Source organism: Mycobacterium sp. NGS69, assembly GCF_059812165.1.
The window spans coordinates 224494-336113 of record NZ_JCALCD010000002.1 but is presented as its reverse complement, the minus strand read 5'-3'; the positions used below and the strand labels follow the sequence as shown (position 1 = coordinate 336113).

112 protein-coding genes, 1 pseudogene and 1 riboswitch (2 of these 114 only partly in view) are annotated in these 111620 nt (G+C 70.1%); of the genes and pseudogenes, 37 read left to right on the top strand and 76 right to left on the bottom strand.

What is annotated here, in order from left to right:
• Window positions 1–696: the 3' portion of a Si-specific NAD(P)(+) transhydrogenase gene (sthA, locus tag AC5Y2S_RS06840; RefSeq protein WP_499902634.1), read on the top strand. Its footprint begins 711 nt before the window's first position; only the last 696 of its 1407 coding nucleotides appear in the window; its start codon lies beyond the left edge, outside the window; its stop codon occupies window positions 694–696.
• Window position 697: 1 nt separating this feature from the next.
• Here the strand turns inward: sthA and AC5Y2S_RS06835 are convergent, their stop codons facing one another.
• Entirely contained in the window at window positions 698–1525 is an 828-nt protein-coding gene (locus AC5Y2S_RS06835) for a trypsin-like serine peptidase (RefSeq protein ID WP_499954891.1), read from the bottom strand.
• 215 nt (window positions 1526–1740) lie between these two features.
• Between AC5Y2S_RS06835 and AC5Y2S_RS06830 the strand changes: the two genes are divergently transcribed.
• Genes AC5Y2S_RS06830 through AC5Y2S_RS06820 form a run of 3 tightly spaced genes read left to right on the top strand, consistent with a single transcriptional unit; the run spans window position 1741 to window position 4510 of the window.
• Window positions 1741–2712 carry a proteasome assembly chaperone family protein gene (locus AC5Y2S_RS06830; protein WP_499902437.1) on the top strand — a complete coding sequence of 324 codons (972 nt, stop codon included), beginning with the start codon at window positions 1741–1743 and terminating at the stop codon, window positions 2710–2712.
• A 46-nt stretch (window positions 2713–2758) separates the two neighbouring features.
• Window positions 2759–3790: an alpha/beta fold hydrolase gene (locus AC5Y2S_RS06825; RefSeq protein ID WP_499954889.1), complete on the top strand. Its 1032-nt coding sequence runs from the start codon at window positions 2759–2761 to the stop codon at window positions 3788–3790.
• Window positions 3791–3823: 33 nt separating this feature from the next.
• Window positions 3824–4510: a PhzF family phenazine biosynthesis protein gene (locus tag AC5Y2S_RS06820; RefSeq protein ID WP_499954887.1), complete on the top strand. Its 687-nt coding sequence runs from the start codon at window positions 3824–3826 to the stop codon at window positions 4508–4510.
• 2 nt (window positions 4511–4512) lie between these two features.
• On the opposite strand, the gene AC5Y2S_RS06815 is transcribed toward AC5Y2S_RS06820, so the two are convergent.
• From AC5Y2S_RS06815 to AC5Y2S_RS06805, 3 genes are all read right to left on the bottom strand, one after another.
• Window positions 4513–4998, bottom strand: a complete 486-nt coding sequence (locus AC5Y2S_RS06815; RefSeq protein ID WP_499954886.1) for a peroxynitrite isomerase — start codon at window positions 4996–4998, stop codon at window positions 4513–4515.
• Window positions 4999–5008: 10 nt separating this feature from the next.
• Entirely contained in the window at window positions 5009–5485 is a 477-nt protein-coding gene (nrdR, locus tag AC5Y2S_RS06810) for a transcriptional regulator NrdR (RefSeq protein WP_499954884.1), read from the bottom strand.
• 66 nt (window positions 5486–5551) lie between these two features.
• Window positions 5552–6046 carry a LysM peptidoglycan-binding domain-containing protein gene (locus AC5Y2S_RS06805; RefSeq protein WP_499954882.1) on the bottom strand — a complete coding sequence of 165 codons (495 nt, stop codon included), beginning with the start codon at window positions 6044–6046 and terminating at the stop codon, window positions 5552–5554.
• Between the two features lie 303 nt (window positions 6047–6349).
• On the opposite strand from AC5Y2S_RS06805, the gene lexA reads away from it, so the two are divergent.
• On the top strand, window positions 6350–7036 hold the full coding sequence (lexA, locus tag AC5Y2S_RS06800) for a transcriptional repressor LexA (protein WP_499954880.1): 687 nt from the start codon (window positions 6350–6352) through the stop codon (window positions 7034–7036).
• Window positions 7037–7044: 8 nt separating this feature from the next.
• Here lexA and AC5Y2S_RS06795 read toward each other — a convergent pair whose 3' ends face one another.
• The 7 genes from AC5Y2S_RS06795 to AC5Y2S_RS06765 all read right to left on the bottom strand — a co-directional run bounded on the left by AC5Y2S_RS06795 (window position 7045) and on the right by AC5Y2S_RS06765 (window position 15826).
• A complete protein-coding gene (locus AC5Y2S_RS06795; RefSeq protein ID WP_499954878.1) occupies window positions 7045–9258 on the bottom strand; it encodes an LGFP repeat-containing protein in 2214 nt (737 codons plus the stop codon).
• Between the two features lie 383 nt (window positions 9259–9641).
• Window positions 9642–10802 (bottom strand): acyl-CoA dehydrogenase family protein, encoded by a 1161-nt coding sequence (locus tag AC5Y2S_RS06790; protein WP_499954876.1) that lies wholly within the window; start codon window positions 10800–10802, stop codon window positions 9642–9644.
• A gap of 100 nt (window positions 10803–10902) precedes the next feature.
• Window positions 10903–12330: a GTPase HflX gene (gene hflX / locus AC5Y2S_RS06785; RefSeq protein WP_499954874.1), complete on the bottom strand. Its 1428-nt coding sequence runs from the start codon at window positions 12328–12330 to the stop codon at window positions 10903–10905.
• A gap of 46 nt (window positions 12331–12376) precedes the next feature.
• Complete coding sequence (dapF, locus tag AC5Y2S_RS06780) at window positions 12377–13249, bottom strand: diaminopimelate epimerase (RefSeq protein WP_499954872.1); 873 nt, start codon at window positions 13247–13249, stop codon at window positions 12377–12379.
• A gap of 5 nt (window positions 13250–13254) precedes the next feature.
• On the bottom strand, window positions 13255–14172 hold the full coding sequence (gene miaA, locus AC5Y2S_RS06775) for a tRNA (adenosine(37)-N6)-dimethylallyltransferase MiaA (RefSeq protein WP_499954870.1): 918 nt from the start codon (window positions 14170–14172) through the stop codon (window positions 13255–13257).
• Window positions 14169–14852: a class III extradiol ring-cleavage dioxygenase family protein gene (locus tag AC5Y2S_RS06770; protein ID WP_499954868.1), complete on the bottom strand. Its 684-nt coding sequence runs from the start codon at window positions 14850–14852 to the stop codon at window positions 14169–14171. Before AC5Y2S_RS06770 ends, miaA begins: the two co-directional genes overlap by 4 nt.
• A 20-nt stretch (window positions 14853–14872) precedes the next feature.
• Window positions 14873–15826 carry a DMT family transporter gene (locus AC5Y2S_RS06765; RefSeq protein WP_499954866.1) on the bottom strand — a complete coding sequence of 318 codons (954 nt, stop codon included), beginning with the start codon at window positions 15824–15826 and terminating at the stop codon, window positions 14873–14875.
• Between the two features lie 482 nt (window positions 15827–16308).
• Here AC5Y2S_RS06765 and AC5Y2S_RS06760 point away from each other — a divergent pair, with 482 nt between their 5' ends.
• On the top strand, window positions 16309–17640 hold the full coding sequence (locus AC5Y2S_RS06760) for a DUF349 domain-containing protein (RefSeq protein WP_499954864.1): 1332 nt from the start codon (window positions 16309–16311) through the stop codon (window positions 17638–17640).
• On the opposite strand, the gene AC5Y2S_RS06755 is transcribed toward AC5Y2S_RS06760, so the two are convergent.
• The 4 genes from AC5Y2S_RS06755 to recA are packed head-to-tail and all read right to left on the bottom strand — an operon-like array spanning window position 17637 to window position 21313.
• Entirely contained in the window at window positions 17637–18251 is a 615-nt protein-coding gene (locus AC5Y2S_RS06755) for an Rv2732c family membrane protein (RefSeq protein WP_499954862.1), read from the bottom strand. The genes AC5Y2S_RS06760 and AC5Y2S_RS06755 overlap by 4 nt on opposite strands.
• Window positions 18239–19729 carry a tRNA (N6-isopentenyl adenosine(37)-C2)-methylthiotransferase MiaB gene (gene miaB, locus AC5Y2S_RS06750; protein WP_499954860.1) on the bottom strand — a complete coding sequence of 497 codons (1491 nt, stop codon included), beginning with the start codon at window positions 19727–19729 and terminating at the stop codon, window positions 18239–18241. The genes AC5Y2S_RS06755 and miaB overlap by 13 nt, the downstream gene beginning before the upstream one ends.
• A gap of 47 nt (window positions 19730–19776) precedes the next feature.
• Complete coding sequence (recX, locus tag AC5Y2S_RS06745; protein WP_499955669.1) at window positions 19777–20292, bottom strand: recombination regulator RecX; 516 nt, start codon at window positions 20290–20292, stop codon at window positions 19777–19779.
• Window positions 20264–21313 carry a recombinase RecA gene (gene recA / locus AC5Y2S_RS06740; RefSeq protein ID WP_499954858.1) on the bottom strand — a complete coding sequence of 350 codons (1050 nt, stop codon included), beginning with the start codon at window positions 21311–21313 and terminating at the stop codon, window positions 20264–20266. The genes recX and recA overlap by 29 nt, the downstream gene beginning before the upstream one ends.
• Before the next feature lie 165 nt (window positions 21314–21478).
• Window positions 21479–21609, top strand: a riboswitch (cobalamin riboswitch).
• Between the two features lie 40 nt (window positions 21610–21649).
• Between recA and AC5Y2S_RS06735 the strand changes: the two genes are divergently transcribed.
• Window positions 21650–22327, top strand: coding sequence for a (2Fe-2S)-binding protein (locus AC5Y2S_RS06735; RefSeq protein ID WP_499954856.1), 678 nt, complete (start codon window positions 21650–21652; stop codon window positions 22325–22327).
• A gap of 99 nt (window positions 22328–22426) precedes the next feature.
• On the opposite strand, the gene AC5Y2S_RS06730 is transcribed toward AC5Y2S_RS06735, so the two are convergent.
• Both AC5Y2S_RS06730 and AC5Y2S_RS06725 read right to left on the bottom strand, forming a co-directional pair.
• Window positions 22427–22621: a DUF3046 domain-containing protein gene (locus AC5Y2S_RS06730; RefSeq protein WP_499902455.1), complete on the bottom strand. Its 195-nt coding sequence runs from the start codon at window positions 22619–22621 to the stop codon at window positions 22427–22429.
• Between the two features lie 23 nt (window positions 22622–22644).
• A complete protein-coding gene (locus tag AC5Y2S_RS06725; RefSeq protein WP_499954854.1) occupies window positions 22645–23811 on the bottom strand; it encodes a glycosyltransferase in 1167 nt (388 codons plus the stop codon).
• Window positions 23812–23874: 63 nt separating this feature from the next.
• On the opposite strand from AC5Y2S_RS06725, the gene AC5Y2S_RS06720 reads away from it, so the two are divergent.
• Together AC5Y2S_RS06720 and AC5Y2S_RS06715 are read left to right on the top strand one after the other, a co-directional pair.
• Entirely contained in the window at window positions 23875–24306 is a 432-nt protein-coding gene (locus tag AC5Y2S_RS06720) for a limonene-1,2-epoxide hydrolase (protein WP_499902457.1), read from the top strand.
• Window positions 24307–24308: 2 nt separating this feature from the next.
• On the top strand, window positions 24309–24704 hold the full coding sequence (locus tag AC5Y2S_RS06715) for a DUF5313 domain-containing protein (protein WP_499954852.1): 396 nt from the start codon (window positions 24309–24311) through the stop codon (window positions 24702–24704).
• Here the strand turns inward: AC5Y2S_RS06715 and pspM are convergent.
• The 4 genes from pspM to pgsA form a co-directional block, all read right to left on the bottom strand.
• Window positions 24701–25513, bottom strand: a complete 813-nt coding sequence (pspM, locus tag AC5Y2S_RS06710; RefSeq protein WP_499954850.1) for a phage shock envelope stress response protein PspM — start codon at window positions 25511–25513, stop codon at window positions 24701–24703. The two genes, AC5Y2S_RS06715 and pspM, sit on opposite strands and share 4 nt — an antisense overlap.
• 18 nt (window positions 25514–25531) lie before the next feature.
• Window positions 25532–26350, bottom strand: a complete 819-nt coding sequence (gene pspA, locus AC5Y2S_RS06705; protein ID WP_499954848.1) for a phage shock protein PspA — start codon at window positions 26348–26350, stop codon at window positions 25532–25534.
• Window positions 26351–26468: 118 nt separating this feature from the next.
• Complete coding sequence (gene clgR / locus AC5Y2S_RS06700; protein WP_499954846.1) at window positions 26469–26807, bottom strand: transcriptional regulator ClgR; 339 nt, start codon at window positions 26805–26807, stop codon at window positions 26469–26471.
• 101 nt (window positions 26808–26908) lie between these two features.
• On the bottom strand, window positions 26909–27481 hold the full coding sequence (gene pgsA / locus AC5Y2S_RS06695; protein ID WP_499955668.1) for a CDP-diacylglycerol--glycerol-3-phosphate 3-phosphatidyltransferase: 573 nt from the start codon (window positions 27479–27481) through the stop codon (window positions 26909–26911).
• A gap of 83 nt (window positions 27482–27564) precedes the next feature.
• Between pgsA and AC5Y2S_RS06690 the strand changes: the two genes are divergently transcribed.
• Complete coding sequence (locus AC5Y2S_RS06690; RefSeq protein ID WP_499954844.1) at window positions 27565–28083, top strand: amino-acid N-acetyltransferase; 519 nt, start codon at window positions 27565–27567, stop codon at window positions 28081–28083.
• A gap of 66 nt (window positions 28084–28149) precedes the next feature.
• Here the strand turns inward: AC5Y2S_RS06690 and AC5Y2S_RS06685 are convergent, their stop codons facing one another.
• A complete protein-coding gene (locus AC5Y2S_RS06685) occupies window positions 28150–30645 on the bottom strand; it encodes a DNA translocase FtsK (protein WP_499954842.1) in 2496 nt (831 codons plus the stop codon).
• Between the two features lie 157 nt (window positions 30646–30802).
• Between AC5Y2S_RS06685 and AC5Y2S_RS06680 the strand changes: the two genes are divergently transcribed.
• Genes AC5Y2S_RS06680 through AC5Y2S_RS06670 form a run of 3 tightly spaced genes read left to right on the top strand, consistent with a single transcriptional unit; the run spans window position 30803 to window position 32814 of the window.
• Window positions 30803–31117: a putative quinol monooxygenase gene (locus tag AC5Y2S_RS06680; RefSeq protein WP_499954840.1), complete on the top strand. Its 315-nt coding sequence runs from the start codon at window positions 30803–30805 to the stop codon at window positions 31115–31117.
• Window positions 31114–31938, top strand: a complete 825-nt coding sequence (locus tag AC5Y2S_RS06675; protein ID WP_499954838.1) for a mycofactocin-coupled SDR family oxidoreductase — start codon at window positions 31114–31116, stop codon at window positions 31936–31938. The genes AC5Y2S_RS06680 and AC5Y2S_RS06675 overlap by 4 nt, the downstream gene beginning before the upstream one ends.
• A gap of 3 nt (window positions 31939–31941) precedes the next feature.
• Window positions 31942–32814: an SAM-dependent methyltransferase gene (locus AC5Y2S_RS06670; RefSeq protein ID WP_499954836.1), complete on the top strand. Its 873-nt coding sequence runs from the start codon at window positions 31942–31944 to the stop codon at window positions 32812–32814.
• Between the two features lie 13 nt (window positions 32815–32827).
• On the opposite strand, the gene AC5Y2S_RS06665 is transcribed toward AC5Y2S_RS06670, so the two are convergent.
• The 9 genes from AC5Y2S_RS06665 to AC5Y2S_RS06625 form a co-directional block, all read right to left on the bottom strand.
• On the bottom strand, window positions 32828–34504 hold the full coding sequence (locus tag AC5Y2S_RS06665) for a ribonuclease J (protein WP_499954834.1): 1677 nt from the start codon (window positions 34502–34504) through the stop codon (window positions 32828–32830).
• A 7-nt stretch (window positions 34505–34511) separates the two neighbouring features.
• Entirely contained in the window at window positions 34512–35414 is a 903-nt protein-coding gene (gene dapA, locus AC5Y2S_RS06660; protein WP_499954833.1) for a 4-hydroxy-tetrahydrodipicolinate synthase, read from the bottom strand.
• A 48-nt stretch (window positions 35415–35462) separates the two neighbouring features.
• Window positions 35463–36215: an FAD-dependent thymidylate synthase gene (gene thyX / locus AC5Y2S_RS06655; RefSeq protein WP_499954831.1), complete on the bottom strand. Its 753-nt coding sequence runs from the start codon at window positions 36213–36215 to the stop codon at window positions 35463–35465.
• A gap of 10 nt (window positions 36216–36225) precedes the next feature.
• A complete protein-coding gene (locus AC5Y2S_RS06650; protein WP_499954829.1) occupies window positions 36226–37284 on the bottom strand; it encodes a restriction endonuclease subunit S in 1059 nt (352 codons plus the stop codon).
• Window positions 37284–38633 (bottom strand): N-6 DNA methylase family protein, encoded by a 1350-nt coding sequence (locus AC5Y2S_RS06645; RefSeq protein WP_499954827.1) that lies wholly within the window; start codon window positions 38631–38633, stop codon window positions 37284–37286. The genes AC5Y2S_RS06650 and AC5Y2S_RS06645 overlap by 1 nt, the downstream gene beginning before the upstream one ends.
• Window positions 38633–39859, bottom strand: coding sequence for a winged helix-turn-helix domain-containing protein (locus AC5Y2S_RS06640; protein WP_499955667.1), 1227 nt, complete (start codon window positions 39857–39859; stop codon window positions 38633–38635). Before AC5Y2S_RS06640 ends, AC5Y2S_RS06645 begins: the two co-directional genes overlap by 1 nt.
• 59 nt (window positions 39860–39918) lie before the next feature.
• Window positions 39919–40620, bottom strand: coding sequence for a cell division protein DivIVA (locus AC5Y2S_RS06635; RefSeq protein WP_499954825.1), 702 nt, complete (start codon window positions 40618–40620; stop codon window positions 39919–39921).
• 111 nt (window positions 40621–40731) lie between these two features.
• Window positions 40732–41217, bottom strand: a complete 486-nt coding sequence (locus AC5Y2S_RS06630) for a dihydrofolate reductase (protein ID WP_499954823.1) — start codon at window positions 41215–41217, stop codon at window positions 40732–40734.
• The gene (locus tag AC5Y2S_RS06625) at window positions 41214–42014 is read right to left on the bottom strand and encodes a thymidylate synthase (RefSeq protein WP_499954821.1); all 801 of its coding nucleotides are present in this window, start codon (window positions 42012–42014) and stop codon (window positions 41214–41216) included. The genes AC5Y2S_RS06630 and AC5Y2S_RS06625 overlap by 4 nt, the downstream gene beginning before the upstream one ends.
• A gap of 42 nt (window positions 42015–42056) precedes the next feature.
• Here AC5Y2S_RS06625 and AC5Y2S_RS06620 point away from each other — a divergent pair, with 42 nt between their 5' ends.
• Window positions 42057–42812 carry a dienelactone hydrolase family protein gene (locus tag AC5Y2S_RS06620; protein WP_499954819.1) on the top strand — a complete coding sequence of 252 codons (756 nt, stop codon included), beginning with the start codon at window positions 42057–42059 and terminating at the stop codon, window positions 42810–42812.
• On the opposite strand, the gene AC5Y2S_RS06615 is transcribed toward AC5Y2S_RS06620, so the two are convergent.
• Complete coding sequence (locus tag AC5Y2S_RS06615) at window positions 42801–44045, bottom strand: glycosyltransferase (RefSeq protein WP_499954817.1); 1245 nt, start codon at window positions 44043–44045, stop codon at window positions 42801–42803. The genes AC5Y2S_RS06620 and AC5Y2S_RS06615 overlap by 12 nt on opposite strands.
• Before the next feature lie 570 nt (window positions 44046–44615).
• Here AC5Y2S_RS06615 and AC5Y2S_RS06610 point away from each other — a divergent pair.
• Window positions 44616–45011, top strand: a complete 396-nt coding sequence (locus AC5Y2S_RS06610; protein ID WP_499954815.1) for a PAS domain S-box protein — start codon at window positions 44616–44618, stop codon at window positions 45009–45011.
• On the opposite strand, the gene AC5Y2S_RS06605 is transcribed toward AC5Y2S_RS06610, so the two are convergent.
• From AC5Y2S_RS06605 to AC5Y2S_RS06595, 3 genes are read right to left on the bottom strand one after another with little or no spacing between them, the layout of a single operon-like run.
• Complete coding sequence (locus AC5Y2S_RS06605) at window positions 44966–46075, bottom strand: acyl-CoA dehydrogenase family protein (protein ID WP_499954813.1); 1110 nt, start codon at window positions 46073–46075, stop codon at window positions 44966–44968. The two genes, AC5Y2S_RS06610 and AC5Y2S_RS06605, sit on opposite strands and share 46 nt — an antisense overlap.
• The gene (locus tag AC5Y2S_RS06600) at window positions 46054–47238 is read right to left on the bottom strand and encodes an acyl-CoA dehydrogenase family protein (RefSeq protein ID WP_499954811.1); all 1185 of its coding nucleotides are present in this window, start codon (window positions 47236–47238) and stop codon (window positions 46054–46056) included. Before AC5Y2S_RS06600 ends, AC5Y2S_RS06605 begins: the two co-directional genes overlap by 22 nt.
• Window positions 47235–48002 (bottom strand): SDR family oxidoreductase, encoded by a 768-nt coding sequence (locus tag AC5Y2S_RS06595; RefSeq protein WP_499954809.1) that lies wholly within the window; start codon window positions 48000–48002, stop codon window positions 47235–47237. The genes AC5Y2S_RS06600 and AC5Y2S_RS06595 overlap by 4 nt, the downstream gene beginning before the upstream one ends.
• Window positions 48003–48101: 99 nt before the next feature.
• Here AC5Y2S_RS06595 and AC5Y2S_RS06590 point away from each other — a divergent pair, with 99 nt between their 5' ends.
• The gene (locus AC5Y2S_RS06590; RefSeq protein ID WP_499954807.1) at window positions 48102–48428 is read left to right on the top strand and encodes a PE-PGRS family protein; all 327 of its coding nucleotides are present in this window, start codon (window positions 48102–48104) and stop codon (window positions 48426–48428) included.
• 11 nt (window positions 48429–48439) lie between these two features.
• Here AC5Y2S_RS06590 and AC5Y2S_RS06585 read toward each other — a convergent pair whose 3' ends face one another.
• Both AC5Y2S_RS06585 and AC5Y2S_RS06580 read right to left on the bottom strand, forming a co-directional pair.
• A complete protein-coding gene (locus tag AC5Y2S_RS06585) occupies window positions 48440–51646 on the bottom strand; it encodes a carboxyl transferase domain-containing protein (RefSeq protein ID WP_499954805.1) in 3207 nt (1068 codons plus the stop codon).
• Window positions 51643–53178 carry a class I adenylate-forming enzyme family protein gene (locus AC5Y2S_RS06580; RefSeq protein ID WP_499954803.1) on the bottom strand — a complete coding sequence of 512 codons (1536 nt, stop codon included), beginning with the start codon at window positions 53176–53178 and terminating at the stop codon, window positions 51643–51645. Before AC5Y2S_RS06580 ends, AC5Y2S_RS06585 begins: the two co-directional genes overlap by 4 nt.
• Window positions 53179–53216: 38 nt before the next feature.
• On the opposite strand from AC5Y2S_RS06580, the gene AC5Y2S_RS06575 reads away from it, so the two are divergent.
• Entirely contained in the window at window positions 53217–54068 is an 852-nt protein-coding gene (locus AC5Y2S_RS06575; RefSeq protein WP_499954801.1) for a thioesterase family protein, read from the top strand.
• On the opposite strand, the gene AC5Y2S_RS06570 is transcribed toward AC5Y2S_RS06575, so the two are convergent.
• From AC5Y2S_RS06570 to dapB, 3 genes are read right to left on the bottom strand one after another with little or no spacing between them, the layout of a single operon-like run.
• Complete coding sequence (locus tag AC5Y2S_RS06570) at window positions 54053–54508, bottom strand: flavodoxin family protein (RefSeq protein WP_499954799.1); 456 nt, start codon at window positions 54506–54508, stop codon at window positions 54053–54055. The two genes, AC5Y2S_RS06575 and AC5Y2S_RS06570, sit on opposite strands and share 16 nt — an antisense overlap.
• Entirely contained in the window at window positions 54505–54963 is a 459-nt protein-coding gene (locus AC5Y2S_RS06565) for a tetratricopeptide repeat protein (RefSeq protein ID WP_499954797.1), read from the bottom strand. Before AC5Y2S_RS06565 ends, AC5Y2S_RS06570 begins: the two co-directional genes overlap by 4 nt.
• Window positions 54960–55697: a 4-hydroxy-tetrahydrodipicolinate reductase gene (gene dapB, locus AC5Y2S_RS06560; protein ID WP_499954795.1), complete on the bottom strand. Its 738-nt coding sequence runs from the start codon at window positions 55695–55697 to the stop codon at window positions 54960–54962. Before dapB ends, AC5Y2S_RS06565 begins: the two co-directional genes overlap by 4 nt.
• 168 nt (window positions 55698–55865) lie before the next feature.
• Here dapB and AC5Y2S_RS06555 point away from each other — a divergent pair, with 168 nt between their 5' ends.
• From AC5Y2S_RS06555 to AC5Y2S_RS06545, 3 genes and pseudogenes are all read left to right on the top strand, one after another.
• Complete coding sequence (locus tag AC5Y2S_RS06555) at window positions 55866–56210, top strand: DUF732 domain-containing protein (RefSeq protein WP_499954793.1); 345 nt, start codon at window positions 55866–55868, stop codon at window positions 56208–56210.
• Window positions 56211–56472: 262 nt separating this feature from the next.
• A complete protein-coding gene (locus AC5Y2S_RS06550) occupies window positions 56473–56772 on the top strand; it encodes a DUF732 domain-containing protein (protein ID WP_499954792.1) in 300 nt (99 codons plus the stop codon).
• Window positions 56773–56872: 100 nt separating this feature from the next.
• Window positions 56873–58232, top strand: a pseudogene (locus AC5Y2S_RS06545) (HNH endonuclease signature motif containing protein).
• A 10-nt stretch (window positions 58233–58242) separates the two neighbouring features.
• Here AC5Y2S_RS06545 and AC5Y2S_RS06540 read toward each other — a convergent pair.
• Both AC5Y2S_RS06540 and AC5Y2S_RS06535 read right to left on the bottom strand, forming a co-directional pair.
• Window positions 58243–59322: an NAD(P)H-dependent amine dehydrogenase family protein gene (locus tag AC5Y2S_RS06540; RefSeq protein ID WP_499954790.1), complete on the bottom strand. Its 1080-nt coding sequence runs from the start codon at window positions 59320–59322 to the stop codon at window positions 58243–58245.
• Window positions 59319–60308, bottom strand: coding sequence for an aromatic ring-hydroxylating dioxygenase subunit alpha (locus AC5Y2S_RS06535; RefSeq protein WP_499954788.1), 990 nt, complete (start codon window positions 60306–60308; stop codon window positions 59319–59321). The genes AC5Y2S_RS06540 and AC5Y2S_RS06535 overlap by 4 nt, the downstream gene beginning before the upstream one ends.
• A gap of 103 nt (window positions 60309–60411) precedes the next feature.
• On the opposite strand from AC5Y2S_RS06535, the gene AC5Y2S_RS06530 reads away from it, so the two are divergent.
• Together AC5Y2S_RS06530 and AC5Y2S_RS06525 are read left to right on the top strand one after the other, a co-directional pair.
• A complete protein-coding gene (locus AC5Y2S_RS06530) occupies window positions 60412–60993 on the top strand; it encodes a TetR/AcrR family transcriptional regulator (RefSeq protein ID WP_499955666.1) in 582 nt (193 codons plus the stop codon).
• A gap of 16 nt (window positions 60994–61009) precedes the next feature.
• The gene (locus AC5Y2S_RS06525; RefSeq protein ID WP_499954786.1) at window positions 61010–61522 is read left to right on the top strand and encodes a GNAT family N-acetyltransferase; all 513 of its coding nucleotides are present in this window, start codon (window positions 61010–61012) and stop codon (window positions 61520–61522) included.
• Here AC5Y2S_RS06525 and AC5Y2S_RS06520 read toward each other — a convergent pair.
• The 6 genes from AC5Y2S_RS06520 to AC5Y2S_RS06495 are packed head-to-tail and all read right to left on the bottom strand — an operon-like array spanning window position 61509 to window position 67658.
• On the bottom strand, window positions 61509–62585 hold the full coding sequence (locus tag AC5Y2S_RS06520) for a PDR/VanB family oxidoreductase (protein WP_499954784.1): 1077 nt from the start codon (window positions 62583–62585) through the stop codon (window positions 61509–61511). The genes AC5Y2S_RS06525 and AC5Y2S_RS06520 overlap by 14 nt on opposite strands.
• A 10-nt stretch (window positions 62586–62595) precedes the next feature.
• Window positions 62596–64350 carry an SDR family oxidoreductase gene (locus tag AC5Y2S_RS06515; RefSeq protein ID WP_499954782.1) on the bottom strand — a complete coding sequence of 585 codons (1755 nt, stop codon included), beginning with the start codon at window positions 64348–64350 and terminating at the stop codon, window positions 62596–62598.
• 3 nt (window positions 64351–64353) lie between these two features.
• Window positions 64354–65274, bottom strand: coding sequence for a metal-dependent hydrolase (locus AC5Y2S_RS06510; protein ID WP_499954780.1), 921 nt, complete (start codon window positions 65272–65274; stop codon window positions 64354–64356).
• Between the two features lie 15 nt (window positions 65275–65289).
• Window positions 65290–66753: a flavin-containing monooxygenase gene (locus tag AC5Y2S_RS06505; RefSeq protein ID WP_499954778.1), complete on the bottom strand. Its 1464-nt coding sequence runs from the start codon at window positions 66751–66753 to the stop codon at window positions 65290–65292.
• A gap of 51 nt (window positions 66754–66804) precedes the next feature.
• Window positions 66805–67002: a GAP family protein gene (locus AC5Y2S_RS06500; protein ID WP_499954777.1), complete on the bottom strand. Its 198-nt coding sequence runs from the start codon at window positions 67000–67002 to the stop codon at window positions 66805–66807.
• 44 nt (window positions 67003–67046) lie between these two features.
• Window positions 67047–67658 (bottom strand): mycothiol-dependent nitroreductase Rv2466c family protein, encoded by a 612-nt coding sequence (locus AC5Y2S_RS06495; protein ID WP_499954775.1) that lies wholly within the window; start codon window positions 67656–67658, stop codon window positions 67047–67049.
• A gap of 116 nt (window positions 67659–67774) precedes the next feature.
• On the opposite strand from AC5Y2S_RS06495, the gene ald reads away from it, so the two are divergent.
• The gene (gene ald, locus AC5Y2S_RS06490; protein WP_499954773.1) at window positions 67775–68893 is read left to right on the top strand and encodes an alanine dehydrogenase; all 1119 of its coding nucleotides are present in this window, start codon (window positions 67775–67777) and stop codon (window positions 68891–68893) included.
• Here the strand turns inward: ald and AC5Y2S_RS06485 are convergent.
• The 5 genes from AC5Y2S_RS06485 to AC5Y2S_RS06465 all read right to left on the bottom strand — a co-directional run bounded on the left by AC5Y2S_RS06485 (window position 68882) and on the right by AC5Y2S_RS06465 (window position 75195).
• Entirely contained in the window at window positions 68882–69904 is a 1023-nt protein-coding gene (locus AC5Y2S_RS06485) for a nitronate monooxygenase (RefSeq protein ID WP_499954771.1), read from the bottom strand. The genes ald and AC5Y2S_RS06485 overlap by 12 nt on opposite strands.
• Window positions 69905–69908: 4 nt before the next feature.
• The gene (locus AC5Y2S_RS06480; protein WP_499954769.1) at window positions 69909–71267 is read right to left on the bottom strand and encodes a M16 family metallopeptidase; all 1359 of its coding nucleotides are present in this window, start codon (window positions 71265–71267) and stop codon (window positions 69909–69911) included.
• A complete protein-coding gene (locus AC5Y2S_RS06475; RefSeq protein ID WP_499954767.1) occupies window positions 71245–73500 on the bottom strand; it encodes a polyribonucleotide nucleotidyltransferase in 2256 nt (751 codons plus the stop codon). The genes AC5Y2S_RS06480 and AC5Y2S_RS06475 overlap by 23 nt, the downstream gene beginning before the upstream one ends.
• A gap of 322 nt (window positions 73501–73822) precedes the next feature.
• Window positions 73823–74092 carry a 30S ribosomal protein S15 gene (gene rpsO, locus AC5Y2S_RS06470; RefSeq protein WP_066909705.1) on the bottom strand — a complete coding sequence of 90 codons (270 nt, stop codon included), beginning with the start codon at window positions 74090–74092 and terminating at the stop codon, window positions 73823–73825.
• A 128-nt stretch (window positions 74093–74220) separates the two neighbouring features.
• Window positions 74221–75195 (bottom strand): bifunctional riboflavin kinase/FAD synthetase, encoded by a 975-nt coding sequence (locus AC5Y2S_RS06465; protein ID WP_499954765.1) that lies wholly within the window; start codon window positions 75193–75195, stop codon window positions 74221–74223.
• A 93-nt stretch (window positions 75196–75288) separates the two neighbouring features.
• Here AC5Y2S_RS06465 and mntR point away from each other — a divergent pair, with 93 nt between their 5' ends.
• Window positions 75289–75981 (top strand): manganese-binding transcriptional regulator MntR, encoded by a 693-nt coding sequence (mntR, locus tag AC5Y2S_RS06460; protein ID WP_499954763.1) that lies wholly within the window; start codon window positions 75289–75291, stop codon window positions 75979–75981.
• A 49-nt stretch (window positions 75982–76030) separates the two neighbouring features.
• Here the strand turns inward: mntR and AC5Y2S_RS06455 are convergent, their stop codons facing one another.
• From AC5Y2S_RS06455 to pptH, 6 genes are all read right to left on the bottom strand, one after another.
• Complete coding sequence (locus AC5Y2S_RS06455; RefSeq protein ID WP_499954761.1) at window positions 76031–77275, bottom strand: acyl-CoA dehydrogenase family protein; 1245 nt, start codon at window positions 77273–77275, stop codon at window positions 76031–76033.
• Between the two features lie 3 nt (window positions 77276–77278).
• Entirely contained in the window at window positions 77279–78469 is a 1191-nt protein-coding gene (locus AC5Y2S_RS06450; protein ID WP_499954759.1) for a lipid-transfer protein, read from the bottom strand.
• Between the two features lie 108 nt (window positions 78470–78577).
• Window positions 78578–79381 carry a crotonase/enoyl-CoA hydratase family protein gene (locus AC5Y2S_RS06445; RefSeq protein WP_499954757.1) on the bottom strand — a complete coding sequence of 268 codons (804 nt, stop codon included), beginning with the start codon at window positions 79379–79381 and terminating at the stop codon, window positions 78578–78580.
• A gap of 10 nt (window positions 79382–79391) precedes the next feature.
• A complete protein-coding gene (gene truB / locus AC5Y2S_RS06440; protein WP_499954755.1) occupies window positions 79392–80297 on the bottom strand; it encodes a tRNA pseudouridine(55) synthase TruB in 906 nt (301 codons plus the stop codon).
• Entirely contained in the window at window positions 80294–80974 is a 681-nt protein-coding gene (gene pptT / locus AC5Y2S_RS06435) for a 4'-phosphopantetheinyl transferase PptT (protein WP_499954753.1), read from the bottom strand. Before pptT ends, truB begins: the two co-directional genes overlap by 4 nt.
• On the bottom strand, window positions 80971–81936 hold the full coding sequence (gene pptH, locus AC5Y2S_RS06430) for an ACP phosphodiesterase PptH (RefSeq protein WP_499954752.1): 966 nt from the start codon (window positions 81934–81936) through the stop codon (window positions 80971–80973). Before pptH ends, pptT begins: the two co-directional genes overlap by 4 nt.
• A gap of 129 nt (window positions 81937–82065) precedes the next feature.
• Here pptH and AC5Y2S_RS06425 point away from each other — a divergent pair, with 129 nt between their 5' ends.
• Window positions 82066–82641, top strand: a complete 576-nt coding sequence (locus AC5Y2S_RS06425) for a DUF3558 domain-containing protein (RefSeq protein WP_499954751.1) — start codon at window positions 82066–82068, stop codon at window positions 82639–82641.
• 41 nt (window positions 82642–82682) lie between these two features.
• A complete protein-coding gene (locus tag AC5Y2S_RS06420; protein ID WP_499954749.1) occupies window positions 82683–84413 on the top strand; it encodes a CocE/NonD family hydrolase in 1731 nt (576 codons plus the stop codon).
• On the opposite strand, the gene AC5Y2S_RS06415 is transcribed toward AC5Y2S_RS06420, so the two are convergent.
• Window positions 84372–84920, bottom strand: a complete 549-nt coding sequence (locus AC5Y2S_RS06415) for a DUF1802 family protein (protein WP_499954747.1) — start codon at window positions 84918–84920, stop codon at window positions 84372–84374. The genes AC5Y2S_RS06420 and AC5Y2S_RS06415 overlap by 42 nt on opposite strands.
• The gene (locus AC5Y2S_RS06410) at window positions 84917–85186 is read right to left on the bottom strand and encodes a DUF2277 domain-containing protein (protein WP_499954745.1); all 270 of its coding nucleotides are present in this window, start codon (window positions 85184–85186) and stop codon (window positions 84917–84919) included. Before AC5Y2S_RS06410 ends, AC5Y2S_RS06415 begins: the two co-directional genes overlap by 4 nt.
• A 44-nt stretch (window positions 85187–85230) precedes the next feature.
• Here AC5Y2S_RS06410 and AC5Y2S_RS06405 point away from each other — a divergent pair, with 44 nt between their 5' ends.
• Entirely contained in the window at window positions 85231–85980 is a 750-nt protein-coding gene (locus AC5Y2S_RS06405) for an enoyl-CoA hydratase (RefSeq protein ID WP_499954743.1), read from the top strand.
• An 8-nt stretch (window positions 85981–85988) separates the two neighbouring features.
• A complete protein-coding gene (locus AC5Y2S_RS06400) occupies window positions 85989–86555 on the top strand; it encodes a hypothetical protein (RefSeq protein ID WP_499954741.1) in 567 nt (188 codons plus the stop codon).
• On the opposite strand, the gene AC5Y2S_RS06395 is transcribed toward AC5Y2S_RS06400, so the two are convergent.
• The 6 genes from AC5Y2S_RS06395 to rimP all read right to left on the bottom strand — a co-directional run bounded on the left by AC5Y2S_RS06395 (window position 86556) and on the right by rimP (window position 92847).
• On the bottom strand, window positions 86556–87572 hold the full coding sequence (locus AC5Y2S_RS06395) for a DHH family phosphoesterase (protein WP_499954739.1): 1017 nt from the start codon (window positions 87570–87572) through the stop codon (window positions 86556–86558). It lies immediately after the preceding gene.
• The gene (rbfA, locus tag AC5Y2S_RS06390) at window positions 87547–88029 is read right to left on the bottom strand and encodes a 30S ribosome-binding factor RbfA (protein ID WP_499954737.1); all 483 of its coding nucleotides are present in this window, start codon (window positions 88027–88029) and stop codon (window positions 87547–87549) included. Before rbfA ends, AC5Y2S_RS06395 begins: the two co-directional genes overlap by 26 nt.
• Window positions 88029–90767, bottom strand: coding sequence for a translation initiation factor IF-2 (infB, locus tag AC5Y2S_RS06385; RefSeq protein ID WP_499954735.1), 2739 nt, complete (start codon window positions 90765–90767; stop codon window positions 88029–88031). The genes rbfA and infB overlap by 1 nt, the downstream gene beginning before the upstream one ends.
• Window positions 90768–90830: 63 nt before the next feature.
• Window positions 90831–91079: a YlxR family protein gene (locus tag AC5Y2S_RS06380; protein WP_499955664.1), complete on the bottom strand. Its 249-nt coding sequence runs from the start codon at window positions 91077–91079 to the stop codon at window positions 90831–90833.
• A gap of 176 nt (window positions 91080–91255) precedes the next feature.
• On the bottom strand, window positions 91256–92299 hold the full coding sequence (gene nusA / locus AC5Y2S_RS06375; RefSeq protein WP_499954733.1) for a transcription termination factor NusA: 1044 nt from the start codon (window positions 92297–92299) through the stop codon (window positions 91256–91258).
• Window positions 92296–92847, bottom strand: coding sequence for a ribosome maturation factor RimP (gene rimP, locus AC5Y2S_RS06370; protein WP_499954731.1), 552 nt, complete (start codon window positions 92845–92847; stop codon window positions 92296–92298). The genes nusA and rimP overlap by 4 nt, the downstream gene beginning before the upstream one ends.
• Before the next feature lie 182 nt (window positions 92848–93029).
• Between rimP and AC5Y2S_RS06365 the strand changes: the two genes are divergently transcribed.
• Complete coding sequence (locus AC5Y2S_RS06365) at window positions 93030–93569, top strand: twin-arginine translocation signal domain-containing protein (RefSeq protein WP_499954729.1); 540 nt, start codon at window positions 93030–93032, stop codon at window positions 93567–93569.
• A 13-nt stretch (window positions 93570–93582) separates the two neighbouring features.
• Window positions 93583–94029: a ferritin-like domain-containing protein gene (locus AC5Y2S_RS06360; RefSeq protein WP_499954727.1), complete on the top strand. Its 447-nt coding sequence runs from the start codon at window positions 93583–93585 to the stop codon at window positions 94027–94029.
• A gap of 7 nt (window positions 94030–94036) precedes the next feature.
• Here AC5Y2S_RS06360 and AC5Y2S_RS06355 read toward each other — a convergent pair whose 3' ends face one another.
• The 8 genes from AC5Y2S_RS06355 to mqo form a co-directional block, all read right to left on the bottom strand.
• Window positions 94037–95785, bottom strand: coding sequence for a proline--tRNA ligase (locus AC5Y2S_RS06355; RefSeq protein ID WP_499954726.1), 1749 nt, complete (start codon window positions 95783–95785; stop codon window positions 94037–94039).
• Between the two features lie 118 nt (window positions 95786–95903).
• Window positions 95904–97496 (bottom strand): MFS transporter, encoded by a 1593-nt coding sequence (locus AC5Y2S_RS06350; RefSeq protein ID WP_499954724.1) that lies wholly within the window; start codon window positions 97494–97496, stop codon window positions 95904–95906.
• 33 nt (window positions 97497–97529) lie between these two features.
• Complete coding sequence (gene cobA / locus AC5Y2S_RS06345; protein ID WP_499954722.1) at window positions 97530–98735, bottom strand: uroporphyrinogen-III C-methyltransferase; 1206 nt, start codon at window positions 98733–98735, stop codon at window positions 97530–97532.
• Between the two features lie 9 nt (window positions 98736–98744).
• Window positions 98745–100112 (bottom strand): cobyrinic acid a,c-diamide synthase CobB, encoded by a 1368-nt coding sequence (locus AC5Y2S_RS06340; protein WP_499954720.1) that lies wholly within the window; start codon window positions 100110–100112, stop codon window positions 98745–98747.
• Complete coding sequence (gene cobO / locus AC5Y2S_RS06335; RefSeq protein WP_499954718.1) at window positions 100109–100723, bottom strand: cob(I)yrinic acid a,c-diamide adenosyltransferase; 615 nt, start codon at window positions 100721–100723, stop codon at window positions 100109–100111. Before cobO ends, AC5Y2S_RS06340 begins: the two co-directional genes overlap by 4 nt.
• A gap of 16 nt (window positions 100724–100739) precedes the next feature.
• Window positions 100740–102566 (bottom strand): magnesium chelatase subunit D family protein, encoded by a 1827-nt coding sequence (locus AC5Y2S_RS06330; protein ID WP_499954716.1) that lies wholly within the window; start codon window positions 102564–102566, stop codon window positions 100740–100742.
• Entirely contained in the window at window positions 102563–103036 is a 474-nt protein-coding gene (locus AC5Y2S_RS06325; protein WP_499954714.1) for a GNAT family N-acetyltransferase, read from the bottom strand. Before AC5Y2S_RS06325 ends, AC5Y2S_RS06330 begins: the two co-directional genes overlap by 4 nt.
• A complete protein-coding gene (mqo, locus tag AC5Y2S_RS06320; protein WP_499954712.1) occupies window positions 103033–104520 on the bottom strand; it encodes a malate dehydrogenase (quinone) in 1488 nt (495 codons plus the stop codon). The genes AC5Y2S_RS06325 and mqo overlap by 4 nt, the downstream gene beginning before the upstream one ends.
• Before the next feature lie 80 nt (window positions 104521–104600).
• Between mqo and AC5Y2S_RS06315 the strand changes: the two genes are divergently transcribed.
• Entirely contained in the window at window positions 104601–105623 is a 1023-nt protein-coding gene (locus AC5Y2S_RS06315; RefSeq protein WP_499954710.1) for an alpha/beta hydrolase, read from the top strand.
• Window positions 105624–105633: 10 nt separating this feature from the next.
• Window positions 105634–107013 carry a mycothione reductase gene (gene mtr / locus AC5Y2S_RS06310; RefSeq protein ID WP_499954708.1) on the top strand — a complete coding sequence of 460 codons (1380 nt, stop codon included), beginning with the start codon at window positions 105634–105636 and terminating at the stop codon, window positions 107011–107013.
• Here mtr and AC5Y2S_RS06305 read toward each other — a convergent pair.
• Entirely contained in the window at window positions 106996–107484 is a 489-nt protein-coding gene (locus AC5Y2S_RS06305; protein WP_499954706.1) for a Fur family transcriptional regulator, read from the bottom strand. The two genes, mtr and AC5Y2S_RS06305, sit on opposite strands and share 18 nt — an antisense overlap.
• 97 nt (window positions 107485–107581) lie before the next feature.
• Between AC5Y2S_RS06305 and nicT the strand changes: the two genes are divergently transcribed.
• The 5 genes from nicT to AC5Y2S_RS06280 all read left to right on the top strand — a co-directional run.
• Window positions 107582–108661, top strand: a complete 1080-nt coding sequence (gene nicT, locus AC5Y2S_RS06300; RefSeq protein ID WP_499954704.1) for a Nickel transporter NicT — start codon at window positions 107582–107584, stop codon at window positions 108659–108661.
• Between the two features lie 22 nt (window positions 108662–108683).
• Window positions 108684–109019, top strand: a complete 336-nt coding sequence (locus tag AC5Y2S_RS06295; RefSeq protein ID WP_499954702.1) for a hydrogenase maturation nickel metallochaperone HypA — start codon at window positions 108684–108686, stop codon at window positions 109017–109019.
• Between the two features lie 122 nt (window positions 109020–109141).
• On the top strand, window positions 109142–109912 hold the full coding sequence (gene hypB / locus AC5Y2S_RS06290) for a hydrogenase nickel incorporation protein HypB (RefSeq protein ID WP_499954700.1): 771 nt from the start codon (window positions 109142–109144) through the stop codon (window positions 109910–109912).
• 279 nt (window positions 109913–110191) lie between these two features.
• Window positions 110192–111247 (top strand): NADH-quinone oxidoreductase subunit B family protein, encoded by a 1056-nt coding sequence (locus AC5Y2S_RS06285; protein ID WP_499902551.1) that lies wholly within the window; start codon window positions 110192–110194, stop codon window positions 111245–111247.
• A 42-nt stretch (window positions 111248–111289) separates the two neighbouring features.
• Window positions 111290–111620: the beginning of a nickel-dependent hydrogenase large subunit gene (locus tag AC5Y2S_RS06280; protein WP_499954698.1), read on the top strand. It continues 1469 nt past the right edge of the window; the window shows 331 of its 1800 coding nt (coding positions 1–331); the start codon lies at window positions 111290–111292; its stop codon lies off the right edge, out of view.

The following is a 111620-nucleotide window of genomic DNA, read 5'->3' as shown; positions in this document are numbered from 1 at the left end:
GAAGTCACCGCCGTCGACGTCGGGGCCGCGGGCACGGTCACCACGCTGGCCAGCGGCAAGCAGATTCCCGCCGAGACCGTCATGTACTCCGCCGGGCGCCAGGGCCAGACCGATCACCTGGACCTGCAAAACGCGGGCCTCGAAGTCGAGGGGCGGGGCCGGATCTGGGTCGACGACAAGTTCCGGACCAAGGTCGAGCACATCTACGCCGTGGGCGACGTCATCGGATTCCCCGCCCTGGCCGCGACCTCGATGGAACAGGGCCGGCTGGCCGCCTACCACGCGTTCGGGGAAGCCTGCGACGGCATCACCGACCTGCAGCCCATCGGCATCTACTCGATCCCCGAGATCTCCTACGTCGGGGCCACCGAGGTGGAGCTGACCAAGAACTCGATCCCCTACGAGGTGGGGGTGGCGCGGTACAAGGAGCTGGCCCGCGGCCAGATCGCCGGCGACTCGTACGGCATGCTCAAGCTGCTGGTGTCGACCGACGACCGCAAGCTGCTCGGGGTGCACATCTTCGGGACCAGCGCCACCGAGATGGTGCACATCGGCCAGGCCGTGATGGGCTGCGGCGGAACGGTCGACTACCTGGTCGACGCGGTGTTCAACTATCCGACGTTCTCGGAGGCCTACAAGGTGGCCGCGCTGGACGTGACCAACAAGATGCGGGCGCTGTCCCAGTTCCGCCGCTGATCTAACAGCTGTCGTCGAGGTCGCCCGGCACCCGGTCGCCGGGGCCGCCGGCCTCGGCGCGGGCCAGCAATTGCGCGGTTTGGGCGTCGAACGGCGCCGAGTACGACACGTTCGCCGCGCACCCGCCGCGCTCGAAACCGCCGATCAGGCCGGTGAGCGTGGTGCCGCTCACCCACGGCGCGCCGCTGGTGCCGTCCACCAGCCCCTCGCACGCCAACGACGGAAAGCCGGTGTCGTTGACCGACGTGCTGGCCTGGCAGCCGATCGGCGAGCCGCCCACCCCGGCCGCGTACCCGAGCACGGTGACATGGCTGCCGGGAGGCGGCGCGACGCCCAGCGTCAGCGCCAGCCCGACGTACGACTCGACCGAGGCGCCGGCGTCGTTGCTGACCCGTGCGATCGCGTAGTCCGCGTGCGGATCCTTGCCGGCGATCCAGCGCGGGTCGAGGTAGACGGCGTCGGCCTTCCACACATCGGTGGGAGCGGGCGCGGCGTCACCGGCGAGGCCGGGAACGAAGGTCATCTTGGCGGCACCGGCCAGGCAGTGCGCCGCGGTGATCATCAGATTGCCGGTGGCCGAATGGATTACGGAACCCGTGCAGACGTGCAGGGGGCCGTCGTTGATGAAGATCGCGCCGACCCGCCGGTCCGGGTCCACCGGACCAGCGACCGCCTTCTGCTGGGGCTGGCTGAGCCGCTGGACGAGCGGCCCGGTGGCCACCGGAACGGACACGACCGGGCGCGCCGCAGGCTCGGCCGGCCGGGTGCACGACGTCAACAACGTCAGCAGGCCGACCCCCGAGCACAGCAACAGCGTCCGTATGCGCATTTCGTGTCCATCATGCCTGACCACGGGGTGTCGAGCAGACCACATCCCTTCCCCGCGCGCCGCCGTGTTTGCTGGCCGACATGCGGATCCGGTTCACGGGTTGGCGAGTTTCCGGGGTGAAGACTGCAGGGTGTTAGCTGTTGCATTGTTGGTGCCCGCCGATTCGGGGGACACTGGTCAGGCATGCTGGAAAAGCCCCCGAAAGGAGGAACCCGATGGCCCACGATCAAAACCACGGCGACAAGTACGACCAGCCTGGACAGTCCGGCATGTACGAGCTGGAATTCCCGGCGCCCCAGTTGTCGGCGGCCGACGGCCGTGGCCCGGTTTTGGTGCACGCCTTGGAGGGTTTCTCCGACGCCGGCCACGCGATACGGCTGGCCGCCACCCACCTGAAGGCCGCGCTGGACACCGAGCTGGTCGCGTCGTTCGCGATCGACGAATTGCTGGATTACCGCTCGCGGCGGCCGCTGATGACGTTCAAGACCGATCACTTCACCAACTACGACGACCCGGAGCTGAGCCTGTACGCCCTGCGCGACAGCGTCGGCACCCCGTTTCTGCTGCTGGCCGGCATGGAACCGGACCTGAAGTGGGAGCGTTTCATCACCGCGGTGCGCCTGCTGGCCGACCGGCTGGGCGTGCGGCGCACGATCGGCCTGGGCACCGTCCCGATGGCGGTCCCGCACACGCGGCCGATCACGATGACGGCGCATTCCAACGACAAGGAACTGATCGCCGATTTCCAGCCGTGGATCTCGGAGATCCAGGTCCCCGGCAGCGCGTCCAACCTGCTGGAATACCGGATGGCCCAACACGGGCACGAGGTCGTCGGCTTCACCGTGCACGTCCCGCACTACCTGACGCAGACCGACTATCCGGCCGCCGCGCAGGCGCTGCTCGAGCAGGTGGCCAAGAGCGGATCGCTGGAGCTTCCGCTGTCGGCGCTGACCGAGGCCGCGGCGGAGATTCGCGCCAAGATCGACGAGCAGGTGCAGGCGAGCGCGGAGGTGGCTCAAGTGGTGGCCGCGCTCGAGCGCCAGTACGATGCGTTCATCGACGCTCAGGAGAACAGATCGTTACTAACCCACGACGAGGATCTCCCCAGCGGCGACGAGCTTGGCGCAGAGTTCGAGCGATTCCTTGCCCAGCAGGCGGAGAAGAAGAACGACGACGACCAGGCGTGAGGTTTCGAAACGCCCATAGCCCGGGCCGACACCAAGGTTGGCGGAGATGACCGAGCGGAAGCGCAAGAGCAACCTTCGCCCAGTGCGTGAAGTCACCGCGCCCACGCTCGAGTTCCGCACCATCCACGGCTACAAGCGGGCCTACCGGATCGCCGGTTCCGGGCCGGCGATCTTGCTGCTCCACGGCATCGGCGACAACTCCACCACCTGGAACACGGTGCAGGCCAAGCTCGCACAGCGATTCACGGTCATCGCCCCCGACCTGCTGGGTCACGGCAAATCCGACAAACCGCGCGCCGACTACTCGGCGGCCGCGTACGCGAACGGGATGCGCGACCTGCTGTCCGTGCTCGACATCGAGCGGGTGACGATCATCGGCCATTCGCTGGGCGGCGGGGTGGCCATGCAATTCGCCTACCAGTTCCCGCATTTGGTCGACCGGCTGATCCTGGTCGCCGCGGGCGGTGTCACCAAGGATGTCAACGTCGTCTTCCGGCTGGCGTCGTTGCCGATGGGCAGCGAGGCGCTGGCGCTGCTGCGGTTGCCCCTCGTGCTGCCGGCGGTTCAGCTGGCGGGGAAGCTGGCAGGGCTGGCGATCGGGTCGACCGCGCTGGGCCACGACCTGCCCAACGTGCTGCGCATCCTCGACGACCTGCCGGAGCCGACGGCCTCGGCGGCGTTCAGCCGCACCCTGCGGGCGGTGGTGGACTGGCGCGGGCAGATAGTGACGATGCTGGATCGATGTTATTTGACCGAGGCCATCCCGGTGCAGATCGTCTGGGGCACCAAGGATGTGGTGGTCCCAGTCCGGCACGCCTGGATGGCGCACGCGGCGATGCCCGGCTCCCGGCTCGAGATCTTCGAGGGCTCGGGCCACTTCCCGTTCCACGACGACCCGGCGCGCTTCATCGATGTCGTCGAGCGCTTCATCGACACCACCGAGCCTTCCCAATACGATCAAGGCGCCCTTCGCCAGTTGCTCCGCACCGGGGGCGGCGCGAACACGGTCACCGGCCCGGCCGACACCCGCGTCGCCGTCCTGAACGCCATGGGCTCCGACGAGCGCAGCGCCACCTGATAATCCCTTTGACCCGGGCCGTACAGTCGGGACATGGGCATCGACGTGACGGTGTTGCGCGTCTTCACCGACTCGGACGGGAATTTCGGTAACCGGCTCGGAGTGGTCGACGCCGCACGGGTGGCACCGGCGGACCGGCAGCGGCTGGCGACCCAATTGGGCTACGCCGAAACGGTATTCATCGATCTCCCGGCCGCCGGCTCGGCCACCGCGCACATGCGGATCTTCACGCCGCGCGCCGAGCTGCCGTTCGCCGGGCACCCGACCGTCGGCGCGGCGTGGTGGCTGCACGAGGGCGGTTGGCCGATCAAGACGCTCCAGGTGCCGGCCGGGCTCGTGCAGGTGAGCTACCGGGACGATGTTACCGGCGTCAGCGCCCGCTCGGAATGGGCGCCGGAAGTGGCCATCCACGAATTCGATTCGGCCGACGACGTTCTCGCCGCCGACCCCGCGGACTTTCCGGACGACGCCGCGCACTACCTGTGGGCGTGGGTCGATCAAGCCGCCGGGGCTTTGCGCGCGCGCGGGTTCTTCGCGAACCTCGGCGTGCCGGAGGACGAGGCGACCGGCTCGGCGGCGATGCGGCTGACCGACTACCTCAGCCGCGACCTGCGCATCATCCAGGGCAAGGGCTCGGTCATCGAAACCGCGTGGAACGCGGAGGGCTGGGTCGGGGTGGCCGGGCGCGTCGTCAACGACGGTGTCCGACAGGTCGATTGAGTTCAGGGCTGGCGGTGCAGCACGGCCACCAGGTGATCCTGCAGGGGTTGTCCCACGCCACCCATGCGCAGCGTGTAGGACAGCTCGTCGCCGTCGATGTGCAGCGAACGGCCCAGGGCGGTCACCTCTTTGGCGCTCGGGGCCAGCCCGATCGCGGTGCTGGACAGCTCCACGTCGATGCGGCCGCCGGTCAGCGTGTACGTGCCGGTCTCGATCTCGGTGATGCCGTTCGGGTGGGCGACGATCAGCTCGATGGCGCCCGGGCGGGGCACGCGGAAATATCCCGTTTCGCCGTGCAAGGGCCGGCCGTCGGCCACCGCCTTGGTCTTTTGCGAGTAGGTCAGGAACGGCTTGCCGACGTGGGCGAAGACGACTTCCTCGACATACTCGAACGGCTGGATCGTCGGGTAGAAGCCTGAGCCGCGGCCGGCCCATCTCCCCAGCAGCGGTGCCAGCGCCTCCAGATCGGGATGCAAGTCAGGCGGCATGACCGCCAGCCTAGCGAGTGGCCGGCTCCGGATCGGTCGACGCGTTGCGGTGCGCGCGCAGCGCCTCGATCTCGCGCTCGAAGTCCTCGGCGGACGAAAACGACCGGTACACCGAGGCGAACCGCAGGTAAGCCACCTCGTCGAGGTCGCGCAGCGGGCCGAGGATGGCCAGGCCGACCTCGTGGCTGGGCACCTCGGGCCCGGCGGCGCGCACCGTGTCTTCCACTTGCTGGGCAAGCAGATTCAGCGCGTCGTCGTCGACCTGGCGGCCCTGGCAGGCCCGCCGGACGCCGCTGACCACCTTCTCCCTGCTGAAGGGCTCGGTGACGCCGCTGCGTTTGACCACCGCCAACACCGCCGTCTCGACGGTGGTGAAGCGCCGCCCGCACTCGGGGCACGACCGGCGGCGCCGGATCGCCTGGCCTTCATCGGTTTCCCGCGAGTCGATCACCCGGGAATCCGGATGGCGGCAGAACGGACAGTGCATGACCGCTCCTTCGCCGTGCTCACCTGCGGGCCCGCAGAACACTCCGAGCGTACCCGCTTCGCGGGCTCAGCCGATCGGCGCGATCAGCGTCTGCCCGGCGGCCAGCGCGGGCGAGTTCAGGTCGTTGAGCTCGCGAATGCGATCGGCGACCTGGCGGGCCGGCGCGTCGGGCGCCACCCGGTGAGCGACGTCCTGCAGCGACTCGCCGGGCTCAACCCGCACGACGGCCAACCGATCGGGCACCGCGGCGCCCGCTCCCGTGGAGTCGCCGTTGACCGCCTGCCCGAAGTTGGCGACCAGGCCCAGCCACAGCGTGATGACCCCGGCGACCAGCGCCAGCCCCAGCGTCGTCGCCAACGTGACGGGACGCCGGCGGTGCGGGGCGACCGACATCGCGACGCCGGTGCCGTGGTAGCGCAGCGGCGCGCCCGCCGGCCTCGCCGGGCCGGGGCGGCGGGAACGGGTCAGGCCGTCCCGGCCGGGACGAAGCGCCGGCACCGGTCCGTTGACCGGGCGCCGAACGCTGCTGGTACGCGGCGAGACGGTGTAGGTGATTGTCATCTTGCGTTCCTCCGGTCAGGTTGTTCTCGCTCGTGTGTTCGACTATATCGCTCGTGTGTTCGATGTCCGAACATTTGAGCGAAGCGTGTCGAGCAAGCAAAACGCTAGACCGCGCCACCGACAAATTCGGATGCGCGACCTCTGACATGCAGCACAGGTACCCATTCCCCGCGAAAGTTACACGCATGTGATTCAGCAGCTATAGGGTCTTGACGCCCCGGGTCTAAGGGTCTTTCGACCCCCGGCGACACGCCAGTCGAACACATGTTTGATTCTTGGCCGCCCTCCCGCTACATTCGGTGCATGAGCGACAGCAACGACACTCCCTCGATCGGCTCATCCGTTGATTCATCGCTGACCGAACGGCAGCGCACCATCCTGAACGTCATCCGCGAGTCGGTCACCAGCCGCGGCTACCCGCCGAGCATCAGGGAAATCGGCGACGCCGTCGGCCTGACGTCGACGTCGTCGGTGGCGCACCAGCTGCGCACCCTGGAGCGCAAGGGCTACCTGCGCCGCGACCCGAACCGGCCGCGGGCCGTGGACGTGCGCGGCAGCGAGGAGACCGCCGAGGCGGCGCCCGTCACCGACGTCGCCGGCTCGGACGCGCTGCCCGAACCCAGTTACGTCCCGGTGCTCGGGCGTATCGCGGCCGGTGGGCCGATCCTCGCCGAGGAGGCCGTCGAGGACGTCTTCCCGCTGCCCCGTGAGCTGGTCGGCGAGGGCACGCTGTTCCTGCTCAAGGTGGTTGGCGACTCGATGGTCGAGGCCGCGATCTGCGACGGCGACTGGGTGGTGGTGCGCCAGCAGCACGTCGCCGACAACGGTGACATCGTCGCCGCCATGATCGACGGCGAGGCCACCGTGAAGACGTTCAAGCGCGCGGGCGGTCAGGTGTGGCTGATGCCGCACAACCCGGCGTTCGATCCGATACCGGGCAACGACGCGACCGTGCTCGGCAAGGTCGTCACCGTGATCCGCAAGGTCTAGCGACCTGCTCAGTCGGCCTTGATGAAGCCGTTGGTCTGCGCGACTTCCTCACTGGCCAGCCAGATTTCGGCGAGCGTGTCGTGGTAGAGCGCGCTGCCCGGGGTGTAATACAGCCCGGAACGGGCGCTGGCCTTGATCGGGTAACCGTCCGGCGCCTGATAGGGATCGTCCAGCGGCAGGTGGATCGTCGGGCGCCCACCGACGGCAGGCGCGGCAGGCGCCCCGACGGCCGCGTCGGGGGCCGATTCCGGCGGCTCTTCCTCGTCCGTCTCCGCGTGGTGGCGCCCGACTCGGGCGCCCGCGCCGGCGGCTAGCGCCTCGGCGGCCACCGCGGCGCCGGCGGCGTCGACATCCTCGGGTTCGGCTTCCAGGTAGTCGGTGTCCGGTTCCCCGGCGACCGGCACGTCGTCGATGTACGCGGCCTCCGGAGGGGTGCGCGGAACCGCGACGTCCGGATAGCCGGGGTCGGCGTACTCGTCCTCCTCGTAGCCGGTCACGTATTCGGTGCCCGGGTAGTCGGCACCCTCGCCGGCGACTTCGGGGTAGCCGGCCTCCGCCTCGGGAACGTCGTCGTAGCCGGCCTCCGCCAGCGCGGCTCCCGAGACGAGCGGGATGGAATCGGTGTCCACCGCGTCGGGGTCCTCGTCCTCATCGAAGGCCCCGTCGTCAGCCCCGCGGGTCCAGCTGACGCGCGGCGCCGGCCCGCCGTCGTCCGGCGGCTCATGCTCGAGTGACTCCGCGCCGAGCGGGGCGCAGTCGGGGGAAAGCTCGGCGTCGTCGTGGCCCCAGTGCCCGTCGGCGGGGGCCTCGTAGCCGGCGGCGACCAAGTCGCGCTCGGGCTCGTAGGTTGCGGTGTCGCCGGCGCGGCGCCGACGCCGACGCCGGCGCCAGGCGAAGGCCAGCAGCACCGCCAGCAGGATCAGCACCAGCACCGGGATCGCGGCGAGCAGCCACCACCACTGCCAGGTGAACTTCTTCGCGTGCGAGGGCATCGCCACGGTGCTCGGCTGGTTCTGCCCGGACACCTGCAGGCCGGACAGCAAGGGGGCCAGGTTCGACGGGTCGGTGCTGAAGGCGTTCTTCGCCCGGTTCCAGGAGATCTTGCCGCCGGTGAACTGCTGCGAAATCACGTCGCCGTCCACCGCCTGGTCGCCGACGGGGGCGCCCAGCTTGCCGTTCGGCCCGCGCAGCTTGTCCCACGCGGCCTTCATCGCGCCGCGCACGACGAACGCGCCGTGATCGGAGGTCCAGAAGATCACCGGCCGGTCGGCGGCGGCGAACGTGGCGATCCGGCTGGACGGCCCGATGCCGCCGTCGGCCTCGTTGGCGGTGGGGAAACCGAGGTCGCTGCCGGCGGGGCCGCCCAGCGACTCGTACTTGGCGAGGATGTCGGTCTCGAGTGCGTTCGCGCCGGTGGCCGGGTTGAAGAACACCTTGCCGCCGGCGAAGTTCTGGGCGACCCCGTCACCGCCGATCGGATACGACCCGCCCTGCTTGGCGCCCAGCGGGCCGCCGGCCCCGCCGGCCGCGCGCCAGGCCATGTTGATGGCCGCGTTGGGATCGATGGCCACCTGCAGGCCCTTGAGCTGGTCGGCCAGCGCCGCCGGGTTGGTGGTGAACTCCTTGGACTTCCGGTTCCAGGAGATCTCGCCGCCGCTGAACTTCTGGGAGGTGACCTCGCCGGCGTAGCTTTCGTCGCCGACCGGCGCCCCGAGCACACCGCCGGAGCTGCCGAGCTTGTCCCAGGCGGCGTTCAGCGCGCCGCGCACCACGAACGCGCCATGGTCGGACGTCCAGAAGATCACCGGCTTGTCGCTGGCGGAGAAGGTGGCCACGCGGCTGTCCGGTCCGGCCAGGCCGGGCACCTCGTTGATAGTGGGGAATCCCAGATCGCTGCCGGCGGGGCCGCCGAGCGACTCGTATTTGTCCAGGATGGGCCCGTAAACGAACTTGGCACCGGTGTCGGTGGTGTAGAACATCTTGCCGCCGTCGAAGTCCAGCGCGAATCCGTCGCCGGCGGGGTACACGTCGCCCTTGCGGGGGCCGAGCGGTGAGGTGTCGCCGCCGGCCTTCTCCCAGGCGGCCATCATGGCGGCCTCCGCGTCGCCGATCGGAGACGCCGAAGCGGCGGGGGCCAGCAGTGCGGCCGCCATCACCGTGGTCGCCACGCCGACCAGCGCGCGCCCGATCAGCTTGCGCATTCGACCTCTCTGCCCGTTCACCAAGCCTCCAAGGCCCGTATACCTGGCCACGCCGCACCTGCGGACCCGTGACGAACCGCGTTTTCGCCGGGCTCGCATAACTTTGCCCTTGCCGGGGAGAAATGCGAAGTCAAATTACAAAAATTGCGAAAACGGAGACCGCGCCGATGTCGAAATGATGCGAGACCATGCCCGTACCGCGACCGACCACGGCTTCCGGCGCCGGGATCGCCCGCGTGGCGATGTGTGACTACGCACTCGGTATACGAGAAACACATGTGCCGACGGTACGTGAGGCCGTTAGCTGGTGGTCAATCTACCCGGCCAATAGACCAATTGAGCCATTCGTCGTGGGCGCCACCCCGGCGCCCGTGCCTGTAGTCCTTGCGCGGCAATCGGATTGCTCAGACGCCGAGGCTGCGGCCGATGATCTCCTTCATGATCTCGGTCGTGCCCCCGTAGATCGTCTGCACCCTGGCGTCGAGATAGGCTCGCGCGACGGGATATTCGCGCATGTAGCCGTAGCCGCCGTGCAGCTGCAGGCAGCGGTCGATCAGGTGCACCTGCTTCTCGGTGGAATACCACTTGGCCATCGCGGCCTGCTCGGCCGTCAGCTTCCCGTCCAGGTGCAGGCGGACGAATTCGTCGACCATGATGCGCACCACGGTGGCCTCGGTGGCCAGCTCGGCGAGCAGGAACCGGCTGTTCTGGAAACTGCCGATGGGCTTGCCAAAGGCCTTGCGCTCCTTGGTGTATTGCAGCGTCTGCTCCAGCACGCCTTCCATCGCCGCCGCGGCCATGACCGCGATGTTGATCCGTTCCTGCGGCAGGTTCTGCATGAGGTAGATGAACCCCATGCCTTCCTCGCCGAGCAGGTTCTCGGCCGGCACCTTGACGTCGCTGAACGACAGCTCGGCGGTGTCCTGCGCGTCCAGGCCGATCTTGTCCAGGTGGCGGCCCCGTTCGAAGCCCTCCATGCCGCGCTCGACGGCGAGCAGGCTGAAACCTTGTGCGCCCTTCTCGGGATCGGTCTGGGCGACCACGATCACCAGGTCGGAGTTGATTCCGTTGGTAATGAACGTCTTTGACCCGTTCAGCACGTAGTGATCGCCCTGCTTGACGGCGCGGGTCTTGATGCCCTGCAGGTCGCTGCCCGTTCCCGGCTCGGTCATCGCGATCGCCGTGATCATCTCCCCGGTGCAGAACTTGGGCAGCCAGCGCTGCTTCTGGTCTTCGTTGGCCAGCTTCAGCAGGTACGGCGCGATGATGTCGTTGTGTAGCCCGAAGCCGATCCCGCTGTAGCGCCCGAGGGTGGTCTCCTCGGTGATGATCGTGTTGTAGCGGAAGTCGGGGTTGCCGCCGCCGCCGTATTCCTCGGGCACGGCCATCCCCAGGAAGCCCTGCTTGCCGGCCTCGAGCCACACGCCGCGGTCGACGATCTTCGCCTTCTCCCATTCGTCGTGGTAGGGCGCCACGTGGCGATCGAGGAACGCGCGGTAGGACTCGCGGAACAAATCGTGCTCGGGCTCGAAAAGAGTGCGCTCGTACTTGATGGCACCGCTCATGGATGACCTCCGCTGACCTCCGATGGGACTCTGCCGCCCAAGATATACCAACCAGCCGGTTGGTCGGCGCCCGGTGCGGTCTCGGCGCGCAGGTGGCGGCCTAGTCGGCGGAGAACTCGCGCAGGCTGGCGGCCAGCGCGACGGGAACGCGGGCGCGGATGCGGGTGCCGTCGGCGTTGTGCTCCTCCTGCTGGACGCGCCCGCCGGCGTGCAGCCGGGCGACCAGGTCGCCCCGGTCGTACGGGATCACGACGTCGACGGCGGTGTCGGTGGGGGCCGCCAGTTCGGTGATCCGCCGCCGCAGGTCGTCGATGCCGTCGCCGGTGTGCGCGGACACGAACACCGCCCCGGGCAGCGCGTGCCGAAGCTTGGCCAGCGTCAGGTCGCTCGCGGCGTCCACCTTGTTGACCACCAGCAGCTCGGGCGGCGTGTCGCCATGATGGTCGGCGACGACTTCCGAGATCACCTGGCGGACCGCATTGATCTGGGCGATCGGGTTGACGTCGGACCCGTCCACCACGTGCACCAGCAGGTCGGCGTCGACGACCTCCTCCAGGGTCGAGCGGAACGCCTCGACCAGCTGGGTGGGCAGGTGCCGCACGAAGCCGACGGTGTCCGTGAGCACCGCGGGCCGGCCGTCCGCCAGTTCGGCGCGCCGGGTGGTGGGTTCGAGGGTGGCGAACAGCGCGTCCTGCACCAGCACCCCGGCCCCGGTCAGCGCGTTGAGCAGGCTGGATTTGCCGGCGTTGGTGTATCCGACGATCGCGATCGACGGGACGTCGCTCGCCAGCCGGCGGCTGCGCTGGGTGTCGCGGGCCTGCTTCATGTCCTTGATCTCGCGGCGCAGCTTGCTCATCCGTTCGCGGATGCGGCGGCGGTCGGTCTCGATCTTGGTCTCACCGGGACCGCGCAGCCCCACGCCGCCGCCGCTGCCGCCGGCGCGGCCGCCGGCCTGCCGTGACATCGACTCACCCCAGCCGCGCAGCCGGGGCAGCATGTACTCCATCTGGGCCAGCGACACCTGGGCCTTGCCCTCCCGGCTGGTGGCGTGCTGGGCGAAGATGTCCAGGATCAGCGCGGTGCGATCGATGACCTTGACCTTGACGGCCTTTTCCAGCGCCGTCAGCTGCGCCGGAGACAGCTCGCCGTCGCAGATGACGGTGTCGGCGCCGGTCGCCAGGACCACCTCGCGCAGCTCGGCGGCCTTGCCGGACCCGATGTAGGTCGACGGGTCGGGCCGGTCGCGGCGCTGAATCAGGCCCTCGAGCACCTGCGAGCCGGCGGTCTCGGCAAGCGCCGCCAGCTCGGCCATGCTGGCCTGGTTGTCGGCGGCGCTGCCCTCGGTCCACACGCCGACCAACACGACGCGCTCGAGGCGCAACTGGCGGTACTCGACCTCGGAGACGTCGGCGAGTTCGGTGGACAGCCCGGCGACCCGGCGCAGCGCCGATCGGTCTTCGAGGGCGAGTTCGCCCGCACTGGGCTCGAGATCCGGCTGATCGTGAAAGGGAGTTTCGGGATTCGTCATAGGCAATTAGCAATAGTGCCCGCTAAATCGGTGCGGCGCACCTGATTTAACGCGCCTGGGCGCGCCACCATTCCTCGCTGATCTCACCGCGGGCCACCAGCACCGACGGGCCGCGCAAGTAGCTGGTGGCGTCGGTGACGGTGACGACGACGTCGCCGCCGGGCACCCGCACGGTTAGCGTCCCGGTGTCGGCGCCGCCGTCGACCAGCGCGGCGACGGCGGCCGCGACCGTTCCGGTGCCGCACGAGCGGGTCTCGCCCACCCCGCGCTCGTGGACGCGCATCTGGACGAGTCCCCCGACGGGCGCGGTGAGGACCTCGACGTTGACCCCGTCGGGGAACTGGGCGCGGTCGAACTGCACCGGCGCGCCGACGTCGAGCGCCGCCAGCGCGTCGGCGTCGAGCTGCGGGTCGACGCAGGCCAGGTGCGGGTTGCCGACGTCGACCGCCAGGCCCGAGAACCGCCGGCCGCCGATGACGGCCTCGCCGGCGCCGAGCCGGTTGGCCTTGCCCATGTCGACGGTCACGTCGGCGTTCGTGTCGCCGGCGTGATGCAGGGTGACCGGGCGCGCGCCGGCCAGCGACCCGACGACGAACTCGTCGCGGGATTCCAGGCCGGCGGCCCGCAGGTAGTGCGCGAACACCCGCACCCCGTTGCCGCAAATCTGCGCGGTCGACCCGTCGGCGTTGCGGTAGTCCATGTACCAGTCGCCGGCGGCGACGCCGTCGGGCAGGCGCTCGAGCACGCCGGTTGCCAGCGCGGCGCCCGCGGTGGTGATGCGCAGCACCCCGTCGGCGCCCAGCCCGCGGCGCCGGTCGCACAGCGCGGCCACCCGGGCGGCGGACAGCGTCAGCCCGGCGTCGAGGTCGGGCAGCAGCAGGAAGTCGTTCTGCGTGCCGTGGCCCTTGGCGAAGTACACGAAGATCAGGGTACTTGCCGCCAGGCGCGCAACGCGGCGTCGACGAGCCCGGTGCCGTCGGCGTCCAGCCAGTGCACCCGGTGGTCCCGGCGGAACCAGGACCGCTGCCGTCGCACGTAGCGCCGGGTGCCCACGAACGTCTGCTCGCGCGCGTCGCGCAGCTGTTCTTCTGAGCCGCCGGCGTCGAGCGCCGCCAGCACCTGCGCATAGCCCAGGGCGCGCGAGGCGGTGACCCCGTCGCGCAGGCCGTCGCCCAGCAGGCCGCGGACCTCGTCGACCAGGCCCCGCTCGAACATCGCGTCGGTGCGGCGGGCCAATCTCTCGTCCAGAAGCGTTGTGTCGCAATCTAATCCGATGATTGCGGTGTCCCAGCGCGGGGAGCCGATGCGCGGCGCCGAGGCGGCATACGGCTGCCCGGTGAGCTCGACGACCTCCAGGGCGCGCACGGTGCGCCGGCCGTCGGTCGGCAGGATCGCCGCGGCCGCCGCCGGGTCGCGGCGGGCCAGCTCGGCGTGCAGCTCCCCCACCCCCACCTCGGCGAGCCGGCGTTCCCACCGGGCCCGCACCTCGGGGTCGGTGGCCGGGAACGACCAGTCGTCGAGCAGCGATTGCAGGTAGAGCATCGAGCCGCCGACGACCACCGGAACCGCGCCCCGGGCGGCGATCGCCTCGATGTCCGCGGCGGCGTCGCGCTGATAGCGCGCGACGGTGGCCGTCTCGGTGACGTGCAGGACGTCGAGCTGATGGTGGGGAATTCCGCGGCGCTCCTCGGCGGGCAGCTTGGCGGTGCCGATGTCCATGCCGCGGTACAGCTGCATGGCGTCGGCGTTGACGATCTCGCCGCCGACCCGCTCGGCGACGTCCAAGCCCAGCTGCGACTTGCCCGTCCCGGTGGGCCCGAGGATCGCGAGCGGCCGGCTCATGGCTGCCAGAAACCGGCGAAATAGCCCACGCCGTACGGCGCACCCCGGTAGAGCTCTTTGGCCGACCGCGGCCCCAGACCGGTGAGGCCGGCCAACACTCCGAACGCGACCCGCCCGAGGATTTGCGGCGGCAGCCCGGCCAGCGCGGCGGCGTCGCCGTTGGCCAGCGCGTCGTCCAGGGCCAGTTGCGCGGCGGCGTCCTCCGGGTGATGGCCGCCGGGGGCGGCCGGTGTCAGCGTGTTCGCGCCGTCGGCCACCACCAGGACGCCGACGGGATCGGGGTCCCGGTCGATCTCCGCGCGCAGCTGCGCGCCTCGGGCCAGCGCGGTGTCGGCGTCGTGGTCGTGGCGGTAGACGCGAACCTGCGCGGCGGCGTCGGGCTGGGCCTGGCCGCGCACCCAGCCGGCCAGCAGCGCGCACACGGGCAAGTCGGCGGGCCGGCGCGCCTGCGGGGACAGCCGAACCGGCACGTCCACACCGAAGCCGGCGAAGGTGCCGCTGGATTCGGGGCCGGCGACCTCGTCGGCCCGGCCGGTTCCGATCGCGACCCAGCGCGGTGGCAACAACGCGGCCGCGGCCAGCGCCGCCGAGGTCAGGTCGGCCACCTCGGCGGCGGCCGCTCCGGCCAGCTCGGGAACGAGCACCGGCGCAGCGGGAACGATCGCGATGGCGCTCAGCACGCCACCACACTAACGAGGTGTTACGTGACCGTCGGGCTGCTCTCCGCCGCCGGCGGCGGGGCGTCGTGCGCGGCCAACGCCTCTTGCGCCTCGACGACGTCTCGCCCGGCCTCCGCCGCGATCGAGGCGGCCTCCCCCCGTGCCAGGGCGACCGTCGCGATGATCACCAACGCCACCGCCGACACCAGCACGAACGCGGCGGGGCCCTCGGTGTACAGCGTCTCGCCGAGCACCGTGACCCCGAGCACGCCCGCCACCACCGGCTTACACACCGTCATCGTCGGCAACGACGCCGTCAGCGCGCCCGCGCGGAAGGCGGACTGCTGAAACACCATTCCGCACAGGGCGGTTGCCAGCCACGGATAGAACTCCGGCGCGGTCAGCACCGCGCCCGGACCCTCCTCGGCCACCTCGACGACGCCCTTGGTCAGCACCGCGAACAGCGCCAGCGAGGATCCCGCGACCACGGCCAGCAGCACTGCCGCGACCGGACGCCCCCTGAAGACCCGCGCCGCCAGCACGCACGCCACCAGCGTGGGGCCCATCACCGCGGCCACGATGAGCCACGTCGACAGCGGCGCCCGCTGGTTGCCGGCCGTCGGGTCGCCGACGATGATCACCACCGCCAACGCCGCGGCCAGCACCATCGCCCAGACCCACTCCCAGCGGGTCACGCGTTGTTTGGTCAGGCGCGCGTAGATCGGCAGCGCGAACAGCAGCGCGGTCACCTGCAGCGACGTCACCAGGACCACCGACCCCCAGGCCAGCGCGCCGGCCTGCAGGCTGTAGTTGGTGATCGCCGCCAGGCCGCCGAGCCACCACCGCCTGTCGCGCAACGACATGCGGAACAGCTCGAGGTGGCCGACCTCCTCGTCGGTGATCTCGTGCGCGGATCGCTGCCGGATCACATCGCCGACCGCCGAGGCCAGCGCGGCGCACAACGCGATCAGCGCGGCGGCGTCAACTTTCGTCATGGGGACCCCTCACCAGCGTTCCGCCCGAAAGCTGTATGTACACGTGCCGTTCCCTAACAGTTCAACGACCACTGTAGTGGGGCACGCCGGGGTCTCGATCCCAACGAACCCCGGCGATCCGTCGTTGCACCGCGCGGCACCTGCGGAAAAACCCCGGGAGAATTCGCGCTTCGGCCATCGCGATAACGACATCGGCTTGGGGTCACGGTACCGGTCCGGGCGCCGCCGCCAAATGGCCGCAGCGCCGGTGGAATCGAACCGTTATCGCCCGCCCGAGGGGGTGGTGCGCGGGCCCGCCGCGGCACTTGCGAAGCTAGCCGACGCGGGCGATGACCGGGCGGCGCCAAAACAGTAGGCGCGCTTCGCCCGCCAAGCTGCTTGAATACTGTTGGAACCGGTCAAGAGCGTCAGGGAGCCGCCACGCGCGGCAGGCGCGCGGCACACCACCGCGCGAAGGTTGCAGAAGGGTTGGTGACGAGCGCATGACGTCCGAAGAGCCCGGCAGCAACGCCTTTCCCAAGCCGGTGCCGCGCCCGGGTCCGCGTCCCGGACCCCGGCCGGTGAGCACGGGGCCGCGGCCCGCCGCGGTGGCCGCTCATCCGGCCAGCGATCCGCACCGGTTCGGGCGCGTCGACGACGACGGCACCGTCTGGCTCATCAGCGCGGCCGGCGAGCGCATCGTCGGCTCCTGGCAGGCCGGCGACCGCGAGGCCGCCTTCGCCCACTTCGGCCGGCGCTTCGACGACCTGGCCACCGAAGTCACCCTGATGGAGGAGCGGCTGGCGTCGGGCAGCGGGGACGCCCGCAAGATCAGGACGCACGCGTCCGCGCTGTCCGAGACGTTGCCGACCGCGAGCGTCCTGGGCGACGTCGACGGGCTCGCGGCCCGGTTGGCCGGCCTCGTCGAGCACGCCGACGTGACCATCGCCGAGGGCCGCTCGAAGCGCGAGGAGCACCGGGCCGCCCAGACCGCCCGCAAGGAGGCCCTGGCCGCCGAGGCCGAGGACCTGGCCGCCAACGCGACGCAGTGGAAGGCCGCCGGCGACCGGCTGCGCGCCATCCTCGACGAGTGGAAGACGATCACCGGCCTGGACCGCAAGGTCGACGACGCGCTGTGGAAGCGCTATTCGGCCGCGCGGGACACCTTCAACCGGCGGCGCGGATCCCATTTCGCCGAGCTGGACCGGGAGCGGTCGGGGGTCCGGCAGTCCAAGGAGCGGCTCTGCGAGCGCGCCGAGGAGCTGTCCGATTCGACGGACTGGACCGCCACCAGCGCCGAGTTCCGCAAGCTGCTCACCGAGTGGAAGGCGGCCGGGCGGGCGACCAGGGAAGTCGACGATGCCCTGTGGCGGCGCTTCAAGGCGGCCCAGGACTGCTTCTTCACCGCCCGCAACGCCGCGACGGCGGAAAAGGACGCCGAATTCCGCGCCAACGCCACCGCCAAGGAGGCGCTGCTGGCGGAGGCGGAGAAGATCGACACCGACAACCTCGACGCGGCCCGGGCGGCGCTGCGGTCCATCGCCGACAAGTGGGACGCCATCGGAAAGGTGCCGCGGGAACGCTCCGCCGAGCTGGAGCGCCGCCTGCGCGCGGTGGAGAAGAAGGTGCGCGACGCCGGCGACGCGGATTGGTCCGACCCACAGGCGCAGGCCCGCGCCGAGCAGTTCCGCACCCGCGCCGAGCAATACGAACAGCAGGCCCAGAAGGCCGCGGCGGCCGGGCGGACCAAGGAAGCCGACGAGGCCAGCGCCAACGCCGAACAGTGGCGGCAGTGGGCCGACGCGGCCGCCGAGGCGCTGACGCGCCGGTCCTAGCCCGCGGGCTTCGGCGGCATCCCGGTGTCGGGGTCGTCGGCTTTGTCGAGGGTGTCCAGCAGGGTCATCGACTGCTGCTCGGCGCCGACCCGGCGCCGCTGCTCCTCGGCGGCCAGGTGCACGATTGTGCGCGCCCAGACCAACCGGGCCCAGTGAAACGTCAACACCATCACGGTGATCCACGCGACGATCAGCCCCACACCCGGGCCGGGATGCCCGGCGGTGACGGTCTGGCGCGACCAGATGGCCAACAGGCCCGCGCCGGACGCGATCGCCGAGCCCGCCAGCGCGATCCACGCCAGCGCCCAGCGCCGCGTCATCAGCGCCAGCATCGAAAAGCCCACGCCGAATACCAGCGCCAGCCAGGCGAACACGCGCGACGGCAGGGCCACCGCGGCGGCGCCGGCGCCGTGGCTGGAGAACAGCACGTCCCATCCGCGCACGTGCCCGGTGTGCGGCAGGATGAACGAGCCCAGCAGCACGAAGACCAGGATCGCGACCACCAAAGCCCTTGGGCCGGGCTCGATCTCGCCGGCCACCCGGCGTTCGGCCGCCTCGATTTCGGTCCGCAGCGCGTCGATGTCGGTGTGTTCTTTCTTCATCGGGTGCATCCCAGGGGTTCGAGCGGTTCGGAGTCGGGGCCGACGGCCGGCATGCCCAGGCCGATCGTGCGCGGGCGCCGGCCGGCGGCGTGGGCGTCGCCGGCCCGGGTGCGGCGGTGGGCCAGGATGCCGGCGTCGGCGATGAGGTGGTGGGGCGCGGCCCCGGTGACTTCCGCGGTGACGATGTCGCCGGGGCGCACCGCATCGTTCGACGCGAAGTGCACCAGTCGGCCGTCGCGCGCGCGGCCGGTCATGCGCGCCGTGCGGGCGTCCTTGCGCCCTTCGCCGGTGGCGACCAGCAATTCGACGGTCTGCCCGATCAGCGCGCGATTGCCTTCCAGCGAGATCTGCTCCTGCACCTCGACCAACCGCTCGTAGCGTTCCTGCACAACAGCTTTCGGTAGCTGCCCGTCGAACTCGGCGGCGGGGGTGCCGGGCCGCTTGGAGTACTGGAAGGTGAACGCCGCCGCGAAGCGGGCCCGGCGCACGACGTCGAGGGTGGCGGCGAAGTCCTCTTCGGTCTCGCCGGGAAACCCGACGATCAGGTCCGTGGTGATCGCCGCGTGGGGCATGGCTGCCCGCACGCGCTCGATGATGCCCAGGTACCGATCGGCGCGGTACGAGCGGCGCATCGCGCGCAGCACCCGGTCCGATCCCGACTGCAGCGGCATGTGCAGGGCCGGACACACGTTGGGTGTCTGCGCCATCGCCTCGATGACGTCGTCGGTGAACTCGGCCGGGTGCGGCGAGGTGAACCGCACGCGCTCCAGCCCGTCGATGCGCCCGCAGGCCCGCAGCAACTCGGCGAAGGCGCCGCGATCGCGCGGCAGCGTCGGGTCGGCGAAGGAAACGCCGTAGGCGTTGACGTTCTGGCCCAGCAGGGTGATTTCCAGCACGCCGTCGTCCACCAGCGATTGCACCTCGGCGAGGATGTCGGCCGGGCCGCGGTCGACCTCCTTGCCGCGCAGCGAAGGCACGATGCAGAACGTGCAGGTGTTGTTGCATCCGACGGAGATGGAAACCCAAGCGGCGTAGGCGGATTCGCGGGCGCTCGGCAGCGACGACGGGAACTGCTGCAGCGCCTCGGCGATCTCCACCTGCGCGACCTTGTTGTGGCGGGCGCGGTCGAGCAGCGTCGGCAGCGACCCGATGTTGTGCGTGCCGAAGACGACGTCCACCCAGGGCGCCTTGCGCAGCAGCGCGTCGCGGTCCTTTTGGGCCAGGCAGCCCCCGACGGCGATCTGCATGTCGGGGTTGCCGCGCTTTCGCGGCGCCAGGTGGCTGAGGTTGCCGTACAGCTTGTTGTCGGCGTTCTCCCGGACCGCGCAGGTGTTGAAGACCACCACGTCGGCGTCGGCACCGTCTGCCGCCCGCCGGTAGCCGGCGGCTTCCAGCAGGCCCGCCAGCCGCTCGGAGTCGTGGACGTTCATCTGGCAGCCGTAGGTGCGCACCTGGTAGGTGCGCGCGGGGGCCAGCGTCGACGTCACGGGGCCATGGTACGGCGGCCGGGGCGGACGGAATTAACCCGCAGCTATTAGACCCGCCTGCGCTCCCGTTCGGCGGCCAGTTCGGCGAGCACGACCTCGCACGCCAGGTTCTGGCCGTAGCCGCGGCGCGCCAGCATCCCCACCAGCCGGCGAGTCACGCGCTCGTCGTCGTCGCTCAGCGTCTCCCGCCGCAACTTGGCCCGCACCAGCTGCTCGGCGCGGTCCCGCTCGGCGCCGGCGTCGATCCCGCCCAGCGCGGTGCTGATCACCTCGTTGTCGACGCCCTTGGTACGCAGCTCGGCGGCCAGGGCGCGCTTGCTCTTTCCCGCGTGGGCGTGCCGGGACTGCACCCACTGCGCTGCGAAGTCGGCGTCGTCGACCAGCCCCACTGCGGCCAGCCGGTCGAGCACGCGCTCCCGCACGTCGTCGGGGTATCCGCGCTTGGCCAGCTGACCGGACAGCTCGGCGCGGGTGCGCGATCTCGCGGTGAGCAGGCGCAGGCACAGCGCCCGCGCCTGCTCCTCGCGGGAGGGTTCAGAAGTCGACGGGAGCGGGGAGGACATCGCCGGAGGGGTCATCGGTCACCACCGCACCAATGCCGAGCTTTTCCTTGATCTTCTTCTCGATCTCGTTGGCGATGTCGGCGTTCTCCACCAAGAAGTTTCGGACGTTCTCTTTGCCCTGGCCGAGCTGTTCGCCCTCGTAGGTGAACCAGGAACCGGACTTGCGGATGAAGCCCTGGTCCACGCCCATGTCGATCAGCGAGCCCTCCCGGCTGATGCCCCTGCCGTAGAGGATGTCGAACTCGGCCTGCTTGAACGGCGGCGCCACCTTGTTCTTGACGACCTTGACCCGGGTGCGGTTGCCGACCGCGTCGGTGCCGTCCTTGAGCGTCTCGATCCGGCGCACGTCCATGCGCACCGACGCGTAGAACTTCAAAGCCTTCCCACCCGTGGTGGTTTCGGGGCTGCCGAACATCACGCCGATCTTCTCGCGGAGCTGGTTGATGAAGATCGCGGTGGTTCCCGAGTTGTTGAGCGCACCGGTCATTTTCCGCAGCGCCTGGCTCATCAGCCGGGCCTGCAGGCCGACATGGCTGTCGCCCATCTCGCCTTCGAGCTCCGCGCGCGGCACCAGCGCGGCCACCGAGTCGATGACCAGGATGTCCAGCGCGCCGGAACGGATCAGCATGTCGGCGATCTCCAGGGCCTGCTCCCCGGTGTCGGGCTGGCTGACCAGCAGCGAATCGGTGTCGACGCCGAGCTTCTTGGCGTAATCCGGGTCCAGCGCGTGCTCGGCGTCGATGAACGCCGCGACGCCGCCGGCGGCCTGGGCGTTTGCCACGGCGTGCAGTGCGACGGTGGTTTTACCCGAGGACTCCGGGCCGTAGATCTCCACCACCCGGCCCCGGGGCAGGCCGCCGATGCCCAGGGCCACGTCCAGTGCGATGGATCCGGTCGGGATGATCGAGATCGGTTGACGCGTCTCGTCGCCGAGACGCATCACCGAACCTTTGCCGTAGCTCTTCTCGATCTGGGCCATCGCCAGCTCGAGGGCCTTCTCGCGGTCGGGGGCTTGCGCCATGATGCCTCTTCCTATCGTCGGTGTGTCGGTGACCGGTATCGGTCGGTTGGCCGTGACCCTAGGCGCGGGGTCCGACAAGTCTCCGAACGCTCACCACAGTAGCCGAACACGTGTTCGATTCAAGGAGACACGCCGGGCGCGGCGAACGGCGTGTGGCAACATTTGCTACCGAAAGGCGCTGACGGGGCTGACAACCTGAGGAAACCGGTGCGAATCCGGTGCGGTCCCGCCACTGTGACCGGGACGGGCATGCCCCGACCCGAGAGCCAGATACTCACCGTCAGCGCTTCCTCACCAGAACTGGGGCGGATTTCCCCTTAAGAGGATTGGTTGCGCATGGACATTTCTGCTGAGCTGGCCGAAATATCTTCCTACAAAAGGTTTTTCACGTTCACGGTCGGTGGTGACGCGGCCGGGTGGCATCCGGTCAGGCAGTCCTACGCCGACGGTTTCGCCGATCTGATCGACGCCACCGCGCGGCGGTACCACACGTCGGACCTGCGGATCGCCGCCTCGCTGGTGCACCTCGGCCACGCCACCCGGTTGTGGTCGCCCGTGCTGGCGTGCGCGTTGGGCCATGGCGTCGTCCCGGACCTCAAGGACCTGCAGCGCGCCGATGACGGGGCGCAGCTGCGGATCCCCGAGCCCATCGGCCGAGCGGTCGACCGTCCGTCGGCGAAGTCGCTGTACCGCATGGTGGTCAAAGGGCACATGAACCCGTTCGCCGCGGGATTGCGCGTCAAGCTGGCTCCCGCCCTGCTGGCCGGCAACATCGCGTCCGCGCTGGTCGGGGCGTCCCGGGCGCTGCTCGTCGCGCGCCCGGACCTGCGGCCCTCGATCGTCGCGATGACGGAGTCGTTGCTGGACAGCGGCATGCTGGCCGGCTCCGGCGTGGTCAGCGGCCCGCATCTCGGGTTCCGGCGCCACAGCTGCTGCCTGTTCTACCGCGTGCCGGGGCGGTCCGTGTGCGGCGATTGCGTGTTTCGGCGGGACCGGCGGACCGGGCGGAAATGAGTGTGCAGCCTGGGCTTTCAGTGTGTATCCAGGGCGGAAAACCGGCCCCGAATCGCGCCATCAGCTCACACTCAAAGCCACCAGCTCACACTCGAGAGCTCACCACTGATCGCGCGGCACGTCGAAGTCGACGCACAGGGCGCGCCAGACGTCGCGCGGGTCGACCCCGTCCTCGATCGCCTGGGCGGCGGTGCGGCCGCCGAACCCGGTCAGCACGTGATCCGCCAGCACCGACGCCCCGTAGGTGGACCCGAACCGCAACACAACCCGCTCGTTGAACTCCGTCAGCCGCACGCCCGCCAACATACCCAGAGCCGCTACCCGGCAAGCGCCAGCGCCTGGTGGCACACCCGCACCGGGTCGGCGACGTCGGCGACACCGGCTGCGGCCTGCCGCGCCGCCTCGCGGTAGCCGGGCGCCGACAGCACCTCGCCGACCGCGGCGACCAGCGCGTCGGGGGTCAGCGGCCGGATCAGCCGTCCGCTCCCCTGGCGCGCCACCCGGTTCGCCATCTCCCACTGGTCCCCGCCGCCGGGAACCACGACGAGCGGCACGCCGGCCAGCAGCGTCTTGGCCACGATCCCGTGACCGCCGCCGCAGATCATCAGGTCGGCGTGCGTCAACAGGTCCGACTGGCGCCCCAGCCCGGCCACCGCGTACGGCGGCAGCGTCAACTGGGCCCCGCCCAGCCGCGAGACCACCAGGCGCGATCCCGCGGGCAGCGTCTCCCCGGGTATCAGGCATTCCAGCGCGGTTTCGGCCAGGCCCGACGTGCCGGTCGACGCGGTCGACGGCGCGACCACCACCACCGGCCCTTTGCCGGGCGGGACCTCGAGCACCCGGTCGGTGGGCTCGAAGTGCAACGGCCCCACGACGACGGCCTCCTCCGGCCAGTCCGGGCGCGGCACCTCCAGCGCCGGCAGCGTGGCGATGAGGCGCCGCAGGGGGCCGGGGTCGACGGCGGGCAGCCCGATCTCGAGCCGGGCGGCGGCGCGCTGCTTGATGCCGGCGCGCCAGGACCGCCCCGTCAGCGCCCGCATGGTGGCGTCGCGCAGCCGGCCGCGAAAGCCGGTGCCGGGCGCGAGCCCGCTGCCGATCGGCGGTAAGCCCTTCGACGGCAGGTACAGCGGATGCGGGTTGAGCTCGATCCACGGGATCCCCGACAGCTCGGCGGCCATCCCGCCGCCCGCGGTGATGACGTCCGAGACCACCAGGTCGGGCGCCAGCTCGCGCAGCGCCGGCACGTTGAGCACGGCCATCCGCGCCGCACGCCGGTGGATTCGGGCCCCGGCGTCGAGGTCCTCGTCGGTGGCCGTCAGCCCGTCCAACTCGGCGGCCTCGATGCCGGCCGCGCGGGCGGCGCCGGTCCATTCCGCTCCGGTGAACAGGACGGGCTCGTCGCCCGCCTCGGCGAACCGTTGGCACAGCGCGATCGCGGGGAACGAGTGCCCGGGATCCGGCCCGGCAACGACGGCGATGCGCATCGACCCCACCCTGCCACAGCGCCGGGCCGCCACGCATAACCGCGGTCGAATAGGCTGGCGGCCATGACCGAGCTGACTGACACAGGCGTCGCGAACACCCGCACGGTCGAGGGTTTCCTGAACGCGCTTCAAGATTCGGACCTGGAGGCCGCCGAGGCCGCGCTGGACGACAACCTCGTCTACGAGAATGTCGGCCTGCCGACGATCCGCGGCCGCGCCCGGGCGATCAAGCTGTTCCGCGCGATGGAGGGCCGCGGGGCGTTCGAGGTCAAGATCCACCGCATCGCCGCCGACGGCGCCGCGGTGCTCACCGAACGCACCGACGCGCTGATCGTCGGCCCGCTGCGGCTGCAGTTCTGGGTCTGCGGCGTCTTCGAGGTGCACGACGGGCGAATCACGCTGTGGCGGGACTACTTCGACTTCTTCGACATGTTCAAGGCGACGCTGCGTGGCGTGGCGGCGCTGGTCGTGCCCTCGCTGAAGGCCTCGTTCTGACGATGGGCGACGGCGCGGCCCGCAGCAGGCCGAACGCGTGGCAACTCGTCCGGTATTGTGCGGGCGCGCGGCTGCCCGATTCGATGCGCGACTGGGTACGAAACGACTTGGCCGGCAAGGGAGCAACCCGCCGGATGATGCTTCGCGTCGCGGTTCCGGCGGTCCTGGTGCTGGCGCCGTTCTGGTTGATCCCGACGACGCTGGACGTCCACCTGAGCATGACGCTGCCGATTCTCATTCCGTTCGTGTACTTTTCGCACGCACTCAACAAGGTGTGGCGCCGTCACATGCTGGCGGTGCACGGCCTGGACCCCGAGCTCGTCGACGAGCTGGCCCGCAAGCGCGACGCCCACATCCACCAGGCGTACATCGAGCGCTACGGACCGCGACCCGACTAGCGCCGGGGCAACCCGCCCAGCTCGTCGAACGCCTGCGCCCACCCGAGCAGGCGATCGGTCGCGCCCACCAGCTCGTCGCGGTAACGCTGCTGCGTCGGGGCGGCCCCGGTGTCGCCGTTCGCCGACGAAACCAATTGTGCTGCGGCGGTGACCATTTCGTTGTACTGGCGCACGCCGGCGCTCAGCTGCGCGGTGTACGCGTTGATGGTGGGCGCCAGGTACGGCTGCGACGACTCGGCGTACTGCGCCGCGCGCTCCATCGACACCACCTCGGCGGCGGTGGCCGCCATCGCCGCCGACGTCTTGCGGGCCGCGGCGGTCAAATCACCGATCTCGTCGGCCGGCAGCATGGCGCCGCGTTCGATCACCCCCAGCAGCGAGAAGAACCCCCGCTCGGAGGCGCCCAGCGCGTACATCGCGGGCCGGGCGGCGGAACCGGGCGGCGGCAGCCGGCGGGTGTTGGCGGGCCGCTGCGCCGGCAGCGGCTCCGCGCGCAGCCAACGGTAGCGGAGCAGCAGCAGCGTCGCCGGAATCGCCAGTACCACCGCGATGGCGCCGGTGATCTGCAGCAGCAACACGAACCAGCCCCACGCCGCCAGCACCCCGGTCACCACGATCCAAAACAGGCAGCCGACGCCGAAAATCACGCCCCAGCGCAGCGCCCGTCTACGACGGCGCAGCAGCCGGGCCCGCGGATCGGTTGCGGCGCTGATCTTTTGGGCCACGAAGCCGGAAACGTCGGCGGCGGTGTCCAATCCGCGCTGCACCACCGCGCGCCATGGCGCGCGCTGCGTCGCTTTCACCGCCATCGCGAACCGTCCGCGGCGTTACTGACCAAAGGGCTTCTCGGCGACCTGGCCGCCGGCGGTCTCGGCGGGTGCCGGAGTGGCCCCGGCGGCGGGCGTCCCACCCGCCGGCAGGGCGTCGCCGCGCATCGACGCGCGGATCTGCTCGAGCCGGGAATGGCCGGCCATCTGAATGCCGGCCTGCTCGACCTCGAGCATGCGGCCCTGCACGGACCCCTGGGCGAGTTCGGCCGACCCGATCGCGTTGGCGTAGCGGCGTTCGATCTTCTCGCGGACCTCGTCGAGGTTCGGGGTGGTGCCCGGGGCGGCGATCTCACTCATCGACCGCAGCGACGCGCTGACCTGCTCCTGCATCTTGGCCTGCTCGAGCTGGCTGAGCAGCTTGGTGCGCTCGGCGATCTTCTGCTGCAGGACCATCGAATTCTGTTCGACGGCCTTCTTGGCCTGGGCCGCGGCGGACAACGCCTGGTCGTGCAGCGTCTTGAGGTCTTCCACGCTCTGCTCGGCGGTCACCAGCTGCGCCGCGAACGCCTCGGCGGCGTTGTTGTACTCGGTGGCCTTGGCGGCATCGCCCGCGGCGGTGGCCTGGTCGGCCAGCGTCAGCGCCTGGCGCACGTTGACCTGCAGCTTCTCGATGTCGGCTAGCTGCCGGTTGAGCCGCATCTCGAGCTGGCGCTGGTTACCGATCACCTGCGCCGCCTGCTGGGTCAGCGCCTGGTGCTGGCGCTGCGCCTCCTCGATGGCCTGCTGGATCTGCACTTTGGGGTCGGCGTGCTCGTCAATCTTGGCGTTGAACAGCGCCATCAGGTATTTCCACGCCTTGACGAACGGATTGGCCATCAGTCAGCTCCACCTTCGCTTCTCGTATGCCGGGCAAGCGCCCTGCCGCTCAATTTAGTGGGTCGGCGACGTTCGCCCCACCCCTGACGTGGGATCGGCCCCCGTGGCGCGTTCGGGCCTAGGCCACGGCCAGCGACGCCACCGGCGGAATGACGACCTTGGTGCTGGCGTCGATGGTGGCGCCGCTCGCGCCGGCGGTCGCCGCGCTGTAGGCCGCGCGTTCCTCGTTGGCCATCCGCTCCCCTGCCCCGGTCAGGACCGCCGACAACGGGACTTCAAGGGCGTCGCAGATCGCGTTGAGCAGCTCGCTGGACGGCTCCTTGCGGCCGCGCTCCACCTCCGACAGGTATCCGAGGCTCACCCGCGCCGAATCAGACACCTCCCGCAGCGTGCGGCCCTGCGACGTCCTGGCCCGGCGCAACACGTCGCCGATGACCTCGCGCATCAATGGCGGCATCCCGCCCTCCTTCGTCCAGTCAGCCCTGCCCGGCACGAAAAAAGACCCATTCGGCAGGCGCTCATAAGGGTCAACGCGGGCAGGGGTGGCCTGGTTCCCGTTCAGCCGGTTGTCTGGCGAACTCGCCTGACGGTCCTGATCGTCCCGGCCACGTAGTCGATGCCGGTGACCACCGTGAGCACGATCGCGATGCCCATCACCACCGCCGCCGCCACCCGGAACGGTCCCGTCAGCGGGAGCACGAACAGGCCGATCGCCAGCGCCTGGACCACCGTCTTGAGCTTGCCGCCCCAGCTCGCCGGGATGACGCCGCGGCGGATCACGGCCAGCCGCAGCAGCGTGACCGCCACCTCGCGGGCCATGATCACCACCGTGACCCACCACGGCAGGTCGCCCAGCATCGACAGCCCGATCAGCGCCGACCCGATCAGGGCCTTGTCCGCGATCGGATCGACGAACGCGCCGAACTCGGTCGCCATTCCGTAGTTGCGGGCCAGCAGGCCGTCGAACCGGTCGGTCAGGCAGGCGACCGCGAAAATCACGAAAGCGACTATGCGCCCGGCGATTTGGTGGCCGTCCCCGGTGAACAACGCGAACAGGAAAACGGGAACGAGCACCAGCCGCAGCAGGGTCAGGACGTTGGCGAGGTTGGCGATGCGGGCACGGCCAGCCATTCCGGACGTTTCAGGCTGTGCCGACACGGCATAAGAATAGCGGTTGACCAGCGCGCCCTTCGCCGTTGCCGATACTGTTACCCGTGACCGAAAGCTCACGCGACCGCTTGCCCGTGGTCCGGCGCGCGCGAACGTCGGACGTTCCCGCGATCAAACACCTCGTCGACACCTACGCCGGGCGCATCCTGCTGGAAAAGAACCTGGTGACGCTGTACGAGGCCGTCCAGGAGTTCTGGGTGGCCGAAGACCCCGCCGGCGAGGTGGTCGGCTGCGGGGCGCTGCACGTGCTGTGGTCGGACCTCGGCGAGATCCGCACCGTCGCCGTGGACCCGGCGGTGACCGGGAAGGGCATCGGCCACGCGATCGTCGACCGGCTGTTGGAGGTCGCCCGCGAGCTGCAGCTGGAGCGGCTGTTCGTGCTGACCTTCGAGACCGAGTTCTTCGGCCGGCACGGCTTCACCGAGATCGAGGGCACGCCCGTCACCGCCGAGGTGTACGAGGAGATGTGCCGCTCCTACGACATCGGTGTCGCCGAGTTCCTGGACCTGAGCTACGTCAAACCCAACATCCTGGGCAACTCCCGGATGCTGCGGGTGCTTTAATCCCGCGAGCAGACGCAGAATCGCACAAAATGCGTGCTTCCAGTGCGATTCTGCGTCTGCTCGGCGCTATTCCGCAGCGTCGCCGCCGTCGGCGTCGCTGCCGCCGCGAATCAGCGCCAGCGTCCCGGCCAGCTCGTCGGGCTTGACGAGCACGTCGCGCGCCTTGGAGCCCTCGGACGACCCGACGATGCCGCGGGTCTCCATCAGGTCCATCAGCCGGCCGGCCTTGGCGAAGCCGACGCGCAGCTTGCGCTGCAGCATCGAGGTGGAGCCGAACTGGCTGGACACCACGAGCTCGACGGCCTGCAGAAACAGGTCCATGTCGTCGCCGATGTCGGGGTCGACGTCGGTGCGCTCGCTGGTGGTCTTGGCGGTGGTGACACCCTCGGTGTATTCGGGTTCGGCCTGGTCCTTGCAGGCGCTGACGACGGCGTGAATCTCGTCGTCGGTGATGAAGGCGCCCTGCAGCCGGACCGTCTTGTTGGCGCCCATCGGCAGGAACAGGGCGTCGCCCATGCCGATCAGCTTCTCCGCGCCGGCCTGGTCCAGGATCACCCGGCTGTCGGTGAGCGACGACGTCGCGAACGCCAGGCGCGACGGCACGTTGGTCTTGATCAGGCCGGTGACGACGTCGACGGACGGGCGCTGGGTGGCCAGCACCAGGTGGATGCCCGCGGCGCGGGCCTTCTGGGTGATCCGCACGATGGCGTCCTCGACGTCGCGCGGCGCGGTCATCATCAGGTCGGCCAGCTCGTCGACGATCGCCACGACGTACGGGTAGGGCCGGTATTCGCGCTGGCTGCCGAGCGGGGCCGTGATCGCGCCGGAGCGCACCTTCGTGTTGAAGTCGTCGATGTGGCGCACCCGGGAGGCCTGCATGTCCTGGTAGCGCTGCTCCATCTCCTCGACCAGCCACGCCAGCGCGGCCGCCGCCTTCTTCGGCTGGGTGATGATTGGGGTGATCAGGTGCGGAATGCCTTCGTACGGGGTGAGTTCCACCATCTTCGGGTCGATCAGGATCATCCTGACCTCCTCGGGGGTGGCCCGGGTGAGCAGCGACACCAGCATGGAGTTCACGAAGCTGGACTTGCCGGATCCGGTGGAGCCGGCGACCAGCAGGTGCGGCATCTTGGCCAGGTTGGCCGAGATCATCTCGCCCTCGATGTCCTTGCCCAGCCCGATCACCAGCGGGTGGTGGTCGCGGCGGGTGGACGGATCGGTGAGCACGTCGGCCAGCCGCACCATCTCCCGGTCGGTGTTGGGCACCTCGATGCCGACGGCGGACTTGCCGGGGATCGGGGCCAGCATCCGGACGCTCTCGGTGGCCACCGCGTAGGCGATGTTCTTCTGCAGCGCGGTGATCTTCTCCACCTTCACGCCGGGGCCCAGCTCGACCTCGTAGCGGGTGACGGTGGGTCCGCGGGTGCAACCGGTCACCGCGGCGTCCACCTTGAACTGGTTGAGCACCTCGCTGATCGCGTCGGCCATCAGGTTGTTGGCGGCGCTGCGCTTCTTCGGCGGGTCGCCGGCGATCAGCAGGCTCAGCGCCGGCAGCGTGTACGGCCCCTCGACCACCCGGTCCACGACCAGGGGTTCCGGCTTCTTGGTGCGACGGCGGCTTCGTCCGGGTTCCGGGATGGTGGGCGTGTCGTCCGCGATCGGCTCGTCGGGAGCGGCCGACGCGGCGCCGGCCGACGGCCACGCCTGCGGCTCCGGTTCGGGGGACTCGTCGTAGTAGCCGTCGGAGAAGTCGTCGCGGGTCCGGTCACTGTCGATATCGTCGTCGAACTCGTCCGCGTAGTCGTAGGCGACGTCGTCGTCGCCGAGCAGCCGGCCGCCGAACATGCCGCGCACCACGTCGGGCACCTCGCGGATCGTGGTGCCGGTCAGCAACAGCAGCCCGAACATGAAGCCGATGAACAACAGCGGCGCGGCGATCCACGGCGTCAGCCCGTCCGACAGCGGCCCGCCGATGGCGAAACCGATGAATCCCGCCGCGCGGCGGCGCAATTCGGGGTCTTCCGGCGAACCGGACCACAGGTGCCGCAGGCCGAGCGCCGAGAGGGCCAGCAGGCTGCCGCCGAGGATGAGCCGCGGCCGCGCGTCTGGATTGGGCTGGGTCCGCATCAGCGTCACCGCCACGGCGGCGGCGACCACCGGCAGCGCCAGCACGCCCGAGCCGATGAAGGTCCGCAGCAGCGTGTCGACCCACGCGCCCACCGGCCGGGCGGCGTGGAACCAGGAGCTCGCGGCGACCACGACGGAGACGCCGAGCAGCACCAGCGCGATCCCGTCGCGGCGGTGTCCGGGGTCGATGTCGCGGGCCCGCCCGATGGAGCGCGCCGCGCCGCCGGTGCCCCGGGCCGCCATCAGCCAGGTGGCGCGCATGGCGCGGCCGCAGGTCAGCCCCGTGGCGACCAGCAACGACTGATTGCGGCGTTTGGCGGGCCTGCTGGCCTTCTTGCGGGGCGCCGCCGGGCGCGCGCTTCGTGACCTCCCCCGCGAAGTGGCCTTTGACCTGCTCGTTCGGGCTCCGGAGCGGGCGGCGGTCTTACTTGGCATGAGGCTCAGGGTAGTCGCAAATGCCTCATCTACACCACCCGCCACACTGGTAACCGCCGCCCGGCCGGGGATGCGCGGGATCGGTCGTGGGTAGGGTGGCTGGCGGTGACGTACGTCATGCCGTCACCCACCCCTCAAGCGCCCAGGAGGCCCGAGCATGCCCGTCGTCGTCGTCGCCACCATGACCGTCAAACCCGAATCGGTCGACACCGTCCGCGACATCCTGACCACCGCGGTCTCGGAAGTGCACGAGGAGCCCGGCTGCCAGCTCTACTCCCTGCACCAGGCCGGCGAGACCTTCGTCTTCGTCGAGCAGTGGGCCGACGACGAGGCCCTCAAGGCGCACAGCACCGCCCCGGCGATCACCAAGTTGTTCACGGCGGCCGGCGAGCACCTCGCCGGGGCGCCGGACATCAAGATGCTGCAGCCGGTTCCCGCGGGCGACCCGGAGAAGGGGCAGCTGCGCGCGTGAGTGGTCCCGGCCCGCTTCAAGGAAAAGTCGCGCTGATCACCGGGGCCGCCCGCGGCCAGGGCCGCGCGCACGCGGTCCGGCTGGGCTCCGAGGGCGCGGACATCATCGCCGTCGACCTGTGCGAGCAGATCGCCAGCGTGCCCTATCCCCTGGCCACCCCCGAGGACCTGGCGGCCACCGTCAAGCTCGTCGAGGACACCGGCGCCCGCATCGTGGCCAAGCAGGCCGACGTCCGCGACCGGGAATCGCTTTCGGCCGCAGTGCGGGCCGGCATCGACGAGTTCGGCCGGCTGGACATCGTGGTGGCCAACGCCGGGATCGCGCCGATGGCATCCGGCGACGACGGCTGGCGCGACGTCATCGACGTCAACCTCACCGGCGTGTACAACACGATCAAGGTCGCGATACCGACCATGGTCAAACAGGGCGGCGGCGGGTCGATCGTGCTGATCAGTTCGGCCGCCGGGCTGGCCGGGGTGGGCAGTCCCGACGCCGGCTCCGTCGGCTATGCCGCCGCCAAGCACGGCGTGGTCGGGTTGATGCGGGTATACGCGAATCTGCTTGCGGGCCACAATATCCGGGTGAACTCGATCCACCCGACCGGCGTCGAAACCCCGATGATCAACAACGAGTTCACCCGGGAGTGGCTCGCCAAGATGGCCGCCCAGACCGACCAGCCGCGCAGCCTGGGCAACGCGCTGCCGGTGGAAGTGCTGCAGGCCGAGGACATCGCCAACGCGGTGGCGTGGCTGGTCTCCGACCAGGCCCGCTACATCACCGGCGTCACGCTGCCCGTCGATGCGGGCTTCTTGAACAAGTAGCCCATGGGGCGAAATCCCGCGGCGCAGACGGCGTTCGGCCCGATGGTGTTGGCCGCCGTCGAGCACAACGAGCCGCCCGGGCGTCGCCTGGTGGACGACGACCTCGCGGAACTGTTCCTGCCGGGCCCGTTGCGGCTGCTCGCCGGCGCCACGCGGTGGGGCCCGGCGCGCCGGCTGATGATCCGCGGCTCGGAGTTCACCGGCCCCGGGCTGTGGGCGAACCTGGCCTGCCGCAAGCGCTTCATCGACGACAAGATCTCGGGGGCGCGCGACGACATCGACGCCGTGGGGATCCTCGGGGCCGGACTGGACACGCTGGCCTACCGGCTGACCCGGCGGGCCCGCATCCCGGTCTTCGAGGTCGACCTGCCGGTCAACATCGCGCGCAAGGCCAAGATGGTGCGCCGGGCGCTCGGCGAGCCGCCGCTGTCGGTTCGGTTGGTGGCGCTGGACTTCGAGCGCGATGACCTGCTCACCTCGTTGGCCGAGCACGGCTATCGCACCGATTACCGGGCCTTCTTCGTCTGGGAGGGCGTCACCCAGTACCTCACCGAGGACGGGGTCCGGCGAACCCTGGAGGGGCTGCGCGCGGCCGCGCCGGGCAGCCGACTCGTGTTCACCTATGTCCGGCGGGACTTCATCGACGGCCGCAACCGGTACGGCACCCGCACGCTGTACCGCAACGTCCGCGAGCGTCACCAGCTGTGGCACTTCGGCCTGCAGCCCGACGAGGTCGCCACGTTCATCGGCGAATACGGCTGGCGGCTGGTGGAGCAGGCCGGTCCTGACGAGCTGGTGGCGCGCTACGTGCGGCCCGCCGGGCGCGAGCTCGGGGCCTCGCAGCTGGAATGGTCGGCCTACGCGGAGAAGGTTTAGCCGGCGATCGCCGCTAGACCTCGATGACCGTCGGCACGATCATCGGCTGGCGGCGGTAGGTCTCGCCGACCCACTTGCCGACCGTGCGGCGCACGCCCTGGGCGATGCGAACCGGGTCGGTCACGTTGTCGGCGGCCAGCACCTCCAGCTCCGCCTCGACCTTGCGCACCGCGGGCTCGAGCGCCTTGGGGTCTTCGGAGAAGCCGCGCGAAAGCAGTTGCGGCGCAGCGGCCGGACGCCCGGTGCCGCGGTGCACCACCACGATCACCGCGACGAACCCCGACGACAGGATGAGCCGCTCGCCCAGGGTGATGTCGCCGACGTCACCGGTGATCAACCCGTCGACGAACATCTTGCCCACCGGCACGGCGCCGGAGATCGTGGCCTTGCCGGCCATCAGGTCGACGCTGACGCCGTTCTCCGCCAACAGGATCGAGTCCTCGGGGACCCCGGCGCGCGCCGCCAGCTTGGCGTTGGCGCGCAGCATCCGCCAGGTGCCGTGCACCGGCATCACGTTGCGCGGCCGCACGCCGTTGTAGAGGAAGAGCAGCTCGCCCGAGTACGCGTGACCGGAAACATGGACGCGCACTTGCTGGTTGGTGACGACGCGGGCGCCGATCTTGGCCAGCTCGTCGATGACGCCGTACACCGCCTCCTCGTTGCCGGGTATCAGCGACGACGACAGGATCACCAGGTCCTCGGACGTCAGGGTGATGCTGCGGTGCTCGCCACGCGACATCCGGGACAGCGCCGACATCGGTTCGCCCTGGGTGCCGGTGGTGATCAGCACAACCCGCTCGGGCGCCATCATCTCGGCGGCGGAGATGTCGATCAGGTCGGAATCGTCCACGCGCAGGAAACCCAGCTCGCGGGCGATGCCCATGTTACGCACCATCGAGCGCCCGACGAACGACACCCGCCGGCCCAAAGCCACTGCGGCATCGATGATCTGCTGCACCCGGTCCACGTTGGAGGCGAAGCACGCCACGATCACCCGGCCGTCGGCGCCCCGGATCAGCCGGTGCAGCGTCGGGCCCACCTCGCTCTCCGAGGGGCCGACGCCGGGTATCTCCGAGTTCGTCGAGTCGCACAGGAACAGGTCCACGCCCGCGTCGCCCAGCCGGGACATACCGGGCAGGTCGGTGGGCCGGCCGTCGAGCGGCAGCTGGTCGAGCTTGATGTCGCCGGTGTGCAGCACGGTCCCGGCGCCGGTGTGCACGGCGATGGCCAGGGCGTCGGGGATGGAGTGGTTGACGGCGAAGTATTGGCACTGGAATACGCCGTGCGTGCTGCGCTGCCCCTCGCTGACCTCGACGAAGACCGGCTTGATGCGGTGTTCGCGGCATTTGGCGGCGACCAGCGCCAGGGTGAACTTCGAACCGACGACCGGGATGTCGGGGCGCAGCCTGAGCAGGAATGGGATCGCCCCGATGTGGTCCTCGTGCGCGTGGGTGAGCACCAGCGCCTCGATGTCCTCGAGGCGGTCCTCGATGTGGCGCAGGTCGGGCAGGATCAGGTCGACGCCGGGCTCGTCGTGGGTGGGGAACATCACCCCGCAGTCGATGATCAGCAGCCGGCCCAGGTGCTCGAAAACCGTCATGTTGCGGCCGATTTCGCTGATGCCGCCCAATGCGGTTACCCGCAACCCGCCCGGAGCCAGGGGACCCGGTGGGGCGAGTTCCTCGTTCACGTCCGATTCACCTGAGCACCGAGGCCGCGCGCATGTCGGCGGCCAGCGCCTCGATCTGGTCCGCCGTGGCCGGCATCTGCGGCAGCCGGGGATCACCGACGTCGATGCCCTGCAGGCGCAGACCCGCCTTGGACATGGTCACCCCGCCGAGGAGGGCCATGGCGTTGCACAGCGGGGCGAGGCCGACGTTGATCTTGCGGGCGGTCGCCATGTCGCCGGAGCCGAAGGCGGACAACAACTCCCGCAGCTGTCCGGCCGCCACGTGCGAGATCACGCTGATGAAGCCGGTGGCGCCCATCGCCAGCCACGGCAGGTTCAGCGCGTCGTCGCCGGAGTAGTAGGCCAGCCCGGTTTCGGCGATGATCTGGCCGCCGCTGTGCAGGTCGGCCTTGGCGTCCTTGATCCCGACGATGTTCGGATGCGAGGCCAGCGCGCGGATGGTCTCGGTCTGGATCGGTATCACCGAGCGGGGCGGGATGTCGTAGAGCAGCACCGGAAGCTCAGTCGCGTCGGCGACGGCGGTGAAGTGCGCGATCAGCCCGCTCTGCGGCGGCTTCGAGTAGTACGGCGTGACGACCAGCAGCCCGTGCGCGCCCTCGGCCGCGCAGGCCTTGGCCAGCCGGACGCTGTGAGCCGTGTCATAGGTGCCGGCGCCGGCGATGACGCGGGCCCGGTCGCCCACCGCCTCCAGCACGACCCGCAACAGCTCGAGTTTCTCGTCGTCGGTGGTGGTCGGCGACTCGCCGGTGGTCCCGGAGACCACCAGGCCGTCGCACCCGGCGTCCACCAGGTGGTTTGCCAGCTGCGCGGCGGCGGCGGTGTCCAGGGCGCCGTCGGCGGCGAACGGCGTCACCATCGCGGTCAGCAGCGTTCCCAACCGGGCGGGGGCGTCGAATCCGACGGTGCTCACGGTCTTCAGGTTACCTGGCGGTACCAAACGCAATTAGCCGCCGCGCGGTCAGGCCTCGGTCGCGAGCGGGCTGGTGGCGACCTCGGTGCCGTCGGCCAGGGTGGAGACCTCGAAGTCGGCGAACACCGCGGGTGCGGTGTCGGCGAGCTGGCGCAGGCATTCGATGGCCAGGCGCCGGATTTCCACGTCGGCGTGCTCGCTGGCGCGCATGGCGATGAAGTGCCGCCACGCGCGGTAGTTGCCGGTCACGACGATGCGGGTCTCGGTAGCGTTGGGCAGCACCGCCCGGGCGGCCTGGCGCGCCTGCTTGCGGCGCAGGATCGCGCTGGGCTGGTCGGCGAACTTGGCCTCCAACTTGGCCAGCAGCTCGGCGTAGGTGGCGCGGCTGGCGTCGGCGGCCTCGGTGAGGATCTGCTGCAGTTCGGGGTCGTCGTCCATGCCCGGCGGGACGACGACGCGCGAGTCCCCCTCCGGCACATAGCGTTGCGACAGCTGCGAGTAGGAGAAATGCCGGTGGCGGATCAGCTCGTGGGTGCAGGATCGCGAGATGCCGGTGATGTAGAACGACACGCTGGCGTGCTCGAGCACCGAAAAGTGCCCGACGTCGATGATGTGCCCGATGTAGCCCGCGTTGGTGGCCGTCTTGGGGTTGGGCTTCGACCAGCTCTGATAGCAGGCTCGGCCGGCGAATTCGGTGAGCGCGGGGCCGCCGTCCGCGTCGGTGGTCCAGGGCACGTCCGGCGGCGCCAGGAACTCCGTCTTGGCGATCAGTTGCACGCGCAGCGGCGCAGTCTCGGCCACGGCGCCCACCTTAACGTGGCGGCCCGACCCGAAGCTCACCCGATATCAGCAGCGGCAGCAGGGCGTCGCGGAACGCGGACAGCCGCACGGATTCCGCGCGGCGCGCGTGACACAGCGCGCCCAGGCCGGTGATCGTTCCCGCCGCCGCGGGCGCCAGGCGCCGGACGTCGCGGACCGGCACTTGGAGCAGCTCGCCAGGTTGGACGCGCTGGTGGCTGCCCGACGTCCCGGCGACCCGTCGCTGCAACGTCGCGACGACATCGGGTTGCCGCAGCGCAGCCCACAGCGCAGACGTGTCGACGCCGAGGGGCCGCAGCACGACGAACTCCGTGCTGGCCAAAGCCATTTGCGGGGGCAGGGCCGGCACGTTCCAGACGCGCGGAATCCTGGGGTTCAGCTTCGCGACCAAGACGCACGGCTCCGACAGGACGAACTTGGCGCTCTTCACGCATGCCCCGGCGACGAGCTTGGGTTTCGCGCCGTCGTCGAACGCCGGCAGGCTGAAGTGGGCCACCATATCGTCGAACCCGGGCGGGCCGAGGGATTCCGTCGATCGGCCCGCCAGGTCGGACAGCGGCACGCGTTCGCGGACCGACTCCGCGGCGGCGAGCATCAGGCCCTCGGCGGCGGCGATCACGCGTTCGTTGGCGGCGATCTTGTCGTCGACGGCGCCGAGCAGCCCGGCGATCCGGCGGCGCTGCGGCGCCGCGACGGTCGAGACGGGCACCTCGCGCAGGATCGTCTGGTTGAGCAGCGGCTGTCCCGATCCGGCGCGGTGCCCGTTGAGGCCGCAGGTGTGCAGCGCGTAATACCAATACCGCGTCTCCCCCGGGTCCTTGGCCCGGCACACCAGCGCGTTGTCGGTGACCCAGATGTCGGAATCGCAGTACCGCAGGCTGCCGCAATACGATCCGACGCGCCCGAGCACGATCAAGGGACCGGCCGCATTGCATTGCGCCGCATAGCCGATCGCCCCGTTGGCGCCGTAGACGCGGAAGCGCCCTTCCGGGGTTCGGGCCGGCGCGCTGGTCCCGTTGCTGAAGTCGAGGTGGTCGCCCAGCCTGGCCATCACCGCAGGCGCTCCACCTGCTCGCGCACCACCCGCTCCAGCCGCGCGGATTCGTCGAGCGCCGCCACCAGGTCGCCGGTCAGCCGGGCGATCCTGGCGTCGAGCGGCTCCGCGTCCTCGTCGGCCGCGGGCGCGCCCACGTAGCGTCCCGGCGTCAGCGCGTAGCCCGCGGCCCGGACGTCGTCCAGCGACGCCGACTGGCAGAAGCCCGGAATATCTTGGTAGACAAGACCTTTGGTGACAGCCGACTCCGATCCGCACCATGCGTGGTAGGTATCGCCGATGCGGACGATCTCGTCGTCTGTCAGCACGCGCTCGGTGCGGTCCACCAGGTAGCCGAGACCGCGGGCGTCGATGAACAGCACCTGGCCCGCGCGGTCGGCCTTGTCGAGCGCGAGGAACCACAGGCACACCGGAATTCCGGTGCTGCGGAACAGCTGCGCGGGCAGTGCCACCATGCACGACACCAGGTCCGCCTCGACGATCCGCGCCCGAATGTCGCCTTCCCCGAGCGTGTTCGACGACATCGAGCCGTTGGCCATCACCACGCCGGCCTTCCCGCCGGGGGCCAGCTTGGACAGGATGTGCTGGATCCAGGCGTAGTTCGCGTTGGTGGCGGGCGGAACGCCGAAGCGCCAGCGCGGGTCCCGTTCGTCGCGGGCCCAATCCTTGATGTTGAACGGCGGATTGGCCATCACGTAGTCCATCTGCACGCCGGCGTGCTGGTCACGAACGAACGTGTCGCCTCGGGCGAGGCCCGCGTCGTCGATGCCGTGCACGGCGAGGTTCATCTTGGCCATCCGCCAGGTCTGCTCGATGCTCTCCTGGCCGTAGACGGCGACTTTCGCGGGATCGCCGTCGTGCTCGGCGACGAATTGCTCGGTGCGCACGAACATTCCGCCCGAACCGCAGCACGGGTCGTACACCCGGCCGCTGGACGGTTCGAGCACCTCGACCATGACCCGCACCACGCTGGGCGGGGTGAAGAATTCGCCGCCGCGCTTTCCCTCCGAGCGGGCGAAGTTGCCCAGGAAGTACTGGTACACGTCGCCCAGCACGTCCCCCGCGCGCCCGTCGTCCCGCGCGCCGTCGAGCAGGCCCACCAGTTCTGCGAGCCGGCGCGAGTCGAGGTCTGCGTAGCGCCGCGGCAGCCCGGCGGCCTCCATCGCGTTGTCGGCGAGCCGGCCGATGTCCGGGGATTTCGCATTGTCCACCAGCGATCGCCACTGCGAGCCGGCGACGTGCTGCAGGAACACCAGCCCCAGGATCACGTCCTTGTACTCGCCGGCCGAGACCGAACCGCGCAGTTTCTCCGCGGCCTTCCAAAGCGTGTCCTTGAGCGCCTTCATCAGCCCACCCGCCGGGCCGCCGCGCGCAGTTCGCGCGCCAGATCGCCGCGGCCGGAAACCCTGAACCCGCCCAGCCCCAGCCACGACGCCATCGATGCCAGTTCGCCGGCCAGCGCCGCGGCGACCGGGGCCCGCGGCGCGTCCGGCTCGGCGAACGCGCCCAGCACACGCAGGGAGTCGGTGGCCCGGTCGGCCTTGAGGTCGACCCGCGCGACCAGCCGGCCGTCCATCAGCAGCGGCCACACGTAGTAGCCGTACTGGCGTTTGGCGGCCGGGGTGTAGATCTCGATGCGGTAATGGAAGTTGAACAACCGTTCGACCCGGGGCCGGAAGAAGATCAACGGGTCGAACGGGCACAGCAGCGCGGTGCCGCGGTCGGAGCGAGGCACGGTCCGGCCCGCCAGCAGGTACGCCGGGGCGGACCAGCCGTCGACGTCGACCCGCTCGATCTCCCCCGCGGCCAGCAGATCACCGATCGCGGGCTTGACCTGCTGGGCCGACAGCCGGAAGTAGTCGCGGATGTCGGCCTCGGTGCCCACCCCCAGCGCGCCGGCCGCCCGCAGCGTGAGCTCGCGGACGGCCTCGTCGTCGTCGACCTCGCGGGCCAGCACGCGCTGCGGCAACACCCGCTCCACCAGGTCGTAGTGGCGGGCGAAGCCCACCCGGGTAGCCGTGGTGAGCGCACCGGCGGCGAACAGCGCCTCGGCGACCCACTTGGTGTCGCTGCGGGTCCACCAGGTCCCCTTTTTCCGGCGCGGCTCCGCGGCCAGGTGCGCCTCGATCTGGCCGGCCGTGCTGGGCCCGAGCTCACCGACGGCGGCGAGAATGTCCTCGGCGAGTTGGGGATTGGCCTTGACGATGTGGGTGCCCCAGCGGCCGTGGGTGTATTGGCGCATCCGCCAGCGCAGCAGCGGCCAGTCGTCGACGGCCATCAGCGCGGCCTCGTGGGCCCAGTACTCGACCAGCAGCCGCGGCGAGCGCGCCGAATGCGACCAGGCGGCGCGGTCCAGCACGTCGCGGTCGTAGGGCCCGAGCCGGCTGAACACCGGCGCGTAGTGGGCGCGCACCGCCACCGACACCGAATCCAGTTGCAGCACTTGGATTCTCGAGATCAGGCTCTTCAGATGCGTGCGGGTGACCGGGCCACTCGGCCGCGGCTCGCTAAACCCTTGTGCCGCAACGGCTAAGCGCCGAGCCTGGGCGGGGGTCAGCTTGCGTTTCCCGATCGGCACGGCGCCGAGAATACCGCGTTTTGGCCGCCCTTCGCGGCACCGCTAGCGGGCGTTTACCGCGCGCCGACCTTCTCGCCCAGCGGCACGACGACGCTCGCCTCCGGCAGATCCTTCTGTTCTTGGTGGGCCGCCGCCAGAGCGGCCGGGACGGGCTCCAGGTCGCGGTAGACCCGCTCCAGTTGCTCCAGGATCTTGATTCGCTGCTGGCTGGCCTCGTCCGCGGCCCGACGGGCCTGCTCGCGATAGTGATCGGCCTCCCGCCGGGCATCGCGCCAGGCCTGTCCGATCGCGCGTTCGGTTTGGTCACGCATGCCGGCCAGTTCGCCCTCGAGCTTCTTCTTCTTTTCGTCGTAATCCGCCTCGAGGGCTTCGCGCCGCGCGGTCAGCTGCGCCATCCGCTCCTCGTGCTCCCGGCGGGACGCCTCGGCCTCGGCCTCCGCCGACGCGATCAGCGCGTCCGCCTCGGCCCGCGCCTCGGCCTGTAGCTGGGAAACCTCGTCGACCGTGCGCCGCAGCATGTTGGCCATCCGCAGTTGCACCGCGTGGGGCGAGGGCGAGGTGTCGGTGAGGACGGCGACCTCCTTGCGCAGCGCCGCCGCTTCGTCGCCGGCCTGCGTCAGCCGCGCCTCCAGGCTCCTGACGTCGTTGAGCAGCAGCTGCTGCTTGGCGGTCAGCGCCTCGATTGACGCGTCAACCGCCGCCGAATCGTAGCCCCTGAACACACGCGGAAACGTCTTCGCGGGTTCGGTAATCACTGAAAATTCCCCCTCGCTGGACATGCTTTTTCTAGACCCGTGAGACCGACCCCGAGTACCGAGTATGTCAGGCGCGGCCTGTCACGCGGGCGGCGCCGCCGGCGCGACCCCTCACAGACGACGGTACGTGTGAAACCGGTAGCGCAGCCCCGTGCGGCTGACCTGCCAGTCCCCCGTCACGCCCAACCACGACTCGTCGAGCACCGGGGCCAGCGCGTCGCCGTCGTCGCGCGGCAGGTCGATTTCGACCTCGGTGACCTCGCAGCGGTCGGCCAGCGGCAGCCCGAGCAAATAGATCTGCTCGCCGCCGATCACCCACGCCTCCGGCTCGGTGAGCGCCGCCTCCAGCGAATCGAGCACCTCGGCTCCTTCGGCCACGTAATCGGGCCGCCGGGACAGGACCACGTTTCGCCGGCCCGGCAGGGGCCGCACCCGCGCGGGCAGCGACTCCCAGGTCCGACGGCCCATCACCACCGTGTGGCCCATGGTCACCTCTTTGAAGCGGGCCAGGTCCTCGGGCACCCGCCACGGGATGTCCCCGCCGCGCCCGATGACGCCGGACGTCGACTGAGCCCAGACCAGGCCCACGCGTGTCATACCGCGACGGGAGCTTTGATCGCCGGGTGCGGATCGTAGTTCTTCACCACGACGTCTTCGAAGGTGTAGTCGAAGATCGAATCCCTAGGCGCCAGAATGAGTTCCGGGTAGGGCCGCGGCTCGCGGCCGAGCTGGGTCCGCACCTGTTCGACGTGGTTGTCGTAGATGTGGCAGTCACCGCCGGTCCACACGAACTCGCCGACCGAAAGGCCCGCCTGGGCGGCCATCATGTGGGTGAGCAGCGCGTAGCTGGCGATGTTGAACGGGACCCCGAGGAACAGGTCGGCGCTGCGCTGGTAGAGCTGGCAGCTCAGCCGCCCGTCGGCCACATAGAACTGGAAGAACGCGTGACACGGCGGCAGCGCCATCCGCGGGATTTCGCCCACGTTCCACGCCGAGACGATGATGCGCCGGGAATCCGGGTCGCTGCGCAGCAGCTCCAACGCCGCACTGATCTGGTCGACGTGCTCGCCGGTCGGCGTCGGCCAGGACCGCCACTGCACGCCGTAGATGGGCCCGAGATCGCCTGTCTCGCTTGCCCATTCGTCCCAGATGGTGACGCCGTGCTCCTGCAGCCAGGCGACGTTGGAGTCGCCGCGCAAGAACCACAGCAACTCGTAGACCACCGATTTGAAATGCACCTTCTTGGTGGTCAGCAGCGGAAATCCGGCCGACAGGTCATAGCGGATCTGCTGGCCGAACAGGCTGCGGGTGCCGGTGCCGGTGCGATCGGACTTGGCGGCGCCCCGCTCGAGCACCACGCGCAGCAGGTCCTCGTAGGGGGTGGCGATCGGCACGCGGCCAATCTACCTCGCGGGACGGGGAGTAGAACGGATCCCATGCCGAAGATCACCGACAGCGTCAGCACCCCCGACGGCTCCTGCCCGGTCGGACTGTTCACCCCCGAGGGCCCCGATGGCCAGGGGCCCGGTCCCTGGCCAGGAATTGTCATGTACTGCGACGCCGGCGGGGTCCGAGACACCTTCGACGAGATGGCCGCCAAGCTCGCCGGATTCGGCTACGCGGTCTTGCTTCCCGACGTGTACTACCGCAGCGGCGACTGGGCCCCGTTCGACATGGCCACCGTCTTCACCGACGAGCAGGAGCGCAGGCGCCTTTTCGGAATGATCGGCGGCATCACGCCGGACAAGATGGCCGCAGACGCCGGCGCGTTCTTCGGCTACCTGGCCGGCCGCCCCGAGGTGTCCGGGGACCGGTTCGGCGTGTGCGGATACTGCATGGGCGGGCGGACGTCGTTGGTGGTGGCCGGCCGCCTGCCGGACCGCGTCGCCGCCGCGGCGTCCTTCCACGGCGGGGGGCTGGTGACCGACGGCGCGGACAGCCCGCACCTGCTGGCCGACCAAATGACCGCGACGGTGTATGTGGGCGGCGCCGAAAACGACGCATCCTTCACGGCCGATCACGCCGAGCAGCTCGACAAGGCGCTGACGGCGGCGGGCGTGGCCCACACCATCGAGTGGTATTCGGCCGGCCACGGGTTCGCGGTCCCGGACAACCCTCCCTTCGACCCGGCCGCCGCCGAGCGGCACTGGGCGGCGATGACCGAGGTCTTCGGATCGGCGCTACCGCGCTAGGCTGGCGGCCCCTTCCCGGCTGATCGTCTCCAGCAGCAGGGTCGCCGCCACCGCGGCCCCGTCGGTGCGGATCATGCGTGCCACGGCGCCCGCTCGCGCGCGGACCTCGGGGGCCAGCACCGGCTCGAGCGCCGCCGACAGCGACTCGGCGGTGGGCGCCGTTCCCACGTGCGCGGTGCCGATGCCCAGTTCGCCCACCCGTTGGGCCCAATACAACTGGTCGGCGCCCTGCGGCACCACCACCTGAGGGGCGCCCGCGCCGGCGGCCGTCGTCGTGGTGCCCGCACCGCCGTGGTGCACGACGGCCACCACGCGCCCGAACAGCGATTGCTGATTGACCTCGCCGACGGCAAAGCAGTCGTCCCCGTCGTCGATCGGTGCCAGGCCCGCCCAGCCCCGGGCGACCACCGCGCGCTGGCCCTGCGCGCGGATCGCCTCGACGGCGGCAAGCGCGATGTCCGCCGGGCCGCGCAGGGGCATACTGCCGAAGCCCACGTACACCGGCGGCGTGCCGGCGTCCAGGAACTCGACCAGCTCGGCCGGGAGCGGGCGCGTGTCCCGCAGCATCCACGCGCCGGTGTGGACGACGTCGAGGTCCGCCGGCTCCCGCCACGGCCCGAGCGCCGGGTCCGCCGCCAGCCACGGGCGGTCGGTGAAGGCGTAGCCACGGACGTCGTGCACCGGGGGCAGGCCGATCGCGGCCCGGTGCCGGTTGAGTGTCGGGCCGAAAAGCGCATTCACGTTCTGGGCGTCCAGGTCCCACAGCGTCCGGTGGTCGACCGCGCCCGGCGGCAGCGGCCAGCTCCAGAACGAGGGCGGCCGGTGGTGCGGTGACGGCAGGTTGGTCGGGTGATAGCTCGCGTAAACGTAACGGATACCCAGCTTTTCGGCCGCCGACCGGGCGCCGGCCGCGGCCGGCAGCAGGCCCGCGGCCACCAGCGCATCACACCCCTGGGCCGCGCCCGCGACGGTGTCGAACTGCGCGGCGATCAACTCGTCGAAGTGCCGCCGTAGGGACGCCTCGGGCTGGGGCCCGGCGGCGCTCGTCATGGCGCGCACCGATTCACCGAATGCCACCAGCGGCACGGCGAAACCGGCCGCCCGGTCGGCGAACTCGTCATCCGGCGACGCGCAGATGCGGACCTCGGCGCCGAGTGCCCGCAGTTGCACCGCGAGGGCCAGCAGCGGCTCGACGCCCCCGCGCGAGTCGTATGTCGACAGCAACACACGCATTCGCTATCCCCATTTCCGCCGGCGGTGACTCGGGAACCGATTGTGCAGCAGCGCCGGACACGACGAGCCAAACATATGCGCCGGAGGTCTTTGCCGAGCGAAAAGATATCGATCGGGCTGAACATAACCCGCCTCGAGCCTCGGCGAGCGCGGCGGGCCGGAGTTACCGATGTCCCCGGCGGGACAGTTGCTGCCGCACCGCGGCGACGATGCCGTGCCCGTCGACGAGGTTAGCGAAGGCGAGCTAGATAGTTTGCTGGATTGACACTATTCCTCATGCACTGACGGATCCGTGGGAATTGCAGCTAATAAATTGCACCAGCAAAACTCCGTCGATAGCTGGTAACCAACGCATTAATTTATTGTGCATGTGACTAATAGCTAATAGGGCTACCGAAATGTAGACAACTAGTGGGCCTTACCATACTATTTGCTGTCAACGCGTTTGGCGTCAGGGCGACGACGGGAGGGGCCATGCTCGCGGAAATTCCCCCAGCCGCCGGCCTTCCACGCAGTGAGCGCCGACGCCCCAGGCCGCCCGGGCAATTGCCGATCGACGAACTTCATCGGATGCCGGCGTTGGTCGTCCTGGACCGGCTACCGGCTCCAGCCCTGGCGGTCGACCGCATGGGGACCATCCTGTTCGCCAACAGCTCGTTCTGCGACATGGTGGGCTACGCGCACGACGAGCTCGCGTCGATGATCTTCGAAGACGTCTTCTACCGCCTACCGGCCGACGACCACTGGGTCGCGCTGGTCGGCACGGGCGCCAAGCGCCTCGTCGAGTTGCGGCACCGGGACGGACACTCGGTGTGGGCCAGCATGAGCAAGTCGGCGATGCGCCGCCGCGACGACACCGTCGCGCTGGTCACCTTCCACGACCGCACCGAGGAGCTGTGGCTCACCAGCGACGGCCGGCGTCACGACGACGGCAGGTTCACCAACTTCGCCAACAGGGCGCGGTGACGATAAGCCGTGCCGAACGCCAACTGATCGCTTTTGGCGCGCTTGAGGTATAGGTGCGCCGGATACTCCCAGGTCATCCCGATGCCGCCGTGCAGCTGCACGCACTCCTCGGCGGCGTGCACGGCGACGCCGCTGCAGTAGGCCTGCGCAAGCGAGGCCGCGGTGGCCGCGTCGTCATCGCCGGTGGCGCACGTGTCGGCGGCGTGCCTCGCCACCGCCGTCGCCGCGCCGACCTCGAACCAGAGGTCCGCCAGCCGGTGCTTGATCGCCTGGTAGGACCCGATCGCGCGGCCGAACTGCTTGCGCTGCTTGACATACGCCAGCGTGGTGTCGAAACACCACTGGGCCACGCCCAGTTGCTCGGACGCGAGCAGCGCCGCCCCGGTCGCAAGCGCTTGGGCCACCGCGGCGTCCGCCGGCCCGAGCCGTGACGACGTGACCCCCGAAAAGCGCACGCTCGCAAGCGGTCTCGTCATGTCCAGTGCCAGCACCGGCGAAACCTCCACGCCCGCCGCGGTGCGCGGCACGGTGTGCAGCTCGAGCCCGTCGGAACCGGCCGCCGGCACCACCAGCACGTCGGCCTCGGCGGCACCCGCGACGCTGCCGACCAGCCCGGTCAGGCCGTCGCCGCCGACGCTCACGCCCGCCACCGGATCGCCCGGCGCGGTGGACAGCGGCACCACCAGCGCCGCGGTGAGCTCGCCGCGGGCCAGCGCCGCCACCGTCTCGGTGTCGCCGGCGCGCAGCAGCGCGACGGTGGCGAGCACCGCGCTGGACAGGAACGGCACCGGCGCCACCGCGCGCCCGATCTCCTCCATGACGACGGCGGCCTCGCGCGCCGACGCGCCGGCGCCGCCCAGGGACTCGGGCACCAGCAGTCCGGCCACCCCGAGGTCGGCGGATAGCGTCCGCCAGAGGTCCGAAAAGTCTTGTGGCACCGGGTCGTACGCTTTGGCCACCGATTCGGGCGGGCAGCGGTCGGCGAACAGGTGACGAACGCTGTCGCGCAACGCCTCCTCGGTGTCGGAGTACAGGAGATCGCTCACCGCGGCAGGTCCTTCCATGCGACGTCCTTGTCCACCCGGTGTTCGCCCGGCAGCCCGAGGATTCGTTCGGAGATGGTGTTGCGCAGGATTTCCGACGTGCCGCCCTCGATCGAGTTGCCGCGCGCCCGCAAATAGCGGTATCCGGGCTCGCGGCCGACCAGGTCGACCGTCTCCGGTCGGCGCATGGTCCAGTCGTCGTAGCGCAGGCCGGCCTCGCCGTGCAGCTCGATCTCGAACCCCGAGATCGCCTGGGCCAGGCGGGCGAAGGCCACCTTCATGCCCGCACCCTCCGGTCCGGGCTGCCCTGTGCTGGCCTGCTGGCGCGAGCGCTCACCGGTCAGCCGCAGGGCCTCGGCGTCGACCCACAGCCGCATCAGCTCGTCGTGCATGGCGGGGTTGCGCAGCGCCGGCTCGTGCCGCCAGGCCGCGGAGACCTTGCCGATGTGACCGCCCTCCCGCGGCATCCCGGCGCGCGTGCCGATGGCGACGCGCTCGTTGTTGAGCGTGGTGGTGGCGACGCGCCAGCCGCCGCCCTCCGGGCCGAGCCGATTCGCGTCCGGCACCCGCACGTCGGTGAGGAACACCTCGTTGAACTCCGCCTCGCCGGTGATCTGGCGCAGCGGCCGGATCTCGACTCCGGGTTGGGTCACGTCGCACAGGAAGTACGTCAGGCCGGCGTGTTTGGGCACCGTCGGGTCGGTGCGTGCGACCAGGATGGCCATGTCCGCGTGCTGTGCCTGCGACGTCCACACCTTCTGCCCGTTGACGATCCAGTCGTCCCCGTCGCGGACCGCGCGGGTGGACACCCCGGCCAGGTCCGAGCCGGCTCCGGGCTCGCTGAACAGCTGGCAGTAGATCTGTTCGCCGGTGAACAACGGGCGCAGGAACTTTTGTTTCTGCTCGTCGGTCCCGAACGCCGCGATCGTCGGCGCCGCCATGCCCATGCCGATGTAGTTCTTGACAGTGCCGCCCACCGGCGCACCGGCGGCGGCAAGCCGCGCGTCGACGAGCTGCTGCGCGTCCCGGGGCAGGCCCAGGCCGCCGAAGCCCTCCGGCAGGTGGACCCAGGCCAGGCCCGCATCGTACTGCGCGCCAAGGAATTCCCGCGGTTCGGTGGTGGCCGGGTCGTGCTCGTCGAGCAGCGCCTGGACCCGCTTCGTCAGGTCCGTTTCGGTGCTCATTGGGCCTGATATCCCTGGGCGGGGCCGAGCAGCAGTCCGCCGTCGATCACCATCGTCTCGCCGGTGATCCAGCTCGCCGCGTCCGAGACCAGGAAGGCGACGGCGGCCGCCACGTCGGCCGGTTCGCCGATGCGGCCGAGCGCGATCGTCGCCGCCAGCGGATCCTCGTGGTCCTTCCACAGCGCCTCGGCCAGCCTGGTGCGCACCACACCGGGCGCGATGGCGTTGACCCGGACGCGCGGCGAAAGTTCCAGCGCCAGTTGCTTGGTCACGTGGATCAGTGCGGCCTTGGTGGCGTTGTACATACCCATCGCCGGCGATTGGTGCAGCCCGCCGATCGAGGCGGTGTTGACGATCGACCCGCCGTGCTCCCCCATCCACGCCTTGACCACCAGCGAGGTCCACAGCAGCGGCGCCCAGAGATTGACGTCGAAGATCTTGGTGAACCGGGCGTGGTCCTGCTCGATCAGCGGGCCGTACGCCGGATTCGTTCCCGCGTTGTTGACCAGGATGTCGACGCGGCCGAAGCGCTCTAGGGCGAGGTCGACGCAGCGCCGCGCGGCGTCCTCGTCGACGGCGTGCGCGCCGACGCCGACGGCCTTCTCGCCGACCTGCGCCGCGGCCTCGTCGGCCGCCTCCTGCTTGCGGGCGGTGAGCACCACGTCGGCGCCGGCGGCGGCCAAATGTTGGGCGATCGCCAGCCCGATTCCGCGCGAGGCGCCGGTGATGATTGCGGTCCGTCCGGTCAAATCCAGTGAGGTCATCGTGTGCCTTCTGTCGGCGGCGTCAATAATTTTCGTCAGCGATGTTTTGTACACGTGTGCACGTGGTATGCGAAACGCATGTTAGCCAAACTAAACCTCGTGAAACCACTGGTCGTGGCCGGGGCGGTCGCCGCAGCGATCGCCGCCGCACCGACGGCCGCCGCGGACGCGTTTGCGGCGGGACCGGCGATGACGGGGCCCGCGCAGACCCACATCGTCGTCAAGGACGACCCGGGCGGCGGCGGCTGCGACGCCAACGGCAACTGCGGCTCCGGCGGCGTGAACGGCCCCGGCGGCGGTCCGGGCGGCCAGGGCTGCATACCGGGCGTCGGTTGCGGCTCGGGCGGCCAGTTCTTCGGTCCAGGCGGCGTGCCGGGCGGCACCGGCTGTCTGCCGGGCGTCGGCTGCGGTTCCGGCCACGGATAACCCTTCGACCCTCAGCCTCCCGGCAGCCTGGTGATCCAGGCCCGGGAGTCTGCCGGGTCGATGACGTCGTCGAGCTCGAACGTGGTGGCCGACCGCAGCGCTTTGCCGTGTTGGTAGGCCGCCGCGACGAGCTTGTCGAACAGCTGCTGTCGTTGTAGCGGGTCCGGCTGGGCCGCGAGCTCCTTGCTGAACCCGAGCCGCACGGCTCCTTCCAGCCCCATGCCGCCGATCTCGCCGGTCGGCCAGGCCACGGTGAACTGCGGCGCGCGGAAGGAACCACCGGCCATCGCCATCGCGCCCAATCCGTACCCCTTGCGCAGGATGATCATTCCCAGTGGCACGGTCAATCTCGCGCCCAGCACGAACATCCGGCCGAAGCGGCGCACCGCGGCTTCCTTCTCCGCGTCGGGCCCGACCATGAATCCGGGGGTGTCGCACAGCGAGATCACCGGCAGCCGGAACGACTCGCACAGCGCGAGGAAGTCGCCCGCCTTGTCGGCCGCCTCGGCGTCGATCGCACCGCCGAGGTGATGCGTGCTGTTGGCGATCAACCCGTATGCCACCCCCTCGACGCGCACCAGCGCGGTGACGATCCCGACGCCGTAGTCGGGGCGCAGCTCCAGCACGGACCCCACGTCGACGATCGACTCGATGGCGCGGTGCACGTCGTAGGCGCGTAACCGGTTCTCCGGGACCACATGTCGGGCCAGCCGCGCATCCGGCGCCGCCCATTCCTGGATGCGGCCGCCGAAGTACGACAGATACTGCTTGGCCAGCGACACCGCCTGCGCCTCGTCGCGGGCCACCAGGCTCACCACGCCGTTGTGCCGCTGCACGTCGATCGGCCCGATCGCCTCCGGCGGGTACACCCCCAGCCCGCCGCCCTCGATCATGGCCGGCCCGCCCATTCCGATGTTGGCGTCGGGGGTCGCGATGATCACGTCGCACGCCCCGGCCAGCGCGGCGTTGCCGGCGAAGCAGCGCCCGGACACGACCGACACCAGCGGCACCCGCCCGCTCAGCGCCGCCAGCATCCGGAAGGTCGGCACGTCCAGCCCGGCGGCGCCGCCGACGTCGGTGTCGCCGGGCCGGCCCCCACCGCCCTCGGCAAACAGCACCACCGGCAGGCGTTTTCGAGTGGCCAGCTCGAAGACCCGGTCGGTCTTGGCGTGATTGCGCATGCCCTGCGTTCCGGCGAGCACCGTGTAGTCGTACGACACCACGACCGCCTCGGCGCCCCCGATCCTGGCCAGGCCGGCGACGAGCCCGTCGGCCGGGGTGTTGGCGATCAGGTCCTCCTCGGAGCGCCGGCTGCGTTGCGCGGCGATGGCCAGCGCGCCGTATTCGACGAAGCTGCCGGGGTCGACCAGGTCGGCGATGTTCTCGCGGGCGGTGCGCCGGCCGCGCGCGTGCCGCTTGGCGACGGCCGCCTCGCGGCCCTCGTCGCGGGTGAGCAGGTGCCGGTGGTTGACCTCGTCGAGGTCGGCGCGGGACCGGTCGAGATCGAGTGCGGCCGAGAAGGATTCGCTGTCGGCCTCGGTGCCCGTGCGGGTGAAGACCAGCAGCGGATCGCCGGTTCCGACGACCTGGCCCGGCGCCACCAGGTTCCGGACCGTCCGCAACGCGTCGGGTGCGGCGAGCACATGCTGCATCTTCATCGCCTCGAGGACGACGAGCGGGGCGCCGGCGCCGAAGGCCTCCCCCTCCGCGGCCACCTCCACGACCGTGCCGGCGAGTTGGGCGCGCAGCGCTTCCTCGCCGGGGTAGAGCTCGACCGGCGCGGCGCGGGCGTCCTGCGGGTGGGACAGCGCGGCGGCGGCCAGTTCGGGAAGCCTCTCGTCGAGGAAGTCCGTCGTCACCCAGCCGGACTGGATCCCGCTGTCGCTCAACAGCTCTTGCAGGAATCCGATATTGGTGCGCACGCCCTCGACGCCGAATTCACCCAGAGCGGTGCGGGCCTTGCGCACCGCCGCCGGCCACGACGTTCCGCGCACGTGGGTGATGACCTTGGCCAGCAGCGAGTCGTAGCGCGGGCTGGTGACCAGGCCCGCCCGGCCGTAGGTGTCGACGCGCACCCCGGGACCGCTCGGCGGCGAGAACACCGTCAACGTGCCCGCCGCCGGCATCACCGAGCCGTCGGCGGCGAAGGTCTCCATATTGACCCGCGCCTGGATCGCGATGCCGCGGCGGGCGGCCGGCTCGCCGATCACTTCGCTTCCGTCCGAGGCGATTCCGGCCGGGAGCCCGAGTTCGTAGTACGACGCGCCGCCGGCGATGGCCAGCTGAACGGCCACCAGGTCCACCCCGGTGGTTTCCTCGGTCACCGGGTGCTCGACCTGGATGCGCGGGTTGACCTCGAGGAAGACGAACTGGTCGCCGGCGACCAGGAATTCGACGGTGACCACCCCGCGCAGGCCCACCCGCGCGCACAGCCGGACGGCGGCCTGGTGCAGGGAGCGCCGCAGCGCGTCCGAAAGCCCCTGGGCCGGCGCGATTTCGAGCAGCTTCTGGTAGCGCCGCTGGATGCTGCAGTCGCGGTCGCCGAGGGCCAGCGCGCGCGTCTGGTGCCCGGCCACCGCGCCCACGACCTGCACCTCGATGTGCCGCGCGCCGTCGAGGACCGCCTCGGCGAACAGCGCGCGATCGGAGAAGCCGAGTTGCGCCTCCGCGGCGCACTGCTGGTAGGCGTGCTCGATCTCGTCGGCGCCGTACACCTTCCGCATGCCGCGGCCGCCGCCGCCGGCGAGGGCCTTGATCATGACGGCGCCGTCCGCCTCGCCGAAGAACGCCTTGACGTCCTCGACGCTGCTGGGTCCCTCGGTGGCGGGCAGCACCGGCACGCCCGCGGCGGTCGCGGCGGCGCGGGCCGACGACTTGTCGCCGACCAGCTCGAGCACGCCGGCGTCCGGGCCGACGAACGTGTATCCGGCGGCCGAACACGCGCGCGCGAATTCGGCGTTCTCGGACAGGAACCCGTAACCCGGGTGGATCAGCTCGGCGCCGGACTGCTTGGCCGCCGCGAGCAGTTCGGCCTGATTGAGGTAGGCCGCCGGCCCGGCGCCGGGCAAGCCGATCGCTTCGTCGGCCGCGTGCACGTGCGGGCTCTCGGCGTCGTCTTCGGCGTAGACCGCTACCGTCCGGATGCCCAGTTCCGTTGCCGTGCGGATGATCCGAAGGGCGATCTCACCGCGGTTGGCGATCAGCAGGGCGGCGCTCATCGGAGCGGGTCGCCCCATTCCACCTCGCCGCGCAGCTTGCCCTTGAGCAGTTTGCCGCCGGCGTTGCGGGGCAGCGCTTCGGCTACCACGGTGACGTATTGCGGGATCTTGTAGTCGGCCAGCCGGCCGCGGCAGTGTTCGAGCACGGCGCGCACGTCAATCCCGCCCTCGCCGGCGAAGAGGACGGCGCCGACCTTTTCGCCCATCACGTCGTCGGGCACCGCCAGCACGCAGGCGTCGGCGACGTTGGGCGCCGATAACAGCGCCGCCTCGACCTCGACGCTGGAGACGTTCTCGCCGCCCCGGTTGATGATGTCCTTGAGCCGATCGACGATGTGCACCCGCCCGGCGTCGTCGACGCGAACGACGTCGCCGGTGTGCAGCCAGCCGTCCGCGAACGTGCCCCTGTTGGCATCCGGCCGATTCCAGTAGCCCGCGGTGACGTTGGCGCCGCGCGTGACCAGCTCGCCGACGCCGGGCTCGTCACCGCCGAACGGGACCAGGCCGAGGTCCACCGAGGGCACGGCGTACCCCACGGAGTCGGCGTGCTCGACGGCGTCGCGGTCCGGCAGGACGGTCATCAGCGACGCGGTCTCGGTCATGCCGTACCCGTTGAACACGGTGGCGTGGGGGAACGCCTCCTTCACCGCTCCCACCAACGAGGGCGCGATGGGTGCGCCCCCGTAGCCGACCCAGCGCACACCGGACACGTCGGCGTCGGCAAAGGCCTTGTGCCGCAACATCAGGGCGTAGATGGCCGGCACGGTCACCATGACGGAGATGCGTTCGGCGGCCAGCGTCGCGATCAATTCGTCGAGGTTGAGCACGGGCATGATCACCGACGCGCCCCCGAGCCGGGCGGCGGCCAAAAGCTGTGAGTTGCAGCCGGTTACATGGAACAGCGGCACCGAGATGAGCGTACGCATTCCCTCGCCGAGGTCTCTCGGCTGGTCGAGGCAGCGGATCGCGTTCTCGGTGTTGGTGACGAACGCCTCGTGGGTGGTCGGCACGCCCTTCGGGTGGCCGGTGGTGCCCGAGGTGTAGAACAGCGCGGCGATATCCGCATGGCCGAGGCCGTGAGTCACGTAGGGTTCGCCGTCGGGCAGTGGCGCGTCCGGCGCGAGATCGATCCGGGCGCCCGAGTCGGACCGGACGAATTCGACCTCCGGTTGCGCGGAGCGCGTATTGACCGCGACCGCAACGCCGCCGGCCATCACGGTGCCCCAGAACGCGAGTACCCAATCGATGCCGGCCGGGTAACGCACGGCGACGCGATCGCCCGGGCTCAGGCCGTCCGCCCGCAATCCGCCGGCCACCCGCGCCGCGCGGTCCCACAGCTGCCGGTAGGTCAATCGGCCGGCGCCGAGTTCGACGACGGCCTCGCTGTTCGGGCGGTTGTCGACCTGTTCGGCGAGCATGTCCAGCAGGGTGGCGGGCAGGCGTTCGTAGCGCGGGATACCGTCGGCGCCGCGGGACACGCCGGTCGTCGGGAATGGGTTGTGCGTGCGCGGAATTTCGATCACTGGAGGCATGCCCGGTCCCTATATCCTCCTGCCCTATCGTGATATCGGTGACGATCGAGGATTCCGCCATCATGCCCGAGGCGTTCTTCGCTGTCGATGGCGACTCCTATCTGCCGAGCCCGCTGGCGCGGGGGCCGTGGGGCACGGCGCTGGGCGGTCAAAACGTCGGCGGCCTGCTGGCGTTCGGAATCGAGCAATCCGGCATCGATCCCGAGCTGCAGCCCGCGCGCCTCACGGTCGACCTGCTGCGCCCGGTTTTGCCCGAACCGGTGCGGATCGAGACGTCGGTGCAGCGGGAAGGCCGGCGCATCAAACTCGTCGACGCCGCGCTGGTGCAGAACGGGCGAGTCGTCGCGCGTGCCAGCGGGCTGTTCCTGCGGCGGGGCGAGCATCCCGAGGGTCAGGTGTGGTCCGGCCCGGTCGAGATGCCGCCGCTTCCGGCCGACGCCGACGGCTCCCCGGCCGACATGCCGTTCCTGATCTGGGGGTACGGGGCCACGCGTGCGGGCAGCCCCGGCATCGCGGCGGGCGAGTGGGAACAGGCCCATTCGCAGAAGTTCGCGTGGACGCGGCTGTTTCGCCCGATGGTGCAGGGCCACCCGCTCACGCCGTTCACCCGCCTGGGGTTCGTGGGCGACATCACGAGCTCGCTCACCCATTGGGGCACCGGCGGTTTGCGCTATATCAACGCCGACTACACCGTCACCGCGAGCCGCCTGCCGGACGGCGAGTTCCTCGGGTTGGCGGCCCAAAGCCATTACGGCACCGCGGGTGTGGCCACCGGGACCGCGGTTTTGTTCGACAAGCACGGGCCGATCGGCTCCAGCACCGCGCTGGCTCTGGTCCAACCGGCGGAAGCATTCCAGCCCGACCTATCGGTGGCTCATCCCATCAGCTGAGCGGCCACCGTGGCGCCCAGTTCCCAGCACGATTCCAGGTCGGCCTTGCTGGGTTTGCCCGAAACCACCACGGTTTCAGCCACTTTCGTCCAACCCAGCCCGGTCGTGATGGCCTCGATGCCCCGCTCGGCGCCCTCGGTGCCCTCGTTGCCGTGCAGGTACACGCCGAACGGTCGCCCGCGCGTCGCGTCGAGGCACGGGTAGTAACAGACGTCGAACGCATGCTTGAGCGCGCCGCTCATGTAGCCCAGATTGGCCGGGGTCCCGAGCAGGTAGCCGTCGGCCTCGAGCACGTCGGCGGGCGCGAGGGTCAGCGCGGGCCGCCGCACGACCTCGACGCCCTCGATCTCGGGGTCGGTGGCACCGGAGAGCACCGCCTCGAACATCTCCTGCGTGTGCGGTGACGGCGTGTGGTGCACGATCAGCAACGTCTTGCTCATCGGCCGGCCTGCAGCTCGACCGCGGTCTTCATGGCCTCGCGCGCGCGCCGGCGGTCCCCCGCGTAGTCGTAGGCCCGGGCCAGCCGGTACCAGCGCCGCCAGTCGTCGGGATCGGCCTCGACCTCGGTGCGCACCGTGGCGAACAGGGCGTCGGCCGCGTCCCGCTCGATGCGGCCCGACGGCCGCCGCGGCAGCGTGCGGGTGTCGAGTTCCATTCCGTCCGCGGCGATCAGGCGGGCAAGCCGCTGATGGGCGAACCCGGCGCGCAGCGTGGCGATCATCGCCCACAGCCCGATGACCGGCATGATCAGCAGCGCCGCGCCCAGGCCCACGGCGGCGGCCCGGCCCGACCCGATCATCGCGAAGGCCAGGCGGCCCAGCAGCACGAAGTACACCAGCATCGCCACGCACAAGAACGCGATGAGCACCTGGATGTAGCGCGTGCGTCCGGTCATGCGAGGTTCAGCAGCGCCTCAAGGCCCACCGTGAGGCCGGGGCGTTCCTTGATGCGCCGCACGGCCAGCAGCACGCCCGGCACGAACGACGTGCGGTCCAGGCTGTCGTGGCGGATGGTCAGCGTCTCCCCCTCGGTGCCGAACAAGATCTCCTGATGGGCGACCAGCCCGGCCAGCCGCACCGAATGCACCGGTATGCCTTCGACGTCCGCGCCGCGCGCCCCGGGCAGGCTGGTGCTGGTGGCATCGGGGTTGGGCGGCAAGCCTTTTCGGGCCTCGGCGATCAGTTTCGCGGTGCGGGCCGCGGTGCCCGACGGGGCGTCGGCCTTGTGCGGGTGGTGCAGCTCGATGACCTCGGCCGAGTCGAAAAAGGGCGCGGCCTGCTTGGCGAAATGCATCGACAGCACGGCCCCGATCGCGAAGTTGGGTGCGATGAGCACACTCGTGCCAGGTTTGTCGGCCAGCCACGCCTGCACTTGCTCGAGGCGCTCCTGGGTGAAGCCCGTGGTCCCGACCACGGCGTGAATTCCGTTGCCGATCAGGAACTCTAGGTTGCCCATCACCACGTCCGGGTGGGTGAAGTCGATGACCACCTCGGTGTCGGCCTCGGTCAGCAGGCTCAGCGGATCACCGGCGTCCACCTCCGCCGACAGAACCAGATCCTCGGCGGCCTGCACGGCCGCCGCCATCGTCGACCCGACTTTGCCCTTCGCCCCCAGCACGCCTACCCGCATGGCTTTCACCCTAGACTCCGGGTTCAGCCGGATCGACCGAGTGCGGTGTTAGGCATTTGGACATGCCGATGTCATTGAATCGTCGCCGATCCGCTAGCGCGTTTCTGGAAATTGCTCCAAGATAATTGAGCACTCAATCGGTTCGCTTCAAGCAAAGGAGACGGAACTATGGCGGCACGGCGGCGTTCTGGCCGATTCATGGGCCTGGCGGTAATCGGCAGCCCACTTCTTGTCGCCGGTCTCGTCTGCGCCGGCCCGGCTCAGGCCGACCCCATCTCCTACCTCAACGACCTGCACAACGCCGGGATCCAGGACTTCGCCGGCGGTGATCCGGCGCTGCTGCTGACGGGTCAGAGATTGTGCCAGCAATTGTCGTACGGCGTTCCGCCCGCGCAGCTGCAGGCCATGGCGCTGCAAAAGTCCGACACCGACCTGGGCCCCAACGGGTTGAGCCCCGCGCAGGCGGACCTCCTCGTTTATTGGGCCCAGCGCGATCTGTGCCCGAGCGCCTAACTTCTTGTGGGTTCGCGTCGTCCGGGCTGTGATGACCGCATGCCGCGAATTTGCGCGACAATTTTGACCAGTCTTCTGTGACAAGTTCCGAAGCTGTTTCACAGCCGTACGCGCTACCGTAATCACAGCGTCGCTGCCGATGGTGCCAATGATTTCGGCCGCGCATTCAATGGTGGCGCTTTTTCCAATTCCCTCGTTAGGTAGAGGAGATGAAGCTATGACGGCGAAAAGGCATAGGGGTCGAATTATGCGCTTGGGGGCAGTGAGTGGCGCACTTCTGCTCGCTGGGCTCGCCTGGGCCGGCCCGGCTCAGGCTGACGCGTCGTCCTATCTCAAAGACCTGCATAACGCCGGCATCCGCGACGTCGACGGCGGTGATGCCGCACTCTTGCAGGTGGGTCAGAAGTTGTGCACCCAAGTTTCCTATGGCGTTTCTCCCGCCACGCTGAAGACCATGGCGCTGCAACGCTCCGATGCCCGGCTTGGCGCTACCGGGCTCACTCCCGATCAAGCGAACGAACTCGTCAATTATGCGGTAGCCGATCTGTGCCCGAACTATTAATCGGGCCTCGTTGAACTTTGGATTATCCACAGTTCAGCTTTCATCCACACAGACCGCTTTCTCCGTTGTCGGCGGCAATACCGCGGCATAGCATTCGAACATGAGTTCGATGGCGTTTCCGGCCGAGGTGTCCGCCGCGCTGGACGAGCTGCGCGCGGCCACGGCGAAGGTCGCCGGGCTGAATTTCGCCGCGTACGGCCCGATCGTCCGGCTGCGCGCGCTGGAAGAGATGGAGACCTCGCGCCGCTGCCAGGTCGCGGTGAGCCACGACGTGACCGCCGGCCTTGCCGATGAGGATCCCGCCGACATCGGCGGACCTGTCCACAAGGTGGTCGCCGACTGGCTTCGGATCAGCTACGCGGAGGCGTGCCGTCGCCTGCGTGACGTCAAACAGCTTTCCCCGCACCGGACCCTGACCGGCCAGGAGCTGCCGCCGAGCTGACCGCGACCGCCGAGGCGTGGCGAGAAGGCATGCTCGACGGTCAGCACCGGCGGGTGATCCAGACCTTCTTTCGCGACCTGCCGGAGGCCATACCTGTCGACACGGTGGAAAAACCGAGCGATTCCTGGCCCGCCAGGCGCTCACACTGCGCCCCGACCAGTTGCAGAAGGTGGCGAATCAGTGCGCGCTGCTGATCAACCCCGACGGGAAGTTCTCCGACGCCGACCGCGCCCGCCAGCGCGGCTTCACCTGGTGCGGACAGCGCAGCGACGGGATGAGCATCGGGAAGCTGGTGGCTTCGCCGGAGTTGCGCGCCAACATCGATGCGTGGCTGGCGCGGTTCGCCACACCCGGTATGTGCAACCCGAACGACGAAACCCCTTGTGTGGACGGCGAACCCGCCGAGGAGGTCGCCGGCAGGGACACCCGCAGCCACGCTCAGCGGCAGCACGACGCGCTCAATGCCCTGGTGCGCAGCCGGCTGGGCGACCCCAAACTCGGCGTGCACAACGGGCTACCGGTGACGGTCATCGTGTCGACCACGCTGCAGGAACTGACGTCCGGTGCGGGCCGCGCCGTGACCGGCGGCGGGACGCTACTGCCCATGCGCGACGTGATCCGGATGGCCCGCCACGCCTACCACTATCTTGCCGTGTTCGACGAACACTCGAGCCGGCCACTGTATCTCGGGCGCGCGCGGCGAATCGCCTCGCCGGACCAGCGCATCGTCCTCTACGCGAAGGACCGCGGCTGCACCCACCCGGGCTGCGACGTGCCCGGCTACTGGTCCGAGGTCCACCACGTCGACGAGTGGGCCACCGGCGGCCGCACCGATGCCGACAAGCTCACGTTCGCTTGCACGCCCGATCACAAGCTGATCGAAAAAGGCTGGCGGACAAGAAAACTCCCCGACGGCCGCACCGAGTGGATCCCGCCGCCGCAGCTGGACCGCGGCGCGCGCACCAACGACTACCACCACCCGGAGCGTCTCTTCGACGACGACGACGAGGCCCCTTGACCCCGACTGGCTACCTCTTGAACCGCCCCGCGAACCCGCGCAACGGCAGGTCGGCGCTGGTGATCAGTCCCGGGCGCGCCGCGACCACCGACTTGATCGCGTACAGCGCGGGCATGCCGGTCACGGTCATGCCGATCGAGGCGAAGTTGTCCGGATTGGACAGGTCCACGCCGGGCCGCGGAAAGATCATGTGCTTGTTATAGACGCACGGGTCGCCCTTGATCTGAGTGATGTAGCAGCCCTTGATGTTCCAGCTCGGGTCGGTGTGCGGCGTCATCTGCCATTCCAGGTGCGTCTCGACGCGGGGCACCCCGTCGACCATGCCCTGGTACTTGAGGTAGTTGCCGCCCAGCGAGCCCTTGGGCAGCGTGTACCAGCCCAGGTCCACGTCCTTGGTGCAGGCGCCCAGCTCGTAGCTGAACTTCACCTCGTCGAGGGTGACGTCGAAGCAGTCGGCCATCATCAGCACGCTGTCGGCGAAGACGCGGGTGTACTTCTCCAGCTTCGACGGGATCTCGGGATCGTCGACCGGCTGGCCGTAGCCCACCTCGAGCCAGGTGTCCTTGGAGTGGTGACACGACACGTCGACGGACTCGATGGTGGTGACGTTCTCGATCTCGGCCACGTCGGCCGAGCACACCACGCCGAGGATCTGGTTCAGGCCCGGGTTCATGCCGGTGCCGTAGAACGTCGCGCCGCCCAACTCGGCGGCCTCGGCCAGCAACCGGGTCACCGGCTTGCCCGACGGGTGCGGGTGGTTCGTGTCGCGGTGCCAGCCGGTGATCCAATCGGCCGTTGTGACGATATTGATGCCCGCCTCAAGCACTTTGACGTAGAGGTCCTCGTCGGGGAAGACGCCGTGAAACGTCAGCACGTCCGGCTTGGCGGCGATGATCTCCTCGACGGTGCCGGTGGCCGTCACGCCGTTGGGCGCGATGCCCGCGAGCTCGCCGGCATCGCGGCCGATCTTCTCCGGCGAATAGCAGTGCAGTCCAATGAGTTCCAGGTCCGGCGCCCCGGCGATCCGCCTGATCATCTCGGAACCGACGTTCCCGGTGGCCACCTGAAAGACGCGGATCGGTGCATTCATTTGGCGTAGCCTTCCTGATAGAACTGCTTGGCCCACTTGCGGATCGCGGTGAAGCCCTCGTATTCGTCGGGGGCCAGCGCGGGCGGGTCGGAGTAGCGCTGGTGCTGCCAGATCTCGATGTCCTGCTCGAACTGCCGGATCACTTCCCGGCCGAACTCGGTCGCCCTGAGCTCGGCCCGCGCCGGATCCTTGCCCGGCGCCCGCCCGATGTAGACCATGAACCGGACGTCGGAGGTGGATTCGTCGACGGGCGTGACGGCCGAGATGGTGCGGTTGTCGACCATCCCCCAGCTCTTGGTCACCGCGACGCCCAAACCGCCGTTGATGGCCTCGACTCCGCTGTTGACGTCCTCGATCCGCTGACCGTCGTCGCCCTCGAAGGTGATGGTGAAGTCGACGAAGGACACCGCGTCGGCGAAGTCGTGGCGGGTGAACACCGGCACGATCGGCGTGTTGTGGACGAACTTGAAATGCGCGAAGTCCACCCCGTTTTCGAGCACGTACTGCGGGTGCAGCTCCAGGCCCGGGCGATACAGCCGCTGCTGCGGGTAGTAGTCGTCCGCGCTGCGGCCGTCGTCGAACGAGGCGAACACGTCGGGCGCGTCGAAGTAGGGTTCGCGGTGCTCGGCGTCGTGCCAGATGTAGACCGACTGGTTGCGCTCCACCACGGGGTAGGTGCGGATTCGCCTGCCCCGGTTGGGCCGATCCTGGTACGGGATGCAGACGTTGCGCCCCTCGGCGTTCCACTGCCAGCCGTGGAACGGACACTGCACCACGTCGCCGACGACCTTGCCGCCGTAACCGAGGTGCGCGCCGAGGTGCTCGCAGTAGGCGTTCATCACGGTGAGGCCGCCGGACTCGGCGCGCCACGCGACCATCTCCTGGTCGAAGTACTTCATCTTGTGCACATCGCCGACGGCGATCTCGTCGGACCAGGCGACCTGGAACCATCCGGTCGGCTTCATCGACAGCGGCGGCTTAGCCATAGAATCATCGTACCCTCTATGAAAATGTTAGGCTAGCCGGGTGGCCGAAACCAAGGTCGCCGGGCGGCGCCCCAACCGGCGGGGCAGCGCGACGCGCGAAAGCATGCTCGAGGCGGCACTGAAGTCGCTGGCCTCGGGCGAGCCGGGGTCGGTGTCGGCCAATCGCATCGCCAAGGACATCGGCGCCACCTGGGGCGCGGTGCAGTACCAGTTCGGCGACACCGACGGCTTCTGGGCCGCCGTGCTGCATCGCACCGCCGAGCGGCGCGCCGCCACCTTCTCGGCGCCGGTGCAACCCGACGCTCCGCTGCGCGAGCGCGTCGGCGCCATCATCGACACGCTGTATCGCGGCCTGGCGTCGGCGGATTCGCGTGCGATCGAAAACCTGCGGGCCGCGCTCCCCCGCGACCCGCGCGAGCTGGAACGCCTCTACCCGCGCACCGCCGCCGAGCTGTTCTCCTGGGGCAAGAGCTGGCTCGAGACGTGCCAGAACGCCTTCGCCGGCCTGGACGTCGACCCGGACCGGGTGCGGGAGGTGGCCGCGCTGATCCCCGGCGCGATGCGTGGCCTGGTATCGGAGCGCCAGCTCGGCTCGTACGCGGACCTCGACATGGCCCGGCGGGGCCTGACGAACGCGCTGGCCGCCTACCTGGAGCGAGGCCCTAGCCTCGACCTCCAGCTTTGACCCTTAGCCTTGACGTGTGGAGGTCCTCGACATCCGGATCCGCGAAGCCACACCGGACGATTTCGCCGACGTCGCGGACATGCACTACCCGGTGTGGCGACAATCCTGGGCCGGAATACTGACGCCGCCGCTGCTGGACATCCTGGGTCCGCCGAAGCGCTGGGTCGCCGAGATCTACCCCCACACGCTGAATCGCGAGGGCTGGCGGATGTGGGTCGCCGAGTCGGGGGGCCGGCCACTGGGGGTCGCCATCTTCGGCCCGGATTCCGACGAGCGCGGCGCCGTCCAGATAGACGCGCTCTACATCGCGGACGACAGCCAGCGGCATGGCATCGGCGGCCGCCTGCTCGACGAAATCCTGAGCGCGCACCCGTGCGGCGATGTGATCCTGTGGGCCGCGGTGCAGAACGACAAGGCGCGCCGCTTCTACGAGAAGAACGACTTCCGTGTCGATGGCCGCACCCTCGACTGGGAGCCGCTGCCCGGCATCAAGGTGGCCCACGTGGGCTACCGGCTCACGCGTCGATGACCAGCCGATCGCCCCTTGCCCGCGACACGCAGACCACCATTTCGTCGTCACCGACCGCCACGCGGCCGCGGTGATCGACCTGTCCGTCAAGCACTTTGACCTTGCACGTCCCGCAGTAGCCCTGCCGGCACGAGTACGGGGTGGTCGGATCGAGATCGCGCATGACGTCCAGCGCCGAGCGGTTCGCCGGAACGCCGACGACCCGCCGCGACCGCGCCAGCTCCAACTCGAACGGACGCCCGTCGATCACGGGCGGCGGGCTGAACCGCTCGTAATGCAAAGGGGCGTCGGCGAATTCGTTTCGCGCCGCGCGCACCGCCTCGAGCATGGGCGTTGGCCCGCAGACGTACACCGCCGTCGTCGGGCCGGCGCCGGCCAGCAGGTCGTCGACGCCCGCGAAGCGGCCGTGCTCGTCGTCGGCCCAGACGGTCACGCGATCCGGGCCCACCGAAATCACCTCGTCGAGGAACGGCATGTACTCGCGGCTTCTTCCGGCATAGATTGCGCGCCAATCGATTCCGCGCTGCGACGCGGCCCGCATCATCGGCAGGATGGGCGTCACCCCGATGCCGCCGATGACGAACAACGCGTCGCGTTCGGCGGTGCCGAGATAGAACGCGTTGCGCGGGCCCTCGAACACGCACGTGTCCCCCACCTTGAAGGCGTCATGCATCTCGATGGAACCGCCTCCGCCGTCGGGGATCCGGCGCACGGCGATGCGGTAGTCGGTGCGGCGCCCGGGCGGGCCGCACAGCGAGTACTGCCGGCGCCGGCCCGAGGGCAATTGCACGTCGATGTGCCCGCCGGGCGTCCACGACGGCAGCAGGCCGCCGTCCGGGTCGGCCAGCGTCAGCGCCACCACGTCGGGGGCGACGAGTTCGCGCTTGGTGATCACCGCGTGCAGGACCCGCGGTACCGGCTTCACCCGCGACGGCTTCCACCGCGAGACAGCGGCGAATCCCCCGAACCACAGGCGGACGCCCCACAGCATGGTGCCGAGCCGGTCGCGGTCGCGCCGACCGTACAGGTCGACCGGCCTGCTTCCCCAAATGCTTTCCGGCACGGCGCAATCCCTAATTCTGGCGAATGTCGTAGCGGGCGAACAGGCGCAGCGCCGACGGGCTGATGCGCCGAAGCGCGTAGCCGATCCGGGATTCGGCGGCGATCGGGACGACGGCCGGGCCGGTCTCGACGGCCCTGACGATCGCCTTGGCCACCGCCTCCGGTGTGTAGTTGCGCCGCCGGTAGGCCGCGTCGGCCTTCTCCCGGGCGCGCTCCTGTTGTTCGGCGGTCATGCCGGCGTAAACGGTGCTCTTGGCGATGTTGGTGTTGACGAACCCGGGGCACACGGCCGTGACCGAGATACCCTCGTCGGCGAGGTCGGCCCGCAGCGATTCGCTGAACGCCAGCACCGCCGCCTTCGTGGTGCCGTAGGCGACCATGGATTTCGACGGGACGAACGCCGCCGCCGACGCCACGTTGATGATCGCGCCGCCCTCGCCACGCTCGACCATCTGCGCCGCGAACGCCCTGCAGCCGCAGATGACACCGCGGACGTTGACGCCCATGATGTCTTCCCAGTTCGCCGAGCTCGTCTCCAGGAACCGGCCCGCCATCCCGATGCCGGCGTTGTTCACCAGGATGTCGACCACGCCGTGCTCGTCAAGCACTTGTGCGGCAAGGGCGTTCATCGCGGGTTCGTCGCTGACGTCGACCTGGTACACCGCCGCCTCGGCGCACGCCGCGCGCACGGCGTCCGCGCTGTCGCCGGCGGCCGCCAGATCGCGGTCGGCGATCACCACCTTGGCCGCGCCGCGCCGGGCCAGTTCCACCGCGGTGGCCCGGCCGATGCCCGCACCCGCCCCGGTGACCAGCGCGAGCTTGCCCCCGACCTCGCGCGGTCCGCCGCGCACCACCGATCCGCCGGCCGCGCCGGCGACGGTCTCCTCGACCCACTCGGCGGTCAGCCGGGCGATCACCTCGGGGCGCGACGTCACCACCCAGTGCCCGCCCTCGATACCGATCACCCGGCCGTTTTCGGGAATCGCGCCGGTGAACCGTTGCAGCGCGGGCGTCACGAAGATGTCCTTGCGCGGCACCACAACCTGGACCGCGACGGTGGTCTTCGGCAGCTGCGCGCCCGGCCGCAGCATCGGCCCGGGCATGTTCGCGCGGTACAGGCCCAGCCCGTTGACGTAGTCGGCGATGGACCGCGCCGGCCGCTCGCGCCGGCTGCGGGTGCTCGACCGGCCGATGCGCTCAAGGGCCTCATGGACTTTCACGCCTAGCCGCGAACGGAACGCCAGCTCGGGTACGACGGGGCACAGGAAGAACGCGATGTACGTCGAGCCCAGCAGCTGCCGGGCGACCTGACCGACGGCCCGGGGAGTTCGCGCCGAGCGCAGGAATCTGCCCGCGTAACGCAGGTGCGGACCCGAAATCGACGTGAACGACGCGACTTTGGCCATCATGTCGTCGTCGGTGACGGCCGGCCAGGCCTGGATCGACCCCCAGTCGTGGGCCAGCAGGTGCACGGGGCCGACGCCCAGGCTGTCGATCACCGCGCCGATGTCGGACACCAGTTGGGGAAAGGCGTAGCCGGATCGCCTTGCGGGGCGCGATGATTCGCCAGCGCCGCGGACGTCGTAGGCCACCACGTTGTAGCGGCCGCACTTCTCCAGCTCGGAGGCCACGCCGTCCCACAGGTGATGGTTGTCGGGCCAGCCGTGAATCGCGAGGATGGTCGGGCGCCCCGGGTCGATCTCGGTGTAGCGGTGGACCGCCAGGGTGACGCCGTCGGATGCGGTGACGCGCGAGGTTGCGGCCATCGGTCAGCGCGACGCCCGCGCGGCGGGCGAGAGCGCCAGGTAGTCGACGGCCAGCTCCAGCCCGCCCAGCTGGGACGGGTGGAAACCCGGCCGGTAGTAGTCGCCGACCACCCGCACGAAGCGCAGCGGCCCGGGCACCAGACCCCGACGCGCCGCGCGGATGTACTCCCACCAGTGCGGCTTGGTACCCGGCGGCAGGTGCGGGTCCACCGAGTACAGGAAGCGGACCCCGCGGACCCAGAACAGCAGCATGGCCGGCGTCACGACCAGCTGGGCGCGCACCCGTCGCAAATACCCGGCGCGCAGGTGCTTCATGGTGTCGAAGGCGACGGCCTTGTGCTCGACTTCCTCGGCGCCGTGCCAGCGCAGCATGTCCAGCATCACCGGGTCGGTGCCGATGGCGTCGTGGGCGGGCGCGCCGAGCACCCACTCGCCCAGGATGGCGGTGTAGTGCTCGACCGCCGACACGATCGAGATCTGCTCCAGCAGCCAGCTGTGCCGGCGTCGCCGGCCCCATCCCGGCCTGGGCCCGAGCAGCTTCTCGAACAGCCACCTGATCTGGTCGGTGTACGGGGTGAGGTCGACGCCCTGCGCGGCGAAGTGGGCGAGCACTTTCGAGTGCGCCTGCGAATGCATGGCCTCCTGGCCGATGAATCCCTGCACGTCGAGGCGCAGCTGGTCGTCCTTGATCAGCGGCAGCGCCTGCTTGAACACGTCGACGAAGAACTCCTCGCCGGCGGGCAGCAGCAGGTGCAGGACGTTGAGGACGTGGGTGGCGAACGGCTCGCCGGGCACGTAGTGGAACGGCAGCTTCGACCAGTCGAACTCGACGTCGCGCGCCTCGAGGACCAGGCGCTCGTGGTCCAGCGCCGCCCCGCGGCGACCACAGTGCGGACCCGCTGCCTGGTCGTCGACGGTGAACATCGCCGGCCCCTCCCCTCAGCGCGCGGCCACGTGCCTGCGCAGTTCGTACTCTCGCAGATCCGTCTTGGCCAGCATCGCCCGGTGCTTGGCCGGCGTGAACGGCCAGACCTCGGGCACCCCGTCCTTGTTCAGGTACCAGCTGCTGCAGCCGGTGGTCCACACGGTGTCCGGCATCGCGGCCCGCAGCTGCGCGTTGTAACGCTCGGTCGCCGAGGCCGACGGCTCGATGGTGTCGAATTCGCCTCGGCGCCAACGCTCGATCCAGCCCAGGATGTGGTCGGCCTGGTGTTCGGCGACGGCGGTGAGCGAGTGGTTGCCCACCGGGCTGTGCGGGCCCAGCATCATGAAGAAGTTGGGAAAACCGGGCATCGCCACGGTTCGGTGGGCGCGTGGCCCGTCGCGCCAGACGTCGTCGGCGGCGATGCCGTCGCGGCCGGTCAGGCGCATCGGCCGGAAGAACGCGTGGGTGTCGAACCCGGTGCACAGCACGATGACGTCCACCTCGTGCAGGTTGCCGTCGTCGGTCACGATGCCCCGCCGTTCGACGTGGTCGATGCCGGCCGTCACCAGCTCGACGTCGTCGCGCTGCATCGCGCGGTAGAACCCGCCCGAGACCACCAGCCGCTTGCACATCGGCTGGTAGTCGGGCGTCAGCGCCGCGCGCAACCCGGGGTCGCGCACCTGGCGCAGGCTGGCGCGGCACAGCGCCCCCATCGCCTTGCGCCGCAGGCCCGGCTTGGTCAGCGCCACCGCGAAGGTGTCGAAGATGACGCTGTAGGCCCGATACGCCAACCGGTCGAGCCAGGGCGCGGCCCGGTGGGTGAAGCTGGCGAACCGGGAGTATTGCGGGTTGGGCATCGGGACGATCCACTGCGCGGTGCGCTGGAACAGCACCACCTTGGCCGCCACGCCGGCCAGCCCGCAGACCAGCTGCACGCCGGTGGATCCGTTGCCGATCACCGCGATTCGCCGGCCCGCCAGCTCGACCGAGTGATCCCAGCGCGCGGAGTGAAAGGCGTGGCCGCCGAAGTCGTCCAGCCCGGGGACCGACGGCATCCGGGGATGGTGCAGCACGCCCGTCGCCGAGATCAGGAAGTCGACGGTCGACTCCTCGCCGGCGTCGGTGCGCAGCGTCCAGCGGTCGTTTTCGAACCGGGCGCTGACGATCTCGGTGCCGAACCGGATCCGGTCCCGCAGCCCGAATTGGTCGGCCACGCCCCGGAAGTAGGCCTGGATCTCGCCGCCCGGCGAGAACATGTGCGACCAGTCGGGCTTGGTGGCGAAGGTGTACTGGTACACCCGCGACGGCACGTCACACGTCAGGCCCGGATAGGTGTTTTCGCGCCAGGTGCCGCCCACCTCGTCGGCCTTTTCGTAGATGGTGACATCGCGAATGCCGCTGCGCAGCAACGCGATTGCCACGCACAAGCCGGACATGCCGGCCCCTACGATCGCTACGGCGGGATCGCGCGTCACCATCGCCAGCTACCCTGCTGGTCGTCCATCCGCCGATCATAAGCACGTTTCGCCTCAGGAGAACCCGTATAGCAGAACCGCAAAACCGAGGATGACGAGCGCCGCCGCCGTCATCGCCCGGCGCCGGGCTTGAATCCACCGCCGGACCCAGTCGAGGTGCGGGTCGATCCGTGGTCCCGCAACGAGGTACACCAGAAGGGGCGCGGCCACGGTCGAATTCGCGAGGACAGCGCAGTACGCGATGGCTGCCACCGCGCGGCGGCGAGCACCTTCGGATTTTCCCCCGCGTGACCCGGCTACCCCGTAGTGCGCGGTCGCTGCAACTGGCTGAATTGGGGAACGGCGGCCAGCATGGCAACCGCATCGAAGAGCGCTCGTCTAATCTCCGGTGCCGGTGGCCCGGACAGCACGGGTCCGAAGAAGGTCCGCCCGTCGATTTGAATGATCGGACTGCCCCCGCTCTCCCCGAGCGCGTCCTGTCCGGCTTGATGGCTGCGCCGCACCTCGTCATCCTGGGCGGTATCCGATATGACGTCGGCGTCGATGTCGTGGCAGCCCACCACGTCCAACACCTCCGCGACCAGGTTGTCGTCGAGCGCCTCGGAGCGTTCAAGGTAGCGCTCGCCGAAGGCGAAATACGCCGCGGCCATGGCCTCGGCGCCGTGTGTGTGCCCGATTGCGGCCATCAGCCGGCCGATTCGCCGCGAGTCACGCATCCGCGCCTGCTGCGGCGCCGGCAGGTCGCGGCCCTCATTGAGCACCGCCAGACTCATCAGTCGCCAATCGATCGCCAACTCCAGTTCGCCGGCGAGGTCCTTCAGCCACCTGGCGGTGTTCCAGGAAAATGGGCACACCGGGTCGAGCCAGATCGTCACCGTCGTGGGGCCCCGGTTCCGCGCTTGAGTCATCGGCTCTGCTCCTCTCCTGTCGGGTCACGTTACGACTTGTCTCACTATACCCCCTAGGGTATTGGCGCTGTTCGCGGACGTTTGCGGCCTTCGCGAACTTTCTCCACACTTGACGCATGCGAGTCGGCGTCCCGACCGAGACCAAGACCAACGAGTTCAGGGTGGCCATCACCCCCGCCGGCGTCGCGGAACTCACCCGCCGCGGCCACGAGGTGCTCGTCCAGGCCGGCGCGGGCGAAGGCTCGGCCATCCCCGACGCGGAGTTCAAGGCGGCGGGCGCCGAATTGGCCGGCACCGCCGAGCAGGTGTGGGCCGGCGCCGACCTGCTGCTGAAGGTCAAGGAGCCGATACCGGCCGAGTACGGCCTGTTGCGACGCGACCAGGTCCTGTTCACGTACCTGCATCTGGCCGCGTCGCGCGCCTGCACCGACGCCCTGTTGGCCGCCGGAGCGACCTCGATCGCCTACGAGACGGTCCAGACCGCCGACGGCGCGCTGCCCCTGCTGGCCCCGATGAGCGAGGTCGCCGGTCGGCTCTCCGCTCAGGTCGGCGCCTACCACCTGATGCGCACCCATGGCGGGCGCGGCGTGCTGATGGGTGGGGTGCCGGGCGTCAAGCCGGCCGACGTGGTGGTGATCGGGGCCGGCACGGCCGGCTACAACGCCGCCCGGGTGGCGGGCGGCATGGGCGCGACCGTCATGGTTTTCGACGTCAACATCGCCAAGCTCCGGCTGCTCGACGCGGAGTTCGCCGGCCGAGTCGGCACCCGCTACTCGTCGGCCTTGGAGCTCGAGGGGGCCGTCAAGCGCGCCGACCTGGTGATCGGCGCCGTGCTGGTGCCCGGCGCCAAGGCGCCCACCCTCATCTCGAATTCCCTTGTCGCGCAGATGAAGCCGGGAGCAGTGCTGGTGGACATCTCCATCGACCAGGGCGGCTGCTTCGAGGACTCGCGGCCCACCACGCACGACGACCCGACGTTCGCGGTGCACGACACCCTGTTCTACTGCGTGGCGAACATGCCCAGCGCGGTGCCCAAGACGTCGACCGTCGCGCTGACCAACGCCACGATGCCCTACGTGCTCAGGCTCGCCGAGGCCGGCTGGCGGGTGGCGTGCCAGTCGGATCCCGCTCTGGCCAAAGGGCTTTCGACGCACGACGGGATGCTGCTGTCCGAACGGGTGGCCACCGACCTGGGCTTGCCGTTCAGCGACCCGGCGAGCACTCTAAACGTCTAAGCCGGCGACGATGTCGGCCACCGGCCCGGGGCGCGCCTCGTCGAACGACGTTCCCGCCCAGAGGGTCATCCCGTCCGGGTCCTCCCGCTGGGCTGCCGCCTCCCGGATCGGCAACGTCATCTGGTTGACCTCGGGGTAGCCGAGGGGGGCCACGGTGTCCAGGCGCCGGATGAAGTCGTTTTCCAGGCTGCGCGCGTAGCGGCCCGAGAACGCGCGCGAGACGATGGTCTTGCCGAAAAGCTGATTCTTCATGGCGGTGCGATGCGCCTGGCTGGTGCCGGCCTCGTTGGAAAGCAGCAGCGCGGTGCCGACCTGCGCGGCCACGGCTCCCCTGCGCAGCACGCCGGCGACGGCCTCGGCGGTGCCCAGCCCGCCCGCCGCGATGATCGGGACGTCGCGGTGCGCGCGGTGGATCCGATCGATGAGGTGGTGCAGCGATTCGGTACGCGGTTCCATGTCCGGCGCGAAGGTGCCGCGGTGCCCGCCGGCGTCGGGCCCCTGGACCACCAGGCTGTCCGCGCCCGCGGCGACGGCGATCCCCGCCTCGTACAGCGACGTCACCGTGACCATCACCAACAACCCCTGCGCGCTCAACCGCCGGATCACGTCGGGCGGCGGCACGCCGAAGGTGAACGACACCAGCTCGGGGTGGACGTCGGACACCACCTCGAGCTTGCGCCCCCAGTCGTCGTCGTCACCGAACTCGGGCCGGCCGACCTCGCACTGGTAGTGGTCGGCGATGTTTTCGAGTTCCTCGGCGTAATAGTCCAGCGCGACCCAGTCGGCGACGCTGGGCTGCGGCACCAACAGGTTCACGCCGAGCGGGCCCGTCGTCATGGCGCGCGCGGCGGCGATGTCCTCGGCCAACTGTTCGGCGCTCACGTACGCGGCGGGGATGAATCCGAGCCCACCGGCGTTGGACACCGCGGCGGCCAGCGCGGGGGTGCCGGGGCCGCCCGCCATCGGCGCACCCACGATGGGCACCGCGATATCCCAAAAGCCCAGAACCACGGCGCTAATGTACCATCGCCCGAAGTTGTTGGGGCAGCGATCGTTTCGACGCGTACGGGCCCAGGACGGCGGCGCCGTACCGCTTGCCCAGCAGGCGGCGGGCGACCGCGTTGACCTCGTCGACCGTCACCCCGTCGATCTGTTGCAGGGTGTGTTCGATGCTGCGGTGTTTGCCGTAGTTCAGCTCACTGCGGCCGATGCGGCTCATCCGGGAGCCGGAGTCCTCCAGCCCGAGGACCAGCCCGCCCCGCAGGGACCCCTTGGCGATGCGGCATTCCGCCTCGGTGATGCCGTCGCGCGCCACCTTTTCGAGCACCTCGCTGGTCACCCGCATGACGTCGGGGAAACGCTCGGGCAGGCACGCGGCGTACACGGACAGCGAGCCGCTGTCGGCGAAGATGTCCACCGCCGAGTAGACCGAATAGGCCAGCCCGCGCAGCTCCCGGACCTCCTGGAACAGCCTGGAGCTCAGGCCACCGCCCAGCGCGGTGTGCAACACCGACAGCGCCCAACGATGCTCCCAGCCGCGCCCGGGCGTGCGGACGCCCAGCGACACGTGGGTCTGTTCGGCATCCCGGTTGACCAGCGTCAGCCCGGGTTGTCCGGTGACCCGCCCGGCGCCCTTGCGGGGCGCGATCGGCTGCCGCCCGCGGACCAGGTGCGGCCCGAAATGCTCGCGCGCCAACGCCACCACCTGGTCGTGATCGACGTTGCCGGCGACCGCGACGACCATCCGTTCGGGGGTGTAGCGCCGCACGTGGAACGAGTGCAGTTGGCCCCGCGTCATCGCCGAAACCGAACGCGCGGTGCCGATCACCGGCCGGCCCACCGGGTGGTCGCCGAAGAGCGCCGACAGGAAGATGTCGCCCAGCGCGTCCTCGGGATCGTCGTCGCGCATGGCGATCTCCTCGAGGACGACGTCGCGTTCCAGCTCCACGTCCTCGGCTGCGCAGCGGCCGTTGAGCACCACGTCGGCGACCAGATCGATCGCCAGCTCCAGGTCGCTGTCGAGCACGTGCGCGTAGTAGCAGGTGTGCTCCCTGGCGGTGAACGCGTTCAGCTCGCCCCCGACGGCGTCCATCGCCTGGGCGATGCCGACGGCCGTGCGGGTGGGGGTCGATTTGAACAGCAGGTGCTCGAGGAAGTGCGCCGCCCCGGCCACGGTGGAGCCCTCGTCGCGCGAGCCGACACCGACCCAGACCCCGACCGATGCGGAGCGCACGGCGGGCAGGTATTCGGTGACCACCCGCAGGCCGCCCGGGAGTGTGGTGCGGCGGACGGCCTTGTGGTCCGGGTTCACCGCGGCGATCTGCGTTCCCCGACGCAGCGACGCCGGGGGGTTAGCTGCTTGCCGTGGCGGCATCGGCAGGAGCGGGCGCGACGGACGGCGTCTCCGCGGCTTCCTCTTCGTCCACCAGGACCAGCGAGATCTTGCCGCGCTTGTCGATGTCGGCGATCTCGACCCGCAGCTTGTCGCCGACGTTCACGACGTCCTCGACCTTCGCGATGCGCTTGCCCCTGCCGAGCTTGGAGATGTGCACCAGGCCGTCGCGCCCGGGCAGCAGCGACACGAACGCCCCGAAATCCGTTGTCTTGACCACGGTTCCGAGGAAGCGCTCGCCCACCGTCGGCAGCTGCGGGTTGGCGATGGCGTTGATCCGGTCGATCGCGGCCTGCGCCGAGGGCCCGTCGGTGGCGCCGACGAACACGGTGCCGTCGTCCTCGATGGAGATCTGCGCGCCGGTCTCCTCGGTGATGGCGTTGATGACCTTGCCCTTGGGGCCGATGACCTCGCCGATCTTGTCCACCGGGACCTTGATGGTGGTCACCCGCGGCGCGTAGGGACTCATCTCGTCGGGCGCGTCGATGGCCTCGGCCATCACCTCGAGGATGGTCAGGCGCGCGTCCTTGGCCTGCGCCAGCGCGCCCGCCAGCACCTGCGACGGGATGCCGTCCAGCTTGGTGTCCAGCTGCAGCGCGGTGACGTAGTCCTTGGTGCCGGCACACTTGAAGTCCATGTCGCCGAACGCGTCCTCGGCGCCGAGGATGTCGGTCAGCGTGACGAAGCGGCGCTCGGTCTTGCCGTCCACCTCGACGTCATCGGAGACCAGGCCCATCGCGATGCCGGCCACCGGCGCCTTGAGCGGGACCCCGGCGTTCAGCAGCGCCAGCGTGGACGCGCAGACCGACCCCATCGAAGTGGAGCCGTTGGAGCCCAGGGCCTCCGACACCTGCCGGATGGCGTACGGGAACTCCTCGACGCTGGGCAGCACCGGGATCAGGGCCCGCTCGGCCAGCGCGCCGTGCCCGATCTCGCGCCGCTTGGGCGAGCCCACCCGGCCGGTCTCGCCGGTCGAATACGGCGGGAAGTTGTAGTGATGCATGTAGCGCTTGGACGTCTCGGGCCCCAGCGAGTCGATCTGCTGGGCCATCTTGACCATGTCCAGCGTGGTCACGCCCAGGATCTGGGTCTCGCCGCGCTCGAACAGCGCGCTGCCGTGCGCCCGCGGCACGACGGCGACCTCGGCCGACAGCGCGCGGATGTCGGTGATGCCCCGGCCGTCGATGCGGAAGTGGTCGGTCAGGATGCGCTGGCGGACCAGCTTCTTGGTCAGCGAGCGGAACGCGGCGCTGACCTCTTTTTCACGGCCCTCGTAGGTTTCGGCGAGCCGCGCTGCCACCTCGGCCTTCAGCTCGTCGGTGCGCGCGTCGCGCTCGGCCTTGCCGCCGATGGTCAGCGCCTTGGCCAGCTCGTCGGTGGCCACCGAGGCGACCGAGTAGTAGACGTCTTCCTGGTAGTCCGGGAACGTCGGGTACTCGCCGACGGGCTTGGCGGCCGCGTCGGCCAGCTCCTGCTGGGCGGTGCACAGCACGTCGATGAACGGCTTGGCGGCCTCCAGGCCTTCGGCCACAACGGTTTCCGTCGGCGCCTGGGCGCCACCCTCGACCAGTTCGATGACCTTGTCGGTGGCCTCGGCCTCGACCATCATGATGGCGACGTCACCGTCGACCTTGCGGCCGGCGACCACCATGTCGAACACGGCCCGCTCGAGCTGCTCGACGGTGGGGAAGGCGACCCAGGTGCCGTCGATCAGCGCCACCCGCACGCCCCCGATGGGTCCGGAGAACGGCAGGCCGCTGATCTGGGTCGACGCCGACGCGGCGTTGATCGCCAGCACGTCGTACAGGTCGTTGGGGTCCAGGCTCATGATCGTCACCACGACCTGGATCTCGTTGCGCAGCCCCGACACGAACGACGGGCGCAGCGGGCGGTCGATGAGCCGGCAGGTCAGGATCGCGTCGGTGGAGGGGCGGCCCTCACGGCGGAAGAACGAGCCGGGGATGCGGCCCGCGGCATACATCCGCTCCTCGACGTCGACGGTGAGCGGGAAGAAGTCGAAGTGCTCCTTGGGGCTCTTGCTGGCGGTGGTCGCCGAGAGCAGCATGTTCTCGTCGTCCAGGTATGCGACCACGGCGCCGGCGGCCTGCTGGGCCAGCCTGCCGGTCTCGAAACGGATGGTGCGGGTGCCGAAGCTCCCGTTGTCGATGGTGGCGGTCGCCTCGAAGACGCCTTCGTCGATTTCAGCTACAGACATGGGTGTCCGTATGACCTCTCTGGGTATTCAGCTGTTTCGCGTCGTCACGCGCGAGTAACCCGAGAGCTTCCCTGAAAGGAAGAAGTCTGAATGCGGCTACGGCCATCGATCGAAGCGGCCGACCTGCCCCAGATCCGGAGAGCCCGGCAGCCACTACCGAAGACCGCCCGATGCAGACCGGGCTGCTCCCTTGTGACTTGCTGGAACGGCTTACGCGGATCTGCGCAAACCGCACCGTTTGCTCGGGCCGAACCGGCCCAGAACGCTCCCACTCTACACGGGCGAACTCAGCCGGCCAGCGGGCGTCGGGATTTGCCAGGCGTCAGCGACGCAGGCCTAGGCGCTCGACGAGCGAGCGGTAGCGCTCGACGTCGATCTGGGACACGTACTTGAGCAGCCGGCGCCGCCGGCCCACCAGCAGCAGCAGTCCGCGCCGCGAGTGGTGGTCGTGCTTGTGCACCTTGAGGTGCTCGGTCAGATCGGCGATCCGCCGGGTCAGCAGGGCGACCTGGGCCTCCGGGGACCCGGTGTCGGTGTCGTGCAGGCCGTACGAGCCCAGGATTTCTTTTTTTTGCTCGGCAGTAAGCGCCACGAAACAATCTCCATCAATCGGTCCGCGATTTGGATTTTTCAGCGCGGCCACCGCGAACCGCAGCACGCGCCGATGTCGTCAGGCAGTTTAGCAGCGGGCCGGCGCCCGCTCCGAATCGTCGGGCGGGGCTAGTCGGGCGGCAGCAGGCCGCGCGCCCGCTCGGTGTCGTCGCCCATCGCGGTGACGAGGCCCTTCACCGTGTCGAACTTGCGCTGTCCGCGGATGCGGGCGACGAAGTCCAGGGCCACATGTTGCCCGTACAGGTCGGCGGTGGTGTCCAGGACGAACGCCTCGACGGTGCGGGTGCGCCCCGAGAAGGTGGGGTTGGTGCCGATGGACACCGCGGCCTGGTAGCGCTCTCCCGGAACGACGGTGCCGGTGACCGGCCCGTGCCCGAGCACGGTGAACCAGGCCGCGTAGACGCCGTCGGCGGGGATGGCCGAATACATCGGCGGCGCGACGTTCGCGGTGGGAAAGCCCAGCTCAGCGCCCCGGCCCTCGCCACGCACGACGACGCCCTCGACCCGGTGCGGGCGGCCCAGCGCCTCCGTCGCCGCCACCATGTCACCCGCGTCCACACATGACCGGATGTAGGTGGACGAGAACGTCACGGTCTCGTTGCTGTGGTGCTCGGACAGCAGCGACATCGACTCCACGGCGAACCCGAACCGCTCGCCGGCCTTGCGCAGGGTGGCGACCGTGCCGGCCGCCTTCTTCCCGAAGGTGAAGTTCTCCCCGACCACGACCTCCACCACGTGCAGGTTCTCCACCAGCAGCTCGTGGACGTAGCGCTCCGGGGTGAGCTTCATGAAGTCCGTGGTGAACGGCATCACCAGAAAGACGTCGATGCCCAGCTCCTCGACCAGCTCCGCGCGCCGGGTCAGCGTCGTCAGCTGCGCGGGGTGGCTGCCGGGATAGACCACTTCCATCGGGTGCGGGTCGAACGTCATCAGCACCGTCGGCACGTTGCGTGCGCGGGCGGCTTTCACCGCGTGCGCGATCAGCTCGGCGTGGCCGCGGTGCACACCATCGAACACCCCGATGGTGACCACGCATCTGCCCCAGTCCGTGGGAATCTCGTCTTGGCCGCGCCACCGCTGCACGACCGCAAGCCTACGATGCCGGGCGCGAACATGGGGCGCGAGATCTTGGCGAGGCACGCCGAATCAGGTGTGGGTTGCCTAAACTTTCTGCTTGTGAGGGCTGACGATGAGCCAGGCGGCATCACCGCGGTCGGCCAGGACTACCTGAAGGTCATCTGGAATGCCCAGGAGTGGTCGATCGAAAAGGTCAGCACCAAGATGCTGGCCGAGAAGATCGGGGTGTCGGCCAGCACGGCCTCCGAGTCGATCCGCAAGCTCGCCGAGCAGGGCCTGGTCGACCACGAGAAGTACGGCGCCGTCACGCTGACCGAGGCCGGGCGCCGCGCGGCCCTCGAAGTGGTGCGCCGGCACCGGCTGTTGGAGACCTTCCTGGTCAACGAGCTCGGCTACGGCTGGGACGAGGTGCACGACGAGGCCGAGGTGCTCGAGCACGCCGTGTCGGACCGCCTGGTGGCCCGCATCGACGCCAAGCTGGGCTACCCGCAGCGCGACCCGCACGGCGACCCGATCCCGGCCTCCGACGGGCAGGTCCCCACGCCGCCGGCCCGCCAGCTGTGGGCGTGCCGCGACGGGGACACCGGGACGGTGGCCCGCATCTCCGATGCCGACCCGGAGATGCTGCGCTATTTCACCGGTGTCGGGATACAACTCGACTCGCGGCTGCGCGTGCTGACCCGCCGGGAGTTCGCCGGCATGATCTCCGTCGCGATCGAGGCCGCCGACGGCGCCGAGTGCACGGTCGACCTGGGCAGCCCGGCGGCCCGGGCGATCTGGGTGGTCGCCTAGCCGCGGCGATCGCAAGCGCGGCGAAGCCGGGCGCAGCGGGTCGCCGCCATCAGCTCAGCAGGCCCTTGGCGATGTGGGTGACCTGCACCTCGTTGCTGCCGGCGTAGATCATCAGCGACTTCGCGTCGCGGGCCAGCTGTTCCACGCGGTATTCGGCCATGTAGCCGTTGCCGCCGAACAGCTGCACGGCCTCCATCGCGACGTCGGTGGCCGCCTCCGACGAGTACAGCTTGATCGCCGACGCCTCGGCCAGCGAGAGCGGTTTGCCCGCCTGCTGCCGCTCGATGGTGTGAAAGACCATGTTCTGCACGTTCATTCGGGCGATCTCCATCTTGGCCAGCTTGAGCTGGATCAGCTGGAACTGCCCGATGTTCTTGCCCCACAGCGTGCGGGTCTTGGCGTAATCCACGCAGAGCCGGTGGCATTCGTTGATGATGCCCAGCGCCATCATCGCGATCCCGATCCGCTCGGCGGCGAAATTGTCGCGGGCGCTTTCGCGGCCGTCGCCGTCGGCCTGGCGCTGGTTCTCGCCGAGCAGGCGATCGGGGGTCAGCCGCACGTTGTCGAAGAACAGCTCGCCCGTCGGCGAGGACATCATGCCCATCTTCTTGAACGGCTTGCCTTGCGTCAGGCCCGGCATCCCCGCGTCCAGCACGAAGATCAGCACCGGCCGGTTGCGCCGGTCGGTGTCGGAGCCGTCATCGAGCTTGGCGTAGACCACCAGGACATCGGCGCAGGGCCCGTTGGTGATGAACGTCTTCTGCCCGTTGAGGATGTAGTCCTCGCCGTCCCGTTTGACCGACGTCTTCATGCCGCCGAACGCGTCGGACCCGGAGTCCGGCTCGGTAATGGCCCATGCCGCAATCTTTTTCAGCGTCATCAGGTCGGGCAGCCAGCGTTCCTTCTGGGCCAGCGTGCCGCGGCTCATGATGGTCGCCGCGCCCAGGCCGATGCTGACCGACGCGGTGCTGAGCAGGCCGATGCTCACCCGGGCCAGCTCCGACACCAGCACCGCCAGCATCGACGCCTGCGCGCCGCCACCGAAACCCCCCGCGCCGTCGGGCTTTTCGTCGGGCGCCTGGCCCGCCTCCCGGGCGCGCTCGCGCTCCAGCATCGACTTGACCGATTCGGCGGCCATCGCGTCAAGACCGAACTGGCTGAACAGCTTCCGGGCGATCGGATACGGCGACAGCGCGCCCGTTTCCAGGTCGTCCAGATGCGGGCGGATCTCCTTGTCGATGAACTGACGAACCGCATCCCGAACCATGAGGTCGGTGTCGGACCACTCGATCACGGTTCAGCGTTCGGCGCGCTGATAAGCCGTGACGACGGCGGCGCCGCCCAGCCCGATGTTGTGCTGCAGGGCGGCGTTGACGCCCTCGACCTGACGCTTGTCGGCGGTACCGCGCAGCTGCCAGGTCAGCTCGGCGCACTGCGCCAGCCCGGTGGCGCCCAGCGGGTGGCCCTTGGAGATCAGGCCGCCCGACGGGTTGACCACCCAGCGTCCGCCGTAGGTGGTGTCGCCGTTGTCGATCAGCTTGGGCGCCTCGCCCTCCCCGCACAGGCCGAGGGCTTCGTAGAGCAGCAGCTCGTTGGCCGAGAAGCAGTCGTGCAGCTCGATCACCTGGAAGTCCTCGGGACCCAGCCCGGACTGGTCGTAAACGCGTTGCGCGGCTTGCACATTCATGTCATGGCCGATGAGGTTCTTGGCGCTGCCGTCGAACGTGGACGCGAAGTCGGTGGTCATCGCCTGGCCGACGATCTCGACCGCCTGGCCGGCCAGCCCGTGCTGGTCGACGTAGCGCTCCGAGGCCAGGATCGCCGCGCCCGAGCCGTCCGAGGTCGGCGAGCACTGCAGCTTGGTGAGCGGGTCGGAGATCATCCGCGCCGCCAGGATGTCGTCCAGCGTGTAGGACTCCTGGAATTGCGCGTACGGGTTGTTGACGGAGTGCTTGTGGTTCTTGTAGCCGATCTTGGCGAAGTGCTCCGCGGTGGTGCCGTATTGCCGCATGTGCTCGCGGCCGGCGGCGCCGAACATCCACGGCGCGACGGGCATCGCGAACTCGTCGATCTCGGCCATCGCCTTGACGTGCCTGCCCATCGGCGATTCGCGGTCCTGGGCGCCGCCGCTCAGCGCGCCGGGCTGCATCTTCTCGAAGCCGAGCGCGATCGCGCAGTCGACGATCCCGCCGCGGATGGCCTGCGCCGCCAGGAAAAGCGCCGTCGAGCCGGTCGAGCAGTTGTTGTTGACGTTGACGATCGGGATGCCGGTCATGCCCAGCTCGTAGAGCGCCCGCTGGCCCGACGTCGAGTCGCCGGCGACGTAGCCGACGTAGCCCTGTTGCACGTCGCGGTAGTCGACGCCGGCGTCGGCCAGCGCGTTGGTGCCCGACTCCCTGGCCATGTCCGGGTAGTCCCAGCCCTCGCGGCGGCCCGGCTTCTCGAACTTCGTCATGCCGACGCCGACGACATAAACCTTGTTGGACATTTCTGCGCGCCTTCCGGAGGTGTGGGGCGAATTGACACCCGTCTAGTCCGGAGCTTAGCCGGGTGAACTCGGTCGCTGGAACCCCCGTCGCTGCCGGGGCGCCCGACGTCAGGCGGGGTCGACGAAGACTGGGTCCTCGCGCGACATTCCGGCCACCACGGCGGCAAGCTGATTGGGCTTGCCGATCAGCCCGACTTGCAGCTCGGATTCGCGTTTCAGGGCGGCCGCGGCGTCGTTGCCGACCCACGTTTCGTCGTAGAGGCGCTTGGCAGCGCGGACGGCGTCGGGAGATTTGCGCGCGATCTCGTCCGCGAGTGCCAGCGCCGATCCCAGCGGATCGTCACTGTTTCGCGTGACCAGCCCGAGCGCCAAAGCGTCGCTGCCCGAAACGATGCGGCCGGTGAAGGTCAGCTCCTTGGCCACGTCGATGGGGACGAGCCGCGGCAGTGTCTGCGTGATGCCCATGTCGGGGACCAGCCCCCACTTGACCTCCATGATGGAAAGCTTCGCGTCCGGGGCGGCGATCCGGATGTCGGCGCCCAGCGCGATCTGCAGGCCGCCGCCGAAGCAGTTCCCGTGGATCGCGGCGATGACCGGCGCCGGCACCAGGGACCAGTCGTAGGCCACGCGTTGCGCGAAGTTGGCCACCCGGTCGCCGTCGCGTTCCAGGAGAACGCCGGTGCCACCCTGTCCAGACATGAAGCTGCCGACGTCCAGGCCCGAGCAGAAGCTCTTCCCCTCGCCGTGCAGCACGACCGCGCGAACCGATTTGTCTTCCGCCAGTTGCGCTGCCGCGTTCATCAAGCCCTCGAACATGGCGTGGTCAAGCGCATTGTGCTTGTCGGCGCGCACCATCGTCACCGTCGCTACGCCACCGTCCCCGATGCGCACGCGGACCCTGTCTTTGCTCATTCGTACGAACCTACCGCGACAGCGTCGAGGGACGGATCACTACGACGGACTTGGTCCCGCTCCCCTCGTCGCGCAGCAGCGCGACCACCCGGCCGTCGGCGTCGGTCGCGGCGTAGACGCCGTCGACGCCGGCCGGCGCCAGGGACCGGCCGTTGCTGGCCGCCAGGGCCTCCTCGGCGGACAGGTCGCGGCGGGCAAACAGCAGCAGGCACGCCTCGTCCAGGGTCAGCGCCAGCCGGGGCGCCTCGGCCAGGTCGTCGAGCGAGCGCGCCTGGTCCAGCCCGAAACGCCCGACGCGGGTGCGCCGCAACGCCGTCAGGTGCCCGCCCACGCCCAGCGCGGCGCCGAGATCGCGCGCCAGCGCGCGAATGTAGGTGCCCGACGAGCAGTCGACCTCGACGTCGATGTCGACGAGCTCGCCGTCGCGGCGCACGGCCAGTACTTCGAACCGGTCGATGCGCACCGGCCGCGCCGCGAGTTCCACGGCGTGACCCTCGCGGATCAGCCGATAGGCGCGACGGCCGTCTACCTTGATCGCGCTGACCGCCGACGGGACCTGTTCGATGTCCCCGCGCAGCGCGGCGACCCCGGCGGCGATCTCCGCGTCCGTCACGTGCCCGGCCGAAACCGTTTGCAGCACTTCGCCTTCGGCGTCCTCGGTGGAGGTGGTCTGCCCCAGGCGGATGGTGGCGGCGTACGACTTCGACGCCCCGGTGAGCAGGCCGAGGATCTTGGTGGCCCGCTCGACGCCGATCACCAGCACCCCGGTGGCCATCGGGTCCAGCGTCCCCGCGTGCCCCACCCGGCGGGTGGAAAAGATGCGCCGGCAGCGGCCCACGACGTCGTGACTGGTCATCCCGGCCGGCTTGTCGACTAGGACTATTCCCGGACCGGGGCCGGGAAGCCCCGAGCTCATAACACGATGCCGGTAAGCACCAGCCCGCGCTCGACCGACCAGCGGCCGCGCAGTGCGGTCAGCGGCGGACCCGACAGCGCGGCGCCGTCGATCAGGATCTTGGAGACGAACATCCCAGTGCTTCCGGGCGGATCGACGTCGAACACGATGTGGGCGTCCTCGAAACCCAACCAGCGCTCGGTCAGCGGGAACCACGCCTTGTAGGTCGCTTCCTTGGCGCAGAACAGGATCCGGTCCCAATGCAGGCCCGCGGGCAGCGCGGCGATCTCCTGGCGTTCGTCCTCGAGGGCGATCGCGCCCAGCACGCCGTCGGGCAGCACGTCGTGCGGTTCGGCGTCGATGCCCACCGAGCGCACCGCGCCGGCGCGCCCCACCACCGCCCCGCGATAGCCCGTGCAGTGGGTGAGGCTGCCGACCACCCCGTCGGGCCAGCACGGTTGTCCCTTGTCGCCCTTGAGGATCGGCACCGGCGGCACGCCGAGCTCACCCATCGCGACGCGGGCGCAGTGCCGCACGGTGATGAACTCGTTGCGCCGCTTGGCGACCGACTTGGCGATCAGCGGCTCCTCCTCGGGCAGCGGGCTCAGGCCCGGCGGGTCGGAATACACCTCCGAATACGCGAGATCCTCCGATGCGGTGCCGGGCAATACCGACGCCACCAGCGTGCGGCCCGTCATCGAGACTGCCGCTGCCGCACTCGTTCCCGGAATTGCTGGGCCTGGCGGCGCATCTCGGGGGTGATCACGAAGTGACCGCCGAAGTCGTTGAGATAGCCCGGCGCGTACTGGGGATCCGGCAGCACCTGGCGCAGCCAGCTGTAGGGCTTGCGGCGGCGCCACTCGCGCGGGTAGCCCACCGACACCTCCTCGAAGCGCACGTCGTCGTACCAGGTGGTGCGCGGAATGTGCAGGTGCCCGTACACCGAACAGATCGCGTTGTAGCGGGTGTGCCAGTCGGCGGTCTTGGTGGTTCCGCACCACAGCGAGAACTCCGGGTAGAACAAGGCGTCGCAGGGGTCGCGCACCAGCGGAAAGTGGTTCACCAGGACGGTCGGCGTCATCCAGTCCAGCTGTTCGAGGCGGGCGCGGGTGGCGGCCAGCCGCTCGCGGCACCAGGCCTCGCGGGTGGCGTACGGCTCGGACGAGAGCAGGAACTCGTCGGTCGCCACCACGTTGCGCTGCCGCGCGATCGCCATGCCCTCGGCTTTGCTCGTCGCCCCCTCGGGCAAGAAGGTGTAGTCGTACAGCAGAAACATCGGCACGATCGTGGCCGGGCCGCCGCGCTCGGTCCACACCGGGAACGGATGCTCCGGCGTGATCACGCCCATCTCGTCGCACATGTTGACCAGGTAGTCGTAGCGCGCCTTGCCGAAGATCTGCATGGGATCGCGGGTGGTGGTCCACAGCTCGTGGTTGCCGGGCACCCAGATCACCTTCGCGAACCGCCGGCGCAGCACGTCAAGCGCCCAGCGGATGTCGTCGGTGCGTTCGGCGACGTCGCCGGCGACGATCAGCCAGTCGTCCGGCGACGACGGGTACAGCGATTCGGTGACCGGCTTGTTGCCGAGGTGACCGGTGTGCAGGTCGGAAACGGCCCACAGCGTCGGCTGCGCACCATTAGTCGATTCCCGGCTCGCCACGACTAACCAGCCTAACGAACCCTGCGCGATGGGCAGGTTTCCGCCGGGCCCTTGCCCGCGGGATTAGAACGTGTTCTCTTTTCACTGCGGGGGCTCTACACTCCCGGCAAGGGAGGGTAGGAGATGTCGGTGATCGCCAGGCTGCGGTTGATCGGAGCGTTGGGCGCGCTGGCCACGGCACTGGTCGTGGGCGCACAAAGCGCCCCGCCCGGACCGAGCGGCGGTGGGCGCGTCGAGCTGCGGTCGACGGCCCAGCCGATGGAGACCACCATGAAGAGTCCCATCGTGGCCACCACCGACCCGCGCCCGTTCGACGCGTGCGAGGACATCCCGTTCGACGTCGTGCAGCGGCTCGGGCTGGGGTTCACGCCGCCCGAACACGAGGACGGGCTGCGCTGCCACTTCGACGCGGGCAACTACCAGGTGGCCGTCGAGCCGATCATCTGGCGCACCTACGAACAATCCCTGCCGCCCGACGCCATCGAGACCACGATTGCGGGGCACCGCGCGGCGCAGTACTGGGTGATGAAGCCGACCTATCACAACAGCTTCTGGTTCTACTCGTGCATGGTCGCGTTCAAGACCAGCTACGGGGTGCTGCAGCAGGCGCTGTACTTCTCGACGGTGTACTCCAACCCGGAGGTGGAGTGCATGTCCACTAATCTGCAGCGCGCCAACGACCTGGCGCCGTACTACAAGTTCTGATTACGTCGCCCGGCGCCCCGAAAAAACCTAGTGTTGGGCCGGTGAGCACCACCTCGACCCGCGCCGCACAGCCCAAACCCCGCACGCTGGGACGGGTCGGCGACGCCGCACTGGGCCGGCTGTTGGGCGTGCGGCGGGCGACCACCGAGTACACCGTGGAGCGCGTCGACGTGCCGATGCGCGACGGGGTCACGCTGGCCGCCGACCACTACGCCCCCACCACCGCCGGCCCCGCGGGCACCCTGCTGGTCCGCGGACCCTATGGGCGGGGGTTTCCGTTCTCGCACGCCTACGCGCGGCTGCACGCCGCTCGCGGCTATCACGTCGTGCTGCAGAGCGTGCGCGGCACGTACGGGTCGGGCGGGGAATTCGACCCGATGGTCAACGAGGCCGCCGACGGCGCCGACACGGTCGTCTGGCTGCGCGAACAGCCGTGGTTCACCGGCCGCTTCGGCACCGTCGGCGTGTCCTATCTGGGCTTCACCCAGTGGGCGCTGCTGCAGGATCCGCCGCCGGAGCTGGCCGCGGCCGTCATCACCGCGGGCCCGCACGATTTCAACGCCTCCGTGTGGGGCACCGGCTCCTTCGCCGTCAACGACTTCCTGGGCTGGAGCGATCTGGTCGCTAACCAGGAGGACCCGCGACGGGTCAAGATGGCGCTGCGTCAGCTGCAGGCCCGGCGCAAGGTGATGGAGGCGGCGGGCGCGCTGCCGCTGGGCGCCGCGGCCCGGGCCCTGCTCGGCGATGGTGCGCCGTGGTTCGAATCGTGGATCGAACACCACGAGCAGAACGACGCGTTCTGGGACGCCCGGCGCTTCACCGACGCGCTGGACCGCGCGCGGGTGCCGGTGCTGCTCATCGGCGGCTGGCAGGACATTTTCATCCGGCAGACGCTGCAGCAGTACGCCCACCTGCACGGCCGCGGGGTGGACGTCGCGCTCACCGTCGGCCCCTGGACACACACCCAGTTGCTGGGCAAGGCGCTCCCGATCAGCGCGCGGGAGACGCTGGACTGGCTGGACACCCACCTGGCCGGGGAGACGGCCCGGCGCCGGCCGAGCAGCGTGCACGTCTGCGTCACCGGCGTGGACGGGGGCCAGGCCTGGCGCCACCTGCCCGACTGGCCGCCCGCCACCACCGAGCGGGCGCTGTACCTGCGGCCCGGCGGACACCTGGGCGAGACGGCGCCGAGCCCGAACGGGTTGGCACCGGCCACATTTCGCTACGACCCCGCCGACCCGACGCCCACCACCGGCGGCCCGCTGCTGTCCACGAACGGGGGCTACCGCGACGACACCCGCCTCGCCGCGCGCGACGACGTCCTCGCGTTCACCAGCCTCACGCTCACCCACGACCTGTACGCGTACGGGAACCCGGTGGTGGAGCTGGCGCACAGCTCCGACAATCCGCATGTCGACCTGTTCGTCCGGGTGAGCGAGGTCGACGCCAAGGGCCGCTCCCGCAACGTCAGCGACGGCTACCGGCGGTTGGGCGCCGCGGACGCCGCCGCCGGGACCGAGCTCGTTCGGGTGGAACTCGACGGGATCGCCCATCGCTTCCGCGCCGGCTCGCGCATCCGCGTGCTGATCGCGGGCAGCTGGTTCCCGCGCTTTGCGCGCAACCTCGGCACCGCGGAACCGTTGTTGACGGGCCTGCAGTCCACCCCGGCCACCCACGCCGTGCACTACGGGCGGTCCCGGGTGCTGCTTCCCGTCGGCCCCGCCGATCCGCTAACCGACCGCGTCGCGGACCCGGCGGGCGACCCGGTCTAGCGCGGCGTCGTCGTGCACCGGCGCTGCCAGCCGGACGTCGGCCAGCGGCAGCTGCGCCCAGCTGGTGCAGCCGCCGTATTCGGGGGCCCGCGGGATGCGCACCGGCTCGGCCAGCGGGATCACCGACACCACCAGCACGGCCAGCTTGTGCTTCGGCCGGAAGTCCAGCCGGTCCTCGCGCACCGACTCGGCCGTCCAGATGTGCAGGTCCTCGATCGCGTCGAGCCCATCCGGCCGGTTAACCTCTTGCGCCGCAACCACTTTCGCAGCGGCGCGCAGCACCAGATGCTCGTCGGCACTGTCGGCCGCCCCGGCGTCCAGCAGGTCGAGGTGCTCGGGCCGAACGCGCTGGGCGTGGCTGTGGGCGACGGTCGGGAACAGCAGGAACTCGCGGGCCGCGAGCTCGAACCGCTTTTCGCCGATGCCGCCCTTGCGCAGCAACACCCGCTGCCGGCCGTCGAGCAGCGCGTGCACCACCGCTCCCCACTCCTTGAGCGCCGGCGTCATTTCGCTCCTGCGAGGCGGGCCACCACCTCGGGCCGGCGCAGCGGCGGCACGGTCTTGGGCGGTTGGCGCCGCGGCGGCAGGGCCGCCAGCAGTCGCGCCGTGGTCTCGGTGACCGCGGCGACCGCGGCCTCGAACGCGTCGGCGTTGGCGGCCGACGGCCGAGTGATGCCGCTGACCTTGCGCACGTACTGGCGCGCGGCCGCCGCGACTTCCTCCGGCGTTGCTTCCGGCTGCAGGCCCCGCAGTTCGGTGATGTTCCGGCACATGGTCTCCACGATAAACGCCCGGAGGGACCCTCTACGGTGAACAGATGACCGACGACGTCCTGCTGATCGAAACCGACGAGCGGGTGCGCACCCTGACCCTCAACCGCCCGCAGGCGCGCAACGCGCTGTCCTCGGCGCTGCGGGACCGCTTCTTCGGCGCCCTGGCCGACGCCGAGACCGACGACGGCGTCGACGTCGTCATCGTCACCGGCGCCGACCCGGTGTTCTGCGCGGGGCTGGACCTCAAGGAGCTGGGCAGCGAGTCGGCGCTGCCCGACATCTCGCCGCGCTGGCCACCGCTGACCAAGCCGGTGATCGGCGCGATCAACGGCGCCGCCGTCACCGGCGGGCTGGAGCTGGCCCTGTACTGCGACGTCCTGATCGCCTCCGAGCAGGCCCGCTTCGCCGACACGCACGCCCGCGTCGGCCTGCTGCCCACCTGGGGACTGAGCGTGCGGCTACCCCAGAAGGTGGGCGTCGGGCTGGCCCGGCGCATGAGCCTGACCGGGGACTACCTGTCCGCCGCCGACGCGCTGCGCGCCGGCCTGGTGACCGAGGTGGTGCCGCACGACCGGCTGATGCCCACGGCCCGCCAGGTGGCCGCCTCGATCGTCGGCAACAACCAGAACGCGGTGCGGGCGTTGCTGGCCTCCTATCACCGGATCGACGACACGCACACCAGCACCGGGCTGTGGCTGGAGGCCACGGCCGCCCGGCAGTTCCGCACCAGCGGCGACGACATCGCCGCCAACCGCGACGCGGTGCTGCAACGCGGGCGGGCCCAGGTCCGGTAGGGGAAACGATGCGCGCCGGCGGTGTCACGTTCGGGGCCCTCACTCTGGTGGCGGCGTCCGCGATCGCGTCCGCTCCGCATGCGACGGCCGAGCCGCCGCCGCGATTCCCCGACCTGGGCAGATTCGTCGCCGTCCCGGCGGACGGCTATGCCACGCCCGCCCAGGGCGGGGCGCCCCGCATCAGCTTTTCTGCCACGCCGACCCTGGTCTGCGACTTCTACGGCGGACCGGCGCCCGCACCCCAACCGTCGCAGGACATCAAGTGCAGCGGCGACGCCCCCGGGATGGACGACGTCCCGTTTCCCGGCGGCGGCCGCTCGAAACCCGGCGATTGCGTCGTGGGCGCGGTGAACTTCAAGGGGCCGGGCTACGAACTGAGCCGCATGACCTACGGCGGGTGCGACGGCAACCCGCCCGCGCTGACATCGGGCGGCAAACCGCTGGCCGCGGGCGCGAAACTGACGTACCTCAACGTGACATGCGCCGTCGACGCCGGCAACGTCGTAGCCTGCCTGGACACCACCAGCGGAGACCACGGCTTCGTGCTGCAGCCGTCGGGAAGCTGGGCCTTCTAACTAACCGAGCGCCGCGCGCAGCGACGCGACGGCGTCGTCGATCGAGCCGACGGTCGAATAGCCGGCGGCCAGCCGGTGGCCGCCGCCGCCGAACTCCGACGCGACCGCCGCCAGATCCACCTGGGCCTTGGCCCGCATCGACACCGACCAGCGCTGCGGGTCGACCTCCTTGAAGACCGCCGCCACCTCCGCCTGCTGCGTGGTGCGCACGATATCGACGATGCTCTCGACTTCCTCGGCGCGCGAGGTGATCCAGTCCCGATGCTCGACGACCGCGTACACCAGCCCGCGACCACCAACGGCGTCCGGCACCAGTTGCGCCGAGCCCAGCACCCGCGACAGCAGCGGCAGCCACCCGAACGGGTGGGTGTCCATCAGGGTCCGGCTGATCGCGGCGTTGTCGACGCCGAGGTCGACCAGCCGGGCCGCCAGCCGAAGCGCCCGGGCGCTGGCCCAGCGGAACGATCCGGTGTCGGTCGTCAGGCCCGCGTAGATGCAGTGCGCGACGTCCCGGTCGATCGGCTCACCCCAGGCGTCGAGGATGTCGGCGACCATCATCGTGGTGGAATCCGCCGACACGTCGATGAAGTTGGCGCTGCCGAACCGGTCGTTGGAGGCGTGGTGGTCGATGACCAGCGACCGGCGGCCCGGGCCGGCCAGGTCGCTCAGCTCCCCGAGCCGCTTGACGCTCGGAACGTCAACGGTCACAACCAGATCGACGTCGCGGCGCAGCTCGTCCGGGCGCACCAGCAGCCGACAACCGGGCAACGAGGCCAGCGACTCGGGCAGCGACGCCGGCGCGGCGAAACTGACCTCGACGCGCTTGCCGCACCGGTCCAGCACCAGCGCCAGCGCCAGCCCCGCGCCGATGGTGTCGGCGTCGGGGTGGACGTGGGCGATCACCGCGATCGTCGCGGCGCCCGACAGCAACTCGACGGCGCCGGCGGCGTCCACCGACAACCCCTGGGTGCCCCGCGGGGCACCGGCCAGGTCAGTCTTGGGGTCGATCGTCGTCACCGGCGTTCCCGTCGCTCGCGTCCCCAGCCCCGCTCACACGGTATGGATCGGCCTCCCCGGCCGGCTTGGCACCCGAGCGAACCCGCGCCAGATCGGCGTCCGCGGCGCGGGCACGCTCCAGCAATTCCTCCATCCGCCGCACGCTGTCGGCGGTCGTGTCGCGGGTGAACGTCAGCGTGGGCGTGAAGCGCACGCCGGTACCGGCTCCGACCTTGGTGCGCAGCGCGCCCTTGGCCCGCTCCAGCGCCGCGGCCGCAGCGGCGTAGTCGGGCTGGTCGTCGAGCGTGCGGCCCATCACCGTGTAGAACAAGGTCGCATCGTGCAGGTCGGCAGTCACCTTGGCGTCGACGATGGTCACCCCGTCCAGACCCGGATCCTTGATCTCGAACTCGATCGCCGAGGCGACGATCGTGAAAATCCGTTTGGCCAGCCGGCGCGCCCTTGCGGGGTCGGCCATCAGGTGCGTTCCTTCTGGACCAGCTCGTAGGACTCGATGATGTCGCCTTCCTTGATGTCGGAATAGCCCAGCGTCATACCGCATTCGAAGCCCTCGCGGACCTCGGTCACGTCGTCCTTCTCCCGGCGCAGCGAGGTGATCGTGAGGTTGTCGGTGACCACGATGTTGTCCCGCAACAGCCGGGCCTTCGCGTTGCGGCGCACCACACCCGAGCTGATCATGCAGCCGGCGATGATGCCGACCTTCGAGGACCGGAAGATCGCCCGGATTTCGGCGCGACCAAGCTGGTTCTCCTCGTAGATCGGCTTGAGCATGCCGCGCAGGGCCTTCTCGATCTCGTCGATCGCCTGGTAGATCACCGAGTAGTAGCGGATCTCCACGCCCTCGCGGTTGGCCAGCTCCGTCGCCTTGCCCTCGGCGCGCACGTTGAACCCGATGATGATCGCGTCCGACGCCGACGCCAGGTTGACGTTGGTCTCGGTGATGCCACCGACGCCGCGGTCGATGACGCGCAGCGCCACCTCGTCGTCGACCTCGATGCCCATCAGGGCCTCTTCCAGCGCCTCGACCGTACCGGCGTTGTCGCCCTTGAGGATCAGGTTCAGCTGGCTGGTTTCCTTCAGCGCGGCATCCAGATCGTCCAGGCTGATCCGCTTGCGGGTCCGCGCCGCCAGGGCGTTGCGCTTGCGGGCGCTGCGCCGGTCGGCGATCTGGCGGGCGATGCGGTCCTCGTCGACGACCAACAAGTTGTCACCGGCGCCGGGCACCGACGTGAAGCCGATGACCTGCACCGGCCGCGACGGCAACGCCTCGTGGACGTCCTCGCCGTGCTCGTCGACCATGCGGCGCACGCGGCCGTAGGCGTCGCCGGCGACGATCGAGTCGCCGACGCGCAGCGTGCCGCGCTGAATCAACACGGTGGCCACCGGCCCGCGACCGCGGTCCAGGTGCGCCTCGATCGCCACACCCTGGGCCTCCATGTCGGGGTTGGCCCGCAGGTCCAGGGCGGCGTCGGCGGTCAGCAGCACCGCCTCTTCCAGCGCCTCGATGTTGGTGCCCTGCTTGGCGGAGATGTCCACAAACATCGTGTCGCCACCGAAATCCTCTGCCACCAAACCGAATTCGGTGAGCTGCCCGCGGATCTTGGCCGGGTCGGCCCCCTCCTTGTCGATCTTGTTGACCGCCACCACGATCGGCACATCGGCGGCCTGCGCGTGGTTGATGGCCTCCACGGTCTGCGGCATCACGCCGTCGTCGGCGGCGACGACCAGGATCGCGATGTCGGTCGCCTTGGCGCCGCGGGCACGCATGGCGGTGAACGCCTCGTGACCCGGGGTGTCGATGAAGGTGATCAGCCGCTCGGTGCCCTCGAAGTCGACTCCGACCTGGTAGGCACCGATGTGCTGGGTGATGCCGCCGGCCTCGCCCTCGCGGACGTTGGCCTTACGGATGGTGTCCAGCAGCCGGGTTTTACCGTGGTCGACGTGACCCATGACGGTCACCACCGGCGGCCGGGTCTGCAGGTCCTCCTCGCCGCCCTCGTCCTCGCCGTAGGTCAGGTCGAAGGACTCCAGCAGCTCGCGGTCCTCGTCCTCGGGGCTGACGACCTGAACGACGTAGTTCATCTCGCTGCCGAGCAGCTCGAGCGTCTCGTCGCCGACCGACTGGGTGGCCGTCACCATCTCGCCGAGGTTGAACAGCGCCTGCACCAGGGCCGCCGGGTTGGCGTTGATCTTGTCGGCGAAGTCGGAGAGCGATGCGCCGCGGGCCAGCCGGATGGTCTCGCCGTTGCCGTGCGGCAACCGCACGCCCCCGACGACCGGCGCCTGCATGTTTTCGTATTCGGCGCGTTTCGCCCGCTTCGACTTGCGACCGCGCCGCGGCGCGCCGCCCGGGCGACCGAACGCGCCGGCCGCGCCGCCACGCTGACCGGGACGGCCACCGCCGCCACCGCCGCCGCCGCCGGGACGACCCCTGAAGCCGCCGCCGCCCCCGGGCGGGGCGCCGACGCCGCCGCCACCGCCGCGGTAGTTACCGCCGCCGCCGTCGGAGCGGCCGCCGGGCCCACCGGGCCGGCCGCCGCCCGGTCGTGGGGCGCCGGGCCGGGCCGGGCGGCCCTGCCCCGCGGCGCCACCGGGCCGGGGCGGCATGCTGCCGGGCGAAGCGCCCGGTCGCGGCGCGCCCGGCCGGGCCGCCCCGGGACGGGGGGCCTGCGGGCGCGGGATGGGCCGGTCGACGGGTTGCGCCGACGAGAACGGGTTGTTGCCGACGCGCGGGGCGCGCGGCTTCGGAATCGGGCCGGGCCGCGGGCCCGGTGTCATGCCGGGCTGCGGGGCCGGTTGGCCGGCCGACTGCGCGGGGGCCGGGGCCGCCGGTTGCCCGGGCTGGGGCCGCGGGGGCGCCGGGGGCGCTTCGGCGGTCGCGGCCGGGGCGGCCGCCGTCGTCCCGCCGGCGGCGGGCTTGGGGGGCGCGGCGGTCGCCTCGCCGTTCGGCGCGGGCTTGCTGATCGCCTTGTCGAGGGCCTGGTCGAGCGACTTGTCGGGGGCCTTGGCGGGCGCCTTGGTGGCGGCCGGCTTGCTGCCGCCGAAGGACTCGCGCAGCCGGCGAGCCACCGGCGCCTCTACCGTCGACGATGCGGATTTGACGAATTCGCCCTGTTGATTCAGCCGGGCGAGAACTTCCTTGCTGGTGACACCGAGTTCCTTGGCCAACTCGTGTACGCGGGCCTTACCTGCCACTACATCTCCTGTCTATGAGGCGACAGCAGCGGGCCGCGCCTCGGGTTTAGCTATGACGCATGGTCATCGGGACTTCACGGTGTGCTCATGTTCTTTGCTGCCTCTTCTGTTGCCGGGCGAGTCGCGCACTGCCAAGTGCTCGACCACCGCGGATGTGTCCAGTGGACCGGTGATGCGCAACGCTCTGGTGAAAGCCCGCCGCCGAATCGCCTGTTGAACGCACTGTGGCACGGGATGCAGCCATGCACCCCGCCCCGGCAGGCTACTCCTGTCGTCAACGATCGCGGCGTATGCGCCGTTCCCCGTCGACACAGCCACCACGCGAAGCAGTTCGGCGGCCAGCTCTCGCTTTCGGCACCCGACACACGTCCGCACCGGTCCATCAGTGCTTCGGTGCGCCAAGTCAGAAGGCTCGCGCTGGATCACGTGTCAGTCTAACCTCCCTTGACCGGAGGTCAGAACCACCCGCACGGACCGCCTGGCTGAGATCAGTGATCGTGCGCCACGGGGTGACCGGCGCCGTGTTCGGCCTGGCTCTCGGCGTGCCCCGGCGAATCCCCGCGAATGTCGATGCGCCACCCGGTGAGTCGGGCGGCCAACCGCGCGTTCTGGCCCTCCTTGCCGATGGCCAGCGACAGCTGGAAGTCGGGCACCACCACGCGGGCGGCCCGGGCGGTCTGGTCGATGACCGACACGGAGACCACCTTCGCCGGCGACAGCGCGTTGGCGACGAACCGGGCCGGGTCCTCGTCGTAGTCGATGATGTCGATCTTCTCCCCGGAGAGCTCGCTCATCACGTTGCGGACCCGCTGGCCCATCGGGCCGATGCAGGCGCCCTTGGCGTTCAGGCCGGGGACATTCGAGCGCACCGCGATCTTGGAGCGGTGCCCCGCCTCCCGGGCCACCGCCACGATCTCCACCGACCCGTCGGCGATTTCGGGGACCTCCAGCGAAAACAGCTTGCGGACCAGGTTGGGGTGGGTGCGCGACAGCGTGATCAGCGGCTCGCGGGACCCGCGCGTCACGCCCACGACGTAGCAGCGGACCCGGTTGCCGTGCTCGTAGCTCTCGCCGGGGACCTGTTCGGCCGCCGGGATCACGCCCTCGGATGCCTTGGTCTCGGTGCCCATCCGCACCACGACCAGCCCACGCGCGTTGGCCCGGCTGTCGCGCTGGATCACCCCGGCCACGATCTCCCCCTCGCGGGTGGAGAACTCGCCGTAGGTGCGCTCGTTTTCGGCGTCCCGGAACCGTTGCAGCATCACCTGGCGCGCGGTCGTCGCGGCGATGCGGCCGAAACCCTCGGGGGTGTCGTCCCATTCGCTGATGACGTTGCCGTCCTCGTCGGTCTCGCGGGCCATCACCTTGACGACGCCGGTCTTGCGGTCGATCTCGATGCGGGCCTCGTTCTGGTGGCCTTGGGTGTGCCGGTAGGCGGTGAGCAGCGCGGATTTGATGGTCTCGAGCAGTTCGTTGACCGAGATGCCCCGGTCCACCTCGATCGCGTGCAGTGCGCCCATGTCGATGTTCATGCTCCGGCCTCCGTCCTAGTCGGCCGACCCCCGAGCGGCCCAGTCGCCAATTCCAGCTCCGCCTGGGCTGGCGGTGAAAACTCAACCTGCACAACGGCTTTCACGATTTCGGCCAGCGGGACCTCGCGCACCGTCCAGTCCCGGCCCGTGCGAACCACCACCGCGACGGTGCCGTCCCGGGTCTCGCCGACGCGCCCGGTCAGCCGCGATCCGTCGGACAACGCGACCTCGACCTTGCGGCCGCGGGCGCGGCGGAAATGCTTCTCGCTGGTCAGCGGGCGGTCGACGCCGGGCGAACTGACCTCCAGCACGTAGCGGTCGCGGATGGCGTCGAGCAGGTCCGAGCCGTCGAGCAATGCCGAGGCCGAACGCGACAGGGTGGCGATCGTGTCGAGGTCGAGGGGGTCGTCGCCGTCGGCGATCACGGTGATCCGCGGCGGGCGCGCGCGGGTGTCGACGACCACGTCTTCGATTTCGTAACCGGCGCGCTCGAATTCTGCGTCGAGTAGCTCGATCACCTGCGTCTGCGAAGGTAGCCCGGTGGTCACGGCGAGCTCCTCATCTTGAGTTGTCCGGTCATCTGGCGGATGTCGCCACCCAGGTGGTTTCCGGGTGGTTTCCGGTGCGAGTCAGCTATCCACGATACGCCAGGAATCGCCGATGACGGCGTGATCGCGCGTGGTCACGGTCCTTGGACCTGCCCCCTTGGACGCAATGGCAGGATGTTGCTGTGCCTAGCGGAGGACCGGTCACCAACCGGCGGGGTGTGCTCGCCGGCGCCGCGGCCCTTGCCGCGCTCGGGGTGGTCGCGTCCGCTTGCGGCGAGTCGCCGCCCAAACCGCCCGCCGCCGAAAACCTGGTGGGGCCGCTGGACCAGGCCCGCAAAGACAGCGCGCTGGCCGGTGCCGCGGCCACGGCCGTGGGTCTCGCCCCCCAGGTCGCGGCCGCGCTGACCGTGGTCGCGACCCAGCGCGCCGCGCACGCCCGCGCGCTGTCCACCGAGATCTCCCGGGCGGCCGGCAAGCTCGCCCCGTCGGGGAGCGAGACGACGAGCCCCGGCCCCAGCCCCACCCCCGCCGAGCCGCCGGGCCCGCCACCGCCGCCGCCGCCCGTGCCCGACGTGATCAATTCGCTGCACGCGTCCGCGGAGAATGCCAGCCGGCTGGTGACGACCGAGTCGGGTTATCGGGCCGGGCTGCTGGCGTCGATCGCCGCGTCGTGCACGGCATCCGCGACCGTGGCGCTGGTGCCCGGGGGACCGTCGATATGAGTTCCGGCTCGTTATGACAACAGGAAAAGACGCCGACAACGCGGCGCTGTGCGACGCGCTGGCCATCGAACACTCGACGATCTACGGCTACGGCATCGTGTCCGCGCTGTCACCGCCCAGCGTCAACGACATGGTGGTGCAGGCCCTGGGCGAGCACCGCCAGCGCCGCGACGACGTCATCGCGATGCTGGCCGCGCGCAAGGTCACCGCGCCGGTCGCCGCGGCCGGCTACCAGCTGCCGATGCTGGTGGGCAGCCCGGCGGACGCGGCGCGGCTGGCGGCCCGGATGGAGAACGACTGCGCGACGGCCTGGCGCGCGGTGATCGAGCACGCGGAGACGGCGGATGACCGCGCGTTCGCCGCGAACGCCCTGACGCAGAGCACGGTCATGGGCGCCCGGTGGAACCGGGTGCTGGGCGCGTGGCCCATCACGACGAGCTTCCCGGGCGGCAACGACTAGCGGGCGCTTACCCGTTCAGGGCCGCCACGATGTCGGTGGCCAGCGAGGCGCCCACGGTCAGCTCGCGGGTCTGCCCGTCGAAGCGATCCCGCAGCTCGACCTTGCCGTCGGCCCAGCCCCGCCCCACCACGACGATCCGCGGCACGCCCAGCAGCTCGGCGTCCTTGAACTTGACCCCGGGCGACGCCTGGCGGTCGTCGAGCAGCACCTCGAGGCCCAGCCGGTCCAGGTCGGCGGCCAGCGCGGTCGCCCCGGCGCGGGCCTCGGCGTCCTTGTTGGCGATGACCAGGTGCACGTCGAACGGCGCGACTGCCGACGGCCAGCGCAGGCCCAGCTCGTCGTGGTGCTGCTCGGCGATGACGGCCACCATCCGCGACACGCCCAGGCCGTAGGAGCCCATGGTCAGGCGCACCGGCTTGCCGTCCTCGCCGAGGACGTCGACGGTGAAGGCGTCGGTGTATTTGCGGCCGAGCTGGAAGATGTGCCCGATCTCGATGCCCCGGGCGGACACCAGCGGGCCGGCCCCGTCCGGGGACGGGTCGCCGTCGCGCACCTCGGCGGCCTCGATGGTGCCGTCGGCCGTGAAGTCCCGGCCCGCCACCAGCCCGACGACGTGCCGGCCGGGCTCGTCGGCGCCGGTGATCCAGCTGGTGCCGTCCACCACCCGCGGGTCGACCAGGTAGCGAACGCCGTTGTCGCGCAACGCTTTCGGCCCGATATATCCCTTCACCAGGAACGGGTACTTGGCGAAGTCCGCGTCGTCGAGCAACGCGTAGTCGGCCGGTTCCAGCGCCGCGCCCAGCCGCTTGTCGTCGACCTCCCGGTCCCCGGGCACCCCGATGGCCAGCAGCTCCCACTCGCCGCCCGGCTGGCGGACCTTGAGCAGCACGTTCTTCAGGGTGTCGGCCGCGGTGACCTCGCGGCCCAGGCCCGCCGTGTTGGCCCACTCGACCAGGGTGGCGATCGTCGGGGTGTCGCCGGTGTCGTGCACCTCCGCCTCGGGCAGCCCGCCGATCGGGCGCGCCTCCGGGCGGGCGGTGACCACGGCCTCGACGTTGGCCGCGTAGCCGGACTCCAGGCAGCGCACGAAGGTGTCCTCGCCGACCGGGCTCTCCGCCAGGAACTCCTCCGACGCGCTGCCGCCCATCGCGCCGGAGACCGCGGACACGATGACGTAGCGCACCTGCAGCTTCTCGAAGATGCGCTGGTAGGCCTCCCGGTGCGCGTGGTAGGCGGCCTTGAGCCCGGCGTCGTCGATGTCGAACGAGTAGGAGTCCTTCATCAAGAACTCCCGGACGCGCAGGATGCCGGCCCGCGGGCGGGCCTCGTCGCGGTACTTGTTCTGGATTTGGAACAGCAGCAACGGAAAGTCCTTGTAGGAGCTGTACTCGCCCTTGACCGTCAGCGCGAAGAGCTCCTCGTGCGTGGGCCCCAGCAGGTAGTCGTTGCCGCGGCGGTCCTGCAGCCGAAACACCCCGTCGCCGTATTCGGTCCACCGGTTGGTCGTCTCGTACGGCGCGCGCGGCAGCAGCGCCGGGAACAGGATCTCCTGGCCGCCGATCGCGTTCATCTCGTCGCGCACGATCCGCTCGATCCTGCGCAGCACCCGCAGCCCGAGGGGCAGCCAGCTGTACAGCCCGGGTGCGACGGGCCGCACGTAGCCCGCCCGAATGAGCAGCTTGTGGCTGGGCACTTCGGCGTCGGCGGGGTCGTCGCGCAGGGTGCGCAGGAACAGCTCGGACATCCGGGTGATCACAGCGGGCAAGCCTAGCGGCGGCCGAGTGGCTGCGGAAAATCGGTGCGAAAGTGCAACTGCCGACGCAATTCCCGAGTGGGCCCGTCGCTAACCGCACGCTCGCGACAGGTCAGGCGAGCTAGATCTCGCCGGCGTCCAGCGCGTCCTTGACCTCTTGCGCGTGGGCGACCTGCTGCGGCGTGTAACCGATGAACAGCGCCGCCGCGCCGACGAAGATCGCCGCCCCGGCCAGCCACAGCAGGCCGTAGGTATAGCCGTGGTCCAGGGCCCGCAGTTGCGCGTCGTTCATGAACTTCACCGGGCCGGTGGTGCCGCCCAGGTAAAGCGTGCGGGAGGTGATCACGGCCTGGATGACGGCCAGCACCAGCGGGCCGCCCAGGCTCTGCAGCATCAGCGTCATCGCCGAAACCGGGCCGATCTGGTCGAACCCGACGCCGGCGATCGCCGACAGGGTCAGCGGCACGACGGCCATCCCGATGCCGATGCCGCCCACCACGATGGGCACCACCAGGTTGGGGAAGTAGGGCACGCCCCGATGCATGAAAAACGAGCCGTAGATCATCGCCCAGAAAAGCAGAAGTCCGCCGCCGATCGTCAGCACGCGCGGCGAGAACCGCGACACCAGCTGCGACGAGATGCCCAGGCCGATGCCCATCGCGATGACGAACGGGATGAAGCCGACGCCGGCGCGCAGCGCGCTGTAACCCAGGATGTCCTGCACGTACAGGCCGATGCACACCGTCAGGCTGAACATGACGCCGCCGGCCAAGAAGATCGCGACGAACGTGACCAGCCGGTTGCGGTCGCGGAACAGCTTGAACGGGACGACCGGATTCTCGGCGGTGCGTTCCACCATGACGAAGGCGAGAGCCGCCGCCATCGCCACCGTGCCCGAGCCGATGGTGGTGGTCGAGATCCAGCCTTTCGCCGGACCCATCGAGAAGGCGAACACGGCGGCGGTGCAGGCCAGCGTCGCCAGGATGGCGCCGGTGGCGTCGAGCTTCATCCGCTCGCGGTTGGTTTCGCGCAGCGCGGTGCGGGCCAGGTAGATCATCGCCAGCCCGATCGGCACGTTCACCAGGAACGCCAGCCGCCACGAGACCTCGGTGAGCGCGCCGCCGACCACCAGGCCCATCACGGAGCCGATCGCGGTCATCGCGGCGAACACGGCCGTTGCGGCGTTGCGCGCCGGCCCCTTGGGGAACGTGGTCGCCACCAGCGCCAGACCGGTCGGCGACGCGATGGCCGACCCGATGCCCTGCAGCAGCCGGGCGATGACCATGGTCGCCTCGTCCCAGGCGACCGCGCACAGCACGGAGGAGATGGTGAACAGCGCGACGCCGACGATGAACGTGCGCTTGCGCCCGATCGTGTCGCCGAGGCGCCCACCCAGCAGCATCAGCCCACCGAACGTCAGCACATACGCGGTGATCACCCAGCTACGGCTGGCGTCGGAGAGGCTCAGCTCGTTCTGGATCTTAGGAAGCGCGACGATCGCGACGGTGCTGTCCATGGTCGCCAGCAGCTGCATGCCACCGATCGCGATCACGGCCGCGATGAAACGCCACGAAGGCAGCCACGCGGGCGAATACCTGCCGATACGTGAGGAGGCGGTCTCCGCCGGCGGCGTAGCGCGCACCGGGGCCGGACGATCGGGGCGTGCGGACGTCCAATTTTGGGCCGCGCGCTCTGCGTCGTTGAGAGCCGTCATAATGGGTTACCTTACAGTAATCTTAAGAATCTTTTAAACGCCGAACGCCGCGACGGCCCCGATCACGATGATCGCGGGAGGTCGGATCCCCTCGGCGCGGATCTTGTCCGGCGTGTCGGCGAGGGTGGCCCGCAACGTGTGCTGAGCTGCGGTTGTCCCGTGCTGCACCACCAGCACCGGCGTCTGTGCAGGTCGGCCGCCCTTCAGCAGCACATCGACGAACAGCTCGATGCGTTCGACGGCCATCAGCAAAACGATGGTGCCCCGCATCGCGGCCAGAGCATCCCAATTCACTAACGATTCGGGGTGGCCCGGCGCAAGGTGGCCGCTGACCACCACGAACTCGTGATTTATCGCCCGGTGCGTGACCGGAACGCCCGCCAGGGCGGGCACGCCTATGGCACTTGTCACACCCGGCACCACGGTCACCGGAACCCCGGCCTCGGCGCACGCCAGCACCTCCTCATACCCGCGCGCGAACACGAAGGGGTCCCCGCCCTTGAGGCGGACGACGAAGCTGCCGGACCGGGCCCGCTCGATCATGACGTCGTTGATCGCGTCCTGGGCCATCGCGCGCCCGTACGGGATCTTGGCGGCGTCGATGACCTCCACGTGCGGCGGCAGCTCCGCGAGCAGTTCCGGCGGCGCCAGCCGGTCGGCGACCACGACGTCGGCCTGGGCGAGCAGCCGCCGCCCGCGCACGGTGATCAGTTCGGGGTCGCCGGGCCCGCCCCCGACCAGCGCCACCCCGCCGCGCACCACGTCGGAGCTCTCCGGGTCTTCCAGCGTGATGACCCCCTGCTGCAGCGCCTCCCGGATGGCCGACCGGATGGCCGCGGACCGGCGGTGCTCGCCGCCGGCCAGCACCCCCACCGACAACCCGGCGTAGCTGAAAGTCGCCGGGGTCACCGCGGTTCCCTCGACGGCGACGTCGGCCCGGACGCAGAAGATCTGGCGGCGTTCGGCCTCGGCGACGACGGCCGCGTTGACCCGGGCGTCGTCGGTGGCCGCGATCGCGTACCAGGCCCCGTCGAGGTCGCCGTCGCGGTATTCGCGCACCGACAGCACGATTCCGCTCATCGCCTCGACGGCCGGGGTGGCGGTGCGCGTGATGACGTGCACCTCCGCGCCGCTGGCGATGAGCAGGGGCAACCGGCGCTGGGCGACGGTCCCGCCGCCGACGACGACGACCTTCTTGCCGGCCAGCCGCAGCCCGGCCAGGTAGGCGTTGTCGGTCACCCGGCAAGCCTAAGGGGTGTGCGACGGCCGGCCCGCGTGCGCGACGAAGCGCGCCACGGCGCCCGGCGCCGCGGCCGGGTGGGTGTGCAGGTACGACGCGTGCACACCGGCGTGCACGACGCCGTCGGAGACGGGGTCCGCGTCGCCGCCCCGGTACACCCACGCCGCCTGGTAGCTCCGGGCAAAAGTTACTGCGGTGCGGTGGAATTCGTGCCCGACCACTCGCTCGCCGACGGAATACAGCGGCGAATCGACCACGGCGACGGCCTGGCGATAGGCCAGCGTGAGGTTCGGCGTGAACCGCGCCGACCCGGCCAGCACCCCGCACATCGGGTGCCCGTCGAGCTCGGCGGCCAGATAGATCAGCCCGGCGCATTCGGCGTGCACGGGCGCGCCGGCGGCGGCCAGCTCGTTGATCTGGCGGCGGACAACGTCGTTGGCGGACAGCTCCGCGGTGAACTGTTCGGGGAAGCCGCCGGGCAACAGGACCGCGCCGGCGCCGTCGGGCAACGCGTCGACGAGCGGGTCGAACTCGGCGATGTCGGCGCCGGCGGCGCGCAGCAGCTCCGCGTGCTCGGCATAGCCGAAGCTGAAGGCCTTCCCGGCCGCCATGGCGACGGTCGCGCGCACCGGCGGCCTCTCCCCCACCGCCGCGACCGGGTCCCACGGCTCGTCGGCGCAGCCGCAGCGGGCGGCCGCCATCACGGCGGCCAGATCGACGTGGCGAGCGATCAGGGCGGTCATCGCCTCCACCGCGTCGTGCGCGCGGCGCCCATACTCCACGGCCGTGACGAGCCCGAGATACCTTGTGGGCAGCTCCAATTCGGCGGTGCGCGGGATGGCGCCCAGCACCGGCACCCCGGCCTGCTCGCAGGCCTGCCGCAGCACCTGCTCGTGCCGGGCCGATCCGACCCGGTTGAGGATCACGCCGGTGACGCGGGTGGCGTCGTCGAAGGTCGAAAACCCATGCAGCAGCGCGGCGATGCTGTGACTCTGGCCCCGCGCGTCGACCACCAGAATCACCGGGGCGCCCAGCAGACCGGCGACGTGCGCGGTGGAGCCCGCCGCGGGGGCCGTCGTTCCGATGCGCCCGTCGAAGAGCCCCATCACGCCCTCGACCACCGCGATGTCCGCGCCGGCCGCGCCGTGCGCGTAGAGCGGGCCGATGAGCCGCTCCCCCACCATCACCGGATCCAGGTTGCGGCCGGGGCGCCCGGCGGCCAGGCCGTGGTAGCCCGGGTCGATGAAGTCCGGGCCGACCTTGAACGGCGCGACGGCATGGCCCGCCCTTCGCAGGGCCCCGATCAAACCCGTTGCGACGGTGGTCTTTCCACTCCCCGACGCGGGCGCGGCGATGACGACCGCGGGGACGCTCACCACTCGATGCCCTTCTGCCCCTTGCGCCCCGCATCCATCGGGTGCTTGACCTTGGTCATCTCGGTGACCAGGTCGGCGGCGTCGACCAGCCGTTGCGGGGCGTCGCGCCCGGTGATCACCACGTGCTGGTGGCCGGGCCTGGCCAGCAGGACGTCGACCACGTCGCCGGTGTCGACCCAGCCCCACTTGAGCGGGTAGGTGAATTCGTCCAGCACGTAGAAGTCGTGGCGCTGCGCGGCCAGCCGGCGCGCGATCTCGGCCCACCCGTCGGCCGCGGCCGCCGCGTGGTCGATGTCGCTGCCCGCCTTGCGCGTCCAGGACCAGCCCGCGCCCATCTTGTGCCATTCGACGGCTCCGCCGGCGCCGTCGGAGTCGTGGAGCCCGCCGAGCCGGGCGAAGGCCGCCTCCTCGCCGACCTTCCATTTCGCGCTCTTGACGAACTGGAACACGGCCACGCGCAGGCCGGCGTTCCACGCCCGCAGCGCCATTCCGAATGCCGCGGTCGACTTCCCCTTGCCCGCACCGGTGTGCACCGCCAGCACGGGTGTGTTGCGCCGCGCCCGGGTGGTCAGGCCGTCGTCGGGCACTTCGAGCGGTTTTCCCTGTGGCATGGGCGCTTATCCTCGCTCAGGCCGCGCCGCGCACGGCGCGCGTGAGATGGTCGGCGCGCAACTGCTCCAGCCGCACCGCCGGCGCGCCGAGCTGATCGGCGAGCTGGCCGGCCAGCCCCAACCGCACGTACGACGTCTCGCAGTCGACGACCACCGCGGCGGCGCCTTCGGCGACCAGCCGGGCCGCCGCGATCCGGCTGCGCCCCAACGGGTCCGGCCCGGCGGTGGCCCGGCCGTCGGTGAGCACGACCACCAGCGGGCGCCGCGCGCGGTCGCGCGCCCTTTCCCGGACGATCAGCTCGCGCGCGGCCAGCAGGCCCTCGGCGAGCGGGGTCTTGCCGCCGGTGTCGAAGCGGGCCAGTCGCCGCCCGGCGATGTGCGCCGACGACGTCGGCGGGAGCAACAGCCGCGCTTCGGTCCGACGGAAGGTGATAACGGCGACCTTGTCCCGGCGCTGGTAGGCGTCGCGCAGCAGCGACAGGGTGGCGCCGCTCACGGCGGCCATGCGATCCCGGGCGGCCATCGAGCCCGACGCGTCGACGACGAAGATCACCAGGTTGCCTTCGCGCCCCTCGCGGATGGCGCGGCGCACGTCCCCCGGCTCCGGCCGCAGCGGACCCGCCCCGGCGCGCTCGGCGGCCGCCAGCAGGGTCGCGAACAGGTGCAGGCCGTGCGCGCCGGTCTCGCCGCCGTCGGCGGCGGCCACCACGGAGCCGGAGGCGTTGCGCGCCCGCGACCGCCGGCCCGGCGCGCCCTCGCCGACGCCGGGAACGGTCAGTGCCCGGGCGCGAAAGGTCGCCGACGGCGGCGCGCTCGGTTTCGTCGACGGCGCCCGCTGTGGCGTCGAATCATGTTGCGGTTCCGGCGCATCCGCGGCCTGTCCGCCACCCGGCGGATCGGGGTCGGGCTCGGGGTCCTCGGTTCCCGCTTGTGCCAGGGCCTCGTCCAGCTGGTCGCGGTCGATGCCGGGATCGTCGAACGGGTCGCGGCGGCGGCGGTGCGGCAACGCCAGCTCGGCCGCCACCCGGATGTCCTGCTCCTCGACGGTCCTGGCGCCGCGCCACGCGGCGTGCGCGACGGCCGTGCGGGCCACCACCAGGTCGGCCCGCATGCCGTCGACGTCGAACGCCGCGCACAGCGCCGCGATGCGCCGTAATTCGTTGTCCGGCAAGGCGACCTCGTCGACCAGGGCCCGGGCCGTGGCGATCCTGCGGGCCAAATCCGCGTCCGCGTCTGCGTAGCGCGCGGCGAACGCGTCCGGATCGGCCTCGTAGGCCATCCGCTGCCGGATCACCTGCGTGCGCACGTCGACGTCGCGCGACGCGCGAACGTCGACGGTGAGGCCGAACCGGTCCAGCAGCTGCGGACGCAGCTCGCCCTCCTCCGGGTTCATGGTGCCGATCAACACGAAGCGCGCCTCGTGCGAGTGGGAGACGCCGTCGCGCTCGATGTGCACCCGCCCCATCGCAGCGGCGTCGAGCAGCACGTCGACGAGGTGGTCGTGCAACAGGTTGACCTCGTCGACGTAGAGCACGCCCCCGTGGGCGCGGGCCAGCAGCCCCGGGGAAAACGCGTGCTCGCCGTCGCGCAGCACCCGCTGCAGGTCCAGCGATCCGATCACCCGGTCTTCGGTTGCGCCGAGCGGCATTTCGACCAGCCCCGCCGATCCGTTTCCGGTCGCGGCGGCCAGCAGCCCGGCCAGCCCACGCACGGCCGTCGACTTGGCGGTGCCCTTCTCGCCGCGGATGAGCGCGCCGCCGATCTCCGGGCGCACGGCACACAGCAGCAGGGCGAGCCGCAGTTGGTCGTGCCCGACGATCGCGCTGAACGGATAGGGCCTCACGGCTGCTCCGCCAGGCCGGAGCGGGAGGGCTTGAGCATGGGCACGTGCGGGATGCCGTCGTCGACGAAATCGTCGCCGGCACGGACGAATCCGTGCTGGGCGTACATGTCGGCCAGGTAGGTCTGCGCGTCGATCCGGCACGGATAGTCGCCGACCTCGGCGAGCGCGGCGCGCAGCAGCCGGGTGGTGTGGCCCTGGCCGCGGGCGCTGCGTTTGGTGCACAGCCGGCCGATCCGGAACGCCTTCTCGCCTCCCGCGTGCTCCTCCATCAACCGCAGCGTGCAGATCACCTCGCCGTCGGGCGTCTCGAGCCAGAAGTGCCGGGTTTCGGCGAGCAGGTCGCGCCCGTCGAGCTCCGGGTACGGGCAGGCCTGCTCGACGACGAACACCTCCACCCGCAGCTTGAGCAGCTCGTAAAGGGTCCGGGCGTCAAGGTCTTTGGACCACGAGCGGCGCAGCGTTTCAGTCATAACGCCGCCAGCCCCAGCGCCTTGGTGCCCCACGCCCAGACGTCGTCGAACAGCGCGGGCTCGCGGGACAGCTCCGTCCCGAGCGACGGCACCATCTCCTTGAGCGTCGGCAGCCACGAGGCGTACCGGTCGGCGAAGCAGCGCGCCAGCACATCGAGCATGGCCGGCACCGCGGTGGACGCCCCCGGGGAACCCCCCAGCAGGCCGGCGATGCTGCCGTCGCCGGCGCTGAGCACGGTGGTGTTGAAGTCGAGCGCCCCGCCCCGGCGCCTGTCGCGGCGGATCACCTGAACGCGCTGGCCGGCGACCGTCAGCGTCCAGTCCGAATCCGTTGCGGTGGGGGCGAATTCGCGCAGCGCGCGCACGCGGTCGGGCTCGGAGAGCCGCAGCTGGCCGATCAGGTAGTTGACCAGCGGCAGCTGGGTGACCCCGACGCCGAGCATCGACAGCAGGTTGTCCGGCTTGATCGAGCGCGGGAGGTCGGTGAAGTGGCCGTGTTTCAGGAACTTCGGCGACCAGCCGGCGTACGGCCCGAACACCAGCCACGACTTGCCGTTGACGAACCGCAGGTCGAGATGCAGCGCGCCCAGCGGCGGCGCGCCCGGCGCCGGGGTCCCGTACACCTTGGCGCGGTGCGCGGCGGTGAGCGCCGGGTTGTCCGTGCGCAGGAACCGGCCGCCGATCGGGAAGCCGGCGTAGCCCCTGACCTCCTTGATGCCCGACTTCTGCAACAGCGGCAGCGCGTCCCCGCCCGCCCCGACGAACACGAATTTGGCGTTCAGCCGACGCTTTTCGCCCGTGCGGCGGTTGCGGACCAGCAGCGTCCAGCTGCCGTCGGATTGGCGGGTCAGGTTGCGGACCTCGTGGCCGAACAGCGCCGTCGCCCCGCCCCGCGCGCAATAGCCGACGAGTTGGCGGGACAGCGCACCGAAGTCGACGTCGGTGCCGTCGGCGGCCCAGTTCAGCGCGGTCGGCTCGGAGAAGTCGCGCTTGGCGGCCATGAACGGCAGCCGCCGCGCGAACTCACCCGCGTCGTCGATCAATTCGGTGCGCGCGAACAGGGGGTTGTGCGCCAGCGCCCGCTGCCGCCGCCGCAGGTATTCCACGCGCCGCGCGCCGCGCACGAAGCTGGCGTGCGGGACCGGGTTGAGGAAGCCGCGGTCGGTGAGGATGCCGTTCTCGATCGCGTACGCCCAGAACTGGCGGGTCACCTGGAACTGCTCGTTGATGCGGACCGCTTTGGTGATGTCGATCGAGCCGTCGGGGTTCTCCGGCGTGTAGTTCAGCTCGCACAGCGCGGAGTGCCCGGTGCCGGCGTTGTTCCAGGGGCTGCTGCTCTCGGCGGCGACGGCGTCCAGCCGCTCGATCAGGGTGATGTCCCAGCCCGGCTCCAGCCGCCGCAGCAACGCCCCCAGCGTGGCGCTCATGACGCCGGCGCCCACCAGCGCGACATCGGTGCGCGCGGTTGCGCCTCGGCCTGACACCGTCCCAGGTTATCCCGGCGCCATCCGGGCACTTACGACGTGCGGCCACCCGTCACCAGCAAAACCTTTAAGCTGGCCTCGTGACTGGCTGGGTGCCCGACGTGCTGCCCGGCTATTGGCAGCACACGATCCCGCTCGGACCCGATCCCGCCGGCGAGGGCGAGATCGTGGCAACGCTGATCCGGCGCGGCGAGCCCACCGCAGCGCGGCACGCCGTCCTGGCTGTGCACGGCTACACCGACTACTTCTTCCACACCGAGTTGGCCGATCGCTTCGCCGATCGCGGCTTTGCCTTCTACGCGCTGGACCTACAGAAGTGCGGCCGGTCGCGCCGCGACGGCCAGACCCCGCATTTCATCACCGACCTGGCCCACTACGACGCCGAACTCGAGCACGCCCTGGCCGTCATCCGCGCGCCCGGCCCGTCCGGCCGGCGAGCCAAGGTCCTGGTCTACGGCCATTCCTCCGGCGGGCTCATCGTGCCGTTGTGGCTGGACCGGTTGCGCCGGCGCGACCCGGCCGCGCACGGCGGCGTCGGCGGCGCGGTGCTCAACAGTCCGTTCCTCGACCTGCACGGCCCCGCGGTGCTGCGCCACTCGGCGACCTCGGCGCTGATCGCCGGCCTGTCCCGGGTGCGGTCCAAGGGCGTGGTACGCGGGTCCACCGAGGGCGGCTACGGCACCACCCTGCACCGCGACTACCACGGCGAGTTCGACTACAACCTGCAGTGGAAGCCGCTGGGCGGCTTCCCCATCACCCTCGGCTGGTTGCACGCCATCCGCCGCGGCCAGGCCCGGCTGCACCGCGGCCTGGACGTCGGCGTGCCCAACCTGATCCTGCGTTCCGACCACACCGTGGCCGAAACCAGCGACCCGGCGTCCATGCAAACCGGCGACGCGGTCCTCGACGTCACCCAGATCGCCAAGTGGGCCGGCTGCGTCGGCAATCGCACCACCATCGTCCCGGTGCCCGACGCCAAACACGACGTGTTCCTGTCGCTGAACCACCCGCGCCGGAGGGCGTATCGCGAACTGGACGCGTGGCTGGACCACTACCTCAGCAACGAAAACGCCGACGCGTCGGCCCCCTCGGAGAAGGGGTGACGGTCCGGGCATGGAAACGTACGACATCGCCATCATCGGAACCGGTTCGGGCAACACCATTCTCGACGATCGCCACGCGGGCAAGCGCGCCGCGATCTGCGAGCAGGGCACCTTCGGGGGCACCTGCCTCAACGTCGGATGCATCCCGACGAAGATGTTCGTCTACGCCGCCGAGGTCGCCGCGGGGATCCGGGGCGCGGCCCGCTACGGCATCGACGCGCGCATCGATCAGGTGCGCTGGGACGAGATCGTCTCGCGTGTCTTCGGGCGCATCGACCCCATCTCGATGAGCGGTGAGGAATACCGGCGCTCGCTGCCCAATGTCGACGTCTACGAACGGCACACCCGGTTCCGGCCGGTCCAGCCCGACGGGCGATACCTGTTGCGCACCGACGCGGGCGAGGAATTCACCGCCGATCAGGTGGTGATCGCGGCGGGCTCGCGGCCGGTGATCCCCTCGACCATCCTCGCCTCCGACGTGCACTACCACACCAGCGACACCATCATGCGCATCCCCGAGCTGCCCGAGCACCTGGTGATCATCGGAAGCGGCTTCGTGGCAACGGAATTCGCACACGTCTTCTCCGCGCTCGGGGTGCGAGTCACCCTGGTCGTCCGGGGTTCCACGCTGCTGCGGCACTTCGACGACACCATCTGCAAACGGTTTACCCGCATCGCCGCGCGCAAATGGGAGCTGCGCACCCACCGGATGGTCGCGCGCGCCGCCAACCGCGGCTCCGGCGTCTCCCTGGAGCTCGACGACGGCTCCACCCTGAACGCCGACCTGCTGCTGGTGGCGACCGGCCGGTTGCCCAACGGCGACCTGCTGGACGCCGAACAGGCCGGCATCGACGTCGAGAACGGCCAGGTGGTGGTCGACGAATACCAAAGAACCTCGGCGCGCGGCGTTTTCGCGCTCGGCGACGTCTCGTCGCCCTACCAGCTCAAGCACGTCGCCAACCACGAGGCCCGCGTCGTGCAGCAAAACCTGCTGTGCGACTGGGACGACACCGAGTCGATGGCCGTGACCGACCACCGGTTCGTGCCGTCGGCGGTGTTCACCGATCCCCAGCTGGCAACCGTCGGCCTCACCGAAAACCAGGCCATCGCACGCGGATTCGACATCTCCGTCGCGGTGCAGGACTACGCGGACGTCGCCTACGGCTGGGCGATGGAGGACACCACCGGCATCGTCAAACTCATCGCCGAGCGCAACAGCGGGTGCCTGCTGGGCGCCCACATCATGGGTCACCAGGCGTCGTCGATCATCCAGCCGCTGATCCAGGCGATGAGCTTCGGGCTGACCGCCGCGGAGATGGCGCGCGGCCAGTACTGGATTCATCCGGCGCTGCCCGAGGTGGTCGAAAACGCCCTACTGGGCCTGCGCTGAGCTCTGGCACCGCGGGCACAGCCCGTGCAGCGTCAGACCGGCCGCCTCCGACAGCGCGAAGGAGCTGCCCGCCATCGCGTGCTCCAGCGCCGAGCTCAGCTGGCGGGCGGGCACCTCGATGATCGAGCCGCACCGCGTGCACACCGCGTGGTGGTGGGGCGCGGTGGCCAGGCCGTAGGTGGTCACGCCGCCCTCGAGGGTCAGCGCGTGCAGCACCCCCTGATCGACCAGCGTCGTCACGGTGCGGTAAATGGTCGCCACGTCGGGCGGCTGGCTGCCGGGCGGCAGGGACGCGCGCACCCGCTGGTGGATCTGCGCCACCGGCAGGTGCCCGTTGACGGGCTCGAGCACCGCCAACACCTGGATCCGCGACGCCATCCGCCGCAGCCCGTGGGCCCGGAGCAGGTCACCGATCCGTTCGGTGATGGCCGGGTCCAGCGCGGTGGCCGGTTTCGCGGCGTTGGGCGTCATCTTCCCAGTGTCGCGGCCGGCACCCGCGATTGCCAGTTTTGGCCCGGCACTCCTGCAATCCACTTGCACTTGGTTCGCGGGCCCTCCTAGTGTCGTGATGGTGGCCAGCAAGCTTCGAAGCGCCTTGGCGCCGGCGGAGTGGTGGCGGCTGGGGTCGATGCTGGCGGTGATCGCCGCGCTGCACCTGATCGGCTGGGGCACCCTGGTGCTGCTCGTCGATCCGGCCCGACTCAGCGTGGGGGGCAAGGCTTTTGGCATCGGTGTCGGGCTGACGGCCTACGCCCTGGGCATGCGCCACGCCTTCGACGCCGACCACATCGCCGCCATCGACAACACCACCCGCAAGCTGATGAGCGACGGGCAGCGCCCGCTGGCCGTCGGCTTCTTCTTCTCGCTCGGCCATTCCACGGTGGTTTTCGCACTGGCCCTGCTGCTGGCGACCGGGGTGAGGGCTGCGCTGGGACCGGTCGAGGACGGCTCCTCGGCGCTGCATCACTACACCGGCCTGATCGGCACCAGCGTCTCGGGCGTGTTCCTCTACCTGATCGCGGCCCTCAACGTCGTCGTGCTGGTCGGCATCCTGCGGGTGTTCGCGCGCCTGCGCCGCGGTCGCTACGACGAAACCGAACTCGAGCGACAGCTGCAGAACCGCGGGCTGATCAACCGGTTCCTCGGCCGCGTCACCCGATCGATCACCAAGTCCTGGCACCTCTACCCGGTCGGACTGCTGTTCGGGCTGGGCTTCGACACCGCCACCGAGATCGCGCTGCTGGTGCTGGCGGGCACCAGCGCCGCGGCCGGCCTGCCCTGGTACGCCATCCTGTGCCTGCCGGTGCTGTTCACCGCCGGCATGTGCCTGCTGGACACGATCGACGGATCGTTCATGAACTTCGCCTACGGGTGGGCCTTCGCCAGCCCGCTGCGCAAGATCTACTACAACATCACCATCACCGGGCTCTCGGTCGCGGTCGCGCTGCTGATCGGGACCGTCGAACTGCTCGGCCTGTTCGCCGGCCAGCTGGGCTGGCGGGGCGGGTTCTGGAACTGGATCAGCGGCCTCGACCTCAACGCCGTCGGCTTCGCCGTGGTCGGCGTCTTCGTGCTCACCTGGGCGGTCGCCCTGCTGGTGTGGCGTTACGCGCGCATCGAGGAAAAGTGGGGTTCGGCCCAGGGCTGACGCGTGGGTGTAGAAAAGTGCCATGCACGAGCTGTCGCTGTGCGAGGCCATCGCCGGTCTGGTGAAGACCCACGCCGGGGGCCGGCACGTCGACGTGGTGCGGGTGCGTATCGGCGCCCTTCGCCAGGTGGTGCCCGAATCGCTGTCGTTCTGTTGGACGCTGGTCCGGGATTCCGAGGACATGCCCGACGCCGAGCTGGAACTCGAATGCGTCGGCGCCGAGGTGCGCTGCCGGTCGTGCGGCCGCGAATCGGAGATCACGTCGGCCTGGTCGATCTGGTGCCCGCAGTGCGACAGCCCCGATGTCGAGGTGCTGCACGGCAACGAGTTCCTGGTGACGTCCTTGGACGTCTCATGAAAGCGTCAGGCGCTCAGGGCAACTCCGCGAATGTGCAATTTGCGACGCGACACGCCCCGGACGCGTCGCAGGATGCACGCTCGGCGGGGTGACCCCGTTGCGGTGCGCACTAGGATCTGACCATGGGTAGGTTTCACCGGCACGACGACGGAACCGTGCACACCCACGAGCACGACCATCCCGATCACCAGCACGGGGACCACAGTCACTACCAGACGGGCAAGCAGCGCATCGACGTGCTGGAGGCGATCTTCGCCGAGAACGACACCCTCGCCGAGGCCAACCGGGCGGCGTTCGCGAGCCACGGGATCCGCACGCTGAACCTGATGAGCTCCCCGGGATCGGGCAAGACGACCGTGCTGCAGGCGACGCTCGACGAGCTGGCCGGCGAATTCGCGATCGGCGTCATCGAGGGCGACATCGCCACCGACCTGGACGCGGCCAAGCTCAGCGGGCGCGGCGCCCAGGTGTCACTGCTCAACACCAGCAATGGGTTCGGCGGCGAGTGCCACCTCGACGCCCCCATGGTCAACCGCGCCCTGCCCGGCCTGGACCTGCCCGGCCTGGACCTGGTGATCATCGAGAACGTCGGCAACCTGGTCTGCCCGGCCGAGTTCGACGTCGGCGAGCACGCCAAGGCCATGGTGTACTCCGTGACCGAGGGCGAGGACAAGCCGCTGAAGTACCCGGTGATGTTCCGATCGGTGGACGTGGTGCTGCTCAACAAGATTGATCTGGTGCCCTACCTGGACGTCGACGTCGACTCGTACATCTCGCACATTCGCGAGGTCAACGCCACGGCCGAGGTCCTGCCGGTCAGCGCGCGCACCGGCGCCGGCATGGGCGCCTGGTTCGGCTGGCTACGGCGATTCGCGGCGAACCCCGACGACTGATCTTGCCAATCACTTGCAAGACCGCGGGGATTTTCCGGCCCTTCGTTAGGCTTGCTCACGGGTTGGCCGGCCGCGCGGTCCGCGGCCGAAATCCCCTGCCCGGCAACGCCAATCGGTGAAACCCGGGCGCAATAGAACGTCTGTATATTTGCCGGCAAACTCTGGACCGTTGACAACCGACTGAGGCGGGAGTAGACCCAAAATCAGCGCTGCGCAAGTGGGCCGACGGTCGACTCCGGCAGCGCAGGAGCGTTCAGCCCGGCTCCGGAAAGCTGCAGCATGCCAACAGAAGCGGCAGTCAAAGCAGAAGAAACATTGATCCATGTTCTATGGATTAACGCGGGCCTCAGTTGCGACGGCGATTCGGTGGCGTTGACTGCCGCCACCCAGCCCAGCGTCGAGGAAATAGCACTCGGCGCGCTTCCGGGCTTACCCAAGGTCGCCGTGCACTGGCCCCTGATCGATTTCGAGTGCGGCCCGAACGGAGGGGCCGACGACTTCCTCGAGTGGTTCTTCAGAGCCGATCGCGGCGAGCTCGAGCCGTTCGTGCTCGTCGTCGAGGGGTCCATCCCCAACGAAAAGATCAAGGATGAAGGGTACTGGTGCGGGTTCGGCAATGACCCGGCCACCGGCCAGCCCATGACCACCAGCGAGTGGCTGGACCGGCTGGCGCCGAAAGCCACCGCGGTGGTCGCGGTCGGGACCTGCGCCACCTACGGCGGCATCCACGCGATGGCCGGCAACCCGACCGGGGCGATGGGCGTGCCCGACTACCTCGGCTGGGACTGGAAGAGCAAGGCCGGCATCCCGATCGTCTGCGTCCCGGGCTGCCCGATCCACCCGGACAACCTGTCCGAGACGCTGACCTACCTGCTCTACATGGCGACCGGTCAGGCGCCGATGATCCCGCTCGACGACGCGCTGCGCCCCAAGTGGCTGTTCGGCAACACCGTGCACGAGGGGTGCGACCGCGCCGGCTACTACGAGCAGGGCGATTTCGCCACCGAATACGGCTCCCCGAAATGCATTGTGAAGCTTGGCTGTTGGGGCCCGGTAGTCAAGTGCAACGTGCCCAAGCGCGGGTGGATCAACGGCGTCGGCGGCTGCCCGAACGTCGGCGGCATCTGCATCGGATGCACCATGCCCGGCTTCCCGGACAAGTTCATGCCGTTCATGGACGAGCCGCCGGGCGGCAAGCTTTCCAGCACCGCGGTCGGCTTGTACGGCAGCGTGATCCGCAATCTTCGGGGCATCACGGGGCGCACCGTCGACAAAGAGCCGAAGTGGCGCCACAACGGCGACCAACTCACCACCGGGGCGCGCCGCACCTGGTAGGTCGCGGCACGCCTTCTTCTCACTGCACCTGGAGAGACTTCGATGACAACTATCGTTCCCGAGCCGAGCACCGCCAAGCGGGAACCGGGCCAGCTCGTCGAGATGGCCTGGGACCCGATCACCCGGATCGTGGGCAGCCTCGGCATCTACACCAAGATCGATTTCGAGAACAAGGAAGTCGTCGAGTGCCACAGCACCTCGTCGATCTTCCGCGGCTACTCGATCTTCATGAAGGGCAAGGACCCTCGCGACGCCCACTTCATCACCAGCCGCATCTGCGGCATCTGCGGCGACAACCACGCCACCTGTTCGTGCTACACGCAGAACATGGCGTACGGGGTCAAGCCGCCGCACCTGGGCGAGTGGCTGATCA

Excerpts from the sequence above, each read along its gene's own strand:
- AC5Y2S_RS06835 (WP_499954891.1), bottom strand. The coding sequence starts at position 1,525 with ATGCGCATACGGACGCTGTTGCTGTGCTCGGGGGTCGGCCTGCTGACG.
- AC5Y2S_RS06830 (WP_499902437.1), top strand. The coding sequence starts at position 1,741 with ATGGCCCACGATCAAAACCACGGCGACAAGTACGACCAGCCTGGACAG.
- AC5Y2S_RS06825 (WP_499954889.1), top strand. The coding sequence starts at position 2,759 with ATGACCGAGCGGAAGCGCAAGAGCAACCTTCGCCCAGTGCGTGAAGTC.
- AC5Y2S_RS06820 (WP_499954887.1), top strand. The coding sequence starts at position 3,824 with ATGGGCATCGACGTGACGGTGTTGCGCGTCTTCACCGACTCGGACGGG.
- AC5Y2S_RS06815 (WP_499954886.1), bottom strand. The coding sequence starts at position 4,998 with ATGCCGCCTGACTTGCATCCCGATCTGGAGGCGCTGGCACCGCTGCTG.
- nrdR (WP_499954884.1), bottom strand. The coding sequence starts at position 5,485 with ATGCACTGTCCGTTCTGCCGCCATCCGGATTCCCGGGTGATCGACTCG.
- AC5Y2S_RS06805 (WP_499954882.1), bottom strand. The coding sequence starts at position 6,046 with ATGACAATCACCTACACCGTCTCGCCGCGTACCAGCAGCGTTCGGCGC.
- lexA (WP_499954880.1), top strand. The coding sequence starts at position 6,350 with ATGAGCGACAGCAACGACACTCCCTCGATCGGCTCATCCGTTGATTCA.
- AC5Y2S_RS06790 (WP_499954876.1), bottom strand. The coding sequence starts at position 10,802 with ATGAGCGGTGCCATCAAGTACGAGCGCACTCTTTTCGAGCCCGAGCAC.
- hflX (WP_499954874.1), bottom strand. The coding sequence starts at position 12,330 with ATGACGAATCCCGAAACTCCCTTTCACGATCAGCCGGATCTCGAGCCC.
- miaA (WP_499954870.1), bottom strand. The coding sequence starts at position 14,172 with ATGAGCCGGCCGCTCGCGATCCTCGGGCCCACCGGGACGGGCAAGTCG.
- AC5Y2S_RS06765 (WP_499954866.1), bottom strand. The coding sequence starts at position 15,826 with ATGACGAAAGTTGACGCCGCCGCGCTGATCGCGTTGTGCGCCGCGCTG.
- AC5Y2S_RS06760 (WP_499954864.1), top strand. The coding sequence starts at position 16,309 with ATGACGTCCGAAGAGCCCGGCAGCAACGCCTTTCCCAAGCCGGTGCCG.
- AC5Y2S_RS06755 (WP_499954862.1), bottom strand. The coding sequence starts at position 18,251 with ATGCACCCGATGAAGAAAGAACACACCGACATCGACGCGCTGCGGACC.
- recX (WP_499955669.1), bottom strand. The coding sequence starts at position 20,292 with ATGTCCTCCCCGCTCCCGTCGACTTCTGAACCCTCCCGCGAGGAGCAG.
- recA (WP_499954858.1), bottom strand. The coding sequence starts at position 21,313 with ATGGCGCAAGCCCCCGACCGCGAGAAGGCCCTCGAGCTGGCGATGGCC.
- AC5Y2S_RS06735 (WP_499954856.1), top strand. The coding sequence starts at position 21,650 with ATGGACATTTCTGCTGAGCTGGCCGAAATATCTTCCTACAAAAGGTTT.
- AC5Y2S_RS06725 (WP_499954854.1), bottom strand. The coding sequence starts at position 23,811 with ATGCGCATCGCCGTCGTTGCCGGGCCGGATCCCGGGCACTCGTTCCCC.
- AC5Y2S_RS06720 (WP_499902457.1), top strand. The coding sequence starts at position 23,875 with ATGACCGAGCTGACTGACACAGGCGTCGCGAACACCCGCACGGTCGAG.
- AC5Y2S_RS06715 (WP_499954852.1), top strand. The coding sequence starts at position 24,309 with ATGGGCGACGGCGCGGCCCGCAGCAGGCCGAACGCGTGGCAACTCGTC.
- pspM (WP_499954850.1), bottom strand. The coding sequence starts at position 25,513 with ATGGCGGTGAAAGCGACGCAGCGCGCGCCATGGCGCGCGGTGGTGCAG.
- pspA (WP_499954848.1), bottom strand. The coding sequence starts at position 26,350 with ATGGCCAATCCGTTCGTCAAGGCGTGGAAATACCTGATGGCGCTGTTC.
- clgR (WP_499954846.1), bottom strand. The coding sequence starts at position 26,807 with ATGCCGCCATTGATGCGCGAGGTCATCGGCGACGTGTTGCGCCGGGCC.
- pgsA (WP_499955668.1), bottom strand. The coding sequence starts at position 27,481 with ATGGCTGGCCGTGCCCGCATCGCCAACCTCGCCAACGTCCTGACCCTG.
- AC5Y2S_RS06685 (WP_499954842.1), bottom strand. The coding sequence starts at position 30,645 with ATGCCAAGTAAGACCGCCGCCCGCTCCGGAGCCCGAACGAGCAGGTCA.
- AC5Y2S_RS06680 (WP_499954840.1), top strand. The coding sequence starts at position 30,803 with ATGCCCGTCGTCGTCGTCGCCACCATGACCGTCAAACCCGAATCGGTC.
- AC5Y2S_RS06670 (WP_499954836.1), top strand. The coding sequence starts at position 31,942 with ATGGGGCGAAATCCCGCGGCGCAGACGGCGTTCGGCCCGATGGTGTTG.
- AC5Y2S_RS06650 (WP_499954829.1), bottom strand. The coding sequence starts at position 37,284 with ATGGCCAGGCTGGGCGACCACCTCGACTTCAGCAACGGGACCAGCGCG.
- AC5Y2S_RS06645 (WP_499954827.1), bottom strand. The coding sequence starts at position 38,633 with ATGAAGGCGCTCAAGGACACGCTTTGGAAGGCCGCGGAGAAACTGCGC.
- AC5Y2S_RS06630 (WP_499954823.1), bottom strand. The coding sequence starts at position 41,217 with ATGACACGCGTGGGCCTGGTCTGGGCTCAGTCGACGTCCGGCGTCATC.
- AC5Y2S_RS06620 (WP_499954819.1), top strand. The coding sequence starts at position 42,057 with ATGCCGAAGATCACCGACAGCGTCAGCACCCCCGACGGCTCCTGCCCG.
- AC5Y2S_RS06615 (WP_499954817.1), bottom strand. The coding sequence starts at position 44,045 with ATGCGTGTGTTGCTGTCGACATACGACTCGCGCGGGGGCGTCGAGCCG.
- AC5Y2S_RS06610 (WP_499954815.1), top strand. The coding sequence starts at position 44,616 with ATGCCGGCGTTGGTCGTCCTGGACCGGCTACCGGCTCCAGCCCTGGCG.
- AC5Y2S_RS06605 (WP_499954813.1), bottom strand. The coding sequence starts at position 46,075 with ATGGAAGGACCTGCCGCGGTGAGCGATCTCCTGTACTCCGACACCGAG.
- AC5Y2S_RS06600 (WP_499954811.1), bottom strand. The coding sequence starts at position 47,238 with ATGAGCACCGAAACGGACCTGACGAAGCGGGTCCAGGCGCTGCTCGAC.
- AC5Y2S_RS06595 (WP_499954809.1), bottom strand. The coding sequence starts at position 48,002 with ATGACCTCACTGGATTTGACCGGACGGACCGCAATCATCACCGGCGCC.
- AC5Y2S_RS06585 (WP_499954805.1), bottom strand. The coding sequence starts at position 51,646 with ATGAGCGCCGCCCTGCTGATCGCCAACCGCGGTGAGATCGCCCTTCGG.
- AC5Y2S_RS06580 (WP_499954803.1), bottom strand. The coding sequence starts at position 53,178 with ATGCCTCCAGTGATCGAAATTCCGCGCACGCACAACCCATTCCCGACG.
- AC5Y2S_RS06570 (WP_499954799.1), bottom strand. The coding sequence starts at position 54,508 with ATGAGCAAGACGTTGCTGATCGTGCACCACACGCCGTCACCGCACACG.
- AC5Y2S_RS06565 (WP_499954797.1), bottom strand. The coding sequence starts at position 54,963 with ATGACCGGACGCACGCGCTACATCCAGGTGCTCATCGCGTTCTTGTGC.
- dapB (WP_499954795.1), bottom strand. The coding sequence starts at position 55,697 with ATGCGGGTAGGCGTGCTGGGGGCGAAGGGCAAAGTCGGGTCGACGATG.
- AC5Y2S_RS06555 (WP_499954793.1), top strand. The coding sequence starts at position 55,866 with ATGGCGGCACGGCGGCGTTCTGGCCGATTCATGGGCCTGGCGGTAATC.
- AC5Y2S_RS06540 (WP_499954790.1), bottom strand. The coding sequence starts at position 59,322 with ATGAATGCACCGATCCGCGTCTTTCAGGTGGCCACCGGGAACGTCGGT.
- AC5Y2S_RS06535 (WP_499954788.1), bottom strand. The coding sequence starts at position 60,308 with ATGGCTAAGCCGCCGCTGTCGATGAAGCCGACCGGATGGTTCCAGGTC.
- AC5Y2S_RS06530 (WP_499955666.1), top strand. The coding sequence starts at position 60,412 with ATGCTCGAGGCGGCACTGAAGTCGCTGGCCTCGGGCGAGCCGGGGTCG.
- AC5Y2S_RS06515 (WP_499954782.1), bottom strand. The coding sequence starts at position 64,350 with ATGGCCGCAACCTCGCGCGTCACCGCATCCGACGGCGTCACCCTGGCG.
- AC5Y2S_RS06510 (WP_499954780.1), bottom strand. The coding sequence starts at position 65,274 with ATGTTCACCGTCGACGACCAGGCAGCGGGTCCGCACTGTGGTCGCCGC.
- AC5Y2S_RS06505 (WP_499954778.1), bottom strand. The coding sequence starts at position 66,753 with ATGGTGACGCGCGATCCCGCCGTAGCGATCGTAGGGGCCGGCATGTCC.
- AC5Y2S_RS06495 (WP_499954775.1), bottom strand. The coding sequence starts at position 67,658 with ATGACTCAAGCGCGGAACCGGGGCCCCACGACGGTGACGATCTGGCTC.
- ald (WP_499954773.1), top strand. The coding sequence starts at position 67,775 with ATGCGAGTCGGCGTCCCGACCGAGACCAAGACCAACGAGTTCAGGGTG.
- AC5Y2S_RS06480 (WP_499954769.1), bottom strand. The coding sequence starts at position 71,267 with ATGCCGCCACGGCAAGCAGCTAACCCCCCGGCGTCGCTGCGTCGGGGA.
- AC5Y2S_RS06475 (WP_499954767.1), bottom strand. The coding sequence starts at position 73,500 with ATGTCTGTAGCTGAAATCGACGAAGGCGTCTTCGAGGCGACCGCCACC.
- AC5Y2S_RS06450 (WP_499954759.1), bottom strand. The coding sequence starts at position 78,469 with ATGTCCAACAAGGTTTATGTCGTCGGCGTCGGCATGACGAAGTTCGAG.
- AC5Y2S_RS06445 (WP_499954757.1), bottom strand. The coding sequence starts at position 79,381 with ATGAGCAAAGACAGGGTCCGCGTGCGCATCGGGGACGGTGGCGTAGCG.
- truB (WP_499954755.1), bottom strand. The coding sequence starts at position 80,297 with ATGAGCTCGGGGCTTCCCGGCCCCGGTCCGGGAATAGTCCTAGTCGAC.
- pptT (WP_499954753.1), bottom strand. The coding sequence starts at position 80,974 with ATGACGGGCCGCACGCTGGTGGCGTCGGTATTGCCCGGCACCGCATCG.
- AC5Y2S_RS06415 (WP_499954747.1), bottom strand. The coding sequence starts at position 84,920 with ATGACGCCGGCGCTCAAGGAGTGGGGAGCGGTGGTGCACGCGCTGCTC.
- AC5Y2S_RS06410 (WP_499954745.1), bottom strand. The coding sequence starts at position 85,186 with ATGTGCCGGAACATCACCGAACTGCGGGGCCTGCAGCCGGAAGCAACG.
- AC5Y2S_RS06405 (WP_499954743.1), top strand. The coding sequence starts at position 85,231 with ATGACCGACGACGTCCTGCTGATCGAAACCGACGAGCGGGTGCGCACC.
- AC5Y2S_RS06400 (WP_499954741.1), top strand. The coding sequence starts at position 85,989 with ATGCGCGCCGGCGGTGTCACGTTCGGGGCCCTCACTCTGGTGGCGGCG.
- rbfA (WP_499954737.1), bottom strand. The coding sequence starts at position 88,029 with ATGGCCGACCCCGCAAGGGCGCGCCGGCTGGCCAAACGGATTTTCACG.
- nusA (WP_499954733.1), bottom strand. The coding sequence starts at position 92,299 with ATGAACATCGACATGGGCGCACTGCACGCGATCGAGGTGGACCGGGGC.
- AC5Y2S_RS06360 (WP_499954727.1), top strand. The coding sequence starts at position 93,583 with ATGACAACAGGAAAAGACGCCGACAACGCGGCGCTGTGCGACGCGCTG.
- AC5Y2S_RS06350 (WP_499954724.1), bottom strand. The coding sequence starts at position 97,496 with ATGACGGCTCTCAACGACGCAGAGCGCGCGGCCCAAAATTGGACGTCC.
- cobO (WP_499954718.1), bottom strand. The coding sequence starts at position 100,723 with ATGCCACAGGGAAAACCGCTCGAAGTGCCCGACGACGGCCTGACCACC.
- AC5Y2S_RS06325 (WP_499954714.1), bottom strand. The coding sequence starts at position 103,036 with ATGACTGAAACGCTGCGCCGCTCGTGGTCCAAAGACCTTGACGCCCGG.
- mtr (WP_499954708.1), top strand. The coding sequence starts at position 105,634 with ATGGAAACGTACGACATCGCCATCATCGGAACCGGTTCGGGCAACACC.
- AC5Y2S_RS06305 (WP_499954706.1), bottom strand. The coding sequence starts at position 107,484 with ATGACGCCCAACGCCGCGAAACCGGCCACCGCGCTGGACCCGGCCATC.
- nicT (WP_499954704.1), top strand. The coding sequence starts at position 107,582 with ATGGTGGCCAGCAAGCTTCGAAGCGCCTTGGCGCCGGCGGAGTGGTGG.
- AC5Y2S_RS06295 (WP_499954702.1), top strand. The coding sequence starts at position 108,684 with ATGCACGAGCTGTCGCTGTGCGAGGCCATCGCCGGTCTGGTGAAGACC.
- hypB (WP_499954700.1), top strand. The coding sequence starts at position 109,142 with ATGGGTAGGTTTCACCGGCACGACGACGGAACCGTGCACACCCACGAG.
- AC5Y2S_RS06285 (WP_499902551.1), top strand. The coding sequence starts at position 110,192 with ATGCCAACAGAAGCGGCAGTCAAAGCAGAAGAAACATTGATCCATGTT.